This is a genomic window from Streptomyces sp. NPDC087428 (assembly GCF_044744085.1).
In the GTDB taxonomy this organism is placed as follows: Bacteria; Actinomycetota; Actinomycetes; order Streptomycetales; family Streptomycetaceae; genus Streptomyces.
Genome location: NZ_JBIUXR010000004.1, coordinates 230,686 through 346,028, shown reverse-complemented (window position 1 = coordinate 346,028; position 115,343 = coordinate 230,686). Strand labels below are relative to the sequence as shown.

At 71.5% G+C, this 115,343-nt stretch carries 85 protein-coding genes, 2 pseudogenes and 2 riboswitches (2 of these 89 only partly in view); of the genes and pseudogenes, 61 read left to right on the top strand and 26 right to left on the bottom strand.

The genetic code is table 11. The features are described 5' to 3' along the window. The 3 genes from ACIO3R_RS11010 to ACIO3R_RS11000 all read left to right on the top strand — a co-directional run. On the top strand, positions 1 to 1,017 hold the 3' portion of the coding sequence (locus tag ACIO3R_RS11010) for a DUF4331 domain-containing protein (RefSeq protein ID WP_385035040.1). It extends 549 nt beyond the left edge of the window; the window shows 1,017 of its 1,566 coding nt (coding positions 550-1,566); the start codon falls outside the window, past its left edge; its stop codon occupies positions 1,015 to 1,017. Between the two features lie 111 nt (positions 1,018 to 1,128). Next, positions 1,129 to 2,475, top strand: coding sequence for a tetratricopeptide repeat protein (locus ACIO3R_RS11005; RefSeq protein WP_402105137.1), 1,347 nt, complete (start codon positions 1,129 to 1,131; stop codon positions 2,473 to 2,475). Further along, on the top strand, positions 2,472 to 4,187 hold the full coding sequence (locus tag ACIO3R_RS11000; RefSeq protein WP_402105136.1) for a nickel/cobalt transporter: 1,716 nt from the start codon (positions 2,472 to 2,474) through the stop codon (positions 4,185 to 4,187). The genes ACIO3R_RS11005 and ACIO3R_RS11000 overlap by 4 nt, the downstream gene beginning before the upstream one ends. A 1-nt stretch (position 4,188) precedes the next feature. Here ACIO3R_RS11000 and ACIO3R_RS10995 read toward each other — a convergent pair whose 3' ends face one another. Genes ACIO3R_RS10995 through ACIO3R_RS10980 form a run of 4 tightly spaced genes read right to left on the bottom strand, consistent with a single transcriptional unit; the run spans position 4,189 to position 16,671 of the window. Further along, entirely contained in the window at positions 4,189 to 4,989 is an 801-nt protein-coding gene (locus ACIO3R_RS10995) for an ABC transporter permease (RefSeq protein ID WP_402105133.1), read from the bottom strand. Next, on the bottom strand, positions 4,986 to 5,999 hold the full coding sequence (locus ACIO3R_RS10990; RefSeq protein WP_402105132.1) for an ATP-binding cassette domain-containing protein: 1,014 nt from the start codon (positions 5,997 to 5,999) through the stop codon (positions 4,986 to 4,988). Before ACIO3R_RS10990 ends, ACIO3R_RS10995 begins: the two co-directional genes overlap by 4 nt. A 38-nt stretch (positions 6,000 to 6,037) precedes the next feature. Continuing rightward, a complete protein-coding gene (locus ACIO3R_RS10985) occupies positions 6,038 to 6,244 on the bottom strand; it encodes an MbtH family protein (protein ID WP_385035050.1) in 207 nt (68 codons plus the stop codon). Next, positions 6,241 to 16,671 (bottom strand): amino acid adenylation domain-containing protein, encoded by a 10,431-nt coding sequence (locus ACIO3R_RS10980; protein ID WP_402105130.1) that lies wholly within the window; start codon positions 16,669 to 16,671, stop codon positions 6,241 to 6,243. The genes ACIO3R_RS10985 and ACIO3R_RS10980 overlap by 4 nt, the downstream gene beginning before the upstream one ends. Before the next feature lie 507 nt (positions 16,672 to 17,178). Here ACIO3R_RS10980 and ACIO3R_RS10975 point away from each other — a divergent pair. Beyond that, positions 17,179 to 17,424: a hypothetical protein gene (locus ACIO3R_RS10975; RefSeq protein ID WP_385035054.1), complete on the top strand. Its 246-nt coding sequence runs from the start codon at positions 17,179 to 17,181 to the stop codon at positions 17,422 to 17,424. Positions 17,425 to 17,541: 117 nt separating this feature from the next. On the opposite strand, the gene ACIO3R_RS10970 is transcribed toward ACIO3R_RS10975, so the two are convergent. Both ACIO3R_RS10970 and ACIO3R_RS10965 read right to left on the bottom strand, forming a co-directional pair. After that, positions 17,542 to 19,335 (bottom strand): ABC transporter ATP-binding protein, encoded by a 1,794-nt coding sequence (locus tag ACIO3R_RS10970; RefSeq protein WP_402105128.1) that lies wholly within the window; start codon positions 19,333 to 19,335, stop codon positions 17,542 to 17,544. 109 nt (positions 19,336 to 19,444) lie between these two features. Beyond that, a complete protein-coding gene (locus tag ACIO3R_RS10965) occupies positions 19,445 to 20,686 on the bottom strand; it encodes a benzoate/H(+) symporter BenE family transporter (protein ID WP_385343242.1) in 1,242 nt (413 codons plus the stop codon). A 155-nt stretch (positions 20,687 to 20,841) separates the two neighbouring features. Between ACIO3R_RS10965 and ACIO3R_RS10960 the strand changes: the two genes are divergently transcribed. Next, positions 20,842 to 21,456 carry a helix-turn-helix domain-containing protein gene (locus ACIO3R_RS10960; RefSeq protein ID WP_402105127.1) on the top strand — a complete coding sequence of 205 codons (615 nt, stop codon included), beginning with the start codon at positions 20,842 to 20,844 and terminating at the stop codon, positions 21,454 to 21,456. Positions 21,457 to 21,506: 50 nt separating this feature from the next. On the opposite strand, the gene ACIO3R_RS10955 is transcribed toward ACIO3R_RS10960, so the two are convergent. From ACIO3R_RS10955 to ACIO3R_RS10930, 6 genes are all read right to left on the bottom strand, one after another. Beyond that, a complete protein-coding gene (locus ACIO3R_RS10955; RefSeq protein WP_402105125.1) occupies positions 21,507 to 23,192 on the bottom strand; it encodes an ABC-F family ATP-binding cassette domain-containing protein in 1,686 nt (561 codons plus the stop codon). An 80-nt stretch (positions 23,193 to 23,272) separates the two neighbouring features. Then, positions 23,273 to 24,907 carry a ribosomal protection-like ABC-F family protein gene (abc-f, locus tag ACIO3R_RS10950; protein ID WP_402105124.1) on the bottom strand — a complete coding sequence of 545 codons (1,635 nt, stop codon included), beginning with the start codon at positions 24,905 to 24,907 and terminating at the stop codon, positions 23,273 to 23,275. A gap of 255 nt (positions 24,908 to 25,162) precedes the next feature. After that, a complete protein-coding gene (locus ACIO3R_RS10945) occupies positions 25,163 to 26,431 on the bottom strand; it encodes a VWA-like domain-containing protein (protein WP_402105123.1) in 1,269 nt (422 codons plus the stop codon). Beyond that, a complete protein-coding gene (locus ACIO3R_RS10940; protein ID WP_402105122.1) occupies positions 26,428 to 27,693 on the bottom strand; it encodes an AAA family ATPase in 1,266 nt (421 codons plus the stop codon). Before ACIO3R_RS10940 ends, ACIO3R_RS10945 begins: the two co-directional genes overlap by 4 nt. Before the next feature lie 60 nt (positions 27,694 to 27,753). Then, complete coding sequence (locus ACIO3R_RS10935) at positions 27,754 to 29,136, bottom strand: hypothetical protein (RefSeq protein WP_402105120.1); 1,383 nt, start codon at positions 29,134 to 29,136, stop codon at positions 27,754 to 27,756. Between the two features lie 123 nt (positions 29,137 to 29,259). After that, the gene (locus ACIO3R_RS10930) at positions 29,260 to 30,018 is read right to left on the bottom strand and encodes an IclR family transcriptional regulator (protein WP_402105119.1); all 759 of its coding nucleotides are present in this window, start codon (positions 30,016 to 30,018) and stop codon (positions 29,260 to 29,262) included. Between the two features lie 283 nt (positions 30,019 to 30,301). Between ACIO3R_RS10930 and ACIO3R_RS10925 the strand changes: the two genes are divergently transcribed. After that, the gene (locus ACIO3R_RS10925) at positions 30,302 to 30,658 is read left to right on the top strand and encodes a VOC family protein (protein WP_385036201.1); all 357 of its coding nucleotides are present in this window, start codon (positions 30,302 to 30,304) and stop codon (positions 30,656 to 30,658) included. A 268-nt stretch (positions 30,659 to 30,926) separates the two neighbouring features. Continuing rightward, positions 30,927 to 33,311 carry an ATP-binding cassette domain-containing protein gene (locus tag ACIO3R_RS10920; protein WP_402105117.1) on the top strand — a complete coding sequence of 795 codons (2,385 nt, stop codon included), beginning with the start codon at positions 30,927 to 30,929 and terminating at the stop codon, positions 33,309 to 33,311. 84 nt (positions 33,312 to 33,395) lie between these two features. Here ACIO3R_RS10920 and ACIO3R_RS10915 read toward each other — a convergent pair whose 3' ends face one another. Together ACIO3R_RS10915 and ACIO3R_RS10910 are read right to left on the bottom strand one after the other, a co-directional pair. Beyond that, positions 33,396 to 34,079, bottom strand: a complete 684-nt coding sequence (locus ACIO3R_RS10915; RefSeq protein WP_402105115.1) for a cell envelope biogenesis protein OmpA — start codon at positions 34,077 to 34,079, stop codon at positions 33,396 to 33,398. Between the two features lie 291 nt (positions 34,080 to 34,370). Beyond that, positions 34,371 to 34,421, bottom strand: coding sequence for a putative leader peptide (locus ACIO3R_RS10910; protein WP_393063431.1), 51 nt, complete (start codon positions 34,419 to 34,421; stop codon positions 34,371 to 34,373). 52 nt (positions 34,422 to 34,473) lie between these two features. Further along, positions 34,474 to 34,619: riboswitch (SAM riboswitch) on the bottom strand. Positions 34,620 to 34,738: 119 nt separating this feature from the next. Beyond that, positions 34,739 to 34,881: riboswitch (SAM riboswitch) on the top strand. A 340-nt stretch (positions 34,882 to 35,221) separates the two neighbouring features. On the opposite strand from ACIO3R_RS10910, the gene ACIO3R_RS10905 reads away from it, so the two are divergent. From ACIO3R_RS10905 to ACIO3R_RS10865, 9 genes are all read left to right on the top strand, one after another. Next, entirely contained in the window at positions 35,222 to 36,226 is a 1,005-nt protein-coding gene (locus tag ACIO3R_RS10905) for an amino acid ABC transporter permease (protein WP_385343274.1), read from the top strand. After that, the gene (locus ACIO3R_RS10900) at positions 36,223 to 37,077 is read left to right on the top strand and encodes an amino acid ABC transporter ATP-binding protein (RefSeq protein WP_385036205.1); all 855 of its coding nucleotides are present in this window, start codon (positions 36,223 to 36,225) and stop codon (positions 37,075 to 37,077) included. Before ACIO3R_RS10905 ends, ACIO3R_RS10900 begins: the two co-directional genes overlap by 4 nt. A 97-nt stretch (positions 37,078 to 37,174) precedes the next feature. After that, complete coding sequence (locus ACIO3R_RS10895; RefSeq protein WP_402105112.1) at positions 37,175 to 38,218, top strand: transporter substrate-binding domain-containing protein; 1,044 nt, start codon at positions 37,175 to 37,177, stop codon at positions 38,216 to 38,218. A gap of 118 nt (positions 38,219 to 38,336) precedes the next feature. After that, positions 38,337 to 39,107 (top strand): GNAT family N-acetyltransferase, encoded by a 771-nt coding sequence (locus ACIO3R_RS10890; protein ID WP_385036207.1) that lies wholly within the window; start codon positions 38,337 to 38,339, stop codon positions 39,105 to 39,107. A gap of 116 nt (positions 39,108 to 39,223) precedes the next feature. Next, the gene (locus tag ACIO3R_RS10885) at positions 39,224 to 39,340 is read left to right on the top strand and encodes a putative leader peptide (protein WP_385036208.1); all 117 of its coding nucleotides are present in this window, start codon (positions 39,224 to 39,226) and stop codon (positions 39,338 to 39,340) included. 76 nt (positions 39,341 to 39,416) lie between these two features. Beyond that, positions 39,417 to 40,631: an LLM class flavin-dependent oxidoreductase gene (locus ACIO3R_RS10880; protein ID WP_402105111.1), complete on the top strand. Its 1,215-nt coding sequence runs from the start codon at positions 39,417 to 39,419 to the stop codon at positions 40,629 to 40,631. 19 nt (positions 40,632 to 40,650) lie between these two features. Next, entirely contained in the window at positions 40,651 to 42,024 is a 1,374-nt protein-coding gene (locus tag ACIO3R_RS10875; protein ID WP_402105109.1) for an NtaA/DmoA family FMN-dependent monooxygenase, read from the top strand. Then, positions 42,021 to 43,124, top strand: coding sequence for an LLM class flavin-dependent oxidoreductase (locus tag ACIO3R_RS10870; protein ID WP_402105107.1), 1,104 nt, complete (start codon positions 42,021 to 42,023; stop codon positions 43,122 to 43,124). Before ACIO3R_RS10875 ends, ACIO3R_RS10870 begins: the two co-directional genes overlap by 4 nt. Before the next feature lie 14 nt (positions 43,125 to 43,138). Then, positions 43,139 to 44,266 (top strand): LLM class flavin-dependent oxidoreductase, encoded by a 1,128-nt coding sequence (locus tag ACIO3R_RS10865; protein WP_402105106.1) that lies wholly within the window; start codon positions 43,139 to 43,141, stop codon positions 44,264 to 44,266. 155 nt (positions 44,267 to 44,421) lie between these two features. Here ACIO3R_RS10865 and ACIO3R_RS10860 read toward each other — a convergent pair whose 3' ends face one another. Both ACIO3R_RS10860 and ACIO3R_RS10855 read right to left on the bottom strand, forming a co-directional pair. Then, a complete protein-coding gene (locus ACIO3R_RS10860; protein WP_385039300.1) occupies positions 44,422 to 45,336 on the bottom strand; it encodes a serine hydrolase in 915 nt (304 codons plus the stop codon). Next, positions 45,333 to 46,205, bottom strand: coding sequence for a LysR family transcriptional regulator (locus tag ACIO3R_RS10855; RefSeq protein WP_402105104.1), 873 nt, complete (start codon positions 46,203 to 46,205; stop codon positions 45,333 to 45,335). Before ACIO3R_RS10855 ends, ACIO3R_RS10860 begins: the two co-directional genes overlap by 4 nt. 65 nt (positions 46,206 to 46,270) lie before the next feature. Here ACIO3R_RS10855 and ACIO3R_RS10850 point away from each other — a divergent pair. From ACIO3R_RS10850 to ACIO3R_RS10805, 10 genes and pseudogenes are all read left to right on the top strand, one after another. Next, positions 46,271 to 46,870, top strand: a pseudogene (locus ACIO3R_RS10850) (NTF2-like N-terminal transpeptidase domain-containing protein); the annotation flags it as partial. Positions 46,871 to 46,974: 104 nt separating this feature from the next. After that, on the top strand, positions 46,975 to 48,096 hold the full coding sequence (locus tag ACIO3R_RS10845) for a penicillin-binding transpeptidase domain-containing protein (protein ID WP_402105102.1): 1,122 nt from the start codon (positions 46,975 to 46,977) through the stop codon (positions 48,094 to 48,096). Positions 48,097 to 48,247: 151 nt separating this feature from the next. Continuing rightward, on the top strand, positions 48,248 to 49,177 hold the full coding sequence (gene bla, locus ACIO3R_RS10840) for a class A beta-lactamase (RefSeq protein WP_402105101.1): 930 nt from the start codon (positions 48,248 to 48,250) through the stop codon (positions 49,175 to 49,177). 138 nt (positions 49,178 to 49,315) lie between these two features. Further along, positions 49,316 to 50,191: a glycosyltransferase family 2 protein gene (locus ACIO3R_RS10835; protein ID WP_385343304.1), complete on the top strand. Its 876-nt coding sequence runs from the start codon at positions 49,316 to 49,318 to the stop codon at positions 50,189 to 50,191. Positions 50,192 to 50,503: 312 nt separating this feature from the next. After that, positions 50,504 to 51,265 (top strand): DeoR/GlpR family DNA-binding transcription regulator, encoded by a 762-nt coding sequence (locus ACIO3R_RS10830; RefSeq protein WP_363022533.1) that lies wholly within the window; start codon positions 50,504 to 50,506, stop codon positions 51,263 to 51,265. 126 nt (positions 51,266 to 51,391) lie between these two features. Beyond that, the gene (locus ACIO3R_RS10825; protein ID WP_385039326.1) at positions 51,392 to 52,756 is read left to right on the top strand and encodes an ABC transporter substrate-binding protein; all 1,365 of its coding nucleotides are present in this window, start codon (positions 51,392 to 51,394) and stop codon (positions 52,754 to 52,756) included. After that, positions 52,753 to 53,733: a carbohydrate ABC transporter permease gene (locus ACIO3R_RS10820; RefSeq protein ID WP_402105100.1), complete on the top strand. Its 981-nt coding sequence runs from the start codon at positions 52,753 to 52,755 to the stop codon at positions 53,731 to 53,733. The genes ACIO3R_RS10825 and ACIO3R_RS10820 overlap by 4 nt, the downstream gene beginning before the upstream one ends. Further along, on the top strand, positions 53,730 to 54,620 hold the full coding sequence (locus ACIO3R_RS10815; protein ID WP_385039316.1) for a carbohydrate ABC transporter permease: 891 nt from the start codon (positions 53,730 to 53,732) through the stop codon (positions 54,618 to 54,620). The genes ACIO3R_RS10820 and ACIO3R_RS10815 overlap by 4 nt, the downstream gene beginning before the upstream one ends. Then, positions 54,617 to 55,606, top strand: coding sequence for a zinc-dependent alcohol dehydrogenase family protein (locus ACIO3R_RS10810; protein WP_402105098.1), 990 nt, complete (start codon positions 54,617 to 54,619; stop codon positions 55,604 to 55,606). The genes ACIO3R_RS10815 and ACIO3R_RS10810 overlap by 4 nt, the downstream gene beginning before the upstream one ends. After that, positions 55,603 to 56,565, top strand: coding sequence for a PfkB family carbohydrate kinase (locus tag ACIO3R_RS10805; protein ID WP_402105096.1), 963 nt, complete (start codon positions 55,603 to 55,605; stop codon positions 56,563 to 56,565). Before ACIO3R_RS10810 ends, ACIO3R_RS10805 begins: the two co-directional genes overlap by 4 nt. Before the next feature lie 13 nt (positions 56,566 to 56,578). Here the strand turns inward: ACIO3R_RS10805 and ACIO3R_RS10800 are convergent, their stop codons facing one another. Further along, on the bottom strand, positions 56,579 to 58,873 hold the full coding sequence (locus ACIO3R_RS10800) for an FdhF/YdeP family oxidoreductase (protein WP_385039329.1): 2,295 nt from the start codon (positions 58,871 to 58,873) through the stop codon (positions 56,579 to 56,581). Positions 58,874 to 59,165: 292 nt separating this feature from the next. Then, entirely contained in the window at positions 59,166 to 59,345 is a 180-nt protein-coding gene (locus ACIO3R_RS10795) for a hypothetical protein (protein WP_363022525.1), read from the bottom strand. Positions 59,346 to 59,579: 234 nt separating this feature from the next. Between ACIO3R_RS10795 and ACIO3R_RS10790 the strand changes: the two genes are divergently transcribed. Then, positions 59,580 to 60,407, top strand: a complete 828-nt coding sequence (locus tag ACIO3R_RS10790; protein ID WP_402105094.1) for a hypothetical protein — start codon at positions 59,580 to 59,582, stop codon at positions 60,405 to 60,407. A gap of 68 nt (positions 60,408 to 60,475) precedes the next feature. Then, complete coding sequence (locus ACIO3R_RS10785; protein WP_402105093.1) at positions 60,476 to 61,180, top strand: class F sortase; 705 nt, start codon at positions 60,476 to 60,478, stop codon at positions 61,178 to 61,180. Between the two features lie 789 nt (positions 61,181 to 61,969). Here the strand turns inward: ACIO3R_RS10785 and ACIO3R_RS10780 are convergent. Continuing rightward, positions 61,970 to 63,307 carry a hydrolytic protein gene (locus ACIO3R_RS10780; RefSeq protein ID WP_385041844.1) on the bottom strand — a complete coding sequence of 446 codons (1,338 nt, stop codon included), beginning with the start codon at positions 63,305 to 63,307 and terminating at the stop codon, positions 61,970 to 61,972. Between the two features lie 217 nt (positions 63,308 to 63,524). Here ACIO3R_RS10780 and ACIO3R_RS10775 point away from each other — a divergent pair, with 217 nt between their 5' ends. The 17 genes from ACIO3R_RS10775 (at position 63,525) to ACIO3R_RS10695 (ending at position 84,215) form a co-directional block, all read left to right on the top strand. Next, positions 63,525 to 64,247 carry a LuxR C-terminal-related transcriptional regulator gene (locus tag ACIO3R_RS10775; RefSeq protein ID WP_402105091.1) on the top strand — a complete coding sequence of 241 codons (723 nt, stop codon included), beginning with the start codon at positions 63,525 to 63,527 and terminating at the stop codon, positions 64,245 to 64,247. A 145-nt stretch (positions 64,248 to 64,392) separates the two neighbouring features. Beyond that, on the top strand, positions 64,393 to 67,575 hold the full coding sequence (locus ACIO3R_RS10770; protein WP_402105089.1) for a hypothetical protein: 3,183 nt from the start codon (positions 64,393 to 64,395) through the stop codon (positions 67,573 to 67,575). Then, entirely contained in the window at positions 67,572 to 68,276 is a 705-nt protein-coding gene (locus tag ACIO3R_RS10765; RefSeq protein WP_402105087.1) for a DUF4255 domain-containing protein, read from the top strand. Before ACIO3R_RS10770 ends, ACIO3R_RS10765 begins: the two co-directional genes overlap by 4 nt. A 122-nt stretch (positions 68,277 to 68,398) precedes the next feature. Then, on the top strand, positions 68,399 to 70,420 hold the full coding sequence (locus tag ACIO3R_RS10760; protein WP_402105277.1) for an ATP-binding protein: 2,022 nt from the start codon (positions 68,399 to 68,401) through the stop codon (positions 70,418 to 70,420). A 331-nt stretch (positions 70,421 to 70,751) separates the two neighbouring features. Then, complete coding sequence (locus ACIO3R_RS10755) at positions 70,752 to 72,305, top strand: phage tail sheath family protein (RefSeq protein WP_385040078.1); 1,554 nt, start codon at positions 70,752 to 70,754, stop codon at positions 72,303 to 72,305. Between the two features lie 34 nt (positions 72,306 to 72,339). Beyond that, positions 72,340 to 72,780, top strand: coding sequence for a phage tail protein (locus tag ACIO3R_RS10750; RefSeq protein WP_363022511.1), 441 nt, complete (start codon positions 72,340 to 72,342; stop codon positions 72,778 to 72,780). Continuing rightward, a complete protein-coding gene (locus tag ACIO3R_RS10745; RefSeq protein WP_385040083.1) occupies positions 72,777 to 73,271 on the top strand; it encodes a hypothetical protein in 495 nt (164 codons plus the stop codon). Before ACIO3R_RS10750 ends, ACIO3R_RS10745 begins: the two co-directional genes overlap by 4 nt. After that, entirely contained in the window at positions 73,268 to 73,426 is a 159-nt protein-coding gene (locus ACIO3R_RS10740) for a DUF6760 family protein (protein WP_164494501.1), read from the top strand. The genes ACIO3R_RS10745 and ACIO3R_RS10740 overlap by 4 nt, the downstream gene beginning before the upstream one ends. Before the next feature lie 2,824 nt (positions 73,427 to 76,250). After that, the gene (locus ACIO3R_RS10735; protein WP_402105084.1) at positions 76,251 to 76,598 is read left to right on the top strand and encodes a hypothetical protein; all 348 of its coding nucleotides are present in this window, start codon (positions 76,251 to 76,253) and stop codon (positions 76,596 to 76,598) included. A gap of 24 nt (positions 76,599 to 76,622) precedes the next feature. Further along, positions 76,623 to 77,048, top strand: coding sequence for a phage tail protein (locus ACIO3R_RS10730; protein ID WP_363022505.1), 426 nt, complete (start codon positions 76,623 to 76,625; stop codon positions 77,046 to 77,048). A gap of 139 nt (positions 77,049 to 77,187) precedes the next feature. Continuing rightward, on the top strand, positions 77,188 to 77,910 hold the full coding sequence (locus tag ACIO3R_RS10725) for a LysM peptidoglycan-binding domain-containing protein (RefSeq protein ID WP_362955297.1): 723 nt from the start codon (positions 77,188 to 77,190) through the stop codon (positions 77,908 to 77,910). Further along, positions 77,907 to 79,721 carry a VgrG-related protein gene (locus ACIO3R_RS10720; protein ID WP_402105082.1) on the top strand — a complete coding sequence of 605 codons (1,815 nt, stop codon included), beginning with the start codon at positions 77,907 to 77,909 and terminating at the stop codon, positions 79,719 to 79,721. Before ACIO3R_RS10725 ends, ACIO3R_RS10720 begins: the two co-directional genes overlap by 4 nt. 125 nt (positions 79,722 to 79,846) lie before the next feature. Continuing rightward, positions 79,847 to 80,164 (top strand): PAAR domain-containing protein, encoded by a 318-nt coding sequence (locus ACIO3R_RS10715; protein WP_385036054.1) that lies wholly within the window; start codon positions 79,847 to 79,849, stop codon positions 80,162 to 80,164. Next, a complete protein-coding gene (locus ACIO3R_RS10710) occupies positions 80,164 to 80,586 on the top strand; it encodes a GPW/gp25 family protein (RefSeq protein WP_362955306.1) in 423 nt (140 codons plus the stop codon). The genes ACIO3R_RS10715 and ACIO3R_RS10710 overlap by 1 nt, the downstream gene beginning before the upstream one ends. Continuing rightward, positions 80,586 to 82,544 carry a putative baseplate assembly protein gene (locus ACIO3R_RS10705; protein ID WP_402105079.1) on the top strand — a complete coding sequence of 653 codons (1,959 nt, stop codon included), beginning with the start codon at positions 80,586 to 80,588 and terminating at the stop codon, positions 82,542 to 82,544. The genes ACIO3R_RS10710 and ACIO3R_RS10705 overlap by 1 nt, the downstream gene beginning before the upstream one ends. Beyond that, the gene (locus ACIO3R_RS10700; protein ID WP_385036052.1) at positions 82,541 to 83,104 is read left to right on the top strand and encodes a phage tail protein; all 564 of its coding nucleotides are present in this window, start codon (positions 82,541 to 82,543) and stop codon (positions 83,102 to 83,104) included. Before ACIO3R_RS10705 ends, ACIO3R_RS10700 begins: the two co-directional genes overlap by 4 nt. A 4-nt stretch (positions 83,105 to 83,108) precedes the next feature. Beyond that, positions 83,109 to 84,215, top strand: coding sequence for an NADase-type glycan-binding domain-containing protein (locus ACIO3R_RS10695; protein WP_402105077.1), 1,107 nt, complete (start codon positions 83,109 to 83,111; stop codon positions 84,213 to 84,215). Between the two features lie 28 nt (positions 84,216 to 84,243). Here ACIO3R_RS10695 and ACIO3R_RS10690 read toward each other — a convergent pair whose 3' ends face one another. Next, complete coding sequence (locus ACIO3R_RS10690; RefSeq protein WP_402105075.1) at positions 84,244 to 85,017, bottom strand: SDR family NAD(P)-dependent oxidoreductase; 774 nt, start codon at positions 85,015 to 85,017, stop codon at positions 84,244 to 84,246. A gap of 360 nt (positions 85,018 to 85,377) precedes the next feature. On the opposite strand from ACIO3R_RS10690, the gene ACIO3R_RS10685 reads away from it, so the two are divergent. After that, entirely contained in the window at positions 85,378 to 86,412 is a 1,035-nt protein-coding gene (locus ACIO3R_RS10685; RefSeq protein WP_402105074.1) for an amino acid--tRNA ligase-related protein, read from the top strand. A 58-nt stretch (positions 86,413 to 86,470) separates the two neighbouring features. On the opposite strand, the gene ACIO3R_RS10680 is transcribed toward ACIO3R_RS10685, so the two are convergent. Then, a complete protein-coding gene (locus ACIO3R_RS10680; RefSeq protein WP_402105275.1) occupies positions 86,471 to 87,622 on the bottom strand; it encodes an LLM class flavin-dependent oxidoreductase in 1,152 nt (383 codons plus the stop codon). A gap of 586 nt (positions 87,623 to 88,208) precedes the next feature. Continuing rightward, a pseudogene (locus ACIO3R_RS10675) lies at positions 88,209 to 88,563 on the bottom strand (HAD-IA family hydrolase); the annotation flags it as partial. A 228-nt stretch (positions 88,564 to 88,791) separates the two neighbouring features. Here ACIO3R_RS10675 and ACIO3R_RS10670 point away from each other — a divergent pair. The 12 genes from ACIO3R_RS10670 (at position 88,792) to ACIO3R_RS10615 (ending at position 104,403) form a co-directional block, all read left to right on the top strand. Continuing rightward, positions 88,792 to 89,175, top strand: coding sequence for a VOC family protein (locus ACIO3R_RS10670; RefSeq protein ID WP_385343346.1), 384 nt, complete (start codon positions 88,792 to 88,794; stop codon positions 89,173 to 89,175). Positions 89,176 to 89,312: 137 nt separating this feature from the next. Next, entirely contained in the window at positions 89,313 to 89,744 is a 432-nt protein-coding gene (locus ACIO3R_RS10665) for an SRPBCC family protein (protein ID WP_385036049.1), read from the top strand. A gap of 144 nt (positions 89,745 to 89,888) precedes the next feature. Continuing rightward, entirely contained in the window at positions 89,889 to 90,713 is an 825-nt protein-coding gene (locus ACIO3R_RS10660; RefSeq protein ID WP_363022489.1) for a FadR/GntR family transcriptional regulator, read from the top strand. A 241-nt stretch (positions 90,714 to 90,954) separates the two neighbouring features. Next, positions 90,955 to 92,274 carry an ABC transporter substrate-binding protein gene (locus tag ACIO3R_RS10655; RefSeq protein ID WP_402105071.1) on the top strand — a complete coding sequence of 440 codons (1,320 nt, stop codon included), beginning with the start codon at positions 90,955 to 90,957 and terminating at the stop codon, positions 92,272 to 92,274. Beyond that, a complete protein-coding gene (locus tag ACIO3R_RS10650; RefSeq protein WP_402105069.1) occupies positions 92,274 to 93,236 on the top strand; it encodes a carbohydrate ABC transporter permease in 963 nt (320 codons plus the stop codon). Before ACIO3R_RS10655 ends, ACIO3R_RS10650 begins: the two co-directional genes overlap by 1 nt. Then, positions 93,233 to 94,108 (top strand): carbohydrate ABC transporter permease, encoded by an 876-nt coding sequence (locus tag ACIO3R_RS10645; protein WP_385036046.1) that lies wholly within the window; start codon positions 93,233 to 93,235, stop codon positions 94,106 to 94,108. Before ACIO3R_RS10650 ends, ACIO3R_RS10645 begins: the two co-directional genes overlap by 4 nt. Positions 94,109 to 94,200: 92 nt before the next feature. Continuing rightward, a complete protein-coding gene (gene manD, locus ACIO3R_RS10640) occupies positions 94,201 to 95,415 on the top strand; it encodes a D-mannonate dehydratase ManD (protein WP_402105067.1) in 1,215 nt (404 codons plus the stop codon). A gap of 28 nt (positions 95,416 to 95,443) precedes the next feature. Further along, the gene (locus tag ACIO3R_RS10635) at positions 95,444 to 97,525 is read left to right on the top strand and encodes a prolyl oligopeptidase family protein (protein WP_402105065.1); all 2,082 of its coding nucleotides are present in this window, start codon (positions 95,444 to 95,446) and stop codon (positions 97,523 to 97,525) included. A gap of 283 nt (positions 97,526 to 97,808) precedes the next feature. Continuing rightward, positions 97,809 to 99,311: a flavin monoamine oxidase family protein gene (locus tag ACIO3R_RS10630; protein WP_385036043.1), complete on the top strand. Its 1,503-nt coding sequence runs from the start codon at positions 97,809 to 97,811 to the stop codon at positions 99,309 to 99,311. After that, positions 99,308 to 100,693 carry a glutamate-cysteine ligase family protein gene (locus ACIO3R_RS10625; protein ID WP_402105063.1) on the top strand — a complete coding sequence of 462 codons (1,386 nt, stop codon included), beginning with the start codon at positions 99,308 to 99,310 and terminating at the stop codon, positions 100,691 to 100,693. The genes ACIO3R_RS10630 and ACIO3R_RS10625 overlap by 4 nt, the downstream gene beginning before the upstream one ends. Positions 100,694 to 100,844: 151 nt before the next feature. Continuing rightward, positions 100,845 to 101,069, top strand: a complete 225-nt coding sequence (locus ACIO3R_RS10620; protein ID WP_363022474.1) for a hypothetical protein — start codon at positions 100,845 to 100,847, stop codon at positions 101,067 to 101,069. A gap of 457 nt (positions 101,070 to 101,526) precedes the next feature. Continuing rightward, the gene (locus tag ACIO3R_RS10615; RefSeq protein ID WP_402105060.1) at positions 101,527 to 104,403 is read left to right on the top strand and encodes a PDZ domain-containing protein; all 2,877 of its coding nucleotides are present in this window, start codon (positions 101,527 to 101,529) and stop codon (positions 104,401 to 104,403) included. 16 nt (positions 104,404 to 104,419) lie between these two features. On the opposite strand, the gene ACIO3R_RS10610 is transcribed toward ACIO3R_RS10615, so the two are convergent. Then, a complete protein-coding gene (locus ACIO3R_RS10610; RefSeq protein WP_385343373.1) occupies positions 104,420 to 106,267 on the bottom strand; it encodes a flavin-containing monooxygenase in 1,848 nt (615 codons plus the stop codon). A gap of 208 nt (positions 106,268 to 106,475) precedes the next feature. Between ACIO3R_RS10610 and ACIO3R_RS10605 the strand changes: the two genes are divergently transcribed. Then, complete coding sequence (locus ACIO3R_RS10605) at positions 106,476 to 107,513, top strand: SMP-30/gluconolactonase/LRE family protein (RefSeq protein ID WP_385036039.1); 1,038 nt, start codon at positions 106,476 to 106,478, stop codon at positions 107,511 to 107,513. A gap of 12 nt (positions 107,514 to 107,525) precedes the next feature. Here the strand turns inward: ACIO3R_RS10605 and ACIO3R_RS10600 are convergent, their stop codons facing one another. The 3 genes from ACIO3R_RS10600 to ACIO3R_RS10590 all read right to left on the bottom strand — a co-directional run bounded on the left by ACIO3R_RS10600 (position 107,526) and on the right by ACIO3R_RS10590 (position 110,394). Continuing rightward, positions 107,526 to 108,116 carry a TetR/AcrR family transcriptional regulator gene (locus tag ACIO3R_RS10600; RefSeq protein WP_385036056.1) on the bottom strand — a complete coding sequence of 197 codons (591 nt, stop codon included), beginning with the start codon at positions 108,114 to 108,116 and terminating at the stop codon, positions 107,526 to 107,528. A 97-nt stretch (positions 108,117 to 108,213) separates the two neighbouring features. After that, entirely contained in the window at positions 108,214 to 109,356 is a 1,143-nt protein-coding gene (locus ACIO3R_RS10595; protein WP_385036275.1) for a glycoside hydrolase family 3 N-terminal domain-containing protein, read from the bottom strand. Between the two features lie 153 nt (positions 109,357 to 109,509). Next, a complete protein-coding gene (locus tag ACIO3R_RS10590) occupies positions 109,510 to 110,394 on the bottom strand; it encodes a GH25 family lysozyme (protein WP_402105057.1) in 885 nt (294 codons plus the stop codon). Positions 110,395 to 111,406: 1,012 nt separating this feature from the next. Between ACIO3R_RS10590 and ACIO3R_RS10585 the strand changes: the two genes are divergently transcribed. Both ACIO3R_RS10585 and ACIO3R_RS10580 read left to right on the top strand, forming a co-directional pair. Further along, positions 111,407 to 111,625, top strand: a complete 219-nt coding sequence (locus tag ACIO3R_RS10585; protein WP_362955353.1) for an MbtH family protein — start codon at positions 111,407 to 111,409, stop codon at positions 111,623 to 111,625. A 399-nt stretch (positions 111,626 to 112,024) separates the two neighbouring features. After that, a protein-coding gene (locus ACIO3R_RS10580) for an amino acid adenylation domain-containing protein (protein WP_402105056.1) crosses the window boundary here: on the top strand, positions 112,025 to 115,343 show its 5' portion. The gene runs 11,243 nt beyond the window's last position; only the first 3,319 of its 14,562 coding nucleotides appear in the window; its start codon is at positions 112,025 to 112,027; its stop codon lies off the right edge, out of view.

Genomic DNA, 115,343 nt, shown 5'->3' with positions numbered 1-115,343 from the left:
GACTACGCCACCCTGCGCTCGCAGGCGGTACGCAACGCTCCGGGCGGCAGCAAGGCGTTCGCCGGACAGGCGGAGGACCCGTTCTTCGCCGACCTGCGGGTCTTCGATCTGCTCTACGGCGGGGACCTCAGCGAGCGCGGGCAGGACACCCTCGCCGGGTACAACGTCAACTCGGTCGCACTCCAGATCCCCAAGAAGGACCTGGCACTGCGGGGCAACGCCACCCGCAACCCGGTCGTCGGGATCTGGTCGACCACCGAGCGCCGCGGCGTCCAGGTGACCGACTCACGGACCACGAGCGCCCACACCGACTGGAAGCAGGTCTCCCGCCTCGGTAACCCGCTCGTCAACGAGGTCGTCGTCCCGCTCAAGTACAAGGACGCCTTCAACACCCTCAACCCCAGCCAGGACCGGACCGTCCAGCCGGTCGTGGACAAGGTGCTGGACCCGATCCTGCCGAAGCTGATCCAGAAGGTGTACGGCGTACCGGCGCCCAAGCCCCCGCGCAAGGACCTGGCGGAGATCTACCTCACCGGCATCTGCAAGGCCTGCGGACCGATCAAGGCCGATCTGAACGCGCACCGGCTGAACAAGGACGCCCCGCTCGGGAAGATCGTCCCGGCCGAGGAACTGCGGCTGAACATGGCCGTACCGCCCACCGCGAAGCCCAACAGGCTCGGTGTCCTCGCCGGGGACCTGGCCGGCTTCCCGAACGGCCGCCGGCTCGCCGACGACGTCATCGACATCTCCCTCCAGGCGGTCGAAGGAGCCGCCCAGACCGGCAAGCTCGTCCCCGCCCTCGCGGCCGGCGACAAGGTCGACGCCAATGAGGTGCCCTTCGGAACCCGCTTCCCGTACCTGGCGCTCCCGCACTCCAAGAGCGTCAACAGCGGCCCGTCCGGCCGCGCCCGGCAGTCGGCGATGACGCCGTCGCACGCCGCCGCGATCGGCACCGCGGGCATCGCCCTGCTCGGTGTCGGAGGACTGCGCCTGCGCCGGCGCCGCGCCACGAGCTGACCGGCCACCCCTGCTCCAGGGGTGATCCCGGGTCACACCGGTGTCCGGGCCGGTCCCGCCGGTCCGGACACCGTCTCTGCCCCCGCCCGTCCCACACCACCGGGAGAACCAGTGCCAGCCCCGACCGACCACGTCCCCGCGGCCCCCGCCCGCCGTGGCAGACGACGACTGCGCAGCACGGCGGTCACTCTCGCCCTGGGAGGCACCCTGTTCGCGGTCGGGGCACTCGGTCTGGCTCCCCAGCAGCCGTCCACCCCCACGGTCGCGTCCGGCCCGGACGCACCCCGCGGCACGGACCCGACGGAAGCCCTGCGGACCCGCGTACGCAAACTGCCCGCCGACCCCGACGGCTGGTCGTCCCTCGGCATGGCCTACGTACAGCAGGCCCGGAGCACAGCTGACGCGGCCACCTACGACCGGGCCCGGACCGCGCTGCGCAAGTCCCTCGCCCTCCGGCCGGCCGGCAACTTCGCGGCGGAGACCGGGATGGGCGCCCTCGAAGCAGCCCGCCACCACTTCTCCGAAGCCCTGACCTGGGCGCAGCGGGCGACCGCCACCAACCCGTACAGCGCCCCCGCCCAAGGAGTCCTGGCCGACGCACTCACCCAGCTCGGCCGCTACGAGGACTCCTACGCGGCGGTTCAGCGCATGACCGACCTCAGGCCCGACAGCAGCGCCCTCGCGCGTGCCTCGTACACCTGGGAACTCCGGGGCGACACGGCGCGGGCACGCGACCTGATGAACAAGTCCCTCCAGGCGGCCGGTACTCCGGCCGAGAAGGCGTTCGCCCTGGCCCACCTCGCCACCCTCGCCCTGGAGACCGGCGATCCCCGCACCGCCCTGAAGCTGGCCGGCACCGGGCTCGCCGCACTGCCCGGCGACGCCGCCCTGCTGGAGGCACGGGCCCGCGCCCACACCGCACTCGGCCACCCCCGGCAAGCCGTCACCGACTTCACCGCGGCCGTCGCCGCCGCACCCCTGCCGCAGTACCTCCTCGGACTCGGTGACCTCCAGCAGTCGCTCGGACACCGTGCGGAGGCCGAGGAGCAGTACGACGTACTCAGGGCGCAGGAGACGCTGCGCAGGGCGGGCGGCGGGGTGCCGGACGCGGACGCCGTCCTCTTCGAGGCCGACCACGGCGACCCGGAGACCGCGGTCGAGATGGGGCGCGCCGCGCTGCGGCAGCGGCCGTTCATCGCGGTCCACGACGCGTACGGCTGGGCCCTGCACCGGGCCGGACGCGACACCGAGGCGGCCGAGCAGGCCGACCTCGCACTGGCGCTGGGCACCGTGAGCGCACCGTTCCACTACCACCGGGCGCTCATCGAACAGGCGCTCGGCCGGACCGGGGCCGCCCGCACGGACCTCCGCCGGGCCCTGGAGACCGATCTCCACTTCCATCCGGTGGACGCCCCCCGGGCGCGCACCGCGCTCAGCAGAATCGAAACCGTCCGATGAACCGAAAGCCCTCGCGCGTCCTCGCCTCGCTGACCCTCGCGGGAACCCTGACCGTGCTCCTCGCGGGCCTCGCCACCACGGCGTACGCACACCCCCTGGGCAACTTCACGGTCAATCACCACACCGGGCTGACCTTCCGGAACGACACCGTCGACGCGCTGATCGTGGTGGACCGTGCGGAGATCGCCACCGCACAGGAACGCCCACGCGTCGACCGGGACCACGACGGCGCCATCGACACATCAGAGGCGCGCTCCTTCGCCACCGGCGACTGCGCCGTGCTCACCCGGCAGTTGCGGCTCGACATCGCGGGCACACCGGTGCGCTGGAAGGCCACCGGCGCCGCCGTCACGTTCCAGCCGGGCGAAGCCGGTCTGGAGACCAGCAGGCTCAGCTGCACACTCAGCGCCGGTGCGGACCTGGACACGGCGGCGGACATCGACGTGCGCACGGAGTACGACGAACGGCGCGTCGGCTGGCAGGAGATGACCGCACGCGGACGGGGCGTCACGCTCACCCGCTCGACACTGCCGACCACCTCGCCCACCGACGAACTCCGCCACTATCCCAAGGACCCACTGGCCACCCCCCTGGACCAGCGCTCCGCCCGGCTGCACACCGAACCCGGCGAGGGCCGCTCCGCCGCCGCGGCGCGCACGGTCCTGCCGGGAGCGGGCCCGGTCACCGCGGCGCTGGACAAGGTGTCCGGGGTCTTCGACGGACTCGTGGGACGACGTGAACTGACCGTCCCCGCAGGCCTCCTGGCCCTGCTGCTCTCCCTGGTGCTCGGCGCCTCGCACGCCGCCCTGCCCGGCCACGGAAAGACGATCATGGCCGCGTATCTGGCAGGCCGCCGCGGCACGCCGCGGGACGCCGTCACCGTCGGAGTCACCGTCACCTTCACCCACACCGCGGGGGTGCTGGCCCTCGGCCTCGCCCTGCCGCTCGCGACCTCGCTGGCGGGGGAGACCGTCCTGACCTGGCTCGGCCTCATCAGCGGGCTGATGGTCACCGGGATCGGCCTGTGGCTCCTGCGCGCGGCGTTGACACATCGCCCGGCCCATGGCCACAGACACAGCCACGGGCACCACCATGGCCACAGCCACCACCACGGCCACGGCCATAGTCATGGCCACAGCCATGACTTGGCGTCAGATCCGGAGGGCCACGACCACAAGCAGGACCACGAGCGCGGCCGTGCCTCGCAGTCGCCGATTGCGGACGGCCGGTCCGTGACGGCACGGTTCCTTCCGGGGAGACGCCGGCCGCAGCCGCTCGCGGCCGGCCACAGCGGCACGGTCCTCGCCCCGGCCAGGGACCGCACTCACCATCACGCTCCCGCTCCGGCCACGGCCGACGGCCCGCGCCGGACCGGGACGTCACGCACCGGCCTGATCGGGATGGGCATCGCCGGAGGGCTCGTGCCCAGCCCCTCCGCCCTGGTGGTCCTGCTCGGCGCGGTGGCCCTCGGCCGTACCGCCTTCGGTGTGCTGCTCGTGGTCGGTTACGGCCTGGGAATGGCCATGACGCTCACCCTCGCGGGCCTGCTGCTGGTACGGCTGCGGGACAGGTTCGAGGCGCGTGCGGACAAGTACGCCCGGCTGCGCGCACCGTTCGCCCGGCTCGCGGGGATTGGCCCCGCCGCGTCCGCCACGCTGGTGCTGGCCGTCGGCGCGCTGCTGACCCTGAGGGCTGCGGAGGGCCCCTGGTAGCTCAGCCGAGCGTGATCCGCCGGAAGCGCACGAGGGAGGCAGCCATGAACACCGCGACGACGACCGCGGCACAGAACAGCGCGTAGGGCAAAGCGTGCACGACGGGCCACGCCTCGCTCACCGGCATGCCCACTGGTGGCGGGTTGCCGAACAGCCCGCGCACGGCTGTCGCCGTGGCCGAGACCGGATTCCACTCGGCGACGCCGCGCAGCGGTCCGGGCATCGTGTGGGTCGAGACGAAGGCCGACGACACGAAAGTCACGGGGAAGAGCCAGATCAGGCCGGCGCTCTGGGCGACCTCCACGCTCCGCGCCATCAGTCCGATGGCCGCCCCGACCCAGGACATGGCGAACGCGAAGAGCAGCACGAGCAGATAGGCGAGAACCGCCTCTGCCACGGAGCCGGAGATGCGCCAGCCCACCAGCAGACCGCACAACGACGTCACGACCAGGGTCACCGCACTCATGACCAGATCCGACAGCGTGCGCCCGAGCAGCACCGCGAGCCGGGGCATGGGCAGGGCCCGGAAACGGTCCACGATGCCCTTGTCCATGTCGTTGGCCAGCCCCAGGGCGGTGAACGCCGCGTTGAAGGTGACCGCCTGGGCGAAGATCCCTCCCATCAGGAAGGTGCGGTACCCGGCGCCGCCCAGGCTGCCCCCGAACACATACGCCAGAAGAAGCACGAACATCACCGGCTGCACCAGGGCGGCGATCACCGAACCCGGTGTACGGCGCAGGTTGAGCAGATTGCGCCAGGCGATGATGGAGGCGTCGCGACCCAGCCGCCGGAGCCCCGTCATCGCGGCACCTCCCCGCAGCCGGCCACGCCGACCGGCGGCGTGCTCCGCCCGCGCGCCGGATCGGGCTGTCCGGTCAGGCTCATGAACACGTCGTCGAGGGTGGGCGGGGCGAGCCGCACGTCCCGGACGCCGATCCCGGCCAGTCGCAGCCGTCCGAGCGCGTCTTCCAGGGTGAGCGCGCCGTGCTCGGTGGTGACCGTGAGCCGCCCCGTCCGCTCGTCGAGCGCCGGGAGGTGGGGTCCCAGGCCCGCGACGATCTCTGCGGCTGTCGTCCTGAGACGTGGATCCGGCACGGTCAGCGAGAGCCGCTCGCCCCCGACCCGGCCCTTCAGTTCCGGGGCGGTGCCGCGTGCGACGACCCGGCCGTGCTCGATGACGACGATGGTGTCGGCCAGCTGATCGGCCTCCTCCAGGTACTGCGTGGTCAGCAGCACCGTGGTGCCGCCCGCGACCAGTTCCTGGATCGAGCGCCAGGTGTCGGCGCGGCCCCGCGGATCCAGCCCGGTGGTCGGCTCGTCCAGGACCACGACGACCGGGCGGGCGACGAGAGCGCCTGCCAGATCCAGTCGTCGGCGCATACCGCCCGAATAGGTACCGCTCGGCCGGTCGGCCGCCTCTTCGAGATGGAAGCTCACCAGCAGCTGCCCGGCTCTGCGCCGGGCGGCATGGCGGCCCATTCCGTAGAGACGGGCGACGAGGTAGAGGTTCTCACGCCCCGTCAGCTTCTCGTCGACCGCCGCGTACTGGCCCGAGAGGCCGAGGTTCTTCCGGACACTCTCCGGGTCCCCGCGGACGTCGTGTCCCGCCACCCACGCCTGTCCCTCGTCCGGCCGGAGCAGGGTGGACAGGATGCGCACCGCCGTGGTCTTGCCGGCCCCGTTGGGTCCGAGGAGGCCAAGTACGGTGCCGGGCGCCGCTTCCAGGTCCACTCCGGCCAGGGCGGGTCTGTCCCCGAACTTCTTGGTGAGCCCCTCGGCACGTATCGCCGGCTGGTTCCGCCGCTCCGTCATGGTTGCCTTTCGTCGTACGGTCGGAGTGATCGGGCCGGTCAGGCCATGGCGACGCGAGCGCTCCTGGGGGTCATATCCGTCCAGTGCACCTCGACGTAGTCCAGGCACGCGGCGTGGCCTGCGGGCCCGTACACGGCCTGCCACCCTGCGGGGATCTCGGCGAAGGAGGGCCACAGGGCGTGCTGGTCCTCGTCGTTGACCAGAACACGGTGCTGGGTCTGCGGGTCGTCGAAGGGGTTGGTCATGAGGTCTCTCCCTGGGTGCTGTCGTGGCCGGCGCCGAGTGCGGCGGCCAGCATGGTCCCGATCCGCGCACGGGCGTCGGGCTGCATCATCTGGGCGTGCGCGCACGCCACGTCGTGGTTCTCGATCGGGCCGCTGATGTACGGAGCCCAGAGTTCGAGTCCGAAGGTGTCGGCGGTCCGGCCCTCGGTGGCGGTGAAGAAGAGGGCCGGACCCTCGAAGCGCCTGGGCGTGTACTTCCGCATCAGCCGGGCCTGGCCGGCGAAGTTGTCCACCATCGCGTCGATGGTGGCGGGATCGAGCGAACCGAGCGGGCTCCCACTGCGCCGGAACGCGTCGCGGACGGCGCCCGTCTCCACCGCGCCCTGCCGGTCGAGACCCTCCTCGCCCACCCCCATGTTGGACAGCAGCGCACGGAACACCGTGTCCCGGTCCGCGTTGTCGAGGTCGTCCAGCGGAGCGAGCGGGAAGGCGTCCAGAATGCCGAGCAGGGCCACCCGCTCCCCGGCCTCCTGGAGCTGGACCGCGACCTCCTGCACCACGTTGCCGCCGAAGGACCAGCCCATCAGGTGGTACGGCCCGGCCGGCTGGACGGCGCGGAGCTCACGGACGTAGACGGCAGCCATCGCCTCAAGGCTGTCCGGGAACGGTTCGGCCCCGTCCAGGTTCGGCGTCTGGAGTCCGTACACCGGCTGACCGGGATCCAGATGGGGCAGCAGACCGGCATAGCACCAGGCGAGTCCGCCCGCCGGGTGGATGCAGAAGAGCGGGGGACGGCCGCCCGTGGTGCGCAGCGGGAGGAGCGTCGCCAGCGGATTGTCCGGTGTCCCGTCGAGGAGCCGTTCGGCGAGCGCCGCCACCGTCGGCGCCTCGAACAGGCTGCGGATGCTGAGCTCGACGCCGAGGGCGGCCCGGATGCGGCCGGTCAGCCGGGTCGCGAGCAGCGAGTGTCCGCCCAGCGCGAAGAAGTCGTCGTCGATCAGGACGCGTTCGACGCCGAGCACCTCGGCGAACAGGGTGCACAGGACGTCCTCGCGAGGACTCCGGGGGCTGCGCCCGGCGGCGTCCGGCACGACGGGAGGCGCCGTGCGGGACAGCGCGTCCCTGTCCAGCTTCCCGTTCGGCGTCAGCGGGAGACGGTCCAGGGACTGCCAGCCCGACGGGACCATGTAGCCGGGCAGATGCCGGACCGCGTACTCCCGGAGCGCGGTGAGACGCTCGGGGACCGCCGGATCGCCGTCGCCGTCCGGTGACGGTGACAGGACCACGTGGGCGTGGAGCCGGGCCCCCGACGTGCCGTCCTCGTGGGCGACCACGACGGCCGCCACGACATCGGGATGCGCGGTCAGTACCGCCGCCGCCTCTTCGGGTTCGACCCGGAAGCCGCGCACTTTGATCTGTCCGTCGTCGCGGCCCGTGAAGAGCAGCGAGCCGTCCGGTGCGCGCAGGGCGCGGTCGCCCGTGCGGTACATCCGGCTGGACGCGGGGCCGTACGGGTCGGGGACGAAGCTGCGGGCGGTCTCGGCCGCTCTGTTGTGGTAGCCGTGGGCGAGGCTCTGTCCCGAGAGATACAGGTCTCCCGTCACCCCCAGCGGCACCGGGCGCAGCCGCTCGTCGAGCAGGGCTACCCGGGTGCCGGCCACGGGTCCGCCGAGCACCGGGCGGACGGTGTCCGAGATCCGGGCGACCAGAGTGTCTACGGTGGCTTCCGTCGGACCGTAGAAGTTCCAGCTCTGGACGCCGGGAATGCCGCGCAGCGTCGTCCACAGCGTTGCCGGTACCGCCTCGCCGCCCAGGATCAGTACCGTCGGACGGTGCTCCGCTCCGTCGGCGAGCAGCCCCGCCTCCAGGAGGTGGGCGACATGGGTGGGGGTCGACTCCAGCACATCGAGTTCCCGGGAGCGCACGACGTGCACCAGGGCCTCGGTGTCGCGCCGGGTGTCGTCGTCCAGGAGGTGGAGCTCATGACCGTCGACCATCCACAGAACGGGATCGAAGGACGCGTCGAAGGAGAGCGCCGCGGTCAGCGCGACCCGTAGCCGTCGTCCGCCGCGCGCCCGTACGGCGGGTGCGAAGACCTGGTGCCGGTGGTGGTCCAGCAGCCGGGCGAGCGAACCGTGCCCCACCCGTACGCCCTTGGGCCGGCCGGTGGATCCCGAGGTGTGGATCAGGTACGCGGCGTCGCCGGGGGCCGGACGGGCCGCGGGCGGGGGAGTGCCCGTTACCGGCTCCGGCTCCCTGCCGTCGATCACCAGCGGACGCCACGGCCCGCGCATCCGGTGTTCGGTCGCTCCTGCGACGACGACCAGTTCGGGCCGGGCGTCGTCCAGCACCGCTTCGATCCGCCCGTCCGGGAGGCTCGCGTCGAGCGGTGTGTAGAGCGCGCCCGCTTTCAGCACTCCGAGCAGCGCCGCGACGGAGTCGATGGACCGGGGCAGCAGCACGGCGACGCAGGCACCCGGCCGGACACCCTCGGCGTGCAGGAGGGCGGCTATGCGATCGGAGCGGGCGTCGAGCCGCGCGAATGTCGCCTCGCCGTCCGGGGCGGCCACCGCGATGGCGTCACGGTGTGAGGCGACGGTCTCCGCGAACCGGTCGAGGACGGTCCTCGTGTCGGTCCCGCCGCTGCCGCTGCCGAGGGCGAGCAGCCGGGACTCCTCGGACCGGGCCAGCAGGGGCAGATCGGCGACCCGGGTGTCCGGCGCGTCGACCGCGTGCGCCGTCAGCGCGAGGAACCACTCGGTGATCCGGTGCGCGGTGGAGGTGTCGAAGAGGTCCCGGCCGAACTCCAGCGTGCCGTCGAGGAACGCGTCCTCGGCGTTGGCGCCCCGCCGTTCGGTGAAGCTGAACGAGAGGTCGAACTTGGCCGCTGCCGTGTCGACCTCCTGGACCCGTGTACACAGGCCGGGCAGCTCCGCGCGGGGCGGTTGGGTGTTGTTGAGGGTGAGCATCACCTGGAAGAGCGGGTGGCGGCCGAGCGAACGGGTCGGCTGCACCTCCTCCACCAGGCGCTCGAACGGAAGGTCCTGGTGGGCGTAGGCGGCGAGATCGGTGTTCCGCACCCGGGCCAGCAGCTCGTCGAACGTCGGGTCGCCGCTCAGATCTGCACGGAGCGCCAGGGTGTTCACGAAGAAGCCCACCAATGGCTCCAGCGCCTCGTCGGTCCGGCCCGCCACCGGCGTACCGATGGTGATGTCGCCGCCGGAACCGACCCGGTGGAGAACGGCGGCCAGCGCGGCGTGCAGCACCATGAAGGTGCTGGAGGCCGACTTCCTGGCCAGCCGCGTGAGTGCCGTCGTCGTCGCCACGGGAACACGGAAGGTGACCGAACCGCCCCGGCCGCTCGGCACGACCGGCCGGGGACGGTCGGCGGGCAGCGGTGTCTCCTCCGGCGCCCCGGCCATCTCCGCTTGCCAGTAGGCGAGTTGGGTGGAAAGGAGTGAATCGGGTGTATTGGCGTCCCCCAGCAGGTCGTGCTGCCACCGGGTGTAGTCCGTGTACTGCGCCGACAGCGGTGCCCGGTCGGGTGCCCGGCCGGCCGTCCGGGCCGTGTAGGCCTCGGCCAGGTCCCGGGCCAGCGGTCCCATCGACCATCCGTCGGCCGCGATGTGATGCACTGCGAGGAGCAGCGTGTGCCGTTCCTCCGACGTCCGGAACAGTTCCGCGCGCAGCGGGATTCCGTGCGCCAGGTCGAACGGCCGCCCCGCCGTCTCGCGCAGCGCCCCCGGCACATCCGCTTCCGCCACCGCGCGAAGCGGCATGGCGGGCCGGGCGTCGGCGGGGGGAAGCACGGCTTGGAACGGCTCGCCGTCGTGCATCCCGATGAGGGTCCGCAGGCTCTCGTGCCGGGCCACCAGGTCCGTGACCGCCAAGTGCAGCGCCGTCCTGTCCAGGACGCCGTCCAGATGCACGGCGAAAGCGATGTGGTACGACGCTCCCTCCGGTTCCAACTGGTGCAGGAACCAAAGCCGTTGCTGGGCGGGGGACAACGCGGGGCGGGTGGGGTGCGCCGCCGGGCGCAACGCGGGACGTGCCCCGCCCGCCCCGTCCAGCCGTTCGGCGAGGGCTGCCGGGGTCGTGGACTCGAAGAGGGCTCGCACCGGGAGTTCCACACCGAAGGCGGTCCGGATGCGGCCGACGAGCCGCGTGGCCAGCAGGGAGTGCCCACCCAGGTCGAAGAAGTCCGCCCCTCTGGCCACGTGTTCATGGCCGAGGCACTCGGCGAACAAGGCGCACAGGATCTCCTCCCGCGCCGATCGAGGCAGCTCCGCCGCCGCGTCCGACTCCCGTACGGGTGAGGTGCCCCCGCCCGGCGGGAGTGCCCGGAAGTCCACCTTGCCGTGCGGGGTCAAGGGGATCGACGGGAGGTGCACCACGGTGGCCGGCACCATGTACGAGGGCAGCCGTTCCGCCACGAAGGAACGCAGCTCGCGCGCCGAGGGGCAGCTGCCGCCCCGGGGCACGACCCAGCAGGCGAGGCGCCCGCCGCCGTCCGCTCCCGGATCTGCGGCGACCACACACCGGTCCACATCCGGGTGGCCGCTGAGCACGCTCTCGATCTCGCCGGTCTCCACCCGGAAACCCCGCACCTTGACCTGGCCGTCGGCCCGTCCCGCGAACACCAGGAGTCCGTTCTGCCGGCGTACGAGGTCACCGGTGCGGTACATGCGGGCGCCGGCGGCGCCGTACGGGTCGGGGACGAAGCGGGACGCGGTGGCGGCCGGGAGATTCTCGTAGCCGCGGGCCAGGCCCGCCCCGGACACGTAGAGTTCGCCCGTCGCGCCCGGAGCGACCGGCTTCAGCCGGGCGTCCAGAACCCGGGCACTGGCGCCCGCGACCGAACTGCCCAGGTGCGGGCGGGTTCCGAACACGACCCGTGCCATCACGCTGTCGACCGCGGTCTCGGTGGGTCCGTAGAGATTCCACGCGGTGACGTCGCGCAGCGCGGACAGCTTCTGCCAGAGCCGCTCGCCGAGGGCCTCGCCGCCGAGTGCCACCACGCTCGGGTGGCGTCTGCCGGGGGCGAACAGGCCGTTGGCCGCGAGTTGTTCGAGGAAGGACGGAGTGGTCTCGACGACGTCGATCGCCCGGTCGTGGACCAGGGCGGCGAGGGCCTCGGGATCGCGCCGGGTGGTGTCGTCCACGAGGTGGAGCTCGTGGCCTGCGATCATCCAGAGCAACGGGTCCCAGGAGGCGTCGAAGGTCAGGGCCGCCGTCAGCGCGACGCGCAGCGGACGGCCTTCGTTGAACGCCTCCGCCGGTTCCATGAGCCGCTCGCGGTGTCCCGCGTACAGGTTGGCCAGGGCGCCGTGCTCCACGGTGACGCCCTTGGGCAGTCCGGTGGAGCCCGAGGTGTGCAGCACGTACGCGGCGTCCCCGGCCCGTGGCATGGGCGGCAGGGAACCCTCGGCGCGGGCGTTCACCCGGATCGGCCCGTCAAGGAGCAGCCGGGGCGTCGTCGGGGGAAGGGCAGCGCACATCGCGGTCGTGGTGAGCAGCAGCCGGGGCGCCACGGTGTCGAGGATCAACTGGTTGCGGGCCGCCGGGTGGGTGGGGTCCAACGGTACGTAGACGGCTCCGGCCCGGAGTACGGCCAGGAGTGCCACGACGTGCCCGGTGGTACGGGGCAGGGCGACGGCCACGCGGTCGCCGCGGCCGGCCCCCGCCTCCCGGATGCGCCGCGCGAGGTGCTCCGTGTCCGCCAGCAGATCACCGAAGGTGAGCCGTCCGTCGGATGCCACCACCGCGGTGCGGCGGGGCCGCAGGGCAGCCTGCGTGGTGAGGATGTCCAGCAGGGTCCAGTCCGGGGCGTGGTGAGCGCCGATGCCCGGCGATCCGGCCGGCGAGCGGGTGGATGCTCCCCGTGGCAGTTCGTCGAGGGCCGCGTCGCGCTGGCCGGGGGTGAGGAAGCAGACGTCGTCCGCGGTGCCGTCGGGACGGAGCAGCAAGGCGGTGAGCAGCCGGGAGAAGTGCTCGGCGAACCGCTCGGCCGTGGCCCGGTCGAAGAGATCGTGACTGAATTCCAGCTCCCCCTCGATCCCGGCGGGCGCCCCCGTGCCGTCGAAGCGCTCGGCCAGGTCCCAGGTGAGATCGAACTTGGCCCCGGTGCCTCGTACAGAGGACTCGTGGCTGACCGCCAGACCCGGCAGCACGGAGCGGGGAACGGGCGTGTTGTTGAGGCTGAACATGACCTGGAAGAGGGGGTGGCGCGACGTGGACCGTTCCGGCGCCAGCGCCTCCACGACGCGCTCGAAGGGCAGATCCTGATGCGAGTAGGCCGCGAGGTCGGTCCGCTTCACCCGTGCCACGAGCTCGCGGAAGGTAGGCGCCCCGGACGTGTCGGCCCTGAGTACCAGGGTGTTGACGAAGAAGCCGATCAGCTCGGCGAGGCTCTCGTCCGTGCGACCCGCCACCGGGGTTCCGATCGCGATGTCGTTCCCCGCACCCAGCCTGGTCATCAGGGCCGCGAGCGCGGCGTGCAGCACCATGAAGCCACTGGCCCCGCTGTCCGCGGCGAGTTCGACGAGCGCACGGTGCGCGGCCGGGCCGACGACGACCGGGACGCGCCCGCCGTGACCGGAGGACCGGGCCGGGCGCGACCGGTCCGCGGGGAACCCGGACTCGTCGGCCAGCCCCTCCAGAGCCGCGGTCCAGTGCGCGAGCTGGCGTCCCGCCACGCTGTCCGGCTGCCGGGGGTCCCCGAGCAGGGCCCGCTGCCACAGCGCGTAGTCCGCGTACTGCACCGGCAGCGGCTCCCACCGCGGCGCACGGCCCGAGACACGGGCCGTGTATGCCGCGGAGAGGTCTCGCAGCAGCGGGCGTACCGACCAGCCGTCCGCGGCGATGTGGTGGAGCACCAGCACCAGCACGTGCTCATCGTCCCCGGTCGGGAACAGCTGCGCGCGCAGCGGCAGTTCCCTGTCCAGCGCGAAGGGCGCGGGGTCGGGCCGTACGTCCCGTGCGTCGCATGCCTCCCTCACGACCAGCGGAGAACCGGCCGCGTCCGGTGCGAGCACGCGCTGCCGCACCCCTTCGCGGTCCTCGGAGAAGACCGTACGAAGGCTTTCGTGCCGGGCGACCACGTCGTCCAGCGCCGCTGAGAGGGCAGCCCGGTCCAACGGACCCGACAGCCGTAGCGCGAGCGGTACGTGGTAAGCCGTTCCGGCGTCGCCCATCGCCTCCGTCACCCACAGGCGCTGCTGCCCGAACGAGGCCGGCAGCCGCTCCGGGCGGGGAAGCACCGCGCTCACCGCGGGGCGTGCGGGCGGGGCGGTGTCCAGGAGCGCGACGAGCCCGGCCGGCGTCGGCGACTCGAACAGGCTTCGGATCGGCAACTCGACGCCGAACTCCGCCCGGATCAGCCCCACCAGACGGGTCGCCATCAGTGAGTGGCCGCCGAGCAGGAAGAACCCGTCGTCCCGGCCCACCTCGGGCAGGCCGAGGCACACCGCGAACGCGGCGCACATCCGCTCCTCGTCGGGTGTGCGCGGTGCGCTGCCCCGGAAGGCCACGGGGCGGGCCCTCGGTAGCCGTTCGGCGTCCAGCTTGCCGTTCGGCGTGAGCGGCAGGCGCTCCACCGTCGCGTATGCGGACGGCACCATGTGGCCCGGAAGTACCTGCGCCAGGGCGTCCTGTACGGCTTCGAGATCGAGGGCGGTTCCGGCACCGGCAGGCACCAGGTAGGCGGCGAGGCGCTCCTCGCCGCCCTGCACCGCGACCGGTGTCACCGCCGCCTCGCTCACACCGGGCAGCTCCCGCAGGGCCGCCTCGATCTCACCGGTCTCCACGCGGTAGCCGCGGATCTTGATCTGGCGGTCGCTGCGGCCGAGGAACTCCAGCATCCCGTCGTCGCCCCACCGCGCGAGGTCCCCGGTGCGGTACATGCGGTCGCCGAACGGCCCGAACGGGTCCGGCATGAAGCGTTCCGCGGTGAGTCCTGGCCGTCCGGAGTAGCCCCGGGCCACCCCCTCGCCGGAGAGGTACAGCTCGCCGGTCCCACCGCGGGGAACCGGGTGGAGCGAGGGATCGAGCACATAGGCGCGGGCACCCGCGACCGGCCGTCCGATCACCGGGGTCCGGCCGGCGATCCGTGTCGTGACCGCGTCGACCGTGGCCTCGGTCGGTCCGTAGAAGTTGAAGACGAGGAGATCGTCCCGCTCGGAGAGCTCCCTCCACAGGGCCTCGTCGACGGGTTCGCCGCCGAGAGCGATGACGCGGGGCCGGTGGTCCGGGGCGGTGAGCAGTCCCGCGGTGAGCATCTGGCGCAGATAGGTGGGTGTCGTCTCGATGGCGTCGATCCGCTCCCGGACGAGATGGTCCACCAGCGCCTGGGGGTCGCTCCGGACGGCGTCGCCGACGATGTGCAGTTCGTGGCCCGCGGCCATCCACAGGACCGGGTCCCAGGACGCGTCGAACGAGGTGGCCGCCGTCAGGGCGACTCGCAGCCCGCGGCCGTAGGTCTCCTCCGCCAGGGCGTGGGACTCCTGTCGGTGGTGTTCGAGGAGATTGCTGAGCGAGCGGTGCTCGACGACGACGCCCTTGGGCCTGCCGGTGGAACCCGAGGTGTAGATGACGTACGCGGCGTCCCGGCGCCCGGGGCCGACCGGCGTGCTCACATCGGGTTCCTGCCGCATGAGGTCCGGATCCACGAGCGGCAGTGTCCGTGCGGGATCGATGAGACGTGCGTACTCCGAGGTCGCGATCAGCGCGGCCGGGGCCGAGTCCGCGACCATGAAGGCGAGCCGCTCCGGCGGATACGAGGGGTCGAGCGGCAGGTACGCGGCTCCCGCGCGCATCACCGCCAGCATTGCCACGACGAGTTCCGTGGAGCGGGGCAGGCCGACGGCGATCCTCGTTCCGGGCCGTGCCCCGGCGGCTGCCAGTACTCCGGCGAGGGCGTCGACCCGGCCGTCCAGCTCCGCGAAGGTCAGCCGGGTGCTCCCGGAGACGACCGCGGTCGCGTGCGGAGAGACCAGGGCCTGCCGGGCGATTTGTTCGGGCAGGGTGACCGACGGGGCGTCACCACCGTCCGGGGTGGCGCGATGCGGTGACGCGAGACCGGGGACGAGCCGGCGCTCGGCATCGCTGAGGAAGTCCAGCGAGCCGATCGTGCGGGACGGATCGCCGGTGAAATCCTCGATCAGCCGGCACAGCCGACGGTGATGCCCGGTCAGTTCCTCGGGTGTGTACCGTGCGGAGTTGCCGTGCAGGTCGATGTGGAGACCGCCGTCCGCGTACGAGGCGTGCACGGCGACGGCCAGGTCGTCCACGGGACCGATGGACAGATTGTGCAGGGTGGCTCGGTGCGGGCCGAAGCGGAGGCTGTCGTCGAAGGCCAGGATGTTGACCGAGGGACCGCTCAGCGGCACATCCGTACCCGCGAGTCCGAGATCGTGCCGGAGCTCCTGCGCGGGGTACCGCTGGTGCCGCAGGACCTTGCGGGCCTCGGCCGACGCCCGCTTCGCCACGTCGGCCACCCGGTCGGACGGGGCGAGTGTGAGCCGCATCGGCAGGATGGAGCTGAGCATGCTCGGCGTGGCACGGGCCAGCGGGGTGCGCCGGGCCGTGACAGGCAGCCCGAGGACGACCTCGCCGATGCCCTGGCTGCGGTGCAGATAGACGGCCAGAGCGGTCATGAAGAACGTCGGCCACCCCACCCCCGACTCCCTGGCCGCGGCCCGCAGCCGCTCCGCCCGGTCGGGCGACACCTCCGCGCGTACGCGCAGCGACCCGCCCGCGGACCCGGACCGGTCCGCGTCCGGCCTCGTGGGAGTGGGAGAGCCCGACAGGTAGCGCGCCCAGAACTCGCCGTCCCCCGCGTGCTGTCCGGAGGCGCTGTAGGCGTGTTCCTCGGCGATGAGCCGGCTGAGGACCCCGCCGGTCCCGGGTGACGGTTCCTCCGCGGACGGCGTGACCGCCGCGGTGTACGCCTCGGCGATACGGGCGAGAGCCAGGGCGGCGCCGTAACCGTCGAGTGCGAGGTGGTGCACCTGCTGGTGGAAGAGGTGCCGCGTGTCCGTGAGGCGGTACAGGGTCAGACGCACCAGGGGACCGGTGGTGACGTCCGCGGGCTGCCGCAGCGCCGCCTCCATCCGCCGCAGCGCCTCGCCGCGGGGGTCCTGGTGGTCGGAGAGGTCGATCAGCGGGACGTCGAACGGGGGCAGGTCCGGGCTGCCGGGCCGGTGGATCCGTTGCAAGGGAATCCCGTCACGCTCTATGAAGGTCGCCCGCAGGGCTTCGTTCCCGCCCACCACGTCGCTGACAGCGGCCCGCAGGACGTCCGGGTCCAGCAGCCCCCGGACGTCGGCGTACTCGGCCACGTTGTACGCCGCACCGTCCGCGTCCATGTGTTGGGCGAACCAGATTCCACGCTGAGCCGAGGTCAGTGGCAGGTCATCATGCGAAGTCGTGTCGTGCGGTGCGTCGGTCACGCGTTCTCACCTCTGTGGAAGGCCTGCGGAGTGGGGGTCGGCTCGCGGCGGAGCGCCGGGGCAGGACGGAATGAGGACGAGGGGGGCCCGCACGGGCATGCGGTTCCCCGACGGGCGGCTCTCGCACCGCTGCGCCTTCGCCCAGGGCTGACGCATGTTCACGCATCGCGGTTGTGAACAAGGCTTCTGGCGCACCAGCGCCGCACCACACACCTCCGGAATGCCGCCGTCGCCCCGATTGAGCCGTCACATCAGTCGTTCGAAGTCACATACGTGTTGGATTGGTGGTGTGACGCGTGACACGGTGTGCGGGGTCGGGGTTTGCGCTTCACAAGTGCGTATTAGTCAAATAGGAAAGCAATTCGAGCCATCGACCAAACCTGGAATCCGCCGGCTTCGAATGGTTCATGTCGAACATCGAGTGCTCATGAGATTTTTGGAGCGTCCATGAATATCCCCTCAGCAGTCCCGCGTTGGTGTGCGGCCCTGGCAGCCGCGGGAGTACTGGTGATCACGTCGGCGGCCGGAGCGGGAGCGGCGGGCGTGCACGGGCCGACGGTCCCTGGTGGCGGCTCCATACGGGCGGCGCAGCCGGCCGGTGCCACCTCCGTCTACCGCGGCGTCCAAGGCGGCAACCTCTGCCTGCTGGCGCGATGCTCGGTCGGGAGTTCCACCGCGGGCGGAAACGCGGGACCCAGCAATACGCAGGGCTTCAACCTGTGCCTGCTGGCGCTCTGCACGGTGCGCCCCTGACCTGAAGGCCCGAGAGCCCGGGAGGCCCGCCGGCCTCCCGGGCCCACCGGGTTCTCCTGCCGGGTCCGGCCGGTTCCGTACGCCTGGGGAGCGAGGCGTACGGAACCGGCCTCCGCGTCACGGGCGGGCCGGCTGGAGTTCCGCGTACACCCCGCCCCTGTCCAGCAGTTCGCTGTGTGTCCCCACCTCCGCGATCCGGCCGCCCTCCATCGCCACGATGCGGTCGGCGCCCTGGATCGTGGAGAGGCGGTGGGCGACGACGAAGACCGTCCGGCCGTGCACCAGTCGGGAGAGGGCCTCCTGGACCAGGGCCTCCGAACGGTTGTCGAGTGCGGAGGTCGCCTCGTCGAGTACCAGCACCCGGGGGTCGCGGATCAGCGCCCTGGCGATCGCGAGCCGCTGCCGCTGCCCGCCCGAGAGCCGCGCGCCCCGCTGGCCGACGACCGTGTCCAGGCCGAGCGGCAGGTCCCGCACGAAGTCCAGCGCGTTGGCGTCCTCCAGGGCGCGTATCAGCGTGGCTTCGTCCGTATCGCCCATCCCGTACGTCACGTTGTCGCGGATGCTGCCCTCGAACAGGATCGACTCCTGCGGCACCACGGACAGGAACCGCCGGTAGCTGCGCAGGTCGAGCCCTGCCATGTCGGTGCCGTCGAGCATGATGCGGCCGGAGGTGGGCCTGATGAAGCCGATGAGCAGGTTGAGGACGGTCGACTTGCCCGCGCCCGAGGCGCCGACCAGCGCGATCGTCTCGCCCGGCCGTGCGGAGAGGGAGAACCCGTCGACCGCCGGGTCCGCGTCGTCGTAGGCGAATCCGACGTCCTCGAAGTCGATGCGGCCGGTGACCTGCTCCACCTGGGCCTTGCCGGCATTGCGCTCCAGGTCCGGTGCCTGGAGCACCTCACCCGCGGAACGCACCGACTCCAGGCCCTTGGTGAGGACGGGGGCCAGGCCGAGCAGAGTGGTCACGGAACCGGTCAGTACGGTGAAGAACGAGCTGAGCATCACCACGTCGCCGGGGGTGACCGGCATCCAGCCGTGGTAGGCGACCAGGGCCGAACCCGTCAGGCACAGCACGCCGAGCGTGTTGAGGATGACCCAGGCCAGCGACCCGAACCGGCCGTTGAGCGTGTCCAGGCGCAGCCCGGCCGCGAACACCTGGCGCAGCGAACCGTCGACCCGGCCCAGCGCGGTCCGCTCCAGGCCGTGGGCGCGGGTGATGGGGATGAGCGTGGTCATCTCGCCCACCCGGGAGGAGAGTTGCTCGACCTCACGGCGGAAGGACTCGTTGTGGCTGCGCAGCCGCGCGCGCAGCCTCATCACCAGGAACCCGGCCGCGGGCACCACGACGAGGAAGACGGGCAGGAACGCGGGCACGCGCACGCCGATGACGACAAGCCCGCCGACCAGCGTCACCACGGCGCCGAGGCCCATGTCCGCACTCTGCTGCATCATCTGTTCGACCGACTCCACGTCGCGGACCACCTTGGCCTGCAGGACGCTCGAACTGACCCGGGCGTGGTAGCCGATGGACAACTGCTGCATCCGGCGGCACAGCGCGGAGCGCAGGGTCGTGCCCATCCGGCGGATGCTGCCGCCGAGGAGCCGTACGTACCACTGGTGGAGCGGATAGTTGATGACGAGGACGAACAGCAGGATGCCGGTGGACTGCCACAGTCCGGACTCCGGACCGTGCTGGACGACCACGTCGAGGACGGTCGCGGTGATCAGCGGGAGCAGCCAGATCGGGCTGTGCTTCACGACGAAGACGAGGGCCGCGAGCGCCAGCCGGCCGCGGTCGGGGCGGAACAGGTGGCCGAGGGTGCGTACCGGGTTCTCACCGCGGTAGCGGTGGTCCAGGTGGTCGAAGGGCGCCAAGGATTCGGCAGAGACGGGTGGAAGCGCTTTCTGCATGGAGTTCATCCCACCGTGCTTCCGCCGTGCGCGGCAACCCCCGTCCCACGGAGGGGACGGGGGAGTTCCGGCGGCCGGCGCATCTGTCGGGCACCGGCCCCGACGGGACTCACGGGACGCGGAGTTCGCGCGGTGACGGTTCGGCGGCGGGGGCCGGTTCGGGGGCTTCGCGGCCGGTCCGCCCCCATGAGGCGATCGCGCTGGTGATCAGGCCGGCGACCAGCCCCCAGAACGCGGATCCGATCCCCAGGAGCGTCACACCGGAGGCCGTGGCGAGGAAGGTCACGACAGCGGCCTCCCGGGACGACTTGTCGGCGAGGGCCGTGGACAGGGACGACTCGATGGTGGCGAGCAGGCCGATTCCGGCGATCGCCAGGACCAGCGCGTGCGGCATCGCGGTCAGCAGCGAGGCGACGGTCGCGCCGAGCAGGCCCACGCAGAGGTAGAAGACGCCCGCCCAGACAGCCGCCAGATAGCGCCGGTCCCGGTCGGGGTGTGCCTCCTCACCCGTGCAGATGGCGGCCGTGATCGCGGCGAGGTTGAGGCCGAACGCGCCGAACGGTGCCAGTACGGCGTTGGCCGCCCCGGTCCATGTCATCAGCGGGGACACCGGGACGTCGTAGCCGGCGCCGCGGATCACGGCCACCCCGGGCAGGTTCTGGGACGCCATCGTGACCACGAACAGCGGGGCGCCGACGCTGACCAGGACCTTCCAGTCGAACTCCGGGGCGACGAACACCGGGGTGGCCAGGGCGAACCGGACCTTCCCCAGCTGCCATCCGCCGGTGAACGCCGTGGCCACCACCCCGGCGCCGAGTGCCAGCAGCACCGCGTAACGGGGGAGGAGGCGCCGGCCCAGCAGGTAGAGCACGAACATCGGGAAGGCGACGGCGAAGCTGCCGTGCATCGTGCTGAAAAGGCCCGTGCCGAACCGCAGCAGCACCCCCGCCAGCAGTGCCGCCGCCAGCGGTACCGGGATCCGGCTCATGACACGGCTGAACCACCCCGTCACCCCGCTGAGGAGGATCAGCAGCGCGGAGAAGACGAACGCGCCGACCGCCTGGGCCATGGAGACACCGCTCAGACCGGTCGTGAGGAGCGCTGCCCCGGGCGTGGACCACGCGGTGACGACAGGGGCCCGGTAGCGCAGCGACAGCCCGATACAGGTGCAGGCCAGGCCGACGCCGAGCGCGAGCATCCAGGAGGAGATCTCGCGCGAGTCGGCTCCCGCCGCCTTCGCCGCGGTGAACACCAGGGCCGCCGAGCTGGTGACCCCGACCATGACGGCGATCAGGCCGGCGGCCACGGCCGAGGGAGGTGCGGCCGAACGTATGCGGGTGATCGCGAACATGAGTGAGCCACTTCCCCTGTGCGGTGCGGGACGCCGTTGGCCAGCAGAGGGCAGGCGCGCCGCAGAGATGTTCCGTATACGGAACGTTCTGTTTATGGAACACTAGAGACGCGGGCTGACACCCGTCAACCTGGAATGCGAGTGGGTGGACGCCAATGGGGCTGAACGAGGACCTGGGGCGCAGGCTGCGGGCGCTGCGGGCCGAACAGGACCTGTCCCTCTCCGAGTTGTCCCGGCGCTCCCGGGTGGGGAAGGGCACGCTCTCCGAGCTGGAGAGCGGCCTGCGCAACCCCACACTGGAGACCCTGTACGCACTCGCCACCGCGCTCGGCCAGCCGCTCAGCGCGGTGATCAGCGACCCGGCGCCGGACGGCGGCCCGGGTCCGGGCGCGCCCCTTCCCGGTGTCTCGGGCACCGCCGTCACCGCGACCCTGCTGGAGCGGCACGAGGACGCGGCAGCGGTCACCGATGTGTTCCGCGTGATCATCCGTGCGGGTGTCACCCAGGAGTCCGCGGCGCACGTCCCGGGGACGGGCGAGAGCCTGATGGTGCTGACGGGCACCGCGGTCGTCGGACCGCCGCACGACACCCGGACGGTCGGCCCCGGTGACTCCGTGCAGTGGCGGGCCGACGTGCCCCACGTCTACAGCGCGCTGGACGTCGATGTGCACGGCATCCTCTTCGTGCGCTACCCGACGGCCGCCCGACGCGGCAAGGGACCCGGGCCGCGACGGGCCCGTCCGGAGAGCGGCCCCGCCGGACAGGTCTGACCCGGGGGAGTCCCCCGTACCTCCGGGCGGGGGACTCCCCCGGGCGGAGGTCACAGCAGCCCGGACTCCCCACCGGGTGCGCCGCCGCGGGTGCCGGCCCGCGAAGCCTCCCCGTCCCCCCGCTCCGCGTACAGCCGGACGTCGCGGCCCTGCCACCGCCGGCGCAGCCAGCGGTCGTGGCTGGCCAGGACGACGGCTCCGGGCCCCGTTCCCAGGGCTTCCTCCAGTTCGTCGCAGAGCCGCGGGGAGAGATGGTTCGTGGGTTCGTCGAGCAGCAGGAGCTGCGGCGGCCGGGCCGTCAGCAGGGCCAGCGCCAGCCTGCGGCGCTGGCCGACCGACAACTGCCCCACCGGCTTGTCCAGGTCCGCCTCGTGCATCAGGCCGAGCGAGGTCAGCGGCACCTCCTCGGCCCGGCCGACGCCCAGGGCGCGCTCGTACGTGTCGTGGACGGTACGGTCCGGCCGGGCGAACCAGGTGTCCTGCGCGAGCATCCCGACCGTCAGCCCCGGCCGGCGGCCCACCTCGCCCTCGGGGACGAGACGCCCGGCGAGCACGGCGAGCAGCGTCGACTTGCCCGTGCCGTTGCCACCCGTGACCAGGAGCCGTTCGGCCGCCGCGATGTCGAGGCGGCCGACGGCCAGGCGGCCCGGTACGCGTACCCCGCGCAGCGACACGAGGGTGCCGTCGGCCGACGCACCGGCGAGCCCCGTGTGCCGGAACCGCAACGGCCGCGGAGGCTCGCCGGTCCGACGGCGCTCCAGCTCGTCCAGCCGACGGGAGGCGTTGCGGACCCGGCGCGCGATCTGGCTCTGCACCCGGCCCGCCCGGAGGCCGTACCCCATCTTCTCGCTGTCGCGCGGAGGGCGGTCCGGCGCGACCTGCCGCGCCGTCACCTCGGCCGAGCGGCGCAGCGCCTCGATCTCCTCCTGCTCCTCGGCGTGACGCCGTTCCCAGCGTGCCCGCTCCGCCCGCTTCACGGTCAGGTAGGCGCTGTAGCCGCCGCCGTACCGCACGGGACCGTCGACGGCCGGATCGAGGTCGATCAGGTCCGTGCAGACGGCGTCCAGGAACGCCCGGTCGTGGCTGGCGATCACGACGGGTCCCGGCATGCCGCGCAGGTGCGCCTCGACGAAGGCGGCGGCCTCGTCGTCGAGGTGGTTGGTCGGCTCGTCCAGCAGGAGAGCCGAAGGGCGCCGCACCAGCAGCGCTGCCAGTGACAGGCGGCCGCGCTGCCCGCCCGAGAGCGAACCGAGCGTCCGTTCGTGCGGCAGCGTGCCGAGTCCGAGCCCGTCGAGCAGGACGGCGGCGCGCCGGTCGGCGTCCCACGTCTCCCGCTCCTCGGCCCGTTCGAGCTGTCGGCCGTACCTTTCCAGCAGTTCGGCGTAGCCGTCGGAGTCCTGCGGGGTGCGGGCCAGCTCCTCCGTGAGCCGGTCGAGGACCGCGAGGTCCTCCCGGGCCGCGCGGAGGGCGTCGTCCAGTACGTCGGCGATCGTCGACGCGGCGTCGAACGCCGTCTCCTGGTGCAGGAACCCCACATCGGCGGGCCTGGTGACGCTGCCTCCGTCGGGCTCGTCCGTACCGGCGAGCAGGCGCAGCAGCGTCGACTTGCCGACGCCGTTCTCCCCGATCAGGCCGATGCGGTGGCCGGGCGCGACGGTGAGGGACACCCCGTCGAGTACGCGCTTCGAGCCGAGTGTGCGGACGATGTCGTGTGCGAGCAGTGCGGGTGCGGGCATGGTGGTCCCCTCCGAAGTGATCGGTTCTCGGCCCGCCGGGCGTCTGCCTCGGGCGCGGGCCAGGACGGCACGTCAGCGGCTCACACCTGCGGAGCCCCGGTCTCCAGCAGCTCGCCGCCGGCCAGTTTCAGCCACCGGTCCACCCCGATCCTGGTGAGGAAGCGCTCGTCGTGGCTGACGACCACGAACGCCCCCCGGTAGGAGCTCAGGGCTCCCTCCAACTGGTCGGCGCTCGTCAGGTCGAGGTTGTTGGTCGGTTCGTCCAGGAGCAGGAGTTGTGGGGCGGGTTCGGCGCACAGGACGCAGGCCAGGGTGGCGCGCAGACGCTCACCACCGGACAGCACCCGGACCGGGAGGTGGGCGCTGTCGCCCCGGAAGAGGAAGCGCGCGAGCAGGTTCATCCGCTCCGCCTCCGCCCGGTGCGGGGCGAACACGGCGAAGTTCTCCGCCACCGTGCGGTCGGGGTCGAGCAGGTCGAGCCGCTGCGACAGATAGGCGATCCGCCCGTCGGACCGCCTGATCCCGCCGCCGTCCAGCTGGAGTTCGCCGTTGATCAGGCGCAGCAGGGTGCTCTTGCCCGCGCCGTTGGGGCCGGTGAGCGCGATGCGTTCGGGGCCCCGGACCGTCAGATCGACACCCTCGCCGGAGAACAGTTCCCGTCCGTCGAGCCGTACCCGCATCCGCTCGGCGAGCAGAACGGTCCGTCCGGCGGGGACGACGGTGTCCGGCAGTTCGAGTGTGATGCGCTGCTCGTCGCGCACCGCGCGACCGGCCTCGTCCAGCCGGGCCCTGGCCTCACCGACCCGGGCGGAGTGGGTCTGCCCGGCCCGGCCCGCGGACTCCTGGGCGCCACGCTTCATCGTCCCGGCGAAGATGCGCGGGAGACCAGCGCTCTTGAGATTGCGGGCGGCGTTGCTCGCCCGGCGCTCGGCGCGTTCGCGGGCCTGCTGCATTTCCCGCTTCTCCCGCTTCAGCTCCTGTTCCGCGTTGCGCACGTTCTTCTCCGCGACCTCCTGCTCGGCCCGCACGGCTTCCTCATAGGCGGTGAAGTTGCCTCCGTAGAAGCGTAGTTCGCCGCTGCCGAGTTCCGCGATGCGGTCCATGCGGTCGAGCAGCGCACGGTCGTGGCTGACGAGCAGCAGCGTGCCGCCCCACGCGTCGAGCACGTCATGGAGCGAGTGCCGGGCATCGACGTCCAGATTGTTGGTCGGCTCGTCGAGCAGCAGCACGTCGGGCCGCTTCAGCAACTGGGCCGCCAGACCGAGGGAGACGGCCTGGCCGCCGCTGAGCGTGCCGATACTCCGGCCGAGGGTGATGCCGGTCAGGCCGAGCCGGTCCAGCTGCGCGCGGGTGCGCTCCTCGATGTCCCAGTCGTCCCCGATGACCGCGAAGTGGTCCTCGCTCACATCGCCGGATTCGACGGCGTCGAGGGCGCGGATCACCGCGTCGACCCCCAGGACCTCTGCCACGGTCGGATCGCCGGTCAGGGGGAGGGTCTGCGGGAGGTAGCCGATCGTGCCGCCGACGGAGACGGAGCCCGAGGTCGGGCCGAGTTCACCGGCGATCAGCTTGAGCAGAGTGCTCTTGCCGGACCCGTTGGGGGCGACGAGGCCCGTACGGCCGCTCCCCACGGTGAAGGACAGGTCATGGAGAACAGGGGTGTCGTCGGGCCAGGAGAAAGAAAGGCCGGAGCAGATGATGGGAGCGTCGGACATGCGCAAGACCTCGCGTGTGAACCGGGGCGGCACGGAGTGCGGCCCCGGAGGAGTGGACAGAGGGAACAACGACATGGCCACTGCGGCGGCGCTCCTGGGCGCCTGCCGGTGGCCGGTCAGCTCCGGGTATCACCCGGAGATGTCGTCGTCACCCGCCATGTCTGATCTCCTCCGTACACGCTGAACGGCGTGACCACATTAACAGGCGGGCCACGACTGGACCTTCCGTGAGCGGCTCCGCCCGCTTCCGGCGGCTCACCGGCTGCCGGGCGCCGAACCGATGACCACCGTGCGCGCCCACTCGGGCGGGGTGTCCGGCACGTAGTCGGGATGGTCCTCGCTCCACGACCCGCGTGCGTGCCGCCGCGGGAACAGACCCACCACCGTCCGGCACCCCGGTCGCGCCGAGGGCCAGGGCGTCTGCCCGTCCGTGAGGACCACCACGACGTCCGGACGGGGCCGAGCCCGCAGCGCCTTGGTGAAGCCCGAGCGCAGATCCGTACCCCCGCCTCCCACCAGGGGGATTCCCTCGGCACGGCACAGCGGGTGCACGACCCCGGCGGCCGCGTCGCACGACAGGACGGTGACCAGGTCACGGCGGCCGCCCACGGCACGGGCGATCGAGGCGACCTCAAGGAGCGCGCTGCCCAGTTCGGCGTCACTGACCGAACCCGAGGTGTCGATGATCACGGAGACCCGGGGCGGTCGGCGGCGGAGGCTCGGCAGAACGGCGCCGGGCACCCCGGCCGAGCGCCGGGACGGGCGGCCGTAGCTGTAGTCCTGGCCGGCACCGGACCCCGAGGCCGCCGAGCGCACGGCCGCCCCCAGCAGGTCCCGCCACGCCTGCGGCGGGTGGAACGCCTCCTGCGCCCACCGCTGCCAGCCCTTGGGCGCGTCCCCCGGCCGGCCGGTGATGCCCTGGGCCACCCGGAACCGGACCGCGTCCCGTTCCTGCGCGCTGAGTCCGTGCGCGCCGTCCGGTCCCAGGTCCCACTCCCTCTCCAGCCCGTCGGCGCCGCTGCCGCAGTCCAGCCAGGCGAGGCTCTGGGTGTGCGGCCCGAGCCGGAACTGCCGCAGGTAGTCCTCCATGAGCTTCCCCTCGGGGAGTCCCAGGGCCTTCGGGTCGACTGCCCCCTCGGGCCGGGCCAGGCCCTCGCCGAACACGTCGTCGTTGATCTCGCAGTCCGCGGCGATGTTCATCCGCAGTCGCTCCCCGGGGCCGGTCAGCCCCTGGTCCCGCGCGACCCGGTCGCCGCGCCCGTGATGGTCGCGCAGCAGATGCGAGACCTCGTGCACCCACACCCCGGCCAGCTCCTCCACCGGGGTCGCCACCACGAAGGCGGGGGAGACGTAGCACCGCCAGTGCCGGTCGACGGCCATGGTCGGCACCCGACGCGACTCGACGGTGTGCAGCGCGAACAGCGCCGTCGCCAAGTAGGGGCGCACCCGGGCGGCGTGCAGCCGGGCGGCGAAGAGCTTGTCGAGGTCCAGTGGTTCCGGCGCGGCCGGCGGTCCGGGTGTCATCGGCGGGCCTGCGCGGCGGCGGTCCGGGTCGCCGCCCGGTCCGCCCGCCGGGACAGCGACACGACCCCGGCCAGCTGCTCGATCGACGCGGGAACGTCCCAGTCCTCCTGGCGCAGCGAGGCGAGTGTGGTCGCGGGAACGACCACCAGATCCGGGGCCCCGTCCTCCAGCGCCCGGACCAGGAGCGCCCACGCCGCGTCCCAGCGGGACTTCTCCGGACGGTTGCGGACCGCCGCCACCACACCGTCTAGCACGGCCTGACGCAGATCCCCCCGCTCGGGCAGGTCCGCGTGTGCCGGGTCGGCGAGCAGGGTCTCGGGGTCGGGGAGGTCCATCCGGTCCAGACTCGCCAGCAGCTCCAGCCCCGGACCGTCCCCCACCGTCCCTCTGACCAGTTCGGAGAGCACCTCGCGGGAGGAACCGGCCGCGGTCGCGAAGGCGATCAGTGACAGCGTCATGTCCCAGCTCCGGGGCGACGGCCAAGGGCCGCCCCGGCGAGCCTCGTTGCTGGGCAGCCGGTGCACGAGCGCGGGGCGGGCGGAGAGCAGCCCGCACACCGCACGGCGGGCGAAGTCCACCGCTTCCGGCAGCCGCTCCGGGGCGAGCCGCGGCAGTGTCGCGCGGGGCCAGGTCCCACCGAGGCCGCGTACCACGACCTCGTGATCGTGCGTCCACTGGAGGTGGACGAACCGGTTGGCCAGGGGAGGGCTCAGCTCCCAGCCGTCGGCGGCCGATGACCGCGGATTGGCGGCCGCCACGATCCGTACCTCGGGAGGCAGCCGCAGGGAGCCGATCCGCCGTTCGAGGACGAGCCGGAGCAGGGCGGCCTGAACAGCCGGGGGCGCGGTGGACAGTTCGTCCAGGAACAGCAGCCCGCGGCCGGCCCGTACGAGTCGCACGGCCCAGTCCGGCGGGGCCATCGGAACACCCTGTTCCGCGGGATCGTCCCCGACGACGGGCAGCCCCGAGAAGTCGGACGGCTCGTGCACGCTGGCGATGACGGTGGTCAGCGGCAGGTCCAGGGCCGCGGCCAGTTGGGTCAGGGCAGCGGTCTTCCCGATTCCCGGCTCACCCCACAGGATCACCGGCAGGTCGGCGGCCACGGCCAGCGTCAGGGCCTCCAGCTGGGTGTCGGGGCGGGGTTCGGTGCCGGTGTCGCGCAGCAGCGCCAGCAACTCACCGGCGACGTCGAGTTGACGGATCCGGGAGGTGGCCGGCTGTGCGGGGGCAGCGGTCGTTGCGAACGGGGTGTATGCGGGCATGTCTGATCACCTATGGGGTTCGTGGTGGGGCGAGCGGGCGCGGAGGGCAGGGCCCCCGGGTCAGTGGAAGGCGGCGAGGCGCGGGCGGGAGACGTGGTCACGGGAGCGGAGCCGGTCCGCGGGGACCCCGTCGGGCCCGGAGCGGCCTCCGGTCAGGCCTGCCCTGAACAGTCCGTGGGTGACCCGCCGTAGCGCGGCCGCCTCCAGTTCGTCCCGCAGCGCGCCGTTGCGCAGCACCGCGTCGGGGCCGAGCAGGCCCTCGACGACGGCCAGTGCTCCGGCGATGTCGCCATGGACCAGCCGTTCCCGGACACCGGCGAGGCAGTGCGGATGACGGTGCGCCTCGTCGATGGCGCGCAGGCAGGGGAGCGGAGTGCCGGTCAGGGCGACCAGCAGTTCCTCGCGGCGGATCTCGGCCGGGTCGTGGTCGAGTGGCACCAGCACCCCGTTGACCAGCCCGATCCGGTGCCGGTCTCCCCGGCACTCCACGGGGCGCGGTGATCCCGCCGGGTCCGGTTCCCGGTCGGGGCCGGGCGGTGAGTGGTCCGGTGCCAGGGCCGAGGCGACCAGCGGGTGCAGCCGGCCGGCGTCGATCGCACCGGCGCGGAGCAGCTCAAGGTCGGGCGGCACCCAGGTCGCCGCGTCGGGCAGGACCGGCAGTGCGGCGGCGCCCCCGTCCGAGGGCGCGGCCGAGATCCGCAGGGCGGGTGGCCCGTGGCCGTCCACGACCGGTTCCAGGAGCAGCCGGTGCCGGGCCCCGCACCGCACGGTGACGGGACCGGTGGGCAGCCCCTCGGCACGGAGCAGTATCGCGGCCTCCGCCGCCCACCGGTCGACGGCGGCGCGGTGCAGCCGCGGGTTCGGTGCGGGAGGGCCGTCGGCGGGCGGCCGGTCGGCCCCGGAGCGGGTCCGCAGCTCGTCGGCCCGGCGCGCGTCCCACAGGTGGCGGTGCAGGTCGAGGCGGAACCGCCGGTGGGGATGGGGGTGCGGGTGCCGGCGCGTACCGGCATCGGAGAGGGATCCGTCCCACAGGGCGAGGCTGAGCCGTTGACCGCCGTCCGCCCAGGCCGGTGGGGTCCGGACCACGAGTCGCACCGGGCGCGGACTGTCACGGCCCCCGGTGTCGTACCGGGCCAGGGCGATGGTCAGCCCGGGGCGCAGCAACCCGTCAGGAGCGATTCTCGGCAGGTGCCAGCGCAACAGGTCGGGTGCCAGGTGCCGGAGATCGGCCCGGATCAGGGCCGCGAGTTCACGGCCGTGAGCGCGTGCCACGGAACGCAGATTCAGATCGGTGTCGATGCCCGCGGCGGCACATGCCCCTGCCCAGTCCCCGGTGGAACGACGGGCGGTCGCGGTCTCGATCATGGAGGGCGGCACGGCGAACTCACGCACACGCAGCCAGTAGGAAAAACGGGAATCCCGGTTCGCGGTCTCGGTGAGCATCAGCACTCACCTTGCGCGGACGGGTCCCCCAATCTGTGAACAGAGTGAGTCATCATCGCGATGATCATATCGCTCCCGGCGGTGAACTTCCAGAGTTCAGGTCGAACTGCCGCGCGCCTGGGCTCAGTCGGGGAGCGAGAGCCCCATGGTCACACGCAGCGCCGACGACAGCAGCCCGGCACGGACCCGGGAGGTCCGGTACATCCGGTCGGACCGGAAGGAGATGCCGAGCGAGCCGATCCGGTCACCGCTGTAGACGGGCACGGCGACACACGTCGTACCCCGGGCGTACTCCTCCCGGTCCATGACGACCGGCGCCGCCGGTGCGGAGTCGAGCTGCCGCAACAACTCCTCACGGCGCGTGATGGTGCGGGGCGTGAGATCGGTCAGTGAGTGCCGGGAGAAATACTCGGCGCGTGCCTTCCCGTCCAGTTCACGCAGCACGCTCTTCCCGAGAGCCGTGGCGTGTCCGGCGTCCTGGAATCCGACCCAGAGGTCCACGCGCGGCGCCCGAGCGCTGTCGACGATCTCCATGACACGGATCTCGCCCTCCTCGTACAGCGTCAGGTAGACCGCCGCAGAGAGGTCGTTCCGCAAGGACGTCAGGACGGGCCGGACACGGTTGAGGAGCCCCTGCCCGTCCTGCCCGGCACCCAGGGAGGAGCGCGCGGGGGAAAAAGCGAAAGCCCCGCTGTCCAGCTCGGTGAGGTAACCGTCCCGCACGAGCGTCTTCAGCAGCCGCTGGACGGTGGCCGGGGGCAGCCCGGACTCCTTGGCCAACTGGTGCACCGAGGCTTCCGCCCCGTGCGCCCCTGCCGCCTCCAACACTCGGAGAGCACGCTCGACGTACGCGGCGACCTCGGGCCCGGCCTCGTCACCCATGCCCATAAGCATGGACCCGGCGCCGGAAGGCAGCAATACGTCCTGTGCACGGCCCTGAGAGTCCCGCGGTCCCGGGCCGACCGGACCGATCAGGAATGGAGAAGCGCGGTCACCGAGCCGCGGCTAGCGTGATGGCCAGGCACCGAGCAGCCAGGCACCGAGTGTCCGGACGACGAGTCCCCCGACAGGCACCGGAGCCCGGCCGCCGACGCCGCGCCTCGCCATCGGCTCGGCGCCACCGTCCGCACCGGGCCGATATGCCCCACGAACCACAGGAGCGATCATGACCAGCTCGACCACCCAGGGAATCAAGACCGTGCTGCACCCCGTGTCCGACCTGGCGGCGGCCAAGGCGGTGTACACGGCGCTGCTCGGTGTACAGCCGCAGGCCGACGAGTCCTACTACGTGGGCTTCGAGGCCGGGGGCCAGCACATCGGGCTGGTGCCGGCCGGGGCACAGCAGGGCATGACCTCACCCGTGGCGTACTGGCACGTGCCGGACATCGAGGCGAAGCTGGCCGAGGTCACCGCCGCGGGCGCCACCGTGAAGGACCCCGCGCACGATGTCGGCGGCGGGCGCCTGGTGGCCACCGTCACCGACCCCGACGGCAACGTGCTGGGGCTGCTGCAGGACAGCTGAGACCCGAACCGCCGGCCAGTTGTCCACGGGGTGTCCGTCACCGCGGGCGGACGCGCGACAGGGTGCCGCCAGCGGTCCGGCGGCCATGGCTCTCCCGCACCCGATGACCGGGCCACGACACGACCCGGCGGGCAGCGGACCGTTGCCACAGCCCGCACCGACGAAGTAGAACGTGGGTACCGCCCTCAGCTACTCGGATCGAGCCGGACGACGCCGACGGGGACCACCATCACGGCCCCGACCGACAGACAGATGGAGAACGATAAGCATGGCCACCAGGACGGACGCGCAGTCGCCCGCGCCGCACCCAGCCGACATCCACGATGTGATCCGTGTGCACGGCGCGCGCGTGAACAACCTCAAGGACGTCAGCATCGAGATCCCGAAGCGGCGGCTCACGGTCTTCACCGGCGTCTCCGGCTCTGGCAAGACCTCGCTGGTGTTCAACACGATCGCCGCGGAGTCGCAGCGGCTGATCAACGAGACCTACAGCGCCTTCGTGCAGGGCTTCATGCCGACGCTCGCACGGCCCGAGGTCGATGTCCTGGACGGGCTGACCACCGCGATCATCGTCGACCAGCAGAGGCTGGGAGCCGATCCGCGCTCCACGGTCGGCACGGTGACCGACGCCAACGCGATGCTGCGCATCCTCTTCAGCCGGCTCGGGAAGCCGCACATCGGCCCGCCCGGCGCCTACGCCTTCAACGTCCCCTCGGTCCGGGCCAGCGGTGCCATCACCGTCGAGCGCGGTGCCAAGAAGGCGGTGAAGGCCACCTTCAACCGCACGGGCGGCATGTGCACGCGCTGCGAGGGCCGGGGCAACGTCTCCGACATCGACCTCACCCAGCTCTACGACGACTCCAAGTCGCTCGCCGAGGGCGCCTTCACCATCCCCGGCTGGAAGTCCGACAGCTTCTGGACCGCCCGCGTCTACACGGAATCGGGCTTCCTCGACCCGGACAAGCCGATCCGCGAGTACACCAAGAAGGAGATGCAGGACTTCCTCTACCGGGAGCCGACCAAGGTCAAGGTCGAAGGCGTCACCCTCACCTACGAGGGACTCGTCCCCCGGATCCAGAAGTCGTTCCTGTCCAAGGACAAGGAAGCGCTGCAACCCCACATCCGGGCGTTCGTGGAGCGGGCGGTCACCTTCACCACCTGCCCCGAGTGCGAGGGCACCCGGCTCAGCGAGGGGGCCAGATCGTCGAAGATCAACCGGATCAGTATCGCCGACGCCTGCGCGATGCAGACCAGTGACCTGGCCGCCTGGATCCGTGACCTCGACGAACCGTCGGTGGCACCCCTGCTCACCGCGCTGGGGCAGACCCTCGACTCGTTCGTGGAGATCGGACTCGGCTACCTCGCGCTCGACCGGCCGTCGGGCACGCTGTCGGGCGGCGAGGCACAGCGCGTCAAGATGATCCGCCATCTCGGATCCTCGCTCACCGACACCACCTACGTCTTCGACGAGCCCACCGCGGGCCTGCACCCCCACGACATCCAGCGGATGAACAACCTGCTGCTGCGCCTGCGGGACAAGGGCAACACGGTGCTCGTCGTGGAGCACAAGCCGGAGACGATCGCGATCGCCGACCACATCGTCGACCTCGGCCCCGGCGCCGGAACAGCGGGCGGAACCGTCTGCTTCGAGGGCGGTGTCGAGGGACTGCGGGCCGGGGACACCGTCACAGGCCGCCATTTCGACGACCGGGCGACCCTCAAGGACACCCTGCGCAAGCCCACCGGCTCGCTGGAGATCCGCGGCGCGCAGGCGAACAACCTGCGCGACGTCGACGTCGACATCCCGCTCGGGGTCCTCACCGTCGTCACCGGCGTCGCCGGCTCCGGCAAGAGCTCCCTGATCCACGGCTCGGTCTCCGGCCTGGACGGGGTGGTGTCGATCGACCAGGGCGCGATCCGCGGCTCGCGACGGAGCAACCCCGCGACGTACACCGGACTGCTCGACCCGATCCGCAAGGCGTTCGCCAGGGCCAACGACGTGAAACCGGGCCTGTTCAGCGCCAACTCCGAGGGCGCCTGCCCCGGTTGCAACGGTGCCGGCGTCATCTACAGCGACCTCGCGATGATGGCGGGTGTCTCCACCGTCTGCGAGGAGTGCGAGGGCAAGCGGTTCCAGGCCTCGGTGCTCGAATACCACCTCGGCGGCCGCGACATCAGCGAGGTGCTCGCCATGTCGGTGACGGAGGCCGAGGAGTTCTTCGGCGACGGCGAGGCGCGCACACCGGCCGCGCACCGCGTCCTGGGCCGGCTCGCCGACGTCGGGCTCGGCTACCTCAGCCTCGGCCAGCCGCTCACCACGCTCTCCGGCGGTGAGCGGCAACGGCTCAAGCTGGCCACGCACATGGGTGAGAAGGGTGGCATCCTCGTCCTCGACGAGCCGACCACCGGCCTTCACCTCGCCGACGTCGAGCAACTGCTCGGCCTGCTCGACCGGCTCGTGGACTCCGGTAAGTCGGTCATCGTGATCGAGCACCACCAGGCGGTCATGGCGCACGCCGACTGGATCGTCGACCTCGGCCCCGGCGCCGGCCACGACGGCGGCAGGCTCGTCTTCGAGGGCACCCCCGCCGACCTCGTGGCCGACCGCTCCACCCTCACCGGCGAGCACCTCGCGGCCTACGTCGGCGCCTGAGGGAGCCGTTGAACAAGAAGTCGACCTGAACGCTGTGTTGAACGAGGTGTGCACCGGGGCCTTCACCGGCCCCGGTGCCCCCGACTACGCGAGCCGGGGGCCGTCGTCCTGCTCCGGCACGTCGGGGAAGGCGGCGTTGTCGCGGAGGCGGCTCACGTACTCCTGGAGCCGAGGGCGGTCGTCGAGTGAGGCCGGGCCGAGACGGACGAGCGCCACCCACAGGTCCACATCCGCGGCCGTCAGCTCCGCGCCCAGTGCGTAAGGCCGCAGGGCGAGAGGGTGATCCAGCAGGTCCAGCGTTGCCGATCGCTCGGCGGGCCCGGCATCCGGGGTGACGTCGCAGTCCAGCAGGTCACGGAGGGCGTCGATGTCCCCGATGAGGCCCGGCGGGCGCAGAGCGGAGGGGCGGGCCTCGTCATGGCCGGACAGCAGGCCCGCGAGGTCGCGCAGGATGTCGGGGGTGTGGTTGCTGACGATCCGTCCGCTCCACCGGTCGCACAGCGCGGGCGCCGTCAGCGGTCCGTCGTAGTGGTGCACCGTCGCCTCGTACGCGCTGCGCAGCGAGGCGAACGCGCCGGGTGTCTCGGTGGGGCTTCCCAGGATCGTGGTGGCGACCGAGTCCTTGAGGCCGAGCAGGCCGAGAGTGATCGAGATGCGGAGCGAGCGCGGACAACTCGCCGACAGGAACAGCTCGTAGCGGTGCGGTGCCGGGTAGAAGCCGCCGGCCAGCCCGACGCCGATCCGGCTGTGGATACGGGAGGGCTGCACGGCAGCCGGGGGACGAGGGTGCGTGGCGCACGGAGCAGGCCCCGGGGAAACCGGGCCGCACGCAATCGAGTTCCCTGTGCCGGAACCCCGCGAACCGGAACCGCGTGAACTGGAACTGCGCGAAACTGTCTCGGGCATGACTCTCCTATGGGAATCCCGGTGGGAATCCCTGCGGGAACGAGGAAGCCACCGCCGCCTTGTGGGCACCAGCGGCCGGATGTGGAACGACTGCGCTCTCGTACCGGTCCGGATGGACCGAGCGGTCCGGTACGCGTCCGGATCTGTCCCGGGCTAGTAAGCGCTGGAGACACGCAGCAGATCGATGTGCAGGCGCCTCGTCAAGCCGTTCCTGGACAATTCCCACCGGTCCCGACTTCGGGGCTCGCGAGACGCGAGACCACGCTTGCCCCGCCACGCCGGCGGGACCCGGTCGTCACCCGGGGCACCCCGTCGCGGTGGAAGGGTTGCCTGCCAGCGGGCCGGGGCCGATAACCGCCTGAGCAGGAGAATCCCGCACCGGAGGCGCTGACAATCGTGACCGTCCATGTCAGTTTCGGTGCGTCACGTGACGCCGTCAAGAAGGCCGCACGGGCCGTCTCGCCTGGTGGTCACCGGCGTTGACATTCGTTTCCGGCCGTGCCTAACTTGCGGCGCGGAACGGTCATGAGCGTCAGCGGAAATCCCTGGTGCGCCGGCCGGCAACCCTCGTACGCGGTGGGGTGCCCAGGTTCGGACCGGACCGGATGACGTTCGGCGGACGTGTAGGCCCCAAGGGGCGGAATGGTGACGGTGAGAGCGATGCACGCAGCTGAGGGGATGGCTGCCTGGCGGTCCCGCGGCCGCGCCCTGCTGCTCTGCGCGGACCGCTCCGTCGACCTTCAGCGCGTCAACAGCGCGCTGTGTACCGCCGCTTCACGCATTCTCTGTCAAGCCTGACGGCATCCCCGGCCTCGCTCTTCCAGGCCTCTTGCCTTCCGGGCCTCTGCTCTCCGCGTTCTTGACGTCCACCGCTGTCGCGGTGCGCCCTCTCCCCGCCCGGCCCCCGTCCCGTGCCGTGTGCCGCGTCCCGCCGATTCGTCCCCGATCGGCGCGGCGTCGCCGCCGTCCGCGGTCCGGACTGTCCGAATCCGCTGGAGCCCTCCGTGAGTGAATCCCCTGGCATCGCTGTGTCCTCCGGATCAGCGCCGCCCGCCGAGGCGGCCCCCCGCCTCCACCCGCCCGCCGCGCCGAAGCCCCTGGCGGCACAGCGGGTCCTTCCCCTGCTGCGCCCCGGCCGCTGGATCATCACAGCCGTCGTCCTCGTGCTGGTCGCCCAGATCATCCACGGCCTGGTGACCAATCCCTTCTACCAGTGGGACCGGTTCTCGTACTGGTTCCTGCGTCCCACGATCCTCGACGGCCTGCTCATCACTCTCGAAGTCACCGTGTACAGCGCCGCTTTGGGTCTGCTCGGCGGCGTGCTTCTGGCGCTGGCCAGGCTCTCCCCGAGCCCCGTGCTGCGTGCGGTCAGCTGGGGCTACACCTGGCTGTTCCGATCGGTGCCGCTGATCGTGGTCCTGCTGTTCCTCTACAACTTCAGCGCGCTCTACCGGACGCTGAGCATCGGAGTGCCGTTCGGCCCGGCGTTCTTCACCTTCGACGAGTCCCGCCTCGCCACCGACATGGCCGTCGCCGTCATCGGCCTGAGCCTCAATGAGGCGGCGTACGCCTCCGAAGTGGTCCGCGGCGGCATCCTCTCCGTCGACCAGGGCCAGCACGAGGCGGCCTCGGCCCTCGGACTCCCGAGGCGCTACCAGTTCGCGAAGATCGTGTTCCCGCAGGCCCTGCGCTCCATCACCCCGAACTACGTCAACCAGCTGATCGGGCTGATCAAGGGCACCTCGCTGGTCTTCTACGTCTCGCTGCTCGACCTGTTCGGCTCCGTGCAGAGCATGGGCAGCAGTTACCCCGGCGACATCGTGCCGCTGCTGCTGGTGGCCACCGTCTGGTACCTGATTCTCACCAGCGTCGTGTCCGTCATCCAGTTCTACGTCGAGCGGTACTACTCGCGGGGCGCGCTGCGCACCCTGCCGCTGACCCCGTTGCAGAAGCTGCGGACCGGCCTCGGTGATCTGCGGGCCCGGGTCCGGAAGGAGACGGCGATATGAGCGCCGAGACGACCGGGAATACCGGGACGGCCGAGAAGGCGGCGGCCGGTACGGCTGGGACGGAGGAGACCGGCGGAGTGCTCGCGGTACGCCCCGCCGCGGTCGAGGTGCACGATGTGCACAAGTGGTACGGAACCCAACGCGTTCTGGAAGGTGTGGCGTTGACGGTGCGCCCCGGCGAGGTCACGGTCGTCCTCGGACCGTCCGGGTCCGGCAAATCCACGCTCCTGCGGGTGATCAACCACCTGGAGAAGCCCGAGATCGGCCATGTCAGCCTGAACGGTGAGCTGATCGGCGTACGCAGACACCGCGGTCGCCTCAAGGAGCTGAGCGAGCGGGCCATCCTGGCGCAGCGCAGCCAGATCGGCTTCGTCTTCCAGAACTTCAATCTCTTCCCGCACCTGACCGTGCTGGACAACGTGGCCGCGGCTCCGGTGGCGACCGGAAAGCTGACCAGGCCGGAGGCGAGGGAACTGGCCCGCGGCCTCCTCGCCCGGGTGGGTCTCGCGGACCGGACCGCCGCCTACCCCCGGCAGTTGTCCGGTGGGCAGCAGCAGCGCGTGGCCATAGCCCGCGCCCTCGCCCTGCGGCCCGGCGTCATCCTCTTCGACGAGCCGACCTCCGCGCTCGACCCCGAGCTGGTCGGCGAGGTGCTGGCCGTGATCAAGGACCTGGCCGGCAGCGGAACCACCCTCCTGGTCGTCACGCACGAGATCGGGTTCGCCCGTGAGGTCGCCGACCGGGTCGTCTTCATGGACGAGGGCCAAATCGTCGAACAGGGCCCGCCCGAGCAGGTGCTGGACCACCCGCAGCACGAGCGGACCAGAGACTTCCTGAGCAAGGTGCTCTGATCCCGGCACCTCTCACCCAACACTTCTGATCCCGTCACCCGCTCCACGGCCAGACCTCATCCGTACGCCCTCACCGCACCCGACAAGGACAGCCACCATGCGCACTCTCACCCGCACCCCCTCTCTCAGCCGCCGCCGCAGATTCCTCCGCGGTGTCACCGCCGCCGCGGCCGTCGCCTCTCTCGCCGCCGGGCTCGCCGCGTGCGGCGGTGCGGGCGACGCCGCGACCAGGACCGACAACGCGCCGGCCGGATCGGTCACCATCGGCGCACTCTCCAACGGCGCGGCCAAGGAGACCCAGCTCAAGGTGTCCGAGGTGAAGTCGATCAGCGCCGGGCTCCCCAAGTCGATCGCCGAGAAAGGCACGTTGGTGATCGGCTTGGGCGCGCTGCCTGCCGGGTACCCTCCGCTGGTATACGTGGGGGAGGACCAGAAGACCTTCACCGGCGCCGAACCCGACCTCGGCCGGCTGATCGCCGCGGTTCTCGGGCTCAGGCCGGAGATGAAGAACTCCACCTGGGAGAACATGTTCGTCGGCATCGACAGCGGCAAGTTCGACGTGGCCCTGTCGAATGTCACCGACACCGAGGAACGCAAGAAGAAGTACGAATTCGCCTCCTACCGGGCGGACAACCTCGCCTTCGAGGCGCTGAAGAAGAGCACCTGGAACTTCGACGGCGACTACCGCAACCTGGCAGGCAAGACCGTCTCCGTCAGCGCCGGCACCAATCAGGAGCGGATCCTGCTGGAGTGGAAGGCGAAGCTGGCGAAGGAGGGCAAGAAGCTCACCGTCAAGTACTACCAGGACGGCAACGCCACGGCCCTGGCGCTGTCCAGCGGGAAGATCGACTCCTCTTTCGGCCCCAATCCCGGTATCGCTTACCACATCACCCAGAACGCCAGGACCACCGCACCCACGCGTAGCGCGGGCCAGTTCTCCGGCGCCGGCGCGACGCTCCAGGGGCTCATCGCCGCCACGTCGAAGAAGGGCAGTGGACTGGCGAAGCCCATCGCCGCCGCGATCAACCACCTGATCAAGAACGGCCAGTACGCCAAGTGGCTCGCCGCCTGGAACCTCTCCGACGAGGCCGTCCCCACCTCCCTGGTCGACCCGCCCGGACTGCCGCTCGACAACTCCTGACCCGCGTCCGCGTTCAGATCCGCATTCACTTCCACGCCCGCGCATCTGCCGCCGGACCGCGCTGCCATGAGCCGCCGCCGTCCCGGCCGCCTTCCGGATACGGAGACCCCGCACCGCCATGTCGACCAGCGTCCATCACGCCCCGCCCCCGGTCCCGACGGAACCGCACATCCTGGACAACGCCGCCTGGGCCGCGCTGAGCGGTCCGCACGCCGGCCTCGCCGAGCGCGTGGGCCGGGCCGCCCGCTACCCCACGGACATCTCCCCGTTCAGCGCCCTCGACGACCCCGCCGACCCCCGGGCCTGGGCCGATCTGGCCGCACTGGTCGGACCCGGCACCGCCACCCCGGTCTCCGGAGCCCTGGAGGTGCCCGACGGCTGGACGATCGAGCGCGGCGGCGACGGCGTTCAGCTCATCGCCACCGCGCTGCACGCCGAACCCGCCCCCGAGGCGGAACGGCTCGGACCCGCCGACGTACCCGAGATCCTCGACCTGGTCGCCCTCACCGAGCCGGGCCCCTTCCTGCCCCGCACCATCGAACTGGGCAGCTACCTGGGCATCCGGGACGGCGGACGGCTGATCGCCCTGGCCGGCGAACGCCTGCGCCCGCCGGGCTGGACGGAGATCAGCGCCGTCTGCACCCACCCGGACCACCGCGGCCGCGGCCTGGCCACCCGGCTGGTCCGCGCGGTCGCGGCGGGCATCAGGGAACGCGGGGACACCCCCTTCCTCCACGCGGCCGCGAGCAACACCCACGCCATCCGGCTCTACGAGTCGATCGGCTTCACCCTGCGCCGCCGCACACGATTCCTGCTCGTGCGCACACCGGACGGGCAGCCGGAAGCACCGCAGGAAAAAGAAGCCGGGCAGCCGGAAGAAACGGCGTAGCCGTGCGGTTGTGCTTGAGAACGACCGAGCGGCGCCCCGAACGGGACCGCGAGCGCGAGGGCGGCGCGGACCCTGGGGTCCGCCGCGCCGGATGGGTGGAGGTGGAGCACGTGCGTATGCCTGCCGTGACCCGCCGCCGCGCCGCGAACACCGCCATGCCCAGCCGCCCGCGGCTGTACTCCCGGCAGCACATCGACCTGTTGCGCGTCGCCGGCGCGCTCTGTTGCTCCTGACCTGTTGCCCTCGCGGCCGCTCCCTGTGTCCGGGGGCCGGCTTCTTCGTACGGTCGATCAGGAAGGCACCTCTCTCGTGTCGTCGTCACCCTCCCCTCTGCATCTCGCCGTGGCCCTGGACGGAGCGGGCTGGCACCCGGCCGCCTGGCGTGAACCCGTCGCCCGCCCCCGTGAACTTCTCACCGCCGCCTACTGGACCGACCTCGTCACCGAGGCCGAACAGGGACTGCTCGACTTCGTGACCATCGAGGACGGGCTCGGCCTCCAGTCCTCGTCCCACGCGGAGCCGGACGGGCGCACCGACCAGGTCCGCGGCCGGCTCGACGCCGTCCTCATCGCCGCTCGGGTCGCCCCGCTGACCCGGCACATCGGCGTGGTGCCGACCGTGGTGGTCACCCACACGGAGCCGTTCCACATATCCAAGGCCATCGCCACCCTCGACTACGTGAGCACCGGACGGGCGGGCCTGCGCCTTCAGGTCACGGCCCGACAGCACGAGGCCGCGCACTTCGGCCGCCGCCGGTTCCCCGCGTTCGGCATCGAGTACTACCGGACCCCCGCCGGACAGGAGCTGGCGGCCGGCCTGTTCGACGAGGCCGCCGACTACGCCGAGGTCGTGCGGCGGCTCTGGGACAGCTGGGAGGACGACGCGGAGATCCGGGACATCGCCACCGGCCGCTTCGTCGACCGGGCGAAGCTGCACTACATCGACTTCGAGGGCACGCACTTCCGCGTGAAGGGCCCCTCGATCACCCCCCGGCCGCCCCAGGGCCAGCCGATCGTCAGCGCGCTGGCCCACGCGACGGCTTCGTACCGGCTGGTGGCCCGCTCCGCCGACATCGGCTACGTGACCCCGCACGATGCCCAGGAGGCCCGTGCCGTCGTCGAGGAGATCCGCGCCGAACAGGCGGCGGCCGGCCGCGCCGACGAGACCCTGCACGTCTTCGGTGACCTGGTGGTCTTCCTGGACGACGACCCCGCCGCGGCCCAGGCCCGCCGGGAACGCCTGGACGACCTCGCCGGCCGGCCGTACACCAGCGACGCCCGGATCTTCACCGGAACGCCCAGCGGGCTCGCCGATCTGCTCCAGGAGCTGGCGGCGGCCGGACTGACCGGCTTCCGGCTGCGTCCCGCCGTGGCCGGCCACGACCTCCCGGCGATCACCCGGCACCTGGTCCCCGAACTCCAGCGCCGTAACGCCTTCCGCCGGGCGTACGAGGCCGACACCCTGCGCGGGCTGCTCGGTCTCGCCCGCCCCGCCAACCGCTACGCCGCCGCCACGACCGCCTGAGCCGGAAGGACCCCCGATCATGAGCAAGCCGCTCAAGCAGATCCATCTCGCGGCCCACTTCCCCGGAGTCAACAACACCACCGTGTGGAGCGACCCCGAGGCCGGCAGCCACATCGAGTTCAGCTCCTTCGCCCACTTCGCCCGGACCTCCGAGCGCGCGAAGTTCGACTTCCTGTTCCTCGCCGAAGGGCTGCGCCTTCGCGAACAGGGTGGCCAGATATACGACTTGGACGTCGTGGGCCGCCCGGATACCTTCACCGTCCTCACCGCGCTCGCCGCTGTCACCGAGCACCTGGGCCTGACCGGCACCATCAACTCGACCTTCAACGAGCCCTACGAGGTGGCCCGCCAGTTCGCCAGCCTCGACCACCTCTCGGGCGGACGCGCCGCCTGGAACGTGGTCACCTCCTGGGACGCCTTCACCGGCGAGAACTTCCGCCGCGGCGGTTTCCTCCCGCAGGACGAGCGCTACTCCAGGGCCAAGGAGTTCCTGTCCACCACGAACGAGCTCTTCGACTCCTGGCACGGGGACGAGATCGTCGCCGACCGGCAGACGGGCACCTTCCTCAGTGACGCGAAGGCCGGGGCCTTCGTGCACACGGGACAGCACTTCGACATCGAGGGGCAGTTCAACGTCCCGCGCTCCCCGCAGGGAAGGCCGGTGATCTTCCAGGCGGGCGACTCCGAAGAGGGCCGCGAATTCGCCGCGTCGAGCGCGGACGCGATCTTCAGCCGGTACTCCACCCTCAAGGAGGGGCGGGCGTTCTACACGGACGTCAAGGGCCGCCTCGGCCGCTACGGCCGCCGGCCCGAGCAGCTGCTGATCCTGCCGGCCGCCACCTTCGTCCTCGGCGACACCGACGCCGACGCGGAGGAACGCGCCCGCGAGGTGCGCCGCCGCCAGGTCAGCGGCGCCACCGCGATCAAGCACCTCGAGTTCGTCTGGAACCGGGACCTGTCCGCGTACGACCCGGACGGCCCCCTCCCCGACGTCGACCCCGATCCCGGCGAGCACACCATCGCCCGCGGCCGCGCCCAGGTGCGGATGTACCGTGACCCGCTGGCCACCGCCCGCGAGTGGCGGGAGCGGGCCGCCGCCAACAAGTGGTCCATCCGCGACCTGGTCATCGAGACCGGAAACCGCCAGTCCTTCGTCGGCTCCCCGGCCACCGTCGCCGCCACCATCAACGAATTCGTCCAGGCCGACGCCAGCGACGGCTTCATCCTCGCCCCGCACATCACACCGGGCGGCCTCGACGAATTCGCCGACAAGGTCGTACCGCTGCTCCAGGAACGAGGCGTGTACCGCACGGAGTACGAGGGCACCACCCTGCGCGACCACCTCGGCCTGGCCCACCCCGACGAGGTGCGCGAAGAGCGTGAGGCCTCATGAAGTTCCTCGCCATCACCCTGATCGTGCACAGCCCGGACCCCGTGACGGGTGTGCGGAAGCCGACCGGCGACCGCTTCCGCGAAGTGGTCGACAACGCGGTCCTCGCCGAGGAACTGGGCTTCGACGGCTTCGGTGTGGGGGAGCGGCACGAGCGGCCCTTCATCTCCTCCTCACCACCGGTCGTACTCAGCCACATCGCCGCCCTCACCTCCCGGATCCGGCTGTTCACGGCCGTCACCACGCTCAGCCTCCTCGACCCGGTGCGCGCGTACGAGGACTACGCGACCCTGGACCACCTCTCCGGCGGACGGCTCGAACTCATCATCGGCAAGGGGAACGGGGCCGCCCAGCGGGACCTGTTCCAGGTGACACCCGACGACCAGTGGGACCGCAACGCCGAGAGCTACGAGGTGTTCCGGCAGATCTGGCGCCAGGACAAGGTCACCGCCGTGACCCGCTTCCGTCCGGAACTCAAGGACGCGGAGGTGTGGCCCCGCCCCCTCCAGCAGCCGATCCGGGTCTGGCACGGCAGCGCGACCAGCAGGGAGTCCGTCGACCTGGCCGCCCGCTACGGCGACCCCCTCTTCTCCGCCAACGTCACCAACCCCATCGATCCCTACGCCGAGTTGATCCGGTACTACCGCGAGCGCTGGGTACACCACGGCCACGATCCGGCCGGTATCGCGGTGGGCGCGGGAACGGCGGGCCTCTACGCCGCCCGGACCTCCCAAGAGGCGCTCGCCGCCTACCGGCCCGTGTTCGAGGGCAACCTCGCGTTCCAGAGACAGCTGGGCCTGGAACCGGTGTTCACGACCCTGGAGGACTTCGTCGAGCGCAGCTCGGCACTCGTCGGCAGCCCCCAGCAGATCATCGAGAAGGTTCACCGCTACCACGAGCAGTTCGGGCACACCGTCCTGCACCTGCACGCGGACGCCGGGGGACTGTCGGACCGCCGGCACCGGGACTCGCTCGCACTCTTCCAGTCGGACGTGGCGCCCGTGCTGCGCCGGGAGATCCCCGACCCCCCGTTCGCCTGGCGCCCGGTCGCCGCGGCGCCCGCATCCGCACCCCTACCCGCATCCGTGCCGGCCGGCCGCTAGAGGAGACCTCCGCCATGTCCGACATTCCTCTCGGGGTCCTCGATCTGGTCCCGGTCCCGTCCGGCTCCACCGCCACCGACGCCCTGCGCAACTCCATCGACCTGGCCCGCCGGGCCGAGAGCTTCGGCTACGCCCGCTACTGGTTCGCCGAACACCACCTCAACCCGGGCGTGGCCGGGACCTCACCCGCGGTCGTCCTCGCCCTGACCGCCTCCGCGACCTCGGACATCCGGCTCGGCGCCGGCGCCGTACAACTCGGCCATCGCACCGCCCTGTCCACGGTCGAGGAGTTCGGCCTGATCGACGCGTTGCACCCCGGGCCCCTGGACCTGGGCCTCGGCCGCTCCGGCGGCCGCCCGCCCGCAGGGGCGGCCGCCCCGCCGCCGTCCGCGACCCCGGTGGTCGACGGACGCACCCCCAACGGCCTCCGCATCCCGGCCCGCTTCTCCTTCGAGCACCTGCTCGGCTCACCGCGCCTCGCGCTCCAGCGCGAGCTGCTCCAGCAGCCGCATGCCGAATCGCAGGACTACGGTGAGCAGATCGACGACATCCTCGCCCTGCTGGCGGGCACGTACCGTTCTGCGGACGGCGTCGAGGCCCATGCAGTCCCGGGCGAGGGCGCCGACATCGAGCTCTGGATCCTGGGCAGCAGCGGCGGCCAGAGCGCCCAGGTCGCGGGCCGGGGCGGTCTCAGGTTCGCGGCGAACTACCACGTCAGCCCGGCCACCGTGCTGGAGGCGGTGGAGGGGTACCGCGCCGCGTTCCTGCCCTCGGACGTACTCGACAAGCCGTATGTCAGCGTGTCCGCGGACGTCGTGGTCGCCGAGGACGACGAGACCGCACGCAAACACGCCACCGGATACGCCCCGTGGGTCCGCAGCATCCGTTCGGCCGAGGGCGCGATCGAGTTCCCCACGCCGGACGAGGCCCGCGCCCACGTCTGGTCGGACGCGGACCGGACCTTGGTCCAGGACCGCCTCGAAACCCAGTTCGTCGGCTCCCCGGGCCGGGTCGCCGACGAACTGGCCCGGCTTCAGGAGGCGACCGGTGCGGACGAGTTGCTGATCACCACGATCACCCACGGGCACGCGGACCGGGTGCGGTCCTACGAGCTGCTGGCCGAGGAGTGGCGCAAGAGGTGACCGGCCCGCCGGTGGGGTGGGGGGGTGGGGGGGGTACGTCGCGGGGCCGGTCCGCCGGCACCGCGACGCGCCACCCCCTTGGGCGACGCCGTTCCCCGCGTGTCCCTCGCTCCGTCACGCCGGCGGCTGCCCGCAGGAGAGAGGAGGCCGGTCGGTCAGGTGCCCTGGTTCCCCCGCAGCTCCTCCACGGCGACCCGGGCCGCGGCCCCGATCACGGCGTCGGCGCGCGGCAGCCTGCTGTCGGCACGGGCGGCCTGGGTGAACACCACCGCGGTGTAGGTGCTGCCGTCCGCGAGTTCGACGACGCCGGCCTCGTGGCGCAGTGAACCGAAGGTACCGGTCTTGCCGTAGACGGTGACGTCGTCGTAGGGAAATCCGGAGGCGAGCCGGTGCGTCCACGGCTGCCGGCGCATGACGTCGCGCATGAAGGCGCAGCGGCCCTCGGACGCGGCCTCGCCGGTCCAGACGGCCCGCAGGAGCCGTGCCAAGTCCGCCGGTGTGCCGGACGCCTTGAAGGCCGGGTCGTACACCCCCGCCGGTACGACGGTGTCGTTGTCCGCCACGCGAGCCAGGGCGGCGTCCAGCGATGGCGCACCCGTCTCGGCGACCAGCCGGCTGAACGTGCTGACGACGCCGCCGTGGATACGGGTGTCCGGCAGGCCCAGGTCACGGCAGGCGGCGTCGACCACGTCGGGGCCGACCGCTCGGAGGACGGCTGCGGCGGCGGTGTTGTCGGAGACGGTCATCATCAGCGTCACCAGGTCGCGCAGTGACATGGTGACGGGGTCGTGGAGGATGGAGATGCCGGTCGGCCCGGGAACCCGGTCGGCGGCCTCCAGGGTCAGTCTGTGGGACGGGTCGACCAGCCCCGCGTCCGCGAGCCGGCAGAACGCGACCATGAGCGGCACCTTGTAGACCGAACCCAGGGGCAGCTGTTCGTCCGGATCGATGACCACCCGGGCCGACGGGCGGTGCAGCTCCGCCACGTGCAGCCAGCCGCGGACGCCCGCGTCGTCGAACATGTCGCGGATGGTGCGCTCCGCACCGGTGCGGCGCCGAGTCTCTCTCACGGTGCCACCTTCCGGGCCAGGGCGTCCTCGAGCAACCGCGCCGTCTCCGCGGTCTCCTTCGCTCCCGGACGCCGCGGATTCCAGGCCACCCGCAGCCGCAGGGGAAGCGGTGGGTCCGTGGCCGTGCGGCGTTCGACGCCGGAGGCCATCAGCGAGTGGTCCGCCGTGACGAGTACGGCCTGACCCGCCGCCACCAGGGCGAGACCGGCGCGCTCGTCGGAGACCACCACGGTCTCCACGCGGCGGCCGCGACTGGCCAGGGTGTCGATGAACAGGTCATGTGCCGCGGGAGCTTCGGCGCGCGGGCGCACCGCGACCGGCAGACGGGACGGCACCGTGTCACCGGCCCCCTGAAGGCCGACGGGGACGAGGACCCACGTCGGCAGCAGGATCACCCGGCCCGCGGAGAGGCCGTGCAGCACGGAGGGGTGCCGGATCACCGCGATGTCGACCCGCCCTGCCGCGACGTCACCGAGCAGGGCGGCGGTCGACGCCGTCACCATGCCGATCCGGGCCCGCTCACCGGCCCGGACCGGCGCGACCGCCGCCTCGGCCGCGAGGGGCGCCGGCACCTCCGGGGCCAGCCCGAGCCGCAGTCGGCGTCCGTCGGCCCGCTCGCGCGCACCGGTCTCGCGGAGCTCCGAGAGCGCGGCCAGGGCGCGGCGTGCGTGCGGCAGCAGCAGAGCCCCCTCCTCGGTGAGCGACACCCCTCGCTCACGGTCGAACAGGCGGACGCCGACCAGGGCCTCCAGCCTGCGCAGCCCCTGGGACAGAGGCGGCTGGGTCATGCCCACGCGCTGGGCGGCGGCCCCGAAGTGCTCCTCCTCCGCCAGCGCGACGAAGATTTCCAGGTGCCGTTCGGTCAGCACTCCGTACCTCCTGGCGTGCGGTGATATGGCTTGTGAATGAGGTTGATGCCGAGATCGTATTCGACATGCGGCCGGGTGGCGGACTTGACTCCCGGGCAGGGGCAGGCCACACCGCTCGGCAGGCCGTACCGGTGTCGACAGGCCGTCGCGGTCCGACACCGTGCACAGGTGCCCCGTCGACGCCGGGGGCCGTCCCCGGCGGGCCGATCCAGGCCGGACCCAGAACGGAGCGCACCATGGCGCGCGCAGACAGCCGGAACAGTCCCACGCGGTACGGGCGGTGGCACGTCGACCGGCGGCTGCTCGGCATCCTCGTGGCCCTACCCCTGCTGGCGGGAGGCGGGTACGCCGCCTTCGGCCTCCGGGGCGGCGCTTCGCAGGAACCGGATCCGCAGGTGGCGGCCGCCCGGAAGCCCCTCACGGCGTTCCTCGCCGCGTGGGCCGCGCACGACGCCCGGAAGGCGGCCGGCCACACCGACACACCCGACAACGCCGCCTCACTCCTCACCTCGGTGCTGACCAACCTCAAGCCCTCGGAAACCATGATCGCTCCCGGTGGAGGCAGGCGGAAGGACGACGGCGAGGTGGACTTCCCGTTCTCCGTGGCCATGAAGGTTCCGGGGGCGGGGAAGGTCACCTGGAGCTCCCGGGCACAGGTGCTCCGCACGTCGGGGGAGTGGAAGGTCGAGTTCACCTCGCCGATGATCCACCCGGAGCTGAGACAGGGGGGCAGACCCTGGCGCTCAAGAGTGACGGTGGCCGGGCGAAGGTGCTCGACAGCAACGGCGACCCGCTCCGCGCCGATTCCCTCGTCGGCACCGTCGACCCGGTCAGCGGCAAGGGCGTATCCGGTCTTGAGGCCCGCTACGACGCGATGCTGTCCGGGGGCAGGAAGGCGGCCAAGACCCTTGTGGTCGCGGACCGGCAGAGCGGGCGCGCTCTCAGGAGCCTCACCGCCACCGCACCGGCCGAGGGCCGGGCGGTGCATACCACCATCGACCCGCGTATCCAGAAGGCGGCGGCCGACGCCGTGACCGGGGTCGATGAGAACGCGGCCGTCGTCGCGATCGACCCGCGCAACGGCCGCATACTCGCCGCCGTCAACCGGCCCGGCGGCCTCAACCGCGCACTCGAAGGACGGTACCCGCCCGGTTCCACCTTCAAGGTCGTCACGACAGCGGCACTCCTGAAGAGCGGCATCCGGCCCTCGGACCCCGCGGCGTGCCCCAAGTTCGCAGGCGTCAACGGGCAGCGCTTCGAGAACCAGGGACAGTTCGAGCTCCCGACGGGATCGACCTTCACCGACGTCTTCGCCCAGTCCTGCAACACCTACTTCGTCAACGCCCGCAGCCGGCTCTCCGGCACCGACCTGCGCGACACGGCCTGTGCGTTCGGCATCGGGGGCAGCTGGGACGTGGGCACGACCACCTACGACGGCAGTGTCCCCGCCACGACGAGCGACAACGACAAGGCCGCCGCCACCATCGGGCAAGCACGCGTTCAGACATCACCACTGGTGATGGCGTCCATCGCGGCCACCGTCAAGAACGGGACGTTCCAACAGCCGATGCTGGTGCCGGACGCGGTGAAGAAGAAGTTCAGTGCCCCGACGGCGCTGGACGCGGAGGTCACCCGCCGCCTCCAGGAGCTGATGCGCGCCACCGTGACCTCGGGTTCCGCCCATGCGTTGAAGGATCTGCCCGGTCGGCCGCACGCGAAGACCGGAACAGCCGAATTCGGCACCGCGACCCCGCCGCGCACGCACGCCTGGATGATCGGCTACCAGGGCGACTCCGACCTCGCCTGGGCGGTGCTCCTGGAGGACGGGGGTTCCGGCGGAGCCGACGCCGGACCGGTCGCAGCGCGGTTCCTGCGCAATCTGACCGGCTGAACGGACGGCGCCGTACGGGCCCGCCCCGCCGTAACCATCCAGCCCATCCCCGCGCCGGCCCGCTGCGTGTCGGCAGCGCGCCACCACCGTCATCAGGCGCTTCACCCCCGGCGGTGGAGACGCACCCCGTCAAACAGAAAGCCCGCATGCCATGCGCTCTCGCACTCCCGTGTCCCGTCGTGCCGTACTGGCCGGGCTTGCCGCCCTGCCGCTGACCGGATGCACGACCGGCCCGGACACCGCCTCACCCGCCTCGTCCGGCCATGCCCCCTCCAAGTCCTCCGCACCGCCCCCGGATCCCCGTACCGAACAGGCATTCCGCGAACTGGAGCGGAAGTTCGACGCCCGGCTCGGGGTCCACGCGCTCGACACGGGCAGCGGCCGGACCGTCACGCACCGGCCCGACGAGCGCTTCGCCTACGCCTCCACCTGCAAGGCACTGCTCGCCGGCGCCGTACTGGACAAGCGCTCGCTCCGGCAGATGGACCGGCTCGTGCGCTACGGCCGCGACGACCTCGTCAGCGCCTCGCCGATCACCGAGAAGCACCTCAACACCGGACTGACGCTCCGTGAGCTGTGCGACGCCGCCATCCGCTACAGCGACAACACCGCGGCCAACCTCCTCTTCCACGAACTCGGTTCCCCCAGGGCCCTGCAGGACGCGCTCCGCGCGCTGGGCGACGACGTCACCCGCTGCGACCGCTACGAAACCGCGCTCAGCGATGCCACCCCCGGTGACCTCCGCGACACCAGCACACCCCGTGCCATGGCCACCGACCTGCGCGCGTACGTCCTCGGCAGCACGCTCCCCGCGGACAAGCGGGCCGTGCTGACCGACTGGCTCAGGCGCAACACCACCGGTGACCACACCATCCGCGCGGGCGTTCCCGACAACTGGCGGGTCGGGGACAAGACCGGCACGGGCGGCTACGGCACACGGAACGACATCGCCGTCATCTGGCCTCCCGGCGCCGCCCCGATCACCCTGGCCGTCCTCTCCCGCCGCGACACCAAGGACGCCGAACGCGACGACGCCCTCATCGCCCGAGCCACGGAAGTCGCCCTCGGCGGACTCGCGTAGCCGGGCCCGCGGACCAGTGATCCCCCCCGGCGGCCGGCCGAGGCGGCCGTGCGGTGCGTGCCGGCCGGTGTCCGTCACGGCGAGGCCGGTTCGGGCACTAACATCAGCTTCTTTCGCCGACCGCTGGAGCAAGCCGCCATGCCATTGCCGCGCCTCGGAGTTGTCATCGTCACGATGGGCACCCGCCCGAGGGAGCTGGCTGCCCTGCTCGCCTCGGTGGAGAAGCAGGACGTGCCGGCGGCCAGAGTGGTCCTGGTCGGCAACGCCACGCCCCTCACCGACGTCACGGCGGACGTCACCAAGATCCCGCTGGGGGAGAATCTGGGCTGCCCCGGCGGCCGCAACGCCGGGCTGAAGCTGCTGAGCGAGTCGGGCGAGGTGGATGTCGTCGTCGAACTGGACGACGACGGCCTGCTCATCGCGGACGACGTGTTCCGCCGGGTCCAGCGGCTGTTCGCGGACGACCCCGGGCTCGGCATCGTCGGGTTCCGGGTCGCCGACGAGAACGGGCTCACGGAGCGCCGCTGGGTACCCCGGCTCCGGGCCGGCGATCCGATGCGGCGTGGTCCGGTGACCGCCTTCCTCGGGGGCGGACACGCCTTCTCGATGCCCATGCTCGACGGGATCGGGCTGTGGCCGGCGGAGTTCTTCTTCGGGCACGAGGAGTCCGACCTCGCCTGGCGTGCCCTCGACGCGGGCTGGAAGATCCTCTACGAGCCCGAACTCGTCCTCCAGCACCCGAGGACGTCGCCGGCCCGGCACGCGGCGCATTACCGGTTCACCGCCCGCAACCGGGTGTGGCTGGCCCGCCGTCGTCTCCCGGTGCCGCTGATCCCGGTCTATCTCGGCGTGTGGATCTCCCTCGCCATGCTGCGGATGCGGTCGTCGGCCGGTCTGAAGGCCTGGTGGGGTGGTTTCGCCGAGGGACTGCGGACGCCGTGCGGCCCGCGCGAACCGATGAAGTGGCGCACCGTGTGGCGTATGACCCGGCTGGGCCGCCCTCCGGTCCTCTGACGGCCACCACCGCACCGGCAGAGGACCGGGGCGGGCGCCCTGCGGAAACGGGCAGTGGGCCGGTCCCTGAAGCGAAGACTGCCGACCGCTGCGGGCGCCGTTCGGGCACAGGTGCGGCCTCGTTCGGGCATCGGTCCGGGCGAGGGAAACCGGTTCATGCGGACTGACCAGCCACTACGGCCTCGGTGAAACGGGCACGAACGGGCACAGGCGAAGCTGTGAAGAGCCTGGTCGCCATGGGTGCCTTGCTTGTACAAACGACTCATGAGCCCGAACGGGGCCTGGTTCGCAGCAAACGCAGGGAAGTGTGTCGTGGACACCGACGAGCGCCGACGAGAGATCCTCAAGATTGCCCGACGCGACGGGTCGGTGGAAGTGACCGCACTGGCCGGGACGCTTCAGGTGGCCAAGGAGACCGTCCGGCGCGATCTGCACACCCTGGAGGAGCACGGTCTCGTACGCCGTACCCACGGCGGCGCCTATCCGGTGGAGAGCGCGGGCTTCGAGACGACGCTGGCCGCACGCGCCAGCCGGCTCATACCCCAGAAGTCCAGGATCGCGGCGGCCGCGGCCGACCTCATCGGTGATGCGGAGACCGTGTTCATCGACGAGGGACACACGCCCATGCTCGTCGCCGAGGTACTGCCCAGGAGCCGGCCCCTGACCGTGGTCACCGCGTCCCTCGCCGTGGCGACCGTGCTCGCCGACGCGGAGAAGACCACCGTGCTGCTTCTCGGCGGCAGACTGCGCGGCTCCACGATGGCCACGGTCGACCACTGGACGACCCGGATGCTCGCCGGATTCGTCATCGACCTGGCGTACGTCGGGGCGAACGGGATCTCCCGTGAGTTCGGCCTGACCACGCCCGACCCGGCCGTGAGCGAGGTGAAGGCCCAGGCCATGCGCAGCGCCCGACGCCGTGTCTTCGCCGGGATCCACACCAAGTTCGGCGCCGTGAGCTTCTGTCGCTTCGCCGAGGTCGGCGACTTCGAGTCCATCGTCACCGATACCGGTCTGCCCTCGGCCGAGGCGCAGCGCTACTCACGGCTCGGCCCGCAGGTCATCCGCGTCTGACGCACTCCGCGGACCCCGTCCCCGCAGTCTTCGTACCGCGTACCCCGGAAGCCCCGCCCGTCAGCCGGGATGGCTGACATGCCCCTTACAGGAAATCCCTCGATGACGAGTGATCAGGAGAACCACATGCTCCACCACCAGGAACGTCGACGCAGGCTGAGTGTCCGTCTGGGTACGGGCGCCGCCCTCACGGCCCTGCTCGCCGGGTGCAGCGGCGCGGGCGGCGGCACCTCGTCCAGCGGCAACGACGAGATCAACGTGCTCATGGTGAACAACCCGCAGATGGTCGAGTTGCAGAAGCTCACCGCGGACAACTTCACGAAGGAGACCGGCATCAAGGTCCACTTCACGGTCCTGCCGGAGAACGACGTCCGCGACAAGATCACCCAGGACTTCTCCAACCAGGCCGGCCAGTACGACGTCGCCACCATCAGCAACTTCGAGGTGCCGTTCTACGCGAAGAACGGCTGGCTGCACCCGCTCGACGACTACACGGCCAAGGACAAGACCTTCGATCAGAAGGACATCCTGAAGCCCCTGCAGGAATCCCTCACCGCCGAGGACGGCAAGCTCTACGCCGAGCCGTTCTACGGCGAGTCGTCCTTCCTCATGTACCGCAAGGACGTCTTCGCCGAGAAGAACCTGAAGATGCCGGCGAAGCCCACCTGGCAGCAGGTCGCGGATCTCGCGGCCGAGGCGGACGGCGCCAAGACGGGTATGAAGGGCATCTGTCTGCGCGGTCTGCCCGGCTGGGGCGAGGTCATCGCCCCGCTGACCACCGTCGTCAACACCATGGGCGGCACCTGGTTCGACAAGGACTGGAACGCGAAGCTCGACTCCCCGGAGTTCAAGAAGGCCGTCCAGTTCTACGTCGACCTGGTGAGGAAGCACGGCGAGGCTGGTGCGCCCCAGGCCGGCTACGCCGAGTGCCTCAACAACATGACGCAGGGCAAGACGGCCATGTGGTACGACGCCACCGCGGGCGCCGGATCGCTGGAGGCCTCCGGCTCCCCGGTCAGGGGCAAGGTCGGATACGTGGCCGCCCCCGTCGAGAAGACCGACAGCTCCGGCTGGCTCTACACCTGGGCCTGGGGCATGCAGAAGGCCTCCAAGAAGACCGACAGCGCCTGGAAGTTCATCTCCTGGGCCTCCGGCAAGGAGTACGAGAACCTCGTCGGCAAGACGGTCGGCTGGCCCAACGTGCCCGCCGGAAAGCGCGCGTCGACGTACTCCAACCCCGACTACCTGAAGGACGCCTCCGCGTTCGCCAGTGTCACTCAGCAGGCCATCTCCGGCGCGAACCCCCGTGACCCCGGCACCCAGCCCCGGCCGACCGTCGGCATCCAGTTCGTCGACATCCCGGAGTTCACCGACCTGGGCACCAAGGTCTCGCAGGAGATCAGCTCCGCCATCGCCGGCCGCCAGTCGGTGTCCGACGCCCTGAAGGCCTCGCAGGCGCTCGCCGAAAAGGTCGGCAAGGAGCAGCAGTGAGTGCCCCAGTCTCCACTCCGGAACTCGTCCCGGCCGGTGCGCCGGGCCTCCCCAGGCCCCGCACCACCGGAAAGGCGCGCGGCCGGGCCCGCGCCTGGGCCACCCGCGCCCCACTGCTGCCCGCCCTGATCTTCCTGATAGCCGTGACCCAACTGCCTTTCGTGGCAACGGTCGTGGTCTCGTTCTTCGACTGGAACTCGCTCTCGCCCGACGAACGCAGCTTCAGCGCGTTCGCCAACTACGGGGAGGTCTTCAGCGATCCGAGCCTGCGGGACTCGGTGTTCACCACGGTCCTGCTCACGGCGGGCGTCGTGATCGTGAGCGTCGTGCTCGGGCTCCTCCTCGCCCTGCTGCTCGACCGCAAGTTCATCGGCCGCGGGTTCGTCCGCACGCTGCTGATCACGCCCTTCCTGCTGGTGCCCGTCTCGGCGGCGCTGATGTGGAAGCACCTGCTGTACAACCCCGAGTACGGCCTGCTGAACGGGGGCTGGGCATGGTTCACCGGACTGTTCGGCGTCGACAGCCCCGGACAGCCCGACTGGATCTCCGACATGCCGCTGGTCGCGGTCGCGACCGCCCTCGTCTGGCAGTGGACCCCGTTCATGATGCTCATCCTGCTCGCCGGACTGCAGAGCCGGTCCAGCGAACAGATGGAGGCCGCGCGGCTGGACGGCGCGAACGCCTGGCAGATGTTCTGCTACCTGACACTGCCGCACCTGCGCCGCTACCTGGAGCTCGGCGTGCTGCTCGGCTCGATCTACATCGTGCAGAACTTCGACGCGGTGTTCACCATCACCGCCGGCGGCCTCGGCACGGCCAACCTCCCCTACACGATCTATCAGACCTTCTACCAGGCTCACGAATACGGACTGGCTTCCGCCGCAGGCGTGGTCGTGGTGATCGGCACCATCGTCGTCGCGACGTTCGCCCTGCGTGTGGTCTCGTCCCTCTTCAGCGAGGAGGCACGCCGCGCATGAGTACCCTGACCGCTCCGCACACCCCGGAGGCGGGCCGCGGCGACCACGCCCGCGTGGCACGCAGGGGCAGGCGACGCTCCACCGTTCTCGGCCTGATCGCCTGGGTCGTCGGTATCGTCTTCTGCGCGCCCGCGCTCTGGATGCTGCTCACCTCCTTCCACTCGGAGGCCGACGCGGCGACCAACCCGCCGTCGCTCGGCGCGTCCCTCACCCTCGACGGCTACCGGGTGTTCTTCGGCGCCGACGGAGGGGCGAGCCCCTGGCCGCCGCTGATCAACTCCCTGACGGCATCCGTGTTCTCCACGCTCTTCGTGCTCGTACTCGCGCTCCCCGCCGCGTACGCGCTCTCGATCAGGCGAGTGGAGAAGTGGACGGACGTGATGTTCTTCTTCCTCTCCACGAAGATGCTGCCGGTCGTCGCGGGGCTGCTGCCCGTGTACCTCTTCGCCAAGAACACCGGGATGCTGGACAACATCTGGTTCCTCGTCATCCTCTACACCTCGATGAACCTGCCGATCGCGGTGTGGATGATGCAGTCGTTCCTGGCGGACGTGCCGGTCTCCATCATCGAGGCCGCACAGGTCGACGGCGCCCGGCTGCCCACGGTGCTGATCAGAGTGGTGGCGCCGGTCGCCGCACCCGGTATCGCGGCCACCTCGCTGATCTGCTTCATCTTCAGCTGGAACGAGCTGCTCTTCGCCCGGGTGCTCACCGGCGTGGCGGCAGAGACCGCACCCGTCTTCCTGACGAGCGTCGTCACCAGCCAGGGGCTCTTCCTCGCCCAGCTGTGCGCCGCGTCCGTCGTCGTGTCCCTGCCGGTGCTCGCCGCCGGCTTCGCCGCCCAGGACAAACTCGTCCAGGGCCTTTCTCTTGGAGCTGTCAAATGAGGGCTGCGATCATCGAGTCCATCGGCAAGGTGTCGGTCGAGACCGTCCCCGACCCCACCCCGGGCCCCCGCGACGTGGTCATCGCCGTCAAGGCCTGCGGGCTCTGCGGCACCGATCTGCATATTCTGCAGGGCGAGTTCGCACCCGCGCTGCCGATCATCCCCGGCCACGAGTTCGCGGGCGAGATCGTGGAGACCGGCTCCGAGGTGACCGAGCTGTCCGTCGGCGACAACGTCGCCGTCGACCCGTCGCTGCACTGCCACGAATGCCACTACTGCCGCAGCGGGCGAGGGAACCTCTGCGACAACTGGAACGCGATCGGGGTCAGCAAGCCCGGCGGGGCCGCCGAGTTCGCCGTCGCCCCGGTGGCGAACTGTGTGAAGCTCCCGGACCACGTCGACGTACGTACCGCGGCGCTGATCGAACCGCTGTCCTGCGCGGTGCGCGGCTACGACGTGCTCAGGTCCACGCTCGGAGCCAACGTGCTCATCTACGGCTCCGGCACCATGGGACTGATGATGCTGGAGCTCGCCAAGCGCAGCGGCGCCGCCTCCGTGGACGTGCTGGACGTCAACCCCGACCGGCTGACCACCGCGGAGAAGCTCGGCGTCTCGCGCTCCGCCGCCTCGGCCGACGAGCTGGAGACGGTACGGGGCTGGGACGTCGTCGTCGACGCCACCGGCAACGCGGGCGCCATCCAGGACGGGCTCGGCCGGGTCGCCAAGGGCGGCACGTTCCTCCAGTTCGGCGTCGCCGACTACGCGACGACAGCCGTCATCGAGCCGTACCGGATCTACAACCAGGAGATCACGATCACCGGCTCGATGGCGGTGCTGCACAGCTACGAGCGGGCCGCCGCACTGTTCGCCGGGGGAGTGATCGACCCCGCGGTCTTCATCAGCGACCGGCTGCCGCTGGAGCAGTACCCCGCCGCCCTGGAGCGGTTCAAGGCGGGGCTGGGCCGCAAGATCGTGGTCGAGCCGTGAGCGATGGCCCCGATGCCGTACTGGTGATGGGCGAGGCGCTCATCGACCTGGTGCCCGCCGCGGACGACCCGGGAACGCACCGGGCCCAGCCGGGCGGAGCCCCCGCCAACGTCGCCGCCGGACTCGCCCGGCTGGGCACGCCCAGCTGGTTCGCCGGGGCGCTCGGCGGCGACGGATTCGCCCGGCTGATCGAGGAGCGGCTGCGCTTCGCCGGTACGGAACTGGGCCTGTGCGCACGCTCGGAGCTGCCCACCGCGCTCGCGGTGGCCGACCCGGGCCCCGACGGCACCGCCGGCTACCACTTCCATCTGCGGGACACCGCCACCTTCCTGCTGCCGGAGCACACGGCTGACGTGGGCCGCTTCGGCGCCGTGTACACGGGCGGACTCGCCGCGGTCGTCCCGCCCGCCGCCGAGGCGGTGGCCGCGACCGCGCGCGCCGGGGCCGGGCACTCCGTGCTGGTGGTCGACCCCAACGTCCGCGAGGACCGCACGCTCGACCACCGGTCCGCCGTGCGCCGGCTGCGGGACCTGTGCGAACTGGCCCAGGTCCTCAAGGTCAGCGACGAAGACATGAAGGTGCTCTGGCCGGGCACCGCCCCCGAGGAGACCTGCGCACGACTGGCCGCGGAGAACCGTCTGGTGGTGCTCACCCGTGGTCCCGCGGGCAGCACGGCCTTCATCCGGGACCTGGGACAGGTCTCCGTCCCCGCGGTCCGGGTCGACGTGGTCAACACGATCGGCGCGGGCGACGCGTTCATGGCGGGGGTGCTCAACTGGCTGGGCGATGCCGGAGCGTTCCGCGACGGCGGCGCCACAAGGCTGTCGCGCGAACGGGCGGCCGAGATGCTGACGTTCGCCTCGCAGGTGGCGGCGTCCGTGGTCGCGCAGTCGGGGACCGAGCCCTCGCGGCCGCACCACGACGGCACACCGACGCCCGCCGGTGCGCGACAGCGGTGAACACGGCCTCCCGTCAGGGCGCGTCCGGCGACGCGTCCTGACGGGCGCTGACGATGGTCACCTTGACGTGCTTCATGATCGGCTGATCGCTCTGGGTGCTGTAGTCGCTGAGCGCGCACAGCACATTCATCTCCGGCATGTACCCGGCGGCGCAGCCACGGGGGATGTCGTGGGGGACGGCGAGGTAGCCGTGGAGAGACCGCTGACTGCCGTCCTTCGCGGTGCTGGTGATGTCCACCGGCCCCAGGTCGGCGATCGCGCGTTCGCGCATGTCGGCGCGGTTCATGAAGACGAGCGTGCGCAGGTTCTTGATGCCGCGGTAGCGGTCGTTGTCGGAGTAGATGGTGGTGTTCCACTGGTCGTGGGACCGCATCGTGCCGAGCGCCAGGGTGCCGGCGGCGGGAACGACATCGGGCAGAACGGCGCTGGAGAACTCGGCGCGTCCGGACGGGGTGAGGAAGACCAGCTCGCGGGCGGGCTGCTTGATACGGAAGCCGAGGGGCAGACGCACCCGGCGGTTGAAGTCCTCGAAGCCGTCGAGCACCTTGGCCATGGTGTCCCGGATCCGGTCGTAGTCCTCGATGTACCACTCCCAGGGCGTGGCGCTGTCGGGCAGGGCCGCGCGGGCCATCCCGGCGACGATCGCCGGCTCGGACAGCAGCTGCGGTGAGGCGGGGCGCTTCATGCCGACCGACAGGTGGACCATGCTCATGGAGTCCTCGACGGACGTGCTCTGGACGCCCTTGCGCTGATGGTCCTTCTCGGTACGGCCCAGACACGGGAGGATGAGGGCTCGGCGGCCGTGGACGATGTGGCTGCGGTTCAGCTTGGTGCTCACCTGGACGGTGAGGTCGCACGACCGCAGCGCCGCGTACGTGTACGGGGTGTCGGGCGCGGCGAGGGCGAAGTTCCCGCCCATGCCCACGAACACCTTCACCTCGCCGTTGTGCATCGCCGGGATGGTGCGGACGGTGTCCAGGCCGGGCTCGCGGGGCGGGTCGATGCCGCAGACCTCGGCGAGGCGGTCGAGGAACTCGCCGGAGGGGCGGTGATCGATGCCGCAGGTGCGATTGCCCTGAACGTTGCTGTGCCCCCGCACGGGGGAGGGGCCCGCTCCCTCACGTCCCAGATTTCCGCGCAGCAGGAGCAGGTTGACGATCTCCCGGACGGTGTCGACGCCGTGTTCGTGCTGGGTGAGCCCCAGGCACCAGCTGATGATGCTGCGGTCGGCCTCGCCGTACACGCGCGCGGCCTCGAGGACGTCCGCGCGGGTCAGCCCGGACTGGTTCTCGATCTCCTCCCACGACGTGGCCTCGCACAGTGCGCGGTATTCCTCGAAGCCCGTGGTGTGACGGTCGATGAACTCCACGTCCAGCGCCTTGGGGTCGGTCGCGGACTGCTCCAGGACCGCCTTGGCCATGCCCCGCAGGAGAGCCATGTCGCCGCCGATGCGGGGCTGCAGGTTCAGCGTGCTGGTCCGGGTCGTCCGGAAGAGGGCCATGTCCACGAAGTCGTGGGGGACGATGGTACGGGTGGCAGCGGCCTCGACCATCGGGTTGACGTGCACGATCCGGGCACCGCGGCGGTAGGCCTCGGCCAGGGCGGTGAGCATCCGGGGCGCGTTGGAGGCGGCGTTGACCCCGAGGACGAACAGCGCGTCGGCGCTCTCCCAGTCCTTGAGGTCGACCGTCCCCTTGCCCGTGCCCAGAGAGGCGTGCAGACCTCGGCCGCTCGCCTCGTGGCACATGTTGGAGCAGTCCGGCAGGTTGTTCGTACCGAGTTCACGGGCCATCAGCTGGTAGAGGAACGTGGCTTCGTTGCCGAGGCGGCCCGAGGTGTAGAACGATGCCCGGCCGGGGTTGTCCAACCCGCGCAGAGCGCCGCCGACCAGCTCGAACGCGTCCTTCCAGCTGATCGGGACGTAGTGGTCGCTGTCGGGGTCGTAGACCATCGGTTCGGTCAGCCGGCCCTGGTTCTCGAGGTTGTAGTCGCTCCACCCGGACAGCTCGGTCACCGAGTGGGCGGCGAAGAACTCGCGTCCGACCCGCTTACGGGTCATCTCCCAGGTGACGTGCTTGATCCCGTTCTCGCAGATGTCCAGATGCAGCCCCTTGGTGTCGTCGGGCCAGGCGCATCCGGGGCAGTCGAACCCGGAGTTCTCGTGGTTCATCCGCATGATCGCCCGTGGACCGTCCACCGGCGCGCCCTCCCGCACCAGAAAGCTGGTCACGCTCCTGGCCGCGCCCCAGCCCGCAGCGGGGTGGCGATACGGGCGGAACTCCGGGTCCCCTTCGGGAGTGGGCCCCATTTCGGGCTCCAGGCGTTCCGGGTCGTCACTGTCGGCGCTCACAACTCTCGGCCTTCCGGTATCCGGGCAAAGGGGGCGGAGTGCTACTTCTGGGCAAAGTATGTCCGCGCGTCGGCGCGCGCCACCCCGAATGCCCGTCCCGGCAGGCCGCGCGTTTTCACGCACTCCAATATCGTGATGTGTGCATGATTGCGCATATTTCGCATCATTCGCCGCCCGTCACTCCCCACGCGAGCCCGCCCCCAAGTGACGTTCCACCTGGGGGCGGGCTCGGATGCGGCCGGACCGCGGATCAGCGTCTGTGTGACCTGCCGGGCCCCCAGCCACTGCCCACCCCGGCCACGTGCAACGCCAGGACCGTCAGACCGAGCAGCATCACGTTCACGGAGGAGAAGGTGTCGTTGGTCGCGATGTCGGCGGCGTTGATCAGGAAAGAGACGAAGAAGAGTACGGCTGCGACTATTCCGAGCATGGGTGGAACTCCTGTTCTCATGTGGGTGACCCCCGTGTGCCCACGTTCCACCCGCTCATACGTCAACGTGGCCGCCGCCGCTCACGCCGACGTGCTCCGCCCCCGCCCCGTCACCGCGGCGGCGGATGTCGTGCTCCGACCAATCCTTTCGGCCGACGGCACCGAATGGACGACATCAGCGACCGAACGCGGTTCCGGTTTTGTTCCGGTACCGCCGGAAGGGGATGCGTCTTCGTGAAAGCCCGCCGTTCAACCCGTCTGACCGCTCTGCTGGCCGTACCCGCCGCGCTCACGCTCTGCGCGGCCGTGCCTGCCATGGCGCACGACGGTCATGCCGCCGGCAGCACCGCGAAAGCCGCCGACGGTGACACGTACCAGATCGACCTGAAGCAGTTGAACGACTCCGGCGCGAGTGGCACGGCCCTGGTCAGCGTGGAGGGCGGCAAGCTCACGGTGAAGATCGAGGCCGAGGGTCTGGTGCCCGGTCAGCCGCATGCCCAGCACATCCACGGTTCGACCGACGGCCATGACTTCAGCTGCCCGGACATGAGTGCGGACAAGGACGGTGACGGCATCGTCAGCACGGCCGAGGGCCTGCCGGTGTACGGGGACATCAACATCTCCCTGACGACCAAGGGCGACACGTCCAAGGACAGTGGCCTCGCGGTCGACCGGATGCCCGTCGCGGACAAGGACGGCAAGCTGAGCTACTCCCGGACGATCGCGGTCTCGCAGGCGGTGACCGAGCACATCAAGGATCTGCACGTCGTCCAGCACGGCATCGACCCGAACAGCAACGACAAGTACGACTTCGGCAAGGGCAAGAGCGAACTCGACCCGAAGCTGCCTCAGGAGGCCACCGCTCCGGCGAGCTGCGGCATGGTCAAGGGCGCTGCCGTCGGCTCCATGCCGGCCGGCGGTGTCGAGACCGGCAGCGGGACCACCGCGGGCGTGGAGTCGCCCGGCCTGCTCGCGGCGGGTGGCGCGGCCGTTCTCGCGGCCGGCGGACTGTTCGTCGTGCGGCGCCGGACGCGCACGGCGGACGCCCGGCACGACGGCTGAGGCGTTCCGCACCGATGGATGCCCCGTCGGACACTCCGTGACGGCCGGACGCAGGGACAGGTGAAGCGATGAACGGGACACCCGGCAACGGAGAGCACCGCACACGATCCCGGCGGCGCGATGTCACACTCATCGCCCTCGTCGCCGCTCTGCTGCTGACCGGTGGGCTGCTGCTGGCGCTGGGAACAAGCCGGCAGCAGCCCGCTCCGCCCGCCGCCGACCGGGGAGGCCCGGCCGGCTCCGCACAGCCTCCGGCGCGGCAGGAGGCGGGGACCGCGGCGCCGTCCGACGGGCCGAGCACCGCGCCACTGCCCGCGTCCCGGCCCGTCAGCATCACGATCCCCTCGCTCAAGGTGACCTCCACCTTGGAGGAACTCGGGCTCGGCAAGGACCGGGCCATGGAGACGCCACGGGACCCGGACAAGGCCGGCTGGTACCGCCCCGGAGCCACGCCCGGAGCCGTGGGCCCCGCCGTGATAGCGGGGCACGTCACCTGGAACGGCGCCCCGGGGGTGTTCTTCGCGCTCGGCAGGCTCGGTCCGGGCGACCGGATCAGCGTCAGGCGCGCGGACGGCCGGACCGCGGAGTTCACCGTCGACCGGACCGCCCGCTACCCCAAGGACCGGTTCCCCACGGTCGAGGTCTACCGCAACCTCGACCACGCCGGGCTCCGCCTGATCACCTGCGGTGGCGACTACTCCAAGAGCGACAGCCGCTACGCCGACAACGTCGTCGTGTACGCCACTCTCACCGGCAGCCACGGTCACCGATAGAGCCTCCTGGGGCCGAACAGGTGAAGGTGGTGCCGAATCCACCCCGGTTTCCAATCCGCGGGCGCCGCTGCTCCGAATGACTGCTGAGGCGGGACTCACGGCGAGAGGTCCGCCTCGGCCGCTCGGGGCCGGGTCGGCAACCTTGCAGGATCCGGCCCCGAGCGTGCGTCACCCCGCACGTGCACCGGACGTGTCGGCGGGACCCAGCCACCACACGGGACCGTGGTCCGGGGAGCCGGAACTCCTCTGGTGGCTCTCGCCGTCCGGTGCGCACGTCCCGTGCCGGCTGCACACCTCCACTCGTCGAGCCGGAGCGGGACCAGCGGTCTGCCAGTGCCTGCAACTGGCAGACCGCACCCCTCCTTCAGGTCTCGACGCGCTCTGTAAGCGTCGCTGAGACGCCGACTCCGACGTGGTCCGGGCGAGAGGCCGCAGCGACGGCTGACCTGCGGTTATGCCCGCCTGAATGAATTCCTCGCGCCGGTCCTCTGCCGCCTGGCCCCGGAGACGCGCGCCGACACGACGAATGTCGGCCACTTTGTGATCCACGTGGGACGTTCCGCCTGCGGGCTGCCGAGGCGCCGACGTCGTCCGCCGCGGGTCGAATCACGCGTGGTGGCGCGGGTGCGGTGACGGATCACCTCAGGATCCGCCTCCCCGCGCCGCCGTTCCCGGCCCCCGATCGGCGCGCGGCCTATTCCTGGAACCGGTGTCGATTTTCAGACGAAACGTTAAATCTACCGTTTCGGACGGCACCGCACTGGCCGATATTGTCCCGGAAGGCCTGGTTCATTGCTTGGTGGGGATGAGCACACCGCTCACGTTCAGGACTTCGTGGCACTCCTGCGCCCGACGCCCGGTGGCCGGTGTGCCCGGCTTCGCACAGGTCACGTTGATGGTCACGGTGTCGTTCTCAGTGATCTTGATAGGGGTGACCCAGTGATAGTCCTGGTTACGGAAGGTCTCCAGCGCGATCGTGGTGATCTTGCGGTCGCCGAACTTGATCGTCATCACCCCTTCGTCGCCCTGGAAGTTGGCGACGACGATGTCCGTGATTCCGAAGGTCCGGTCCTCGGGCACCGGGTACGTACCGGTCTTGGTCGCCCCACTGGGGGTCTTCAGGTCGATGGTCGCCGAACTCTGCTGGCCCGCGCCCCCCGAGGCGTCGCCGCCCGTTCCTGCCGTGGCCCCGGGGCTCGCTCCCGGCTGCGCACCCTTGTCCCCGCCGGGCTGGGAGCCCGTGTCGCCGCCCGAACCGGTGCCCGGCGACTGCCCGTCCTGCGCCCCGCCCGGATTGGGGCGCGCCTGGACCTCCTTGGTGGCGGCCTCCTTCGCCGCGCTGCGCACCGCCGGACGGACCAGGGTGAACCAGGCGAGCAGCAGCGCGAGCAGCGCCGCGAGCACCACGAGCAGCCACTTCGGGAAGACCGGAATCTGGACGAACTCGGCGTTCAGGGGCGGCCGGACGACGGTCTCGTCCCGCCGCGGCTCCTCCTGCTCACCGGAGTCGGTGGTGTCGACGGTGAACGGCCACACCACGGGGGAGCCGAACCACACCGGCTTGCCCGTGCGGACCCGCAGCCGGACCTCCGCCGACTCCCCGGGCTCCAGCTTCGGCTTCGCCGGGCTGAAGGTGAACCGCAGCTCCTCGCCCGCCTGGCCGGGCGTAAAGCCCACCTGCGCCGGGGAGTTGCCCAGGTTGCGCACCGCCAGCCGGTAGCGGCCGCGCAGCCAGCCGCGCCGACGGCGCGGCGCCAGCTCGGTGTGCAGCTCGCGGAACTCCTCGACGTGCACCGTGGTTTCGGGGACCCGCACCGACTCGGGGTGCTCGGCCGGCAGCACCCGTACGCCGAGGGGTATCTCGCCGGGCCGGGTCTCCGGCGAACGCGGTGGCTCCAGACGGATCGTCACCGTCTCGGACGTGCCGGGATAGAGGGAGACCCGCGGGGGCTCCACGGTGGCCCAGGGAGCGCAGTCCCCGACGACCTCCAGGCTGTACGCCTCGACGATGTCGCTGTCGTTGCGGACGGTCAGGCTGGTCGTGGCAGTGCTGCCGGGCGCCACCGTCACCGCCGGGATGTCGAGGCCGGGCGCGCTGGGGCCGGAAGGGGCTGCAGAAGGCGTCACACCGCCACGGTAGGACCGCACCACGTCCGCGACGAGGAGCGCAAGGGCAAGACCCGGGCAGTTGCGGTGCCCGGGAAGTCCAGACCAACTCCACTACACCGATGAGCTGTTGATCCAGACGTCCCCGCACGCGCGCCGCCCTCAGGGGCGCTCGCACCGGCCGTCGACCCGCTCTCACTCCTTCCGCCCGCGAACTCATGAAACAGGAACTCCGCCCATGACCTGCCCAGAGCAGTACCGCCCGGCCGTCTCCGCCACCACCCCACGTCTCTCCGTCCAGGCACCGGCCGCACACCGGACCTCCCACCCCGATCGTCAGGACCAGGTCACCGTCGCCGTGTACGCCGCCGATCCGGTCCTGCACGTCGGCGTCGTCCAGCAGTTACGCCGACGCCCCGAGGTCAGCCTGCTCGACGAGGCAGAGGCGGAGCACGCCCAGGTCTCGCTGGTGGTCGTCGACAGCGTCGACGACGACGTGACGGCCCTGCTGCACCGCCTGCGGCACAACACCGCGACCCGCACCGGCCTCGTGGTCGGCACCCTCGGCGCGGGCGCGCTGCAACGCGTCATCGAGTGCGGCGTCTCGGCGGTACTGCGCCGCGCAGAGGCCGACCAGGACCAGCTCCTCCATCTGGTCCTGGCGATAGCCAACGGCGAGGGCGTGCTCCCCGGCGATCTGCTCGGCAAGCTGCTCACCCATGTGGGCAGCCTCCAGCGTTCGGCGCTCGACCCCCGGAGCCTGTCGCTGTCCACGCTGACCACACGCGAGGCGGACATGCTGCGCCTGGTGTCCGAGGGCCTGGACACCGTGGAGATAGCCCGCAAGACCGCGTACTCCGAACGGACCGTCAAGAACGTCCTGCACGAGATCATCACGCGCCTGCAACTGCGCAACCGGGCCCACGCGGTCGGCTACGCACTGCGCAACGGGCTGATCTGACGTCGGCCGGGCACCCCGGCACTGCCCGAAAGCGCACCGCACGTTTCCCCCGGGTACGGCCCCGCCGCCCTGCCGCGCCGCGCGCGGCCGTCGCAGGGTGGCGGGGGACAGCCAGATACCGCACCAGACAGCGAGGTGGACCGTGATGCGCACCGCCGGCCCCGGTGGGCGGTTCCGCCCGGGAAGACTCGGGGCGTCGTTGCTGCTCCTCATCCCCCTGCTCGCGGTGACCACGGCCTCCGGGGAGGGCAGCGCCGAGCCCCGGCCGCAGGCGGCCGACGCCGCGGCCACCCGGATCGCCTACGCAGGTACCCGGCACCGCAGCCTCGGCGAGGTGGGCGCGGACACCGACACCTACAGCGCGCCGCTCTTCGGCGCGGGCCCGACCCACTTCGACCTCCAGCCGTCCGCCCTCGGGGACACGACGGTCTTCGTCAGCCGCCGCGACGAGAAGGCCCCGCAGGTCTATCTGCGGACCGCCGACGGTTCGGTGCGCCGTCTCACCAGCGGCCGGTACGCCGGGCACCCCCAGCTGACACCGGACGGCCTGTCCGTCGTGTTCGACTCGGCCGAACCCGGTGGTCCGGACGGCCGGAAACAGCGCGACCTGTGGATGGTGCGCACCGACGGCACCGGTCTCACGCGGCTCACCGACACCCCCTGGGACGAGGAGTGCCCGACGGTGTCCCCGGACGGGCAGCGCCTGGCGTACTCCGGCGGCAGCGACCCGGTCGCCGGCATGCAGATCTACGTACGGCCCCTGGGTGGCGGCGCCGCCACCCGGGTCACGGACCCCCAGAACGGCGAGGCCACCGAGCCGGCCTGGAACCCGGTCGACGACCCCGCGCACCGCGACCTGATCGCGTACACCGCCTCCGGGCCGCCGGGACCGCGGCTGCGGGTGACGGACGGGCGCACCGACGGGCCGCTGCTCGCGGGCGCACAGGCAGAGTGGCGTACCCACGGGGCAGCGTGGCTGCCCGACGGGGGCGACGTGCTGTTCCTGAGCCCCGACCGCACCTGTGACTGCGAGGGCGACTGGGACCACGTGTTCCGGGCGACGCCGCACTCCGGCGACACACCGGAGCTGAAACTCAGTGAGGACCGGGAGGTCGAGTCACCCACCTGGATCGGCACGGTCGCCGACGGCCGGGTGCTGGTCGAGCGCATCTCGGCCGCCGGACCGCATGAGGTGACGCTCCAGGACGCCCGCTCCGACGGGTCCGATCCCCGGGACCTGGGGCTGCCCATCCTCAACGAGGACCCGGCCGCCGACACCGACACCGACCCGTCCCACGACCCGCTCTTCCGGCCCGCGGCCGGGTCCGACCCGTGGACCGAACGGCAGAACTACACGCCTGACGGCCGCCAGATCGTGCTGACCCGCTTCGAGGGCACCGCCGGCAACCGGGTCGAGCGGATCTGGCGGGTGGATGCCGACGGCACCCACGAGGCGTACATGAAACTCGACGGACGCGGACCGAAGGACTGGGACACCGATCCGACGTTCTCCCCGGACGGCAAGTACCTCGCCTTCACCCGCGTTTCGCCGGGTGGCGTCGGTGACGCGGCGGGGCCCAGCAGCATCCTGATCGCTGATGTCGCGACCGGCGAGATCCGTGACCGGATCACCGCGCCGGCCGGGCAGCCGCAGGGCGGCGACGCCCAGCCCACCTGGTCCTCCGACGGCACCACCCTGGCCTTCACCCGCAACCAGGTGATCGGCGGGACCGGCGGCAACAAGCACATCTGGACCGCGCCGGTGAACGACCTGGCCGCCCAGCAGGACCTGAGCGACACGATCTGCCCGGGGGCCTGCGACGTCATCGACGACAGCCCGGCGTTCTCACCGGACGGGCGCAGCATCGCCTTCAACCGCAAGAACGGCGGCGGCCGGATCGACGAACACAACGGCATCCTGCTGACGTCCCTGACCGACGGCGCCTGCCAGGTGCTGCTGCCCGAGGCCGCCCACAACGTCCCCGACGGCTGCCGCCAGGAACTGCCGGACACCTCGGCCACCGGTCCGTTCCAGCCGCGTGACGCCGCCTGGACGGCCGACGGCACGGGCCTGGTGATCAGTTCCCGCGAAGCCCTCCCGGCCAACAGTCCCGAGAAGCTGTACCTCCTGGACATCGCGACCTGTGCCCTCAGCCCGCTCACCACCGGTCTACCTGGCCGGCAGAAGGAACCCAGCGTCCAGCAGTCCGTGGACCTCGCGGTGCAGGCGCCCGGCAACGTCCCGGCGGTCGCCGTCGGCCACTCCACGACGGTCCGCGTCGACGTGGTGAACAACGGCCCCGCCGCCTCCCCGGCCACTCGGCTGACCGTCGCGCCACCGCCCGGAGCGAGGATCACCCGGCTGACCCCGCCGGAGGGGACGTGCAATGCCGCCTCCCTCCAGTGCGATGTCGGTGTGGTCCCGCCCGGTGCGACCGTCCCGGTGAACGTCACCGTCGTCGGAGTCACCCCCGGCGAAGCGCCGTTCGACTGGTCGGTGACGGGCGCCGTGGTGGACCCGCAGCCCAGCGACAACACCGGGCGGACCGTGGTGCCGGTGCGCGAGGACACCCCGCCCCCGACGACGACACCGGCGCCGCCGACGCCGACCCGCGTACCGCCCACCTCCGCGCCTCCCACCACGGCGCCGCCGACCGTGCCTCCCGCGCCGGACGAGCCCGAGGCAGGACCCGGGGTACGTGTCACGGCCCAGCCGAACCCCGGCTACGTCGGCGGACGCGTCGTGGTCACGTACACCGTGCGCAACGGCCGCGAGGCACTGGCGACCGGGCTGCGGCTGAAGGTCGGTCTGCCCCCGGGCATCCCGGACAACGGCCCGCCGCCGGGCTGCGACCGCACCTGGGTGTGCGCGCTGCCGGACCTGGCCCCCGGCGCGAACACCGTCGTACGCGTCGTCCTCAGCCCGGACAAGGCGCTGACCGCCGACGTCACCGGCCGGCTCACCACCACCGGCACGGACGCCGACAAGCGCGACAACACCGCCCGCCAGCGACTGCGCGTCCTCCAGCCGCGCATCGTCGCGGTGCCGCCGATCGGCAAGCCCGGCTTCGTCACCTCGGTGCGCGGCAAGGACTTCCCGCCGGGAGCGCCCGTGCGGTTCACCTGGAAGCCGGGGATCACCGCGGCGGCGGCGCCGACCGTGCCGCAGCCGGACGGCACGTTCATCGGCCAGCTGCTCATCCTCGCCAAGGACGAGACCGGACCGCGCGTCATCACGGCCGGAGGCCCCGGGTTCTCCCCGGTGAAGACCGACTTCCTGGTGGTCATCGGCAACTGGCAGCCGCCCGGCGAGATGACCCGCCGGTGATCCATGAGGTCGATGAGGGAATGCGCCGCCTGCTCGCCGGATCAGGCCTGGAGGCATCGGGCGTCGAAGTGGTCTTCGACGCACCCACCAAGGACTGGGCGGCACGCCGCAACGCCCCGACGGTCTGCGTCTTCCTGTACGACATCCGCGAGGACGTCACCCGGCGCGGCAGCGGCGCCGGGGAGGTGTACGACGCGGCCGGGAACGTGGTGGCGCGACGCACCCCGCCGCGCTGGTTCGAGCTGACGTACCTGGTCACGGCGTGGGCGAGCCGCCCCCAGGACGAGCACCGGCTGCTCTCGCAGGTGCTCGCCTGCCTCGTGGCCACCGACACGCTGCCCGCCGGGCTCCTCACCGGCACGCTCGCCGAACTCGGCCTGACCGTGAGCCTGGACACCGCCGGGGGCAAGCTCGACGCACCGTCTGCCTCCGATGTGTGGTCGGCGCTCGGCGGGGAGCTGAAGGCGTCCCTCGGGGTGGTGGTGCGCGCGCCGCTCGCCGGGGTGAGCACGCCCGTCGCGTCGCCGGTCACCGAAGGGCTCGTCGTGCGCTCCGCCGCCCGGAGCGAGGGCGGGGAAGCGGTGCCGGGACGTCGGCTGCGCTATACGGGGACGAGCGAGGCAGGCCCGGACGGCTTCGCGGGCCCGCGCGAGCGGCGGCCCGCCCCCGCCCGGCGAAGCCGAGGGGACCGCCAGCCGTGACCCACACCGCCGACCCCCGTGTCCTCGCCGCGCCCGGCCCCCCGTCTCGTCCCGCACCCGATGCCGTCTCCGCCGACGTCTCCGCCGACTTCTCCGTCGAGGGGGAGCACCTCTGGGCGCGGATCCGCCTGATCGAGGAGCGGGTGCGGCAGGCGGTGGCGGCCCGCCGCGCCGCCGACCCCGACCCCGACGACCCGTACCGGGGCCAGTACTTCACCCCCGAGGCGATCACCCGCATCCTGGACGATCCGGGTGGCCTCGACGTACCGGCCCACGAGCCCTGGCAGCCGCCTCCCGGGTCCGTTCTCGAAGGCCTCGCCGTGCGGTTCGGCCTGTCGCCGCTGGATCTGGACCTGCTGCTGATCGCGGTGGCGCCCGATCTCGACGCCCGGTTCGAACGGTTCTACGGCTATCTCAACGACGACCTGACACGCCGTCGGCCCACGGTCGGCCTCGCCCTTGAGCTGTGCGGGCTGGCCGGCGCGACAGCCGCCCGATTCCGGCTCGCCCCCGGGGCGCCGCTGGTCGAGGGAGGCCTGTTGGAGGTCACCGAGCCGGAACGGCCACCGCTCTCCCGCGTTCTCGCGGTCCCCGACCGGGTGTCCGGGCACCTCTTGGGGAACGCGCGGCCCGACGCCCGGCTCGCCGGGGTGCTCGGCGAGGCCGGTGAGGACCCGACCGCCGAGGCGGCAGAGGTCCACCGGGCCGCGGCCGCGGCAGCCACGGGCACCGGCCTCGTCCACCTGCGCAGCCGGGGCGGCGACGCCGAGGGCCTGGCCACCGCGGCCCTGCGCGCGGCCGGGCTGCGTCCGCTCGTCCTGGACGCGGCGGCGCTGGCCCGGCGCTCCGGCGATGTGCCGGAACTCGCCCGGATAGCCGCCCGGGAGGCCCGCCTGACCGGCGCGGGGGCCGTCCTCGGACCGGTGGAGGCGCTGCCCGCGGAACCCGCGGAACGGGCCCGTACGCTCGGGGCGTTGTGCGCGGCGCTGCGCGGAATCCCGCTGTTCACGCACGGCACCACCGGCTGGGACCCGGCGTGGGCGGCCGACGCCCCCGTCGTCCTGACCGTGGCGGCGCCGTCTCCCGGCCGGCAGGCCGAGCGCTGGCGGCACGCCCTCGACCGGGCCGCCGGTGACGGCTCGGCGACCGGCGACGCCGAGCTGCTCGCCAGGGCGGTCGCCGCACACCGCCTGGACTCCGGGCAGCTGCGCCGCGCCGCCGACGCGGCGGTCCGCACGGCCGCCCTCGCGGGCGGTCCGGTCCGCCCCGACGATCTGCAGAGCGCCGTACGCGCCCAGAACGGCGCGGGCCTCGACCGGCTCGCCCGCCGGGTGGAGCCGGGTGTCGGCTGGGACGACCTGGTTCTCCCGCCGCTCACCCACCGGCGGCTGCGCGAACTCGCGCTGCGCGCCCGCCACCGCGAGCAGGTGCTCGGGCAGTGGGGGATGCGGCCCGGCGGCGGACGGGGGCGTGGCGTGATCGCGCTGTTCGCGGGCGAGTCGGGCACCGGCAAGACCATGTCCGCCGAGGTCGTCGCCGCGGACCTGGGCATGGACCTGTACGTGGTGGACCTGTCCACGGTCGTCGACAAGTACGTCGGCGAGACCGAGAAGAACCTGGAGCGGATCTTCACCGAGGCGTCGGCGGTCAACGCGGTCCTGCTCTTCGACGAGGCCGACGCGATCTTCGGCAAGCGCTCAGAGGTGAAGGGCGCGCACGACCGGCACGCCAACATCGAGTCGGCGTATCTGCTCCAGCGCATGGAGTCGTTCGACGGGATCGCGGTGCTGACCACCAACCTCCGGGCCAACCTGGACGAGGCGTTCACGCGCCGCCTGGACGTGGTGGCGGACTTCCCGGTGCCCGACTCCGGTCAGCGCCTCGCCCTCTGGGACCGGTGCCTGGGCAACCGGCTGCCCAGGGCCGACGACCTGGACCTCGGCTTCTGCGCGGACCGCTTCGAGCTGGCCGGCGGTTCGATCCGGGCCTGCGCGGTGACCGCGGCGTACCTCGCGGCGGAGTCCGGCAGCCCGCTCACCATGCGGCAGGTGGTGACCGCCGTCGTGCAGGAGTACCGCAAGCTCGGACGGCTGGTCCTGGAGGGCGAGTTCGGCCCTTACATGGCGGAGGCCGGCGGAGCCTGAGGGACGGGGACCGGCGGCCCCGGGTCCCGTCCCGCCTCGGTGCGTTGCCCGAACGACTGTGCCCGCTGCCTCTGCGCCCCCATCCCTCCGGCTCCTCATCGGCGCGCTCCCGCCGCGCCCACGGCGGACCGCGCGGGCCGACGGTGCGTCCGGGCTGGTGGGCGGGGGCGCGAGGACGGCGGTGGGTGACGTCCGGACGGCCAGTGCGGGCAGTCCGGAAAGGCAGCGGTCTTGCCCCCGGCCAGGTCCGCGCGTCCCTGTCGCTGTGGCGGACCGGCGGCGAAGACTCGGCCTGGACACAGGTGACCCGTAAGGACGCGAAGGAGCGAGTATGCCGACGTACCTCACCCCGGGTGTGTACGTGGAGGAGGTGCAGTCCGGTGCCCGACCGATCGAAGGGGTCGGCACCGCCGTCGCCGCGTTCGTGGGGTTTGCCCGGAACGGGCCGTTCCACGCACCGACACTGGTCACCTCCTGGGACCAGTACACCCAGCTGTTCGGCGGTTTCACCGAGGGCACCTATCTGGCCCACGCGGTCTACGGGTACTTCGCCAACGGCGGCGGCGCCGCGTACGTGGTGCGGATCGGCGGCCCCGCCGAGGGAGCCCCCGCGGCCGACGGCGCCCAGCGCCCGGCGACCGGGGCCGCGCAGCCGGTGGAGCTCGGCGGCTTCCTGGTCGTGGCCCGGCCGGGCGTCACCGGGGTGTCGGTGGAGATCGCCGACGCGGACGGCGAGAACCCGCCGGAGGACCGCTTCAAGGTCCTGGTCCGCCAGGGCGACAAGGTCGTGGAGACGTACGAGGCCTCGACCCGGAAGAACGTCAAGGGGTACCTCGTCAACCAGGCGCGTGCCTCCAGCCTGATCGAGGTCACCGAGCAGCGCAACGCACCCCAGAGCCGGCCCGCCGGCCAGACCGTGGCCCTGCCCGACGCCCCGGCCGCACCCGCCGCGCCCGGCTCCGGCGAGGTGGCGCGCCTCGACGCGTCCGAGTACGTCGGCGACGTCGCGGACCGTACGGGGTTCGGCGGCCTGGAGACCATCGACGAGATCACCATGGTCGCGGTGCCGGACCTGATGAGCGCCCACCAGCGTGGCGACATCGACGCGGAGGGCGTGCGCACGGTGCAGCTCGCCGCGATCGCGCACTGCGAGCAGATGGGCGACCGGGTGGCCGTCCTGGACACCCCGCCGGGACTCACCGCCCAGCAGGTGCGCACCTGGCGCAACGACGAAGCCGGCTACGACTCCCGGTACGCCACCCTCTACTACCCGTGGGTGCGGGTCTTCGACCCGGCCGCCGGACGCAACACCACCGTCCCGCCCAGCGGTCACATCGCCGGGGTGTGGGCGCGCAGCGACGCCGAGCGCGGCGTGCACAAGGCGCCCGCCAACGAGGTGATCCGGGGCGCCGTGGACCTGGAGCTGCGGCTCAGCAAGGGCGAGCAGGACCTGCTGAACCCGATCGGCGTGAACTGCGTACGGGCCTTCTCCGGCCGGGGCGTCCGGGTGTGGGGCGCCCGCACCCTCTCCTCCGACCCGGCCTGGCGCTACCTGAACGTGCGCCGGCTGTTCAACTACCTTGAGGAATCAATCCTCCTGGGTACCCAGTGGGTGGTCTTCGAGCCGAACGACGACCGGCTGTGGTCGAGCATTCGGCGCAACGTCACCGCGTTCCTCACCGAGGAGTGGCGCAGGGGCGCGCTGTTCGGCCGCACCGCCGAAGAGGCGTTCTATGTGCGGTGCGACCGCGACAACAACCCGCAGGAGTCCATCGACCAGGGCCGGGTCATCTGTGAGATCGGTGTCTCGCCGGTCAAGCCCGCGGAGTTCGTGGTGTTCCGGCTGGCTCAGTTCTCCGACAGCACCAGCCTCATCGACGAGTGACCCGCGGGTCCACAAAGAAAGGTGACAGACAGTCATGGCAGAGGGCGATGCTCTTTCCACCCACGTCTTCGGCGTGCAGCTCGGCGGCTACCTGGTCGAGTCGATTCAGGAGATCAGCGGGCTGACCGTCGAGGAGGAAGTCGTCGAGATCCGCCAGGTCAGCGCGGAGGGCAAGCAGATCATCCGCAAGCAGCCGGGCGCCCGGCAGGCCGGCGAGGTCACGATCACCCGGGGACTCGACCAGAGCAGCGAGTTCACCACCTGGATCAAGGAGACCCTCAACAAAGGCGCCGTGGACACCGCGCGGCAGAACCTCACCATCGAGATCAAGGACTCCGAGGGCAGCACCGTCCGGCGCATCCAGCTGATGCAGGGCTGGGCCTCGAAGTGGGAGGGCCCGTCACTCAAGGCGGGCGAGTCCGCCGCTGCCACCGAGACGGTCACGATCGTCTTCGAGGAGATCGTCGTCGAATGAGGCGTCGTACCGTGTCCGCGGGCAGCCTGGAGGAGATCCTCCAGGCGACGGAACCCGCCCCGGCTCCGGAGCGGGCGGCGGCCACCCCCGCCGCCGCCCCGGCGGCCGGCGAGGAGCACCGGCTGCGCACCGAGTTCGAGTTCGAGCTCCCGCGCGGATACGTGGACGAGGCGGGCACGGTGCACCGCCACGGCTCGATGCGCCTGGCGACCGCCCGTGACGAGCTGCGGCCCCAGATCGACCTGCGGGTCAAGGAGAACCCGGCGTACCTGAGCGTGGTGCTGCTGAGCCAGGTGATCACCCGGCTCGGCGCGATCACCGATGTGCACGCCGGGGTGGTGGAGCGGATGTACGCCACCGATGTGGCGTTCCTCCAGGACTTCTACCGGCGCGTCAACAGCGAGGGGCACACGCGGGCGGCGGTCACCTGTCCGCACTGCGAGGGCGGCTTCGAGGTCGACCTCTCGGGTGGGCGCCTGGGGGAATCGTGACGTACGCCCTTCCCCGGCTCCGGGAGGAGATCGCGTACATCGCCTACCACTTCCACTGGCAACGCGAGGAGATCCTCGACCTGACGCACGGCGAACGCCAGCAGTGGGTATCCGAGATCGCCCGCATCAACACCCATGTGAACGAAGGCGGTTGAACGCATGGCATGGCGGGACAGGCTGCGCCGCCGGGCTGCCGGGCCGGACACCGCGGACCGCCCCCGGCGTACGGAGCGCGCCGGGGGCGGTCCTTCCGGCGACGGCCCGGCCCGGAGCACGTCCGGCGCCCCGGGTTCCTCGGTGCCCGGCGACTGGGACGGCGGCTGGCGCAGCACCGCACCGCCGGAGCTGACCGTGGCCCGCGCCCCGATCGGTGTCAGCGACGGCCTCGCCTTCCGTGCGGGCCTGGCGGCCTGGCAGAACCCGTCGTTCGACGCCGGCCTCGGCCACGCCCTGCTGCCCACCGCCCCGACCGGCCTGGTGCGCGGCGTCACTCCGCCCGCCGCGCCGCAGCCCACCCGCACCGGCAGGGGCCCGCTGCTGCTCAGGGCCCTGCGTCCGGCGGGGGCGGACACCCCGGACGGCGGCACATCGGCTCCCGGTGCTCCGACTGCCGTAGCACCGGGCGCCGGTGCTCCGAACGCCGGGAGCGCGGGTGGTGCGGCGCGGTTGCCGGCCGCCCGGACACCGCAGGTCTCGCGCCGGACGCGTCCGGGAGCGCGGCAGGCCGGTCCGGCGCCGTCCGCCGCGCCGGCATCCGCCGCACGGCACTCCCGTGGCGGCGAGGGCGGCAGGGGAACGGTGGGCGCGGGCCCCGGTCCGGAGCCGGCGGCCGCGGGGCCCCACCCCGGCGACAACACCGGTGTGGAGAAGGGACGTTCGGGGGAAACCTCTCGGACCCGTGGCATCACGTCCTCCGAGTCCCCCGCCACGCTCGGCCCATCACGTCCTCCTGTCCAACGGGCAGCGGAGCCGGGTGCGGCTCCGGTCGTGACCCCCACGGACACCGGCTCCGGCCGCGAGCCGGCCGCTCCGCACATTCCGCTGGTACGACGGGTGTCGGTGGTCCCGGGCACCGCCGCCGACAGCCCCGTGGCCCGGTCCGCCTCCGCTGGCCGTGCCGCGCGGGCACCGTCCGGCGCGTCCGAGCCGCACTCCGGCCGTGCGTCCCGTCCGTCGGCCGGTTCCGGGAGCCGTACGCCGTCCGGCCCTGCCCTCCAGCGCAGCGCGACGGGAACGACGGGGCCCCCGTCGGCCCGGGGAGACGGGCAGCGGGAGGCATCCCGCGTCCCTGGGACCGAGGTGTCCCGCGAGGCCGTGCGGCTCCGCCCGGTGGGCCCTCTGCCGATCGTCGCCCGCCGAACGGCCGGACCACCCGTGCGCCGACTTCCTGCCCTGCGGCCCGCCACCGTCCCGGCGCCCGGCAACGGCACCGGTCCCGAGGCACAGGGCCCCGACACCACCGCGACGGCACCGGCCGGGTCAGGGGCACGCCCGGCTGCGCCCGCGCAGCGCACCGTCAGCCGCGCGTCCCTCGGCGCCCCGCTGAGCGAACTGCCTTCCACTTCGTTGCCGTTGGCGGCGGATGCCACCGCCGTGCCCGCCGCGTCCAGCACCGGACCCGCGTCCAGCACCGGACCGGCGATCGGTCCGGCGCTTCCCGTCGTCCAACGCCGTTCCGAGGGCACGGCCGGTACCCCGGCCCCGAGCGCCGGCGGCTCGAAGGGCACGGCCCCCGTAGCGCCGGACGGCACCGCGGACCGGGCCGATGCCCCGGGCCGGACCCCCGGCCGTCGCTCCACGGCACGCGCGCGCGGCGGGCTGGGCGCGCCGTTGTCCGAGCTGCCGCCCAGCGCCGGCCCGGCGGCTTCCGCCGTGTCCGGTGCGCGTGCTTCCCGTACAGCGTCCGGCCCCGACATCCAGCGTGCTCCCGCACGTCAGGACCGGAGTTCCGGCGCGGCTCCTGCGCTGCCCGCGGCGGACCGGGCCCGGACGCGCCCCGAGGGCGCACCGCTTGTCTCACCCCCGGTCGCGCCCCCCGCGCAGGCAGGGGGCGGAGCGGACGCGCCGCTGCTGAGCGCGACTGACGTACAGCCCCGTCTTACCTCCAGCGCCGGAACTGGCGATGTCCAACGCAGCCTTGCCGACCGCTCCATTGGAAGCACCGCGTTGCCCGGTCCCACGGACCACGGAGACGGACCCGCCGGGCCCCTGGTCACACCGTCCCGGGCCGCCGCACCCCGCCACCCGACGGTGGAAGGCGCCACAGCCATCACCGACACCGGACGATCGACAGGCACCGGACGAGCGGCAGGCACCCCAGGCACCGTAAGTTCCGCAGGGGCCACGGCCGGCACAGCCCGCACAGCCAGTACGGCCAGCACAGCCCGCGCAGCCCGCGCAGGCATCATGGGCACCGCAGGCGCCCGGACCACCAGCGTCGGCGGCTCGCGCCCGTTCGCCGTGGCCCGCGTCGGAACGCACTCCGCTCCGACGGCACCACACACCGGCACCAGCACCGCCACCCTCTCGCTGCTCGCCGCACGCCCGCTCCGCCTGAACACCCGGGCCCCGGAAGGCGTGGCGGCGCCCGCCGCCCCCCGTTCCGGCGGCCGTCCCGTGGTGGCCGCACGCTGGCCCGGCACACCGGCTCCGCACCGGAGCGGCCCCGCACACCATTCACCGGGTCCGTCCTCAGCGGCCCCGGTGGCCCCGGCTGCGCCGCACCTCCAGCGGGCCGCCGCCGGGCATCCCGGCCCCGGACCGGTGGGGCGCGGCGTCGAAGGCACCGGCGCTCAGGGCTCCGTCCAGCGCGTCCCGGTCGTCAGACCCGCGCCGCCCCTCCGGGGGACGGCTGGGGAGACCGCACCGGGAAGTGCCGTCCCGGTGCGGCCCCTCCCGGTGACCGCGCCGCAGGCGCAGGCACTCGCGGGCCGCCCCCCGGTCACACCGACACCGGCACATGCGACACGAACCGTCCCCGTGGTCCGGCCACGGACCGTCCCGCGGGGCCCCGCAGCGGCGGTCGGCGGAACCGGCCGGGCAGCGCCCGCGGTTCAGCGAGAGGTCACCGGTGCCGGTGAAGGTGCCGGTGACGTCTCCGTATCCAAGGGCGGACCGGCCGCCACGGCGGAAACGGAGCAGCGGTCGGCCGCGGCGCCGGCCGCCCCCGGCAGGGGCGCGACCGGGCAGGCCGGGATTCCGCAGGGCACCGGGGCCGAACTGGACGAGCTGGCGCGCCGCCTGCTCGACCCCATGGCCCGGCTGCTGCGCACCGAACTGCGGCGCGGCCGGGACCGCACGGGCCGCCCCTACGACGGACGCCGCTGAGAGCACGGAACGGATGACGGACCAATGACAGACAGCATCTTCGCGACCAGCGTGTTCTTCCGGCTCGCGATCGCCGGGAACGACCTCGGCGCCTTCCACACCTGCTCCGGCATGGGCGCCGAGGTAGAGATGGAGAGCTATGCCGAGGGCGGCAACAACGGCTTCACCTGGCAACTGCCCGGACGCGTGACCTGGACGAACATCACGCTCACCAGGCCGGTCACCGCCGACACGGCGAAGATCGGCCGGTGGCTCGACGAGACGCTGCGCCGGGTGGAGCCCAAGGACGGCGAGATCGTGGCGCTGAAACCGGACTTGACCAGGATCATCAGCTGGCAGGTGTTCGGGATCGTCCCGGTCCGCTGGCAGGGGCCGTCCTTCGACCCCGCACGATCGGAGGCCGCCGTGGAGACCCTGGAGATCGCCCATCAAGGCTTGCGTCCTTCCTGACACACCCTCGCGAAGCCTCGGCAGGCCGGGTGGTCACCACCTGACCGGCCACACACCCCTGCATCCGCTGTCCACGGCCTCCGTATCCGCTGTCCACTCCCTCCGCCCACGCAACCCGCACCGGAAAGGAACTCCAGGCATGTCTCCAGCGGTGCGCTCCAGCCGGGCCAGAGCCCAGCTGACCCTGAAGGAGCCCCCGGCCTCGGTCGGCGCGAAGCCCGGCGGGACGGTCGCGCAGCTCGACCTCCAGTTCAACCCCTCCACTCTGGAGCTGCGCAAGACCACCGAGTGGCGGCGCTCCCCGTCGCGGATGGCCGGGCAGTCGGCGCTGCCCGAGTTCGTCGGCAGTGGCCCGCGCACGCTGAGCCTCGAAGTGTTCCTGGACGCCACCGCCACCCATGACAACTCCGTGGAGCAGGCGGTGGAGAAGCTGATGAAGGCGTGTGTGCCGACCCCGGCCAGCCTGGGCCGCAAGAAGCCGGCCAGCCCGTGGGTCCGGTTCGAGTGGGGCACCGCGCGGACGACGGCGTTCGACGGGGTGCTGTCCAGCCTGTCGGTGAGCTACACGCTGTTCGACGTGGACGGCAAGCCGCTGCGGGCCACCTGCTCGCTGTCCATCGAGGAGGCGAGCGTCGACCCGGCGGGCCAGAACCCGACGTCCGGCGCGCGCACCGCCCGCAGTACGCACACCGTCGTGGCGGGAGACAGCCTCGCGATGCTGGCCTGGCGGGAGTACGGCGACCCGACGGCCTGGCGGGTCATCGCGGAGGCGAACGGAATCGACGACCCGATGGCGCTCGCGCCCGGCACCGAACTCGTGGTGCCGGCGCTGCGGGACACGGGCAGTGAGGAGGAACGGTGAGCACAACCGAGGCCCAGGGCAGCCGGTCGTTCACGGCGGACCCCGTCGTGGAGACGCCCGCCGAACTCCCACAGGTCTGGGCGGCCCAGCTGGTGAGCTGTGTGGTGGACGAGAACGTTGGCCTGCCCGACGCGGCGGTTCTCACCTTCCGCGACCCCGATCACGAGTTCCTTCAGGCGACCGGCGTCACCATCGGCACCCCGCTGCGGGTCTCGGTGGTGACCGCATCCGGGCAGGCGCGCGAGCGGCTGTTCGACGGTGAGGTGACGGCTCTGGAGCTGGACCGGGACGCCACCGGCTCGTTCACCGTGGTGCGCGCGTACTCCAAGGCACACCGGCTCCAGCGCGGCCGGAAGGTGGTGGCGTACCGGAACATGACGGCGGCGGCGATCGTCCGCAAGGTGGCCGCCGGAGCCGGGCTGGCCTGCGGAACGGTGCAGGCCGCCCCGGTCACGTATCAGCAGCTCTCGCAGGCGAACGTGTCCGACTGGGACTTCCTGCAGTACCTGGCGGGCGAGAGCGGGGCCCAGGTGCGCGTCGACGACAAGGGGCTGCTCCAGTTCACCCGGCCGCAGAAGGCGTCCGGCGCGCCCGCGCCGTCGACCTCGGCCACGCGGAGCCCGATGGTCCTGGAGTACGGCCGCAACCTCCTCGCGCTGCGGGCCTCGCTGTCGGCCGCGGACAGTGCGGCGTCGGTGGAGGTGCGCGGCTGGGACGTCACCACGAAGCGGCCGCTGGTGGCCCGGAATCCGTCGGTGGTCAGTGAGACGGCGGTGCCGGGGCTGAGCCCGTCGGTGAGTGCCCGGTTCGGCACGGCCAAGGTGACCGTCACGGACACCCCGTACCGCACCCAGGCCGAGACGACGGCGGTAGCGGACGCGACGGCGGCCCAGGTCAGCGCGGGCTTCGGGGAACTGGAGGCGGTGGCCGAGGGCAACCCCCGGCTGCGGGCCGGCAAGCCCGTGGCGCTCGGCAACGTCGGGCAGGCGTTCTCGGGCCGCTACACGGCCACGGCGGTGCAGCACGTTCTGGAGCCGCACAACGGGTACCGGACGACGGTCTGGGTAGGCGCTGGCCCGGACCGCTCCCTGACAGGCCTGGTGACCGGCGGGCCGGACCGCGGTCCCCGGATGCCCGGTCTGGCGATCGGCGTGGTGACGGATGTGCGCGAGCCGGACGGCGCGGAACGCGGCGCTGTGCGGCTGAAGTTCCCCTGGCTGGACGAGAGTTACGTCACCGACTGGGTGCGCACCGTGCAGTGGGGCGGCGTCGGCGGGGGAGGGGTGGTGAGCGCGGAGGTCAACGACGAGGTGCTGGTCGGTTTCGAACAGGGCCTGCTGGACAGCCCGTACGTCATCGGCGGGCTCTACAACGGCGTGGACCAGCCGTCGCCCCATGACGTCCCGCTGATCGACAGGACCAGCGGAAAGGTCAACCGCCGTTCGGTGGTTTCGCGTTCGGGGCACCGGGTGGAGCTCCTGGACGCGAGGGCGCCGGGCCCGTCCGGGCTGCGGCTCCTGACCGGTGACGAGCGTCTCGAAGTACGCCTCGACGACCGGCGGAACCGGATCGAACTGACGGTGTACGCGGGGCGTGGCCGCCCCCTCACCTCCGTCGTGCTCGACAAGGACGGCATCACGCTGGACGCGAAGCTCGGCAACGTGAGTGTTCGGGGCAGACAGGTGGACATCGACGGAACGGACGAGGTGCGGATCGGCGGCCGTTCGGTGAAGCTCACCGGCGGTTCGGACGTCACCGTCGACGGCGGTCTGCTGGGCGTCCTCAAGGCCCGGCTCATCCGGATCAACTGAGAGCCCGCCCGTCCCACCCCCGGCCCCCGCCCACCGAACCCGCCCCCGACCCCGTGCCCCACGCGTCCCACCGACCGAATCCGCGACCGGCCCCCGGGCCCAGGACCTTCCGCAAGGAGTGCCGTATGCCAGCCGCAGCCCGTACCGGCGACCCCACCAGCCACGGCGGTGTGATCGCCGCCCCGCCGCCCGGCGCCGCCGCCGCGGTGATGCGCGTGCTGATCGGCGGCCGTCCCGCCGCCGTCGTGGGCAGCCTCCACACCTGCCCGATACCGCCGCACGCACTGCTGGGACCGGCCAACGTGATCCTGCCCGACCCGGCCGCGCTCGCCACGGGCGTCGTGCTGATCGGAGGGCTGCCGGCCGCACGGGCGGGCGACCGCACGGCGTGCTCAGGGAACATCGTGACCGGAGCCCAGAACGTGCGCATCGGGGGCATGTGATGAGCGAGCGGTTCATCGGGCGCGGCTGGGCGTTCCCGCTGCGGGTCGGGCCGACCGGCGGGATCGCCATGGTCGAACGGGCGCAGGAGATCGAGGAGGCGATCCGCCTCGTGCTCGGTACCGCGCCCGGCGAGCGCCCCATGCGCCCCGAGTTCGGCTGCGGCATCCACGACTACGTCTTCGCCCCGGGCAACGGCGCCACCGCCGGACGCATCGCGCAGCAGACGCGTGAGGCCCTTGAACGGTGGGAGCCGCGCATCGCGGTGGACGACGTGGTGGTCGCCTTCGACGCCGTCGAGGACGGCACCCTCTACATCGACGTGCACTACACCGTGCGTTCCACCAATGACCGGCGCAACCTGGTCTTCCCCTTCTACACGATCCCCTCGGAAGAGGAGACCGAGGAATTGGTCGCGGACTGATGGCTCTGGACTTCCCCAACCTTGACGACCGGCGGTTCCAGCAACTCGTCGACGAGGCGAAGCGGTACGTGCAGCAGCGCGCCCCGGAGTGGACCGACCACAACGTCTCCGACCCGGGCGTCACCCTGATCGAGACGTTCGCCTACCTCGTGGACCAGCTGCTGTACCGGCTGAACCGCGTCCCGGACAAGAACTACACCGCGTTCCTGGACCTGTTGGGCATCTGCCTGTTCCCGCCGGCGGCGGCCGGGGCCGAAGTCGACTTCTGGCTGTCGGCCCCGCAGCCCGAAACGGTGGCGCTCCCCGCGGGCACCGAGGTGACTACCGTGCGCGGCGAGACCGAGGAGGCCGTGGTCTTCACGACCACGGACGAACTCCGCATCATCCCGAGCGAGTTGACCCGTCTGGTGACCGCGCCCCGGACCGGTGAGCAGAGCGACCGGACCAGGACCCTCGCCGAGGGCCTCGACGTGCCCTGCTTCCAGGCGACACCGGAGCCCGGCGACGCGCTGCTCTTCGGCCTGCCGACGCCCGTGCCGCGCTGCGTGGTCGCGGTGCGCGTGGACAGCCGGGTGGAGGGCATCGGTGTGGACCCGCGCCAGCCCCCGCTGGTGTGGGAGGCGTGGGACGGCGGCGGCTGGCGGGAGTGCGAGACCGGCACGGACACCACCGGCGGACTGAACCGTCCCGGCGAGGTCATCGTCTACGTTCCGGCCGGACACACCGCGTCGGTGATCGGCGGCACCCGCGCCGGCTGGCTGCGCTGCCGCGTCACCGAGCCGGAGCCGGGCCAGCCGTTCTACTCGGAGTCCCCGACGGTGCGCGAGGCGGCGGTGTTCACCGTGGGCGGCACCATGTACGTCGAGCACGCCGAGACGGTGACCGACGTACCCCTCGGGACCTCGGAAGGGGTCGCGGGGCAGACGTTCCGGCTCGGCCGCCCGCCGGTCCTCCTCGACGGCGAACCCCCCGTGGTGGAGGTGTCCTCGGCCGAGGGATGGCACCGCTGGGAGGTGGTCGAGCACTTCGGCCGCTCCGGGCCCGCCGACCGGCACGTCCGCGTGGACGCCACCAGCGGTGAGTTCACCTTCCCCCCGGTGCTGCGCGAACAGGACGGCACGCTGCGCCAGTGCGGCGCCGTACCGCCCAAGGGCACGCAGATACGGGTGGCCCGCTACCGCACCGGCGGAGGCCCCGCGGGCAATGTCGCACGCGGAGTGATCTCCGTGCTGCGCAGCTCCGTGCCGTACGTGGCACGGGTCACCAACCGGGAGGCGGCGCGCGGTGGGGTCGCCGGCGAGACCGTCGCCAACGCCAAGCTCCGCGCGCCGGACGCGCTGCGGATGCAGGAGCGCGCGGTCACCGCGGAGGACTACGAGATCATCAGCCGCCGGGCGGCGCCCTCGGTGCGCCGGGTCCGCTGCCTGCCCGCGGGTGACGGTGCGGGCGCGGTGCGGGTCCTGGTGGTGCCGGACGCGGTGGCCGACGAGGGAGACCGGCTCCGCTTTGAGCAGCTGATCCCCTCGGACCAGGTGCTCCAGGCGATCACCGCGAGCCTCGACGAGCGACGGCTGATCGGGACCCGCCTCGTGGTGGAGCCGCCGGTCTACCAGGGCGTCACCGTCGTGGCCCGGCTCGCGGCGGCGCCGGGCGACACCGACCGGGTGCGTGACGCCGCGCTCGCCGCACTGTTCCGGCTCCTCAACCCGCTGCACGGCGGCCCGGACGGAACGGGGTGGCCGTTCGGGCGGCCGGTGCAGTACGGCGAGGTGTTCGGCGTGCTGCAACGCGCCACCGGCAACGCGCTCGTGGAGGAGATCCGGCTGTTCGCCGCAGACCCGACGACGGGCCGACGGAGCGCGCCGTCGGACCGCATCGACGTGGGCGCGGGCGCGCTGGTCTTCTCCTACCAGCACCAGGTGGTCGTCACCGCGATCGAACCGGAGGCACGGGGATGAGCCGCGCCGCCGTACCCGGCCTGCCCAGCAGGTACCCGATCGGGGAGCAACTGCCCGCCCTGTACGCCGACGACGACTTCGCGCAGCGGTTCACCGAGGGTCTCGACACCGTGCTCGCCCCGGTGTTCGCGACCCTCGACAACCTGCCCGCCTACTTCGACCCCCGGGTGACCCCGGCCGACTTCCTGGCCTGGCTGGCCTCCTGGGTGGGTGCGGGCGACGACCCGCGGTGGCCCGTGGAACTGCGCCGGGAGGCGGTCGTCCACGCGGTGGAGCTGCACCGCTGGCGCGGCACGAGGCGTGGTCTGGTCGAGGGGTTACGGCTCGGGCTCGGCGTCCATGCCGAGGTGACGGGGGACGGCGGTGCGGTGTGGTCGCGTACCTCCGGCGCCGACCTGCCGCCGCGGCCCCCCGCGGAGATCCTGGTCCGGGTGTGGCCGGGCCGCGAGGCCGCGGTGGACGCGGACCGGGTCAACGAGATCGTCCGGGCCATGTGCCCGGTGCACACCGTCTGCCGGGTGGAGGTCCTGCCCGGCCCACCCGCCGATGAAGGGAGGTGACGCCATGCGTGCGTGTCCCACGTGCGGGGCGTCCAACGGCTCAGCGGACGACTTCTGCGGCAACTGCGGTGCGTACCTGGGGTGGTCGGACACCACACCGGCCCCGGGCACACCCTCGCCCGCCTCGGCCCCACCCGAACCCACCCCGCGCGACACCACCGCGGCGCCCGCCTCAGCGCCCGCCGCGAACGAGCCCGCGTCCGTGGATCCTTCCCCCGGCGGCACACCCGCCGCGCCCCCCGCGCCCTCGCCGACTCCTGCCGAAACCGGGCCGGCGGCGCGGCCACCGCGGCCCCCGGCCACGCCCGCCCCCGAGGCGTCCGTACCGGACCCCGTGCTGCCCGTACTCCCCGCGAAGCCGGTGGCCAGGCGTCCCGTCGTGCGGTCCGAGGCGGTGCGGGAAGAGGCGGCGGGGGTGCCCTGCCCGGCCTGCGACACGCCCAATCTGCCGGACCGCCGGTTCTGCCGACGCTGCGCGGCTCCGCTGAACCCCACCGCGAAGCCCGCCCCGCTGCCGTGGTGGCGGACCGTGTGGCCGTTCCGCCGTCGCCGGGCGCGGGCGAGCTCGGGCCGGGTGGTACGGGGCCTGGTGATCCTGGCCGTGCTGGTGGCCCTGTGCGCGGGAGGCTTCCTGCTGCTGCCGGCCGGCCGCGCGCTGATCGAGGACACCCGGGACAAGATGGGCACGCCCAAGGCCGTGACCCCGGTCGCCATCGCCGCCAGCGCCGAGATCCCCCGGCACCCGGCGAAGAACACCACGGACGGCCTGAACAACCGCTACTGGGGCGCCCCCGGGCCGGAGGCCTCGGTGACGTACACCTTCAGCAAGCCGTTCCGGCTGGTCGACGTGCTCATCACCAACGGGGCGTCCAAGTCCCCGGAGGCCTACGCCCGTGAGGCACGCGCGCTCCGGATCGACCTGGAGGTGACGACGGAGGACGGCGAGAAGCACACGAAGCAGGTCACCCTCAGCGACAAACCGGGCTCGCAGCCGGTTCCCACCGGGATCAGCGACGTGAAGACGATTCGCCTGATCCTGCACTCGCCCACGGGCCTGACCAAGGGACGTCATCTGGCCCTGGCGGAGGTGGAGTTCTTCCAGCGGAGCTGACTCGCGGCCGACCGGCGGTCCGGCCCGGTCACAGGTGCTGGCCGCCGTCGATGACGATGCTGCTGCCGGTGCTGAGCCGCAGGGAGGTGACAGCACCGATCAGTGAACAGGCGACGTCGTCCGGGTCGGCGACCACCGGGAGAGGCGCGGACTCCGCCTGTGCCCGGAGGGTGGCTGGATCCCGGCCGGGTACGAAGTTCGTGTCGACGGCTGCCGGGGAGAGGCTGAAGACGCGTATGTGCGGGCCGAGCACGCGCGCGAGGGAGGCGGTCATGACGTCCAGGCCTGCCTTGGCGGCGCAGTAGGCGATGCAGCTGCCCAGCCCGGTGAAGGCCGATATCGAGGAGATGTTGGCGACGGCGGCGTCGCCGGAAGCGCGTAGCAGCGGCAGGAAGGCGCGGATCACCGAGAAGGTGCCGCGCACGTTCAGCGTCAGGACGCGGTCGAAGGCCTCGTCCGTGAGCGCCTCGAGGTCGGCGTGTGACACCTTCTCGGTGACGCCGGCGGAGTTGACGAGCACGTCCACCGCGCCATGGCGGCGGGCGGTTTCCTCTGCGGCTCTGCGGATGGCCGAGGAGTCGTCGAGGGGAATGCGCGCCGAGCTGTGTCCGGTGCCGGGCAGGGTGGCGATGAGTTCCTGTGCGCGGCTGCCGCCGGTGTTGTAGCCGACGACCACGGTGGCCCCGGCCTCGGCGAGGCGTCGCGCGCAGGCGGCCCCGATGCCGCTGCTTCCACCGGTGACCACGGCCACCTTGCCGTCGAGATCGAAGAATCCCAGTCCGCCCGACCGTATTTCAGCCATGAGTACGCCCTTGTCTTGGCTCATTCACGTGAGTTCTCAGCGAATGCGTCATCGTATCAATTCGATGCTTATCCATGGGGTGCGTTGGCTGCCCGCAGGTGCGAAGCGAAACGGAATACATTCATCCGGTCGAACGAATACGCCACGAAGGTGGCAAGGGTTTCATTCCGGCCATGTGTTCACCCATTCTCATTCACGCATGAGCAATGTTTATTGATGTTGAAAATGGGCTAGGATCACAGGATATTTCATACTGCAATCGTGCGTCCGGTCCCGCTGACGAATACGCGAATGTGAAGGGGGCTCCGTTCGAGGAGACCGCAGGCGAGTCGGATCGATCCGACGAGATCTCCGGCGTCTGTGGCTCCGAAGTCAGCCCTCGGCACAGCGATTGCCTCATCCCCTGGGAGTGTAGTGAGCCTGTCTTCCGCGCAGTCGTACCAATGGACCGGTCGGGTGCTGCAGTCGTTGCGCCGTAGCCTTCTCGAACATGACTTCCTCGAAATACTTCCGGCTCTGCTCTCGTCCGAGGCGGAGCCGGGCGCGCGGCACTCGGTGGCGGTCCTCGGCGACAGGGCGAGACCGAAGGTGACCGCGGAGAGCGACGGCCGGGTCTCGGTGGACGGGAAATGGGCGTACCAGTTACCCGTGAGTCACTCGGTGGAAAAGCAGATGGCTCTTGAGCACGCCGACCGGGTCTACTGCCTGACGCCGTGTCTGAGACTCCTCATGGACGGAGAGGAGGCGTCGGGCAAGCACCTCTACACGTTCTTCCAGGTGGTCGTCGAGTGGCGGGCCGCGGACGCGGACGAGGCACTCACCGTCACCGAGAGCATCCTCGGGAGCCTGGCCCGCCACATGAAGCCGATTCTCCCCGATGACGCGGGCACGGCAGTCACCCGTCTCCAGGGACTGCGAAGCGGTCCTTACCCCCGAGTCTCCTTCGCGGACGCGCTCAAGCTCGGCGGCCGCAAACCGGACGAGCCGCAGAACAGTGATCTGACCCGCGAGGAGGAGTGGACCCTCACCGACAGCTTCGACTCACCCTTCTGGATCCACCGGTACCCACTCGGTGTGCGTGACTCGCTCTATCAGCGAGGTGAGGACGGTCTTCAGGAGACCTACGACCTCATGCTGCCCGCGGGGTACGGCGAACTCGCCACCGGCGGACTGCGGCCGCGGGACAGGAGGGAGATCACCGAACAGTCCCGGCTGCTGGGTGGCGAGCCCAATCCGGTGTACGCCGACTGGAAGGAGCGTTCAGGGATCCAGACGGCCGGTTTCGGTCTCGGCTTCGAACGGCTCGTGCGGTACTGCGCCGGTGCCGACAGCGTCCTGGATCTCCTCGCGGCTCACGATTCCGGACCCAATCGACGCATCGGGGCACACGAGTAGGCCACCGAGTACCGACCGCCACCGCGCCGGTGAAGAGCCGGGCCGGGCGGGTCGGTCGTTACTGGCCCGAGTCGAGTGCGACGGCGGTCGTGTGCCCAGTCGCGACTCGGGACGGATGGGCCCACAGGCCCATGGCGGTGAGCAGCGGCAGGACGCCTTCACCGAACCAGTAGGCCTCCTCCAGATGAGGCTGACCCGAGAGGACGAACTCGTCGATGCCGAGCCGGTGGTACTCCACGATCCGGGCGGCCACCTCCTGATGGCTGCCCACCAGGGCGGTACCCGCGCCGCCTCGGACCAGGCCGATACCGGCCCACAGATTGGGCGCGACCTCCAGGGCATCGCTACGTCCGCCATGCAGCGCGGCCATGCGGCGCTGGCCTTCCGATTCGCTGCGGGCCAGACCCTCCTGGACCGAGCGGATCACCTCCGGGGTGAAACCGCCGAGCAGCCGCTGGGCCTCGGCCCACGCCTGCTCGGCGGTGTCCCTGGTGATCACGTGGAGCCGGATGCCGAAACGCACAGGGTCGCGCCCCGCCGGGGCGAGGGCCCGGACGCGGGACAGCTTCTCGGCCACCTGGGCGGGGGGTTCCCCGAAGGTCAGGTAGACATCGCTGTGGCGCGCGGCGACCTGGATGGCGGACGGTGAGGATCCTCCGAAGTAGACGGCCGGAACCGGATCGGGCAGCCGTCCGAGCCTGGCCGCCTCGACCCGCAGATGCGACCCGGTGAAGTCTACGGTCTCGCCCCTCCAGAGCCGACCGACGATTTCCAGGAACTCACCGCTCCTGACGTAACGGGCTTCCTTGTCGAGGAAGTCGCCATAGGCGCGCTGCTCGTGGCTCTCGCCGCCCGTCACCACGTTCAGGAGCAGCCGGCCCCCGGAGTGACGCTGAAACGTGGCGGCCATCTGGGCGGCAAGCGTAGGGGAGACGAATCCGGGCCGGAACGCGACCAGGAACTTGAGGCGCTCCGTCTCACGCGCCAGCATGGCCGTGGTCAGCCAGGCGTCCTCACACCAGGCGCCGGTCGGAGTGAGTGCCCCCTCGAAGCCCAACAGCTCCGCTGCGGAGCAGACTTGCGTGAGGTACTTGATGGTGGCAGGCCGCTGCTCCTCAGCTGTGGCCCCGGCAGGCAGGTCATGGCCACCGCCAACGACATGGCGACTGTCACCGTAGGTGGGCAGGAACCAGTGGAAGGTCAGGCTCACTCGGGTCTCCAGTTCTTCTCGGTGGGTCACGCGAGTCCGTGGCTGGTGGCGCCGGCCAAGGGGCGGGGGCGTCTTTCGCAGGCTCCTTGAGAACCGTCGAAGGCCAGGTCGGCGATGCGGACTGAGGGAACCGTTCCCCTTTCGAGTCCGGGATCACTGCTGTTCACGCCGTCGGCTCCGATCCCATTCCCGTGACGTCGGCGCATACATTACGCGCCTGCGATGAGGAGCTGATGAGGAAGGGGCATTCCCATGGAATTCGGGTCGTTCATTCTGCGTGCAGTGGAGGTGATCGTGATTCGCGCACAGGCATGGATTATCTGGATCGCGGCGTCGACAATGGATGTGGGAAGTGCCGTTGCGTTGTCATTGAGCCCTGCGAACCCAAAGGCTGTCAGAATGGAGTCCATGTGGGTAGAGGGCGTCACCGGCCGCCTATCGGTGTGATCGCGGGCAAGGCTCCGTGCTCAGGATATCGAGGACCTGACGGAGATGACCACCGGCCTGCTCGACGAAGGCGACTTCGGCCCCACCCTTCAACGACTCGACGACCAGTGACCGAACAGGCCCCGTTCCGGAAGATGAGTCAGGCTTTGCCGAGCCGTTCGGCCGGCCCGTCGGCGTACAGGTCGAACCGGTCCGAGACGGTGGGCGGGTCGCCGACGGGCCGGGCGACGAATGCGCAGCCCCAAATCCTGTGCACCGCGCAGGTAGACCGCTGGGTCCGGCTTGCAGGTCCGGACGTCCTCGGCGGACGGGGCTTGGTGCCAGCGCAGTCCGGCGTGGGCGTTGAGTCCCAGCAGGGCTGTCCGGCTCGCGTTGGAGAGCCCGATCAGCGGGTACCGTTCGGCGAGCAGGGACAGTGCCGCCACGGAGTCGGGCCAGGGCGGGATCCTGGTGCCTGACAGGGCCAGCGCCGTTATGGCAGCCGGGTCACGGATGGAATCCGGTCAAGGAACCCTTGGCCGCTCGCCCTGCCGGGCGGGTGACCTCACGTGTGCGCCGGAGCACACGGCCCCGAACGCGCCGACAGCCGCGACGCGCACGCGCTCACCGAGCCGGCCGAGCACCGGACGGCCGTTTCCGTTCGGCGGTGGGTGTGCCGCTCCTCGGCGCGGGTACTCGGGACGGAGTCCGGAGACCGGATGTCCGATGACAGGAGGATGGCGATGGCGGTGCCGAAGACGAGCGTGCTGGTGCTGGACTGCGCGGAGCCGGAGGAACTGGCCGATTTCTACGCCGCGTTGCTCAACGCGGAAGTTCGTGTCGGCAACGAGCTCGATATCGTCGAGATCGTGGGCCACAGCGGGGTGCATCTGGCGGTCCGCAGGGACCACGGTTACGCGCCGCCCAGCTGGCCGCGGCCCGATGATTCCCAGCAGGCCCATCTGCGGATCCTGGTGGCACGCGAGGACATCGACGAGGCGGAGCGCGAGGCGGTCGGGCTCGGTGCGCGTCCGCTGGACACGAAGAACAACGGGGGCGCCCGTGACACGCGCCTCTATTCCGATCCCGCCGGACATTCCTTCACCCTGGCCACGCACGACCAGTGAGAGTCACGCCCGCGTGAATGCGTCCGGCTGCCGTGCCGTGCGGGACGTAGCCCTGCGAACCCCGCGAGGAGACGACCCCACGGCCAACCGGCGGCGTTCGCGAACGTATGAATCCACCCACCTGCGAAGGAGCCCTCATGTCCTCCTCGATCGTCGAGACCGTCGATATCAAGGCCCCGGTGTCCATCAGCTGGGCGCTGTGGAGCGATGTGGCCCGGTGGCCCAGGTTCCTGAGCCATGTCCAGCGCGTCGACCCGCTGGACGAGCGTCGCTTCGCCTGGCAGCTCGCCCTGCCCGGTGTCGACAAGGTCTTCGTCGCCGAACTCACCGAAGTCGTGGCGGAGGACCGGATCGCCTGGAAGACGACGGAGGGCGTCCACCACGCCGGCGTCGTCACCTTCCACCGGCTGGACGACGAGTCGAGCCGGCTGACTCTGCAGATCGAATACGACCCCCAGGGCTTCGTGGAGCACTTGGGAGCCCTCACCAACCTTGACTCGGTCCTGGCCAATTACGACCTCGGCGAGTTCCAGAAACTGGCCGAGCGGACTGCGGCGGGCGACTTCTGAGCATCGGGGTGCCGTCATCGCCACCGGCACCACCGCGTCGTCGTCCGAGGCGCGTACCGAGGTCCTGGGGAGGGGCGGACCTGTGCCGTACGCAGCCGGGCCCGGGGACACGTACCGGCCGTGACCGGCCTGTACGCTGCGAGCATGCAGCCGTCCGCCCCCTCCTCCCCGTCAGATTCCGAGCGGTCGGGCCCGGTCGCGGACCCCGCCCGGCGCGGACTCCTCACGGAGCGCATCGCCCGCCAGCTGGAACACGACATCAGGTCCGGAGAGATCGCCGTCGGGACGAAGCTCCCCTCTGAGCGCGAGCTCGCCGCCCAGTTCGGCTCCAGCAGGAACGTCGTGCGCGAGGTGCTGCGACGGCTGGAGGCCCAGCACCTGATCGAAGTCGCCCCGGGGCGGGGTTCCTTCGTCCGGGAACAGTCCTCCGGGCAGGCCAGGGGGTACGACGCGCTGTACCGGGCGGGCCGCCCCACCGTGCGGCAGCTCATCGAGGCGCGGATCCCGCTGGAGGTCGAGATGGTCCGGCTGGCGGCCCAGCGGGCGACGGACGAGGACATCGCCGTCATGCGGTCCGCGCGGGACGCCCTGGAGGCGGCGACCGACGTGGTCGTCAAGGCCCAGGCCGACATGGACTTCCACGACGCCATCGCGGTGGCGAGCAAGAACCCGGTCCTGCGGATCATGCTGTCCTCGATCAGCGGGATGATGTTCGAGATGATGCTCCGCTCGAACTCCGATCCGTCGATCGGTGAGGCCGGTGTGCCGCACCACCCGGAGATCTTCGAGGCGGTCGAGGCGCGGGACGTGGACCTCGCCTGCGCGCGGATGCGGGAGCACCTGCTGCTGGGGCTGCGTACCTACGGGGCGGATCTCGATCTGCAGGTCGACACCATGGCACGCAACCACATCGAGACCCTGCTCGGCCAGGCCGAGGGGCGCCGGGGCAGGAACCGGACGGGCGAATAGTCCGGCGACAGGCCCGGCGGCCCTTCCCCGCGCCGGACCCTCCTTCACCGAGCCCCCTTCCGGGGGCTGTCCTCCGTCAGGGGCTGGTCGACATGCCTCTTCTGCTGTTACGGTCCCGTCTGAACCAACTGGTCCTACCAGTTGGACCAGATAGGCCCGGGGTGGTGCGGTCCGGGACGCGACGCGCACCGCCACGGCACCAGCAGACTCCGCACGACACCGCAGAGAGACGAGGACAAGGATGTCCACGAGCAGCCAGCTCCTGAGCCGGCGCGCCTTCGGGAGGCTGGCGGCAGGGGTCGCGGGAGCCGCCGGGGCAGGGGCGCTGAGCGCCTGTTCGGCCGGGGGCGGGAAGCCCTCGGCCGGCACCCCGCTGCGGATCATGGCGATCAACCACGTGTGGTCCCAGGCGATCCGGCGCCGCACCAAGGAGTTCGAGGAGCGGATCGGGCGCCGGGTCTCGATGACCCTGCTCACCGCCGACCAGCTTTCGAGCAGCTACAACGTCAAGCTGAACGCCTCCGGCACCGACGTGGACGTGATGATGGTCCGCGCGCTCCAGGAGCAGCTGGTCTTCGGCCACAACGGCTGGCTCGCCGACCTCAGCGACCGGGTCACGGACGACACGGAGTTCGACTGGGCGGACTTCCAGAAGGCCCCGCGCGAGGCGTCCGTGACCGCCGGCAGGGTGCTGAGCGTCCCGGTGGTGACGGAACGCCCGGCGCTCTACTACCGCAAGGACCTGGTCGAGGACCTCGGCGGACCGCCGCGCACCCTCGACGCGCTGATGGACGCCGCACAGGAACTCACCCGCCGCAAGCAGGGCTTCTACGGCTACGTCGGCCGGGGCCAGCGCAGCGGCGCCGTGTCCCAGTGGTCGAGCTTCCTCTACTCGCACGGCGGCGACTTCGTCGTGGACGGGAAGTCAGGCATCGGCACTCCCGAGGCCCTGGCCGCGTACGAGTACTACGGCAGCCTGCTGGCCAAGGCCGGGCCGCCCGGGGCGACCAACATGAGCCTTGAGCAGGCGATGCCGATCTTCGCGCAGGGCAAGGCGGCCTTCTGCATCGACGCCGACGCGATCTACAGCAGCTTCCTCGACCCCAAGGTGTCCAGGGTCCGCGACAGCGTCGGCTTCGCACCGTTCCCGGCCGGGCCGGCCGGCGCCAGGCCGCACAACATCCCGTCCTGGAGCCTCGGCATCAACACGTACTCCCTGCTCCGCGACGACGCCTGGGAGTTCATCAGGTGGGCCGCGGGTCCCGAGATGTCGGCCGCCCTCCAGTCGGACGGCATACCCGGCGCCCGCTCCTCGGCCTGGTCCGACCCCAGGACGCTGGCCTCCTTCCCGCCGGACCTCGCCGAGGCCATGCGGATCAACGCCGAGCGCGGCCGCGGCTACGACCGGCCCCGGGTCCTCCAGGTCGGCCGGGCCCGCGACATCGTCGGCCGCCCACTGGTCGCGGGCATCCTCGGCGAGTCCGTACCCCCTGTCGTGCGCGACGCCGACGCGGAGTTCGCCGAGTTCCTCGTACGCGACAACCGCCACAAGGAGTCCTGATGTCCACCACCGAGGTCTCCACGGCCCGCACCGCCGCGCGCCCGCCGGAAGCGAAGCCGCCCCGCGTACGCCGGCCGCGCACCTTCGAGCAGGCCAACCGGCGGCTGAAGTGGACGATGCTCGCTCCCGCGCTGCTCTTCGTGGGCCTGATGATCGTCTTCCCGCTGGCCTTCACGCTCGACCTCAGCCTCACCGACGCCTTCGGCGCCGTGAACGCCGACAAGGCCCACATCGGCCTGCGCAACTTCACCGACGCGCTGGGCGACACCCGCAGGTTCTGGCCCGCCGCCCGCCGCACCCTGGTCTTCACCGTCGGTGCGGTGGTACTGGAGACGGTGCTCGGGCTCGCCCTCGCGATGCTGATGCGCAAGCCGTTCCGCGGGATGCGCTGGGTGCGCACCGTCCTGATCGTCCCGCTGCTCGCCACACCGGTCGCGATCGGCATCCTGTGGCTGCTGATCCTCGACCCCACCAACGGCATAGCCAACCACCTGCTCGCCGCCGTCGGCCTGCCCCGGCAGGAGTTCCTCGGCTCGGTCAGCCAGTCGCTGCCCACACTGATGCTCATCGACGTGTGGCAGTGGACACCCATGATGACGCTGCTGCTGCTCGCCGGGCTGACCACACTGCCCGAGGAACCCGAGGAAGCCGCCCTGGTCGACGGGGCGAACAGCTGGCAGCGGTTCCGGCACGTCATCCTGCCGATGCTCGGGCCGACGCTCGCCACCGCACTGGTGCTGCGCGCCGTCGACGCGCTGAAGACCTTCGACATCCTCTACGCCACCAAGGGCGCCGGCGGCGGTTCGGACTTCGAGGTGGAAACCCTCAACGTCTACGCCTACGGGCTCACCTTCGACTACCAGGAGTACGGGCTGGCCGCCGCCGTCCTGGTCCTGTTCACGCTCTTCATCATCGGCGTCGTGGTGCTGCTGCGCCGCCGTGGCGGAAGGAAGAACACATGAGTGCCACCGTCTCCCGTGCCGCCCGTCCGCAGGCCGCCCCGCACCCCGCGCCGCGGGCCCGCGGGCGCCGGACCGGGGCCTGGCTGCGCGGCACCGCCATCACGATCGTGACGCTCGTCTTCGCGCTGCCGCTCGTGTGGATGTTCGCCGCGGCCTTCAAGACCAACGTGCAGGTCACCGATCCGTCGGTGGGCCTGTGGTTCAGGCCCACCCTGGACAACTTCCGCAGCATCGTCGAGGCCGGGCAGATCGTGCGCTCGATGGGCAACTCGCTGCTGGTCGGGGTGGTGTCGACGGTACTCTCCGCCGTCATCGCCGTACCGGCGGCCTGGGCGGTGGGCCGGTTCAACATGCACCGCACCGGCTCCCTGATCCTCGTCGCGCGCATCGTCCCGGCGATCTCGCTGCTCGTCCCCTGGTACTACCTGTTCGCGCGGATGGGCCTCGTCGGCTCCTACACCGTCCTGGTGCTCAGCCACATGTTCGTCTCCGTCCCGCTGATCATGTGGATCATGATCAGCTTCTTCGCGGGGCTGCCGGTCGAACTGGAGGAGGCCGCCCGCACCGACGGGCTGAGCGCGTTCGGCGCCTTCTGGCGCATCTCGCTGCCGCTGGCGGCGCCGGGCACCGCGACCGCCTCCCTGCTGGCCTTCGTCTTCAGCTGGAACAACTTCATGTTCGCGCTGGTCTTCGCCGACGACCGCACCCAGACCGTGCCGGTCACCCTGTTCAACTTCATCTCCTACGCGAGCACCGACTGGGGCGGACTGATGGCAGCCGCCACCCTCATCACCGTGCCCGTCGTACTGGCCGCCGTCCTCGGACAGAAATACCTGGTCGCCGGGCTGACCTCCGGCGCCACCAAGGGCTGAGGAGCCCCCGCCCAGCGGCAGCCGGAGCACAGCTTCCGCACCGGCCCAGGGCTGACCCCCACACCCCCGACACCCGGAAAGAGAACACACGCATGAAGATCGTCGACGCGAAGGTCGTCGTCACCAGCCCCGGCCGTAATTTCGTCACCCTGAAACTGACGACCGACGAGGGCCTCACCGGCCTCGGCGACGCCACCCTGAACGGCAGGGAACTCGCCGTCGTCAGCTACCTCACCGACCATGTCGCGCCGCTGCTCATCGGTCTCGACCCGCACCGGATCGAGGACACCTGGCAGTCGCTGTACCGGGGCGCTTACTGGCGGCGCGGCCCGGTGACCATGGCCGCCATCGCCGCCGTCGATGTCGCGCTGTGGGACATCAAGGCCAAGGCCGCGGGCCTCCCGCTCTACCAGCTCCTGGGCGGCGCCAGCCGCGAACGCGTCCGCACCTACGGCCACGCCAACGGCCGCGACCTGCCCGAACTCCTCGACTCCGTGCGGGCCAGGCTCGCCGAGGGCTACCCCGCCGTACGCATCCAGTCCGGCATCCCCGGTCTCAAGGCCGTCTACGGGGTGTCCGACACCGACGACGCGGGCGCACCGGTCCTCCACCAGCAGGCACGCCCCCTGGTGGAGGACTGGGACACCGAGGCCTACCTGCGCCACACGCCGGCCGTCTTCGAGGCGGTCCGCGCCGAGTTCGGCGCCGAACTGCCGCTCCTGCACGACGCCCACCACCGGCTCACCCCGATCCAGGCCGCCCGGCTCGGCAAGGACCTGGAGCCCTACCGGCCCTTCTGGCTGGAGGACTGCACCCCCGCCGAGAACCAGGAGGCACTGCGCCTGGTGCGCCGCAACACCACCACGCCGCTGGCCGTCGGCGAGGTCTTCAACACGGTGTACGACTACCAGGCACTGATCACCGAGCAGCTGATCGACTACGTGCGGTCCGCGGTCACCCACTTCGGTGGGGTCACCCCGCTGCGCAAGCTCTTCGACTTCGCCGCCCAGTACCAGATCAAGAGCGCCGTGCACGGACCGGAGGACATCTCCCCGGTCGGGATGGCCGCCGCCGTCCACCTCGACCTCGCCGTCCACAACTTCGGCATCCAGGAGTACTCGGGCCACACCCCCCTCACCGGGGAGGTGTTCCGGCACTCCTACACGTTCACGGACGGCCACCTGCACCCGGGCGAGGCGCCCGGGATCGGGGTGGAGCTGGACGAGGAGCTGGCGGCGGCCCATCCGTACGACCCGGCGTACCTGCCGGTCAACCGCCTCCACGACGGGACCGTCCACGACTGGTGAGCCCCTGCCGTGCGTACCGCGTCGGAGCATGTGGTCCCGCCGCGCTCCCCGGGCCTGCACAATTCGGAGTGTGATCGAAAACGACCCGTACCTGTGGCTGGAAGACGTCGAGGGTGAGGCCGCGCTCGCGTGGGTGGCCGAACGGAACGCCGAGACGGCGGCCGCGCTGGCCGCCGACGCGGGGTTCGCCCCCCTGAAGGAGCGACTGCGGGAGGTGCTGGACGCCTCGGACCGTATCCCCTACACCGTCCGCCGCGGCGCGTTCCTCTACAACTTCTGGCGGGACGCCGGGCATGTGCGGGGGGTGTGGCGGCGGACGACGTTCGAGCAGTACCGCAAGGACGCTCCCGAGTGGGAGGTCATCCTCGACATCGACGCGCTCGCCGCCGCGGAAGGCGAGAAGTGGGTGTGGGCCGGCGCGCGGGTGCGCCGGCCCGAGTACGACCGGGCACTGGTGCGCCTGTCGCGCGACGGCGGCGACGCCGTTGTGGTCCGCGAGTTCGACCTCGCCACCCGGACCTTCGTCGAGGGCGGCTTCGAGGTGGCGGAGGCGAAGACGCGGATCGGGTGGATCGACGCCGACACCGTCTTCGTCGGCACCGACTTCGGGCCGGGCTCGCTGACCGGTTCCGGCTATCCGCGGACCGTCCGCAGGTGGCGGCGCGGCACGCCGCCGGAGGAGGCCACCCCGGTGTTCGAGGGCCGTACGGAGGACGTGTCGGCCGGGGCCTGGCACGACAGCACACCTGGCTTCGAACGGGACTTCGTCTTCCGGTCGCTGGACTTCCACCACAGCGAGACGCACCTCCTGACCCCCGACGGTTCCCTCGTCAGGATCGACGTTCCGGACGACGTCGACGCCTACGCCCATCGCGAGCACCTGATCGTGGGCCTGAAGTCCGCATGGCTCGGGCACCGGGCGGGTTCCCTGCTGGCGTTCGGCTTCGACGCCTTCCTGGCGGGCGACCGCACCGCGCAGGCCCTGTTCACCCCGGACGAGCGGACAGCCCTGGCCGGGCACTCCTGGACCCGCCACCACTTGATCCTGGAGACGATGCGCGACGTCAGCACCCGCATCGAGGTGCTCACCCCCGCCCCCGGCGGTGGGTGGGACCGCGGACCGCTCGCGGACGTTCCGGCGCTGTCCGCCGTCAGCGTCGTCGACACGGACCCGGACATCTCCGACGAGTACGTCCTGGACGTGTCGGGGTTCCTGCAGCCGTCCACCCTGTACCACGGGGAGATCGGGGCCGGCTCGGAGATCCTCAAGCAGGCCCCGGCCCGCTTCGACACCGCAGGCCTGGCGGCCGAGCAGTTCTTCGCCACCTCCGACGACGGCACACGGGTGCCGTACTTCGTGATCGGCCCCGCCCGATCCGCCGCCGGCTCGGCCCCCGGCCCCGCCCTGCTCTACGGCTACGGCGGTTTCGAGGTCTCCCTGACCCCCTTCTACGGCGCGCTGACGGGCCGGGCATGGCTGGAACGCGGCGGCACCTACGTGATCGCGAACATCCGGGGCGGCGGCGAGTACGGACCGGACTGGCACCGGGCCGCCCTCGGCGCGGACCGGCCGCGAGCCTTCGAGGACTTCGCGGCCGTCGCCGCGGACCTCGTCGCGCGGGGCATCACCACCCCGGCCATGCTGGGCGCCGCGGGGGGCAGCAACGGCGGACTGCTCATGGGCGCGATGCTCACCCGCTGTCCGCAGCTGTTCGGCGCGATCGTTGCTCAGGTGCCCCTGCTGGACATGCTCCGCTTCCACGAGCTGCTCGCCGGCGCGTCATGGACCGCCGAGTACGGCAACCCGGACAACGAGTCCGACCGCCCCCACCTCCGCGCGCTCTCGCCGTACCACCAGCTCACCGCGGACCGGGCCTACCCGCCGGTGCTCCTGACGACCTCCACCCGTGACGACCGGGTCCACCCCGGCCACGCCCGCAAGGCGGCGGCACGGCTGCGTGAACTCGGCCACCCGGTGCTGCTCCACGAGAACACCGGTGGCGGCCATGCGGGCGCCGGCGACAACGAGCAGGCCGCCCACAACAGCGCCCTGATGCACACCTTCCTGTGGCAGCACCTCACTCCGCCGGTTCCGCCGGCCGTCGGCTGACCGCGCGGGCGTCCGCGGGCACTCCCGCGGACGCCGCCCGGTCGGTGACTGCGCGCGGATCGACGCACCCGAATACCGCATCCGGGTCGCGAACATCAGCGTTTCGGCAGTGGTGCTGATGACCATTCATATTCTGTGCTCGTGGAACCGAGCGAACGTCGTTGCGGTGGGCGCAGGCCGTCCGAGGAAAGACGTGTGAGCAGAGGAGTGTGAAGAGTTGTTCGATCAGTGCTTTGCGTTTCCGGACGAATTGCGAGTGGCGGCGCCCGCTCACCCGGCACGTGTGGGAATCATCGGTGGTGGCCTGGCCGGGCTGGTCTCGGCCTATGAACTCCAGCGGCGCGGGGTGGACGCCGTGGTCTACGAGCGAGCCGAGCGCCCTGGGGGACGGGTGCGCACGCATCGGTTCTGGGACGGCACCCACGCAGAGGTGGGTGCGATGCGCATTCCCGGAAACCATGAATGCGTGCTGCACTACGTTCGGGAGTTCGGGCTGCGGACTCGCCCCTTCATCAATCTGAATCCTGATGGGTACTACCATCTGCGCGGCCGAAGGGTTCGATTAAGCCAAGTGCGCCAGTTGTATCCGGCCTACGGTCTCCGTGTCACCGAACGGGACGACCCGAGGAAGTGGCTGGACCGTGTACTGCGTACGGCGTGGGACGCGCTCAGTCCCGCACAGCAAATGAGTGTTCTGGAGGGCGACTGGCAGGACGCGGCTCTGGACGAGTTGATGTCGACCTCCTTGTGGCAGTTCGCACGGCGGCAGTTCTCCGAGGATGTCTGGGACCTGCTCGGGCACGCCAGCGGCCTGGTGCACTACGAGCAGGCCTCGCTCCTCGAGGTGCTCGTCGACTACTTCGGCCTCTTCCATGCCGCGCCCCTCGAAATCGTCGGCGGGATGGACACGCTGGTCAGTGAGTTCGTACGGCGTCTGAGGCCGGGAACGCTCCGCCTCTCCGCGCGCGTCGACACGGTGGATCTGTTCTCGGACGGTGCACGGATCAGCGGTCAGTGCGTGGGGCGGCCCCTCGACGAGACACACGACGCGGTGCTGGCCTGCGTCCCGCTGCCCGCGCTCGACCAGATCGTCATCACCCCGGCACTGCCCCATCGGCAAGCACAGGCCGTGCGCGGTCTCACCTATGCGAGCAGCACCAAGACTCTCGTGCACCTGCGTCGCAGAACGTGGGAACTCGACGACGGCATCTACGGCGGCGGGAGTTTCACCGACCTTCCTGTCCAGCAGTGCTGGTACCCCTCGGACAACGCCCGCGCCGTCCCCGGTGCGGGCATGTCTTCGACGCGGCGGCTGACGGCCAGGAACGCCGACCTTTCGCACGAGCCGGGGGTACTCACGGGCGCCTACCTCTGGGGCCCGCATGCTCGGCGGTTCACCGCACTGCCACCCGCGGACCGCGACAGGGTCGTGATGCGGAGCCTGGAGCAACTGCATCCGGGCATCTGCGACGACATCGACGACCTCGTGCACTGGGACTGGGACAGCCGGCCCGGAATGAGCGGAGGGTCCTTCGCCTACCTGGCGCCGGGCGAGCACACGAGATACCTCGACGGCCTCGCGGCGCCGCACCCGGCGGGCGATCCCCGCCTCTTCTTCGCGGGTGAGCACCTCTCGGCCGCCCACGCGTGGATGCAAGGTGCCGCCCAGTCGGCACTCCGCACGGTCGGCCACCTGCTCAGTCGTCTGTCCGCGACCGCGGAAGTAGGCAAGCAGCGCGGGGAGCGCGAAACGGAAGACTTCATCAGGGAAGGAGCGGTGTCATGAGCGCGCAGGACATGGAGAACGTCCGTGCTCGTATCCCCTTGCGCATGTCGGACCTGCACGAAGCGTTTCTCACCCCGCACGGCACGCGCGAACGCATCGGCCTGGAAGTCGAGGCAGGGGTGCTGGGCGAGGCGACCGGTCTCGCCGCCCCCTACGCCGGACCACACGGTATGGCGGCCCTCCTGCACCAGGTACTGGGGGAGTGGGGCGGCGCACCCCAGTGGGCCGGAGACGTCCTGACGGGAGTGCACCTCCCGGACGGGACGAAGCTGACGCTCGAACACGGCGGCCAGTTGGAATACTCCTCCCCTCCCGCGGACGACCTGGTCACTCTGGTGACGGCCATGCAGGGCACCATGGAAGCCCTGGCCGCCGTGGCTCAGCGACACGGGCTGGCCATCGTTCCCGGGGGGAACCTCCCCTTCAACCGAGTCGACACCGCGACCTGGGTTCCCACGGTGCGCGGTGGAGTCATGCGAACGTACTTCGCCGGCCTCGGCCCCCAAGGGCAGGGGGCACCGCACATCATGAAGCTGTCGACCTCGACCCAGACCACGCTGGATCACGTCTCCGAGGAAGACCTGGCCTCGAAGCTGCGCGTTCAAGTCGCCGCCTCGCCTGTTGTCGCGGCGCTGCTCGTCAACTCGCCGCTGTATGCCGGCCGCCTCGACGGTGTTCTCTCCCACCGTTGCCGCGACTGGCTCCGCATGGACCCCCGGCGATGCGGTTCCCCGCGCCCCGCACTGCGGGCCCCGCTCACGGCGGAGGCTCTCACCGACTGGGCGCTGGGCATGCCCATGATCTACCGCCATGGTCCCGGCGGCTACTGCCTTGCCGGAGCGCGGACATTCGCAGACCATGTTCGTCACGGTTTCGACGACGGCACCGCTCCCCATTGGGAGGACTGGCTCTCTCACCTCGACCAGATCTACACCACGGTCCGGGTGCGCCGGACTCTGGAGACCCGTGCTCCGGACGGCCCCCCGTACCCGCACATTCCCGCAGTGCCGGCCCTGTGGACCGGACTGACCTATCACGCACCCAGCCGCGCGGCCGCCTGGGAGCTCCTGCGGCATTACACGCCCCAGGAGAGCGACGCGGCGCAGCGAGCCCTGCCCACGGACGGGCTGGCCACGCTCCTGGGCAAGGACAGCGTTCGTGACGTGGCCCGTCACCTGCTCGGGCTGGCACGCGCGGGCCTGCAGGCCCGCGTCCACGCCGGGCTCGAACAATCCGGCGCGGTCGCCTTCCTCGACCCGCTCGACGAGATCCTGGACACGAACGAGACCTTTGCCGAGCAGACGGCCCGTCGCTGGCGGACGACCCATCGTGGTGACCCGTCCCGCTACGTCAGGACGCATCGAATCCCACCCGCCGGCTGATGAGGATCTCCGTCGGACAGGGATCGTGACGAAGCGGAAACCGGACCGCTCCACTCCAGCCGGTGGCATCGCAGGCACACATCCCAGGCCCCCGCGGGTACCCGTATCCGGTCCGGATGCGGGTACCGGAGGTCCGGGCCACGCTGGAGGTATGGCTTCACCTCCGATCGTGATCCACCGGCCGGCACCATCCGGCGCCCGGCTCGTCACCGTGCACATCGCCGGCCGTGAGGAACGGCTCGGCCTCGCCCACAGCGACCACGACGTCATCGTGTTCCTCGCCGACGCCGGGATGGCGGACCCCGAGCGGGCCCTCGACACCCCGTCGCTCACCGAGTGGCAGGGCGCGCCCGCCCACGAGTACCCGGCTGCCTGACAGCGTCGAGCGGGGCCGGGGCCAGCCGCGTGTGATCGCGGGGCTGTGCGGAGCCCCGCTGATCCGTACCCGGGCCAAGGACTGGGACGCCGGAAGGTGGACGCGAGGCGGCCGTGCGGTTCGGCGCTCTCCCCGGTGTCACCGGCGACGGAGGCTCGCCCCCAGCCGCTCCAGCGTGTGCGGTCAACGTGATCGCCCGCTCCTGCCTCCTGTCGATACATCGGACTACTGAAGGGTAAGCGCAGGGCGCAGATCCGACGTGGAAGAGGGAGCCGAAGTTCCCCGAAGCAACTGAACGCACTGCAAGGACCTCATTCTGCAAGATCTCTTGACATGCCGAGGAGACGGGGAGCAGAGTTCCGCCCGATCGCGAATTCATCGATACATCCGATGAAAGCTTGTTGCGGCAGTTGCATCAACGGGACGGTTCACCCCTATCCATGTCAGGGAGTCAGACGTGCACCGCAGCTCAGACGGAAGACCAGGAAACAGAGCCGCCCGGAAACGACGGCTCGCGACAGCGGCGGTCCTCACCGCGATGGCCGTGGGCGTGGCTCCCGCGCTCACCGCGGGCACCGCGATGGCGGCCCACGCCCCGTCGGGCAGGGACATCTACGTATCGGCGTCCGGCAGCGACCGAAACTCCGGGCACTCCACCCGTCGGCCCCTGCTCACCCTGGCGGCCGCGCAGGCCGCCGCGCGCAAGGCGTCCAGGGCGGGTCACCCGGTCCATGTGTGGGTCCGCGGCGGCACCTACCACCTCGCCGCCACCCTGAAGTTCAGCGCCGCGGACTCGGGCAGCGCGTCCGCCCCGGTGACGTACTCCTCCTATCCCGGAGAGCGGGCCGTGCTCAGCGGCGGCCGCAGAGTCACGGCCGCGTGGAAGGCCGACCGGCAGAACAGTGCGATCCGGGTGGCGGACATCGGCGCGCACCGGAAGATCGACGGGCTGTTCGTGGGCGGCACCCGGCAGGTCCTCGCCCGCTACCCCGACTTCGACCCGGACGCGGCCGTACTCAACGGCTCGACCACCATGGCCACCCTCAACGCCCGCTCCGCACAATGGAAGAACCCGTCCACCGGGGACATCCGCGGGCTGCACTCCTCCCACTGGGGAGGCAACGACTACACGATCACCGGGCGCGACGCGTCCGGACTCAGACTGAAGTGGGTCGGCGACAACAACCGGGGCGGCGACGTGGACACCGCGAACGTCGTCGCGGAGGGTATCCGCGAGGAACTCGACGCGCCGGGTGAGTGGTTCTACGACAAGGACGCCGGGAAGCTGTACATGATCCCGCCGGCCGGCACCGATCTGTCGAAGTCCACGGTGGACACCGCCGAACTGGACGAACTCGTACGCGTCGAGGGCGCGTCCGCCTCCCGCCCCGTCCATGACCTCACCTTCGACGGCTTCACCTACACCGCGACGCACCGGACCCTCTTCGACACCCCGTACGAGCCGCTGCAACTCGGTGACTGGGCGGTGGCGCGCGCCGGCGCCGTCCACCTCAAGAACGCCAGGAACATCACGGTCTCCCGCTCCACCTTCGCCCAGGTCGGCGGCAACGGTGTCTTCATCGACGGGTACAACAAGGGCGAGGCCGTCACCGGGAACACCTTCACCGGATCCGGTGCGAGCGACGTACAGGTGGTGGGCTCCACCCGCGCCGTGCGGAACCCCTCCACCTGGGCGGAGATGGTCGATCCGCCCACCGACCTGACCCCCGGTCCCAGGACCGACGACTACCCCCGTGACATCGACGTCAGCCACAACAGCATGGCGGACATGGGCCGGTTCGAGAAGCAGAGCGCCGGTGTCAACATCTCGATGAGCAGCCGGGTCACCGTCGCCCACAACACCGTCCACGGCAGCCCGCGGTCCTGCGTGAACGTCAACGACGGCACCTGGGGCGGGCACCGGATCCAGTACAACGACATCTTCGACTGCGTGAAGGAGACGTCGGACCACGGGCCGGTCAACGCCTGGGGCCGGGACAGGTACTGGCCCATCGCCGGACCCAGCGTCAACCCCAGCGCGGAGTCCGACGCCCTGCAGAAGAGCTACTCGCTGCTCGACGTCGTCAAGCCGATCACCATCAGCAACAACCGGATCTGGCACAACAGCGAGTGGGCGGTCGACCTGGACGACGGTTCGAGCAACTACGTCGTGAAGAACAACCTGCTGCTGGGCGCGGGCATCAAGCTGCGCGACGGGTTCAAGCGGACCGTCACGAACAACATCCTCGTGGGCGGCTCCGTCTACGAGCAGATCTCGCACCGTGACAACGGCGACACCATCGGCAGGAACATCATCCTGGCGGACTCGCCCTACTCGCTCACCGGCAGCGACCCGGCCGCCGCCAAGTACACCGCGGACAGAAATCTGTTCTGGGCCAACGGCGGGCCGGTCGCCCTGCCCGGTGTCTGGAGCGCCGCTGCCCTGGACGCCCACTCGGTGACCGCGGACCCGCGGTTCGCCGGCGGATCGCCGTGGGACTCGCCCGGTATGACGAACTACACGCCGGCCGCGGACTCACCCGCCAAGGCCCTGGGATTCGTCGGCTTCCCGATGAACCGGTTCGGCACCGGAAGGAAGGGGGAGGCGACACCCCCCGCGGTCCAGTGGCCTGCCGCCCCGCAGCCCGACGCCGTGATCGAGACCCAGCCCGAACCGCTGATGGGCGCCACCGCCCGGCAGGTCTACGACAAGGCCACCCAGTCCGCCGTCGGACTCGGTGACTTCGACGGGCTCTACCTCCAGGCCGTCCCGTCCTCCTCGTACGCCTACGGGCAGGGGCTGCGTCCTCTCGACGTGATCCGGTCCGTGAACGGGACCGGTGTGACGGACCGCGGCAGCTTCTGGACCGGCTACAACAAGCTCGCCCCCGGCAGCACCGTCACCCTGGGTGTCTGGCGCGCGCAGGCCGCCACCACCGTCAGCCTCGTCAAGCCCACCGGGCCGCAGGACTACAACAACACCGCGGGAGTGACCTACACCGGGACCGGCTGGGGATGGCGCGGTGCCGCGGCAGGCGGCCAGAACTCGTTCCAGAACGACATCGACGCCACCACCACCATCGGTGATTCCTTCACCCTCACCTTCAACGGCACCGGAGCGGACTTCCTCACCGAGCTGAACGCGGACGAGGGAACGATCGACATCGCGATCGACGGGGTCCACCGGGAGACGGTCGACGCCACCAGCGACTCCCGCCGGTATCAGCAGAAGCTCTACTCGGTCAGCGGTCTCCCGGCCGGGGTGCACACCCTCACCGGAACGATGAAGACCGGGCAGTACATGATCGTGGACGGTTTCACCGTACGGAGCTGACGCACCGGACGTCCCCTCAAGTCAGCTCGTCCGGCAGGACGTTCGGCCCTCGGCTCGCCGCGGGCCGAACGGTCCTGGGCCGGAGGATCCCGCCGATGGACTCCTCGCGCCAGCGCTCCAGCAGTGCGTGGAAGGCGAACGCGCCGTGAGGATAGGCGGTGGGGCCGTTCGGCCGGCCGCGTCCCTCACGGTTGTAGTAGCCAGGGGTGCACTCGGCGTGGAACCACTCGTGGTCGGGGGCGTCCTCCGCGAGTTCGGCGACCCAGGCGCTCTCGGCCTCGCGCGACGGCTCGACGAGGGCACCCGCCGCCTCGGCGGCAGCGACGAGAGCGGCTGCGTGGCCTGCCTGCTCGTCGAGGATGTGCGTGTAGTTCACGCTGCTGGCGTTCTGCAGCGAACCCATCTGGATGAGGTTCGGGAAGCCGTTGCTGGTGAGACCGTGCAGAGTGCGCGGGCCCCGCTGCGCCCAGGCGTGCAGCAGCTGGGTGCCGCCCCGGCCGTGTACGGGGAGCTTGCCGGAGTGGATTCCGGAGGTTCCGACGGAGAACCCCGTGGCGAAGATCAGGCAGTCGAGTTCGTACGCGGTGTCCCCGACGACGACCCCGTGTTCGGTGATCCGCTCGATGCCATGGGTGTCCGCGGTGTCGACCAGCGTGACGTTGCCGCGGTTGAACGCCGGATAGTACTTGTCGGAGAACGTGGGGCGCTTGCAGGCGTACCGGTACCAGGGCTTGAGCCTCTCCGCCGTGTCGGGGTCCGTGACGGTGCGCTCGACACGGCCGCGGAGCTCGTTCATCTTGCTCGCGTCCGCGGCCTCGTAGGCCGCTTCGAAGGCCTTCCGGTCCCCCTGGCGGCGGAAGCTCGGGAGAAGTTTCTCCAGGAGGCCCGCCGAGTGGGTCCAGCTGTCCGCCACGAGATCCTGCTCGGCCGGCTCGCCGGAGACGATGCGGAGATAGTTGTCCCGGCGTTCCCGCGCCCAGCCGTCGCGGTCGGCGCCGACGTCCCCGGCCGTGGTGCGGCGGTTGGCGCGCACGTCCACGGTGGACGGGGTGCGCTGGAAGACGTAGACGTGCCCGGCGTCCTCGGCCAGCATCGGGATCACCTGGACGCCGGTGGCTCCGGTGCCGACGATGCCCACCCGCTTCCCTGCCAGGCCTTTCATCCCGCCGTCCGGGGTGCCGCCGGTGTAGCCGTAGTCCCACCGCGAGGTGTGGAACGTGTGGCCCGCGAAGTCCTCGATGCCGGGTATCCCGGGGAGCTTCGGCTCGGAGAGGGTGCCGGTGGCGGTGACGACGTACGTGGCCCGGAACGCGTCGCCGCGGTCGGTGGCCACGATCCATGTCTCGGAGGCCTCGTCCCACGTCAGGGAGGTGACCGCGGTGGAGAACAGGGCGTCGGGGCGGAGGCCGTACTTCTCCGCCAGGCGCACCGCGTGGCGGCGGATCTCCTCGCCGGGGGAGTACTTCCACTCCGGCACGTACCCGGTCTCGTCGAGCATCGGCAGGTACACGTGCGACTCGATGTCGCAGTGGATGCCGGGGTACCGGTTCCAGTACCAGGTGCCCCCGAAGTCACCGCCCTTCTCGACGATCCGCACGCGCTGCACACCCTGCTGCCGCAGTCGCGCGCCGGCGAGGATGCCGCCGAATCCCCCGCCGACGACGGCGACGTCGACGGTGTCGTGCAGCGGTTCGCGTCCGGCCGCCTCCTCCGCGTACGGATCGGCGGCGTAGTAGCCGAACTCGGCCTCGGTGGGACGGTACTGGCGGGCACCGTCCGGCCGGACACGCCGCTCGCGTTCAAGGCGGTACCGCCGCCTCAGTGCGGCGAGTTCGTCGGGAGCCGGCGCGTGAGGGGATGTCATGTGGGGGCCTCTCGATCCTGCCTGTCGAGCCGCCCAGGTGTGAGCGGCCGTCCGTTACGGTAACAACTACCGGACAGCGCTGTCCGGTTGGAGTGCGGGGGGTGCGACGGCTTTCGGCCAGAGCGCGTCAGCGCTCCGGACGGGCCCACGCACGTCCCGCACCCGGCGAACGGCACCCGCGCACAACGGACAGGAAGAGCGATTTCCCATGCGACGACGACCCCCGATCCGGTCCCTTGCCGTGCTCGCCACGATCGGCGTGCTCGCGCTGACCGGATGCGGTACGGACACGGGCAACTCCGTTGACTCCGCTGGCCGAGCGGCCATTGCCGGCACGGGCCGGACGATCCACGCCCACCAGGTCATGCGGCTGACACAGGTGCATGAGGAGACCGGGATGACGCTGCTGGAGGGCCCCACCTTCAACGAGGACGGCGACCTGTTCGTCGTCGATGTCACCGCACCCGCCGGCAAGCCCAAGGTGATGCGCGTCAACGTCCGGAAGAAGACGTCACGGCCGGTCCACACCGACGGCCGGGGGGCCTACACCTCGGCGCAGTTCAGCCCGTACGACGGACGGCTCTACCTGACCGACTACGCCCACGGGGAGGTCGTGAGCCTGGCTCCGGACGGCAGCGACCCGCGGACCTTCTTCTCCGGGAAGGTCGAGGGGGCGCAGATGAATCCCGACGACATCGCCTTCGACGAGGCGGGCAACCTGTACGTCAGCGACTCACGGGGCCTGTCCGAGGGGAAGGCACTCGGGCGGGTGGTGCGGATCGACCGCGACGGCGGGACGGCCACCGTCCTGGCCCGGGACCTCTCGTCGGTCAACGGGATCTCCTTCGACGCCGACTACCGCGGGCTGTGGTTCAGCGAGCTCACACAGAACCGGATCTCCTACCTGCGCCTCGACGGAGAGGGAGAGGTGACGTCCCGGCACACCGCGATCCGTGTCGACGCCGGGGTCGCCCAGACCGACTCGATCGCCGTCGACGCGGACGGCAACCTCTACCAGGCGCTCCACGGCAGGCCCGCGATGGTCGTGTACGACAAGTACGGCGAGCGCCTGGCGACCGTCGAGATACCCGCCCGCGCCGCGGCAGCGGGGCTCGAGTCGGCGACGAACGTGGCGATCACACCCGGCGGCACCACGGCGTACATGACCGTCAGCGGGCCCGCAGGGGGATACCTGTACGCCTTCGACGCCCTGGCCGAAGGCATCCGGCAGTCCAACGGCGGCTGACACCGACCGCACTCACCCGTCGAAGGGCCGGACCGGTCCCACCTCGACGCCGAGCAGCCGCCAGGCAGCCGACGCCCGGCGTCCCCGCTCCGCGCGGGTGGGGCCGGTGATGGCGCCGGAGACCATGGCGATCGTGAGCATGAGGTCGTCCGCGGCGCCCAGCCGGTGGCCGTCCGGAAGGTGTCCCCGCAGGACCCGCTCCACCCGCTCGGACAGGGCGAGGGCGTGCGCCCCGATGCGGGAGCGGTTGCCCGCGCTGTCGGCGTGCAGGAGACCGATGAAGGCCGCGGACTCCGTGAGATGCCACGTCAGCACACCGAGAACGCCGGCCAGGGTCGCGTTCTCGGCCGCGGACGCCTGCTCGACCTGCCGCACGTTCTCTTCGAGGACCGCGGCCGCCAGAGCGGCCCGGTCGGGGAAATGCCGGTACAGCACGCCCTGCCCCACTCCGGCCCGACGCGCGATCGCGGAGAGCGCGGCGTCCAGTCCGTGCTCCGCGTAGATCTCGCGGGCAGCGGTGATCAGAGCGGCCCGGTTGCGTGCGGCGGCCTTCGGCCCGTCGTTCGCGGGCCGCCGCCCGTCCGGCACGGAGTGCTGCGTCACTCCGGAAGCGTACCGGCCGGACAGGTACCCCGTGCCCGCTGCCGGCCGGGCCGGGCCGGCAGCGGGGGCCACCTGGCGGGCACGGGCGGTGTACCGGTCAGGACAGGCCGGCGCGGAGGGCGTTGACGCGCCCGGCGCCCGCGTCGAAGGCGGCCCCGTCGAGCGTGCCGGCCGCCAGCGCCTCGCTCAGCGCGGTCACCGCCTCCGCCCCCTGGTCGGCGTCGCGGGCCGAGCACAGGATCAGGTCCATGCCGGCCGCGGCGGCCAGCACGCTGCGCTTCGCCGTGCTGCCGTAGGCCTGGAGAGCCCCGGCCTCCAGGGCGTCGGTGACCGTCACGCCCGTGAAGCCGAGCCGGTTCCGCAGCTCGCCGACCACGGTCGCGGACAGGCCGGCGGGCCGGTCGGCGTCCAGCGCCGGGTAGACGGCCCAGGACAGCATGACCAGCTTGGTCCCGGCGGAGATCGCCGCCCGGTACGGCACCTCGTCGACGCCGCGCAGCGTGGCCGCGGACGTGGTGAGGGTGACGGGACCCAGATCGGTGTTCTGGCCGGCGGAGGCGGCCCCGAGGCCGGGGAAGTGCTTGGCGGTGGCCGCCACCCCGGCGTCCTGCTGCGCGGTGACGAAGGCCGAGCCGCAGGCGCTCACCGCCGCCTGGTCCTTGCTGTACGAGCGCTTGTACTGGTCGGTGAAGTCGCCGGCCGTGCGGTACACGTCGAGCACCGGTGCCAGGTTGACGTTCATGCCGACGCCCGCGAGGTTCATGCCCGCACCGCTGCCGGTGAACTCCGCCTGTCCCTCCGGGTCCGTGGAGGCACCGACCTCCTTCGCGGACAGCACGGGCTCGCCGGGCAGACGGCGCACCAGGCCGCCCTCCTGGTCGGTCATCAGGAGCAGCGGGGCCTTCACGGGGGCCGAGGCGTTCGCCTCGTTCATCGCCTGGATGACACCGTCGATCTGGCTCAGGTTCTTGATGTTCTCCCCGAAGAAGATCACCCCGGCGGTACGGCCCTGCCTGATCGCGTCCATCAGCCCGGCCGGAGGCGTGAGTCCGGCGTAGGAGTGGATGACGCGCTGCCCGGCGCGCTGGGCCGGGGTCAGGGCGGCCAGGGGGGAACGTGCTCTTCCGGGAGTGCGCACGGCCGCGTCCGTACGGCCTGCCAGCCCCAGCCCGCCGGCCAGGGCCGCCGTTCCGGCGAGCAGAGCGCCGCGCCTGCTGAGGGGCTGTGGTGTCGAGCTCATGACAGTCTCCTTCGCGAACTGGTGTGGTTCCGGCCGGGCCCTCGGCCGTAACTCCGGGCCGGAGCAGCTCAGTTGGCCTGCTCCGGCCCGTGGTGCCGATCATGCCGGGGTCACGGGGGCCCGGCGGAGGTCAACGAACCCCGGGACCCACTGTCACGGGGTGTTGTTGGCCAGGGCCAGCAGGCGGGAGCGGTCGCCGCTGAAGCGGTCGCGGTCGACGTTTCCGGAGATGCCGCTGACCGAACCGGTGGACGTGTACTGCCAGACGGTCCAGAACGGGAAGCCCTGCGGGATGCTGGGGCTGCTCGCGGAGGTCCAGTGGGCCACCCACAGCGGGCTCCTGGCGGACATGCCGGTCCAGCCGCCGGTGCAGGAGTTCCACCAGCTCGCGCTGGTGTAGATCACGACGTCGCGGCCGGTGCGGGCCTTGTACGTGTTGTAGAAGTCCAGGATCCAGGACTGCATCGCCGCGGCCGTCTTGCCGTAGCAGGTCCCCTCGATGTCCAGCACGCCGGGGAGCGTCAGGTTGTCGCGTGACCAGGCGCCACCGTTGCTCGCGAAGAAGTCGGCCTGCGCCGCGCCACCGGACACGTCGGGCCGCGCGTAGTGGTACGCGCCCCGGATCACGCCGGCGTTGTAGGCGCCCAGGTAGTTCGCGCTGAACGTGGAGTCCTTGTACGTGGTGCCCTCGGTCGCCTTCATCCAGGCGAACTCGATGCCCGCGCCGCGGACCGAGCTCCAGTTGATGCTGCCCTGGTAACCGGAGACGTCCATGCCCACGGGGTTCGCCAGGAGGTTCGCGTCCGGCTTCGTGCCGAGGTTCGGCTGCCGGGTGTCCGGCTTGAAGTCCTTGCTGTCCTGGACGTAGCCCACGCCCATGTAGCCCTTGCCCAGTGGCACGGTGCTGTCGGACGGCAGCGGCGCCGCGGTGGCGGTGCCCGACATCAGGCTGAGGGTCAGTGCGGCGCTCATGCCGAGGACACCGGCCACGGTGAGTCTCTGCTGTACGGACTTGCGGAAAAGGCTCCGGGGGAACATGGATTCCTCCTGCTGTGGGGGGTGGGGTTCTGTGGTGCCGAAGGGGCGGTGCGCTGGAACCCGGCGCGCCGGTGCGGGAACGGCGCGCCGGACGGAGAGGCCGGGGTGCGTCCGGTCAGGAGGAAACGGCCGCACGCTTCCCGGAGAGGGATCTACGCGCGTCCACATGACGCGAACACGACACAGTGAGCCATAGGAACGTGCATGCGGTAAATAGTTTTCCGATTCGTTAGTGGTCTAGACCTTTCTGCACTCCGGTGAGCTGGGGAAACGGATCGAGTTCGGGTGGAACTTTCTCCAAGTGGCGTGAGTGGAGCAGAAATTGACGGTCCGAATCCCGGTTCCCCAAGTCCGTCCTCCTTCGCCCGTGCGGGTGTCGCGTAGCGGCGTGACCGTGTCCTCGGCGCTCCGGGGGCCGTTGACCGTCTGGACGCGTACCGCGGGACAGGATGGCGGAGGGCGTGGTTCGCCGAGGGTGTCGGTGGTGACGGGGCCGCCTCCGGTCGGCCGGCTGGCTGGGGGGATGGGGGCGCGAGCGGGAGCGCGTGCCCGGCGCACGGGAGCGCGATGTGATCTGGGTATGCCGGAGAGTCTGCGGGCGTACGCCAGCGGCTATCCGGATTTGATCGGGTCGTACGCAGCGATACTCGCACAATAGGGGCATGCGATGGCTGAATGTTTCTGTTGGAGTCGGGTCGGCATATGTCTTGGACGGGTCGCGGCCCTTGCCGGTTCATTGAGTACGTGTGGGCAATGGGCTGAATTTGCGTCTTCGGCCGACGAGGGTCCTCTATTGTGATTGACGCGAGCGGGTGAAGCCGGGGTGTTCCGGCTCGGCTATCGGCGCAAGTCGGTATCCCGAGGCGTAACGTATCTCCGCCCGCATCGTCGAGATCGCACCGTGAGGGGGCGGGCGGTCCGGCGGGTGGCTGCATGAATTGATCGGTGCAGCGTGCCCGGAAAAGGCTGATGAACATGTCGTGGAAAGTGCGAGAACAGGTGGGGGACGGTCGTGGCTAATCCTTTCGATGACGAGTCGGGGCGGTTCGTGACGCTGGTGAATGGCGAGGGACAGTACTCGCTGTGGCCGGCGCACATTGATATCCCGGGCGGCTGGCGCGTCGGCGGTCCGGAAGGGTCGCGTCAGGAGTGTCTGGACGCGATCGAGGCCGCGTGGACCGACATGCGGCCCGCCAGCCTCGTGCGGTTGATGGAGGCCGACGCCGGATAGGGGGCGTCCGAGCCGTCGGAGGTGTCGTAGGCCGCCACCGGGGCGGGCAGGTTCTGGCACTCCCGTCTGATCGAAGTCGCTCCCAATCGAGCAGAATCGATCAGACGGGAGTGACATTCAGTCATGCCTCGCCTGTAAGTGCTCATGTCGCCTTCACGTGGTTTTCATGAATCATCGGTGGACTGCCTCGTGGCTCGTCCTTGAATACGTGAAGGCATCGGGCTGCCTTGCCGGTTGTCCTGCCCGGTAGCGCCCCGTCAGTGCCTGCTGTCACAGCTGCGGCGTTTCCCTCTTCTCTTTCTCCGGCCACCGTCGGCTCTGGATGCCGCATCAGCGCGGCCGGTTTCCGTCGCGCCTTCTTCGTCCCCACGAAAACTCTCCCCAAAGGTGTGGTTCCGCATGCGCGAAAACGAATCAGTCCCCGTACTCCCGGTTCTCGACGAGGACTTCGGGACGACCGCGGCTCAACAAGGTGTCTGGTACGGGCAGCTGGTCGATCCGGAGAGCCCTAAATACAACATCGGGGAATGCTTCGAGATTCGCGGCGACCTCGACGAGGCCCTTTTCGCCGCAGCGCTCGACCGTGCTGTCGCGCTGTGCGACAGCCTCAACGTCGAGTTCGTCACCACGGACGACACGGTCCGCCAGCATGTGGTCCGGCGCCCCCCGGCCGAGACCGGCCGGCTCCGCCTGGTCGACCTGACCGACGCCGACGATCCCGCCGGCGCGGCCGAACGCTACCTGGCCGAGGACATGGCAGCCGTCGACAGGCTCGACGCCCCGCACCACCACTTCGCGTTGCTCCGTCTCGGCGACCGGCTGCACTACTGGTACGTCCGCTTTCACCACATAGCCGTCGACGGTCTCGGCGGCGCCGTCTTCGCCCGCAGCGTCGCCGACCTCTACGGACGCGCCGTGCGGGGCGAGAACCTCGCCACAGCCGAAGTGCCCGCCGCACCGCTGCGCGATCTCGTCGCCGACGAGGAGGCCTACCGCGGCTCCGACCGCTACGAGGCCGACCGCGCCTACTGGACCGGCCGGTTCGCGGACCTGGCCACCGGCACGCCCGGTGCCGACGAAGCGGACGCGCACAGCGGCAGGGCGCTCATCCGCCGGCGCGCCGACGCTCCGGCACCGGCGGCCGTCCTCGACGGGCCGGGCATCGGCCTGCACACCGGAGAGACACTCCCCGTCGCCGTCCTCGACAGCCTTCGCGCACTCGCCTCCGCCCACCGCACCGGCTGGAGCGCCGTCCTCGTGAGCGCGGTCGCCGCCTACGTCGGCCGCGTCACCGGATCACGCGACGTCACCGTGGGCCTCGCCTCCAACGGCCGGCACGGCGGACTTCGGCACATCGTCGGCATGACCGCCAACATCCTGCCGCTGCGCCTGACCGTCACCCCCGACATGACGGTCGGATCCCTCGTACGCGCCGCCGCCGCCGAGATGCGCGGCGCCCTGCGCCACCGCCGGTTCTCCCGCGAACAGCTCGCGCGTGAACTGAACATGGCCGACGACGCGGCCCGACTCACCGGTGTCGTCGTCAACTTCATGGGCTACGACTACGACCTCGACTTCGCCGGCAGCCCCGGCGTCTCCCGCGTGCTGTCCATCGGACCCGTCGACGACGTGTCCCTCTTCGTCTCCGAACGGGCCGAGGGCAAAGGGCCGTTGATCGGCTTCGACGCGAACCCGGAGCTCTACCGTTCCGAGGACGCGCGACTGCACCAGCAGGCCGTTGTCTCCTTCCTGTCCGCCCTGGCCGACGCGGACCCCGACACGCCCCTGCGCGATCTGCCGTTCCTCGACGCGGACACCGCCGCCGGCCTGCACGCACAGGGGCGCGGCGACGCCCTGCCGGCCGAAGCCGTGGCATCGAGCCTGCCGGAGGCATTCGGCGCGCAGGCACGCCGGACACCGCAGGCCCCGGCCGTGGTGGACGGAGCCGTCACGCTCACCTACCGGGAGCTGGCGAGGGCGGCGGACGACCTCGCGGGTGCCCTGGCCGGCTGGGGAGCCGGTGCAGAGGACGGCGTCGGCGTCCTCGTCGGCCGCTCGGCGGCCGTGCTGACCGCCACACTCGGCGCGGTCGGCGCGGGAGCGGCGTACGTCCCGATGGACCCCGCCTGGCCGGCCGAACGGCTCGACCGCGTCGTGGCAGCGGCCCGCGTCCGCGCCCTGGTGGTCGACGAGGCAGCCGCCGGTCAGCCCTGGGTGCGGCAGGCGGCCGCCGGCCTGCCGTTGATCGTCCTCGACGCGCACGGCGACGTGTTAAGCGGCGCCCCTCCGCGCCAGGGCCCCCTGCCGCGCGGGATCCGCGGCGACCGGCTCGCGTACGTGATGTTCACCTCCGGCTCGACCGGACAGCCCAAGGGCGTCGGCGTCACCCACACCGACGTCCTCGCGCTGGCCGCAGACCGCACCTGGACGGACGGCGTGTCCGACGCCGTGCTGATGCACTCGGCCTACGTGTTCGACGCCTCCACCTTCGAGATCTGGGCGCCGCTCCTGAACGGCGGCCGCGTGGTCGTCGCACCCGGCGGCGTCCTGGAGGCGCGGGTCCTCCACGACCTGGTGGACCGGCACGGCGTCACCGCGCTGTTCCTGACGACGGCCCTGTTCAACGTGATGGCCGAGGCGGACCCTGCCGCGTTCGCCGGGCTCCGCCTGGTCGCCACGGGCGGCGAGGCGGCCACCCCGGACCTCATGCAGCGAGTCGCCGCCACGACACCCGGCACACGCGTCCTGCACGTCTACGGCCCCACGGAGACCACGACCTTCGCCGCGCGCCATCCGGTCGCCCCCGGCGCCGGGGGCGTGCCACCCATCGGCCGGCCCCTCGACGGAACGAGCCTCTACGTCCTCGACGACGGCCTCGCCATGGTGCCGCCCGGCGTCGTGGGGGAGCTGTACGTGAGCGGCCACGGCGTCGCCCGCGGCTACCAGGGCAGTGCCGCGCTCACCGCCGCCCGGTTCGTCGCCGACCCGTACGACGCGTCCGGCCGCCGGATGTACCGCACCGGCGACCTCGTGCGCTGGACCCCCCACGGCGACATCGAGTACGTCGGGCGGGCGGACGGTCAGATCAAACTCCGCGGATTCCGCATCGAACCGGCCGAGACCGAGAACGTCCTGCTGACCGACCCGGACGTGCGCGGCGCCTGCGTCGTGGTCCGTGAGGACACCCCAGGCGACCGGCGGCTCGTCGCCTACGTCGTGCCGGCCCCCGGCACCCGGCTGGACGACTCCGCCCTGGCCCGCCGGGTCGGACGCGCCCTGCCCGCGTACATGGTGCCCTCCGCGTTCGTGCCACTGGACGCGCTGCCCCTGAACCCCAACGGCAAGGTCGACCGCCGCGCCCTGCCCGCCCCCCGCGCCGCCACCACCGGGGGCCGCGCGCCCAGGACCGCCTACGAAGAGGTCCTGGCCGGCCTGTTCGCCGATGTCCTCGGCGTGACCGGGGTCGGCATCGACGACAACTTCTTCTCCCTGGGCGGCCACTCACTGCTCGCCACCCGCCTCACCGGCCGGGTGCGGACAGCCCTGGGCGCCGAACTCGGCCTGGGCACCCTGTTCGACCATCCCACGGTCGCCTCCCTGGCCGCCGCCCTGGACACCACCGGGGCGGTCCGGCCCGTCCTCTCCCCGCAGCCGCGCCCCGACGCCGTACCGCTGTCCTTCGCACAGCAGCGCCTCTGGTTCCTCAACCGGGCGGGGG

Excerpts from the sequence above, each read along its gene's own strand:
- ACIO3R_RS10635 (WP_402105065.1), top strand. The coding sequence starts at position 95,444 with ATGTGGTCCCGCCGCGCTCCCCGGGCCTGCACAATTCGGAGTGTGATC.
- ACIO3R_RS10965 (WP_385343242.1), bottom strand. The coding sequence starts at position 20,686 with ATGTTCGCGATCACCCGCATACGTTCGGCCGCACCTCCCTCGGCCGTG.
- ACIO3R_RS10930 (WP_402105119.1), bottom strand. The coding sequence starts at position 30,018 with ATGGGTGACGAGGCCGGGCCCGAGGTCGCCGCGTACGTCGAGCGTGCT.
- ACIO3R_RS10960 (WP_402105127.1), top strand. The coding sequence starts at position 20,842 with ATGGGGCTGAACGAGGACCTGGGGCGCAGGCTGCGGGCGCTGCGGGCC.
- ACIO3R_RS10645 (WP_385036046.1), top strand. The coding sequence starts at position 93,233 with ATGAGTGCCACCGTCTCCCGTGCCGCCCGTCCGCAGGCCGCCCCGCAC.
- ACIO3R_RS10655 (WP_402105071.1), top strand. The coding sequence starts at position 90,955 with ATGTCCACGAGCAGCCAGCTCCTGAGCCGGCGCGCCTTCGGGAGGCTG.
- ACIO3R_RS10875 (WP_402105109.1), top strand. The coding sequence starts at position 40,651 with ATGAGCAAGCCGCTCAAGCAGATCCATCTCGCGGCCCACTTCCCCGGA.
- ACIO3R_RS10785 (WP_402105093.1), top strand. The coding sequence starts at position 60,476 with ATGAACGGGACACCCGGCAACGGAGAGCACCGCACACGATCCCGGCGG.
- abc-f (WP_402105124.1), bottom strand. The coding sequence starts at position 24,907 with ATGTCCGACGCTCCCATCATCTGCTCCGGCCTTTCTTTCTCCTGGCCC.
- ACIO3R_RS10660 (WP_363022489.1), top strand. The coding sequence starts at position 89,889 with ATGCAGCCGTCCGCCCCCTCCTCCCCGTCAGATTCCGAGCGGTCGGGC.
- ACIO3R_RS10595 (WP_385036275.1), bottom strand. The coding sequence starts at position 109,356 with ATGAGCTCGACACCACAGCCCCTCAGCAGGCGCGGCGCTCTGCTCGCC.
- ACIO3R_RS10590 (WP_402105057.1), bottom strand. The coding sequence starts at position 110,394 with ATGTTCCCCCGGAGCCTTTTCCGCAAGTCCGTACAGCAGAGACTCACC.
- ACIO3R_RS10670 (WP_385343346.1), top strand. The coding sequence starts at position 88,792 with ATGGCGGTGCCGAAGACGAGCGTGCTGGTGCTGGACTGCGCGGAGCCG.
- ACIO3R_RS10995 (WP_402105133.1), bottom strand. The coding sequence starts at position 4,989 with ATGACGGGGCTCCGGCGGCTGGGTCGCGACGCCTCCATCATCGCCTGG.
- ACIO3R_RS10745 (WP_385040083.1), top strand. The coding sequence starts at position 72,777 with ATGAGGCGTCGTACCGTGTCCGCGGGCAGCCTGGAGGAGATCCTCCAG.
- ACIO3R_RS10890 (WP_385036207.1), top strand. The coding sequence starts at position 38,337 with ATGTCGACCAGCGTCCATCACGCCCCGCCCCCGGTCCCGACGGAACCG.
- ACIO3R_RS10985 (WP_385035050.1), bottom strand. The coding sequence starts at position 6,244 with ATGACCAACCCCTTCGACGACCCGCAGACCCAGCACCGTGTTCTGGTC.
- ACIO3R_RS10895 (WP_402105112.1), top strand. The coding sequence starts at position 37,175 with ATGCGCACTCTCACCCGCACCCCCTCTCTCAGCCGCCGCCGCAGATTC.
- manD (WP_402105067.1), top strand. The coding sequence starts at position 94,201 with ATGAAGATCGTCGACGCGAAGGTCGTCGTCACCAGCCCCGGCCGTAAT.
- ACIO3R_RS10810 (WP_402105098.1), top strand. The coding sequence starts at position 54,617 with ATGAGGGCTGCGATCATCGAGTCCATCGGCAAGGTGTCGGTCGAGACC.
- ACIO3R_RS10700 (WP_385036052.1), top strand. The coding sequence starts at position 82,541 with ATGAGCCGCGCCGCCGTACCCGGCCTGCCCAGCAGGTACCCGATCGGG.
- ACIO3R_RS10750 (WP_363022511.1), top strand. The coding sequence starts at position 72,340 with ATGGCAGAGGGCGATGCTCTTTCCACCCACGTCTTCGGCGTGCAGCTC.
- ACIO3R_RS10625 (WP_402105063.1), top strand. The coding sequence starts at position 99,308 with ATGAGCGCGCAGGACATGGAGAACGTCCGTGCTCGTATCCCCTTGCGC.
- ACIO3R_RS10605 (WP_385036039.1), top strand. The coding sequence starts at position 106,476 with ATGCGACGACGACCCCCGATCCGGTCCCTTGCCGTGCTCGCCACGATC.
- bla (WP_402105101.1), top strand. The coding sequence starts at position 48,248 with ATGCGCTCTCGCACTCCCGTGTCCCGTCGTGCCGTACTGGCCGGGCTT.
- ACIO3R_RS10755 (WP_385040078.1), top strand. The coding sequence starts at position 70,752 with ATGCCGACGTACCTCACCCCGGGTGTGTACGTGGAGGAGGTGCAGTCC.
- ACIO3R_RS10695 (WP_402105077.1), top strand. The coding sequence starts at position 83,109 with ATGCGTGCGTGTCCCACGTGCGGGGCGTCCAACGGCTCAGCGGACGAC.
- ACIO3R_RS10715 (WP_385036054.1), top strand. The coding sequence starts at position 79,847 with ATGCCAGCCGCAGCCCGTACCGGCGACCCCACCAGCCACGGCGGTGTG.
- ACIO3R_RS10945 (WP_402105123.1), bottom strand. The coding sequence starts at position 26,431 with ATGACACCCGGACCGCCGGCCGCGCCGGAACCACTGGACCTCGACAAG.
- ACIO3R_RS10865 (WP_402105106.1), top strand. The coding sequence starts at position 43,139 with ATGTCCGACATTCCTCTCGGGGTCCTCGATCTGGTCCCGGTCCCGTCC.
- ACIO3R_RS10705 (WP_402105079.1), top strand. The coding sequence starts at position 80,586 with ATGGCTCTGGACTTCCCCAACCTTGACGACCGGCGGTTCCAGCAACTC.
- ACIO3R_RS10990 (WP_402105132.1), bottom strand. The coding sequence starts at position 5,999 with ATGACGGAGCGGCGGAACCAGCCGGCGATACGTGCCGAGGGGCTCACC.
- ACIO3R_RS10795 (WP_363022525.1), bottom strand. The coding sequence starts at position 59,345 with ATGCTCGGAATAGTCGCAGCCGTACTCTTCTTCGTCTCTTTCCTGATC.
- ACIO3R_RS10665 (WP_385036049.1), top strand. The coding sequence starts at position 89,313 with ATGTCCTCCTCGATCGTCGAGACCGTCGATATCAAGGCCCCGGTGTCC.
- ACIO3R_RS10900 (WP_385036205.1), top strand. The coding sequence starts at position 36,223 with ATGAGCGCCGAGACGACCGGGAATACCGGGACGGCCGAGAAGGCGGCG.
- ACIO3R_RS10870 (WP_402105107.1), top strand. The coding sequence starts at position 42,021 with ATGAAGTTCCTCGCCATCACCCTGATCGTGCACAGCCCGGACCCCGTG.
- ACIO3R_RS10970 (WP_402105128.1), bottom strand. The coding sequence starts at position 19,335 with ATGCAGAAAGCGCTTCCACCCGTCTCTGCCGAATCCTTGGCGCCCTTC.
- ACIO3R_RS10690 (WP_402105075.1), bottom strand. The coding sequence starts at position 85,017 with ATGGCTGAAATACGGTCGGGCGGACTGGGATTCTTCGATCTCGACGGC.
- ACIO3R_RS10940 (WP_402105122.1), bottom strand. The coding sequence starts at position 27,693 with ATGCCCGCATACACCCCGTTCGCAACGACCGCTGCCCCCGCACAGCCG.
- ACIO3R_RS10835 (WP_385343304.1), top strand. The coding sequence starts at position 49,316 with ATGCCATTGCCGCGCCTCGGAGTTGTCATCGTCACGATGGGCACCCGC.
- ACIO3R_RS10770 (WP_402105089.1), top strand. The coding sequence starts at position 64,393 with ATGCGCACCGCCGGCCCCGGTGGGCGGTTCCGCCCGGGAAGACTCGGG.
- ACIO3R_RS10710 (WP_362955306.1), top strand. The coding sequence starts at position 80,164 with ATGAGCGAGCGGTTCATCGGGCGCGGCTGGGCGTTCCCGCTGCGGGTC.
- ACIO3R_RS10725 (WP_362955297.1), top strand. The coding sequence starts at position 77,188 with ATGTCTCCAGCGGTGCGCTCCAGCCGGGCCAGAGCCCAGCTGACCCTG.
- ACIO3R_RS10885 (WP_385036208.1), top strand. The coding sequence starts at position 39,224 with ATGCCTGCCGTGACCCGCCGCCGCGCCGCGAACACCGCCATGCCCAGC.
- ACIO3R_RS10800 (WP_385039329.1), bottom strand. The coding sequence starts at position 58,873 with ATGGGGCCCACTCCCGAAGGGGACCCGGAGTTCCGCCCGTATCGCCAC.
- ACIO3R_RS10920 (WP_402105117.1), top strand. The coding sequence starts at position 30,927 with ATGGCCACCAGGACGGACGCGCAGTCGCCCGCGCCGCACCCAGCCGAC.
- ACIO3R_RS10935 (WP_402105120.1), bottom strand. The coding sequence starts at position 29,136 with ATGCTCACCGAGACCGCGAACCGGGATTCCCGTTTTTCCTACTGGCTG.
- ACIO3R_RS10730 (WP_363022505.1), top strand. The coding sequence starts at position 76,623 with ATGACAGACAGCATCTTCGCGACCAGCGTGTTCTTCCGGCTCGCGATC.
- ACIO3R_RS10610 (WP_385343373.1), bottom strand. The coding sequence starts at position 106,267 with ATGACATCCCCTCACGCGCCGGCTCCCGACGAACTCGCCGCACTGAGG.
- ACIO3R_RS10650 (WP_402105069.1), top strand. The coding sequence starts at position 92,274 with ATGTCCACCACCGAGGTCTCCACGGCCCGCACCGCCGCGCGCCCGCCG.
- ACIO3R_RS11000 (WP_402105136.1), top strand. The coding sequence starts at position 2,472 with ATGAACCGAAAGCCCTCGCGCGTCCTCGCCTCGCTGACCCTCGCGGGA.
- ACIO3R_RS10955 (WP_402105125.1), bottom strand. The coding sequence starts at position 23,192 with ATGCCCGCACCCGCACTGCTCGCACACGACATCGTCCGCACACTCGGC.
- ACIO3R_RS10775 (WP_402105091.1), top strand. The coding sequence starts at position 63,525 with ATGACCTGCCCAGAGCAGTACCGCCCGGCCGTCTCCGCCACCACCCCA.
- ACIO3R_RS10620 (WP_363022474.1), top strand. The coding sequence starts at position 100,845 with ATGGCTTCACCTCCGATCGTGATCCACCGGCCGGCACCATCCGGCGCC.
- ACIO3R_RS10815 (WP_385039316.1), top strand. The coding sequence starts at position 53,730 with ATGAGTACCCTGACCGCTCCGCACACCCCGGAGGCGGGCCGCGGCGAC.
- ACIO3R_RS10825 (WP_385039326.1), top strand. The coding sequence starts at position 51,392 with ATGCTCCACCACCAGGAACGTCGACGCAGGCTGAGTGTCCGTCTGGGT.
- ACIO3R_RS10925 (WP_385036201.1), top strand. The coding sequence starts at position 30,302 with ATGACCAGCTCGACCACCCAGGGAATCAAGACCGTGCTGCACCCCGTG.